A 114,350-nucleotide genomic window follows, 5' to 3' on the forward strand; every position below is an offset into this window, starting at 1 on the left:
GACGATAGCCTCGCGTTCGGCTTCGCTACGCTCAGGAAAACATAAGGACAGGTTGATCAGCGCCCGACGACGCGAGCTTTTACCCAGACGTCCGGCAAAACGGCCCAGTTTCGCCAGTAGCGGGTCGCGAAAAGACGCAGGCGTTAAGGCAATACCCGCCATCGCCGCGACGCCCAGCCAAGCGCCCCAGTAGCGTGGATGGCGAAAAGACTTCTCAAACTCAGGGATGTACTCAATGTTATTCTTTTTTGTTTCCATGCTTATCCAGTGCCTGATGACGCGAAAAGTAAATCTGATGATAGTGTAGCGGCGCACCCTGCCGCGCACAAAATAAAAAAGCCGGCACACGCGCTGCGTACCGGCTTTAACGTCAGGAGTGATTAATCGAAGCGTAACTGCGGCAGAACCTCTTTCACCTGCGCCAGGTAATCGGTACGATCTTTACCGGTCAGACCTTCGGTACGCGGCAGCTTCGCCGTCAGCGGGTTAACCGCCTGCTGGTTGATCCACACTTCATAGTGCAGATGTGGACCGGTAGAACGCCCGGTGTTACCGGAGAGCGCGATACGATCGCCACGTTTGACCTTTTGTCCTGGTTTCACCAGCAGCTTACGCAGGTGCATGTAGCGCGTGGTATAGGTACGACCATGACGCACCGCCACATAATACCCAGCCGCCCCACTGCGCTTCGCCACGACGACTTCACCGTCACCCACGGACAGCACCGGCGTCCCCTGCGGCATCGCAAAATCCACACCTCTGTGCGGCGCGACACGTCCGGTAACCGGGTTAGCTCGACGCGGGTTGAAGTTAGACGAAATGCGGAACTGTTTCGCCGTCGGGAAACGCAGGAAACCTTTCGCCAGCCCGGTACCGTTGCGGTCATAAAACTTACCGTCTTCGGCACGGATAGCGTAGTAATCTTTACCTTCTGAACGCAGCCGCACGCCCAGCAACTGGCTCTGCTCGCGCTTGCCGTCCAGCATTTCACGGGACATCAGCACAGAGAACTCATCGCCTTTTTTCAGTTTGCGGAAGTCCATCTGCCACTGCATCGCTTTGATCACCGCACTGATTTCCGCGCTGGTCAGCCCGGCATCTTTCGCACTGGCCACGAAGCTGTTGCCGACGGTACCTTTCATCAGGCTGTTTACCCAGTCACCCTGCTGCGTTTCAGCGCTCATCTTAAAGCCGTTCGCCGCAGTACGGTCATAGGTACGGGTTTCACGACGCGACATTTCCCACGTCAGACGCTGTAAATCGCCGTCGGCGGTCAGCGTCCAGGAGAGCTGTTGACCAATCTTCAGATTACGCAGTTCTTTATCGGAGGCGGCAAGCTGGGTGATATCCCCCATATCAATGCCGTACTGATTCAGAATGCTGCTGAGGGTATCACCCGTCGAAACAACATATTCATGAACGCCCGCTTCCCCTGAGGTTTTGTCGTCCAGCTCATCCTGAGGAATGGCTTCATCTTCCTGTGCAGCCTGATCGATAGGCTCGCTGGCCTCCGGGAGCAGTGAACGAATTTCGCTCTTCTCCAGTTCGATCGTTTTAACAATGGGGGTGGATTCCGGGTGATAAACATAAGGCCGCCAGACGGCAACGGCCAGTGTCAGAACAGTAAGCGACCCCAACATGACGCGATGGGGTCTTGGCAGATTATTAAATGCCAGGGCGACAGAGCGGGCTATCTGTTGCACGTATTCACTTCCTCATTAATCTCCTTTCAGGCAGCTCGCATACTGGTTCGCTAGTTGGTTCAAGAACGCTGAATAGCTCGTTTTACCCAGTTTGATATTTGTCCCGAGGGGATCCAACGTTCCCATTCGAACGGATGTCCCTCTCGCAACGGCTTCAACGACCGCTGGCCTGAACTGTGGCTCAGCAAAAACGCAGGTTGCTTTTTGCTCAACCAACTGTGTTCTTATTTCATGTAAACGCTGCGCACCAGGCTGTATCTCAGGGTTGACGGTAAAATGACCCAGCGGAGTGAGTCCGTAGTGTTTTTCGTAATAGCCATAGGCGTCGTGAAAAACGAAATAGCCTTTACCCTTGAGCGGTGCGAGCTCGTTACCGACCTGCTTATCGGTTGCGGCTAATTGTGCCTCAAAATCCTTCAGGTTGGCGTCAAGTTTGGCTCGACTTTGCGGCATAAGTTCCACTAATTTTTCATGGATTGCAACCGCTGAGGCCCGCGCTATCTCTGGGGAGAGCCAAAGATGCATGTTGTAATCACCATGATGGTGATGCGCATCACCTTTTTCGGCGTGCCCATGATCGTGGTCATGGTCATCATCATCATCATCTGCCCCTTTCATGAGCAACGGTTTCACATCTTTGAGCTGCGCAATCGTTACCTGTTTAGCTTCGGGAATATTACTGACGGACTTTTCCATGAACGCTTCCATCTCAGGTCCAATCCAGACAACTAAGTCCGCGCCCTGTAAGCGTTTTACGTCAGATGGACGCAGTGAATAGTCATGTTCGGATGCCCCATCCGGAAGTAAGACTTGTGTATCCGTGACGCCATCAGCAATGGCAGAAGCAATGAACCCTAATGGCTTAAGAGAGGCGACAACAGCGGCATTTGCCGCCTGTGTTGCACTGCCCCAAAGAGCGGCGGATAATGCAGCGAAAAGAAGCGTATTTTTATGTAACATAATGCGACCAATCATCGTAATGAATGTGAGAAATGTGATATTATAACATTATATAACTTCTGCAAGACTAAAATTGACATGACGACTTTGGTTTCACTGGAAAATGTCTCGGTCTCTTTCGGTCAGCGCCGCGTCCTTTCTGACGTGTCGCTCGAACTGAGACCCGGAAAAATTTTAACGCTGCTCGGCCCAAATGGTGCCGGGAAGTCAACGCTGGTTCGGGTCGTCCTCGGGCTGGTAGCCCCGAATGAAGGGGTGATCAAGCGTAACGGCAAGCTGCGAGTTGGCTACGTTCCGCAGAAATTGTATCTTGATACCACCCTGCCGCTCACCGTCAGTCGTTTCCTGCGCCTGCGCCCCGGAACGAAGAAAGATGACATCCTGCCAGCTCTGAAGCGCGTGCAGGCCGGGCATCTGATTGACGCGCCAATGCAAAAGCTCTCCGGAGGAGAAACGCAGCGCGTACTTTTAGCGCGTGCGCTCCTCAACCAGCCGCAACTTCTGGTGCTTGATGAACCCACTCAGGGCGTGGATGTCAACGGCCAGGTCGCGCTGTATGACCTTATCGATCAGCTACGTCGCGAACTGGATTGCGCCGTGCTGATGGTGTCTCATGACCTGCATCTGGTGATGGCAAAAACGGACGAAGTGCTGTGTCTGAACCATCATATTTGCTGTTCAGGCACCCCTGAAATCGTTTCCATGCACCCGGAATTTATCTCGATGTTCGGCCCTCGCGGCGCGGAACAGCTGGGGATTTATCGTCATCATCATAATCATCGCCACGATCTACAGGGTCGTATTGTGTTGCGCCGGGGAAATGGTCACTCATGATTGAATTATTACTGCCTGGCTGGTTAGCCGGGATCATGCTGGCCTGTGCGGCAGGTCCGCTGGGTTCGTTCGTCGTCTGGCGTCGGATGTCCTATTTTGGCGATACGCTGGCGCATGCGTCGCTGCTTGGCGTCGCCTTCGGTTTGTTGCTGGATGTGAATCCTTTCTATGCGGTCATTGCCGTCACGCTGATGCTGGCGGCGGGTCTGGTGTGGCTGGAGAAACGCCCTCACCTCGCCATTGATACACTGCTTGGCATTATGGCGCACAGTGCACTGTCGCTGGGTCTGGTGGTGGTCAGCCTGATGTCAAATATTCGCGTGGATCTGATGGCCTACCTGTTTGGCGATCTGCTGGCCGTGACGCCGGACGATTTGATCTCTATCGCCATTGGCGTGGTTGTCGTGCTGGCAATCCTCTTCTGGCAATGGCGCAATCTGCTGTCGATGACCATCAGCCCCGATCTGGCGTTTGTCGATGGCGTGAAGTTGCAGCGCGTGAAGCTTCTGTTGATGCTGGTCACCGCCTTAACCATTGGCGTGGCGATGAAGTTCGTCGGGGCGCTGATCATTACCTCGTTGCTGATTATCCCTGCGGCCACGGCGCGTCGTTTTGCCCGTACGCCGGAGCAGATGGCGAGCGTTGCGGTAGGGATTGGGATGATAGCGGTTACAGGCGGGCTGACCTTCTCGGCCTTCTACGATACCCCTGCGGGTCCGTCAGTCGTGCTGTGCGCCGCAGTGCTGTTTATTTTCAGTATGATGAAGAAGCAGGCAAGCTGACGGGGTGTTGCCGGATGGCGGCGCTGTCGCGACTTATCCGGCCTACGTGGTTTGTAGGCCCGATAAGCGAAGCGCCGTCAGGCCCGAGAAATTACGGCATTTCCGGCGGCGTAATACCAAAGTGATTCCAGGCGCGCACTGTCGCCATTCTTCCGCGCGGCGTGCGTTGCAAAAAGCCTTGCTGAATCAGATACGGCTCCAGCACATCCTCAATCGTTTCACGCTCTTCGCCGATGGCCGCCGCCAGGTTATCCAGCCCGACCGGCCCGCCAAAGAATTTGTCGATCACCGCCAGCAGCAGCTTGCGGTCCATGTAATCAAACCCTTCGGCATCAACGTTCAGCATATCCAGCGCCTGCGCGGCAATATCAGCGGAAATGGTACCGTCATGTTTCACTTCGGCAAAATCCCGCACGCGTCTGAGCAGGCGGTTAGCGATACGCGGCGTTCCTCGTGCACGACGCGCCACCTCCAGCGCCCCCTCATCGCTCATCTCCAGGCCCATAAAGCGCGCACTGCGGCCAACGATATACTGAAGATCTGGCACCTGATAAAACTCCAGACGCTGCACAATACCAAAACGATCGCGCAGTGGTGAAGTCAGTGAACCCGCGCGAGTCGTCGCGCCAATCAGGGTAAACGGCGGCAGGTCGATTTTAATCGAGCGCGCCGCCGGTCCTTCACCGATCATAATATCCAGCTGATAATCTTCCATCGCCGGATAGAGCACCTCTTCCACCACCGGTGACAGCCGGTGGATCTCATCGATAAACAATACGTCGTGGGGCTCAAGGTTGGTCAGCATCGCGGCCAGATCGCCCGCTTTTTCCAGCACCGGGCCAGACGTGGTGCGCAGATTGACGCCCATTTCATTGGCAACGATGTTGGCAAGCGTGGTTTTCCCCAGACCGGGAGGACCAAAAATCAGCAGGTGATCTAGTGCATCGCCACGCAGTTTTGCCGCCTGGATAAAAATCTCCATCTGCGAGCGCACCTGCGGTTGACCGATGTACTCTTCGAGTAGTTTCGGGCGAATGGCACGATCGGCAACCTCTTCGGGGAGGGTGGCAACTGCCGAAATCAGGCGATCTGCTTCTATCATCCTTTACCTCATAACGCGGCGCGCAGGGCTTCGCGTATCAGTGTTTCACTGCTGGCATCCGGGCGAGCGATTTTACTCACCATGCGGCTGGCTTCCTGTGGTTTATAGCCCAGCGCCACCAGCGCCGCAACCGCTTCCTGTTCAGCATCGTCCGACGTCGGGCTCGCTGGCGAGGTCAGCACCAGATCGGCGGCTGGCGTAAAGAGATCGCCATGCAGGCCTTTAAATCGGTCTTTCATTTCAACAATCAGTCGTTCAGCGGTCTTTTTGCCGATGCCTGGCAACTTGACAAGTGCGCCCAGCTCTTCACGTTCGACAGCGTTAACAAACTGCTGTGCGGACATCCCGGACAGGATGGCCAGCGCCAGTTTTGGCCCGACGCCGTTGGTTTTGATGAGCTCTTTGAACAGCGTGCGCTCTTGTTTATTGTTAAACCCGTACAGCAGTTGTGCGTCTTCACGCACCACGAAGTGGGTAAAGACAACGGCTTCTTTTCCGGATTCCGGGAGCTCATAAAAACAGGTCATTGGCATATGCACTTCATAGCCAACGCCGCCCACTTCGAGTAACACCAGCGGGGGTTGTTTTTCCAGAATGATGCCTCTGAGTCTGCCTATCACGTTACGCTCCTGCGTTGGGCCGAAAGTAAAGCCGTATCATAAAAAAAGGCTGGATAAATATCCAGCCTCATTTGTTATTATCGCAAGCGACCTCGCGCCAGATTAAGCCTGGATTCACTCACTTGCATCGCATTCTGACTGACGTGGCAGTGGGTAATGGCGATGGCCAGCGCATCTGCCGCATCCGCCTGTGGATTCGCTGGCAGTTTCAGCAAGGTTCGCACCATGTGCTGCACCTGACTTTTCTCTGCACTACCAATACCGACTACCGTCTGCTTCACCTGACGTGCCGCGTACTCAAATACCGGCAGTTCCTGGTTGACCGCCGCCACAATCGCCACCCCGCGAGCCTGCCCCAGCTTAAGCGCAGAATCGGCGTTCTTCGCCATAAACACCTGCTCGATGGCAAAGTAGTCGGGCTGAAACTGGGTGATGATTTCCGTCACGCCGGCATAAATCAGCTTAAGGCGCGACGGAAGATCGTCGACTTTGGTACGAATGCAGCCGCTGCCGAGATACGTCAGTTGTCTGCCTGTCTGACGAATCACGCCGTAACCGGTAATGCGGGAGCCCGGATCAATACCGAGAATGATGGACATCACGCGCCTCCGGTGGTAACGGGGTTAAGCCACATCATTCTAATGTAGCGGCAACCTCATCAGAGATCTCACCGTTATGGTAAACTTCCTGCACGTCATCACAGTCTTCCAGCATGTCGATCAGACGCATCAGTTTCGGTGCGGTTTCCGCATCCATGTCTGCTTTAGTTGATGGGATCATAGAGACTTCAGCGCTGTCGGCTTTCAGCCCAGCCGCTTCTAAAGCGTCACGCACTTTACCCATTTCTTCCCATGCCGTGTAGACGTCAATTGCCCCATCATCAAAGGTCACAACGTCTTCCGCACCCGCTTCCAGTGCCGCTTCCATGATCGCGTCTTCATCCCCTTTTTCGAAGGAGATCACGCCCTTTTTGCTGAACAGGTAAGAAACAGAACCATCCGTCCCCAGGTTACCGCCGGTTTTGCTGAAGGCGTGGCGCACTTCGGCAACGGTACGGTTACGGTTGTCAGACAGGCATTCAATCATGACCGCCGTGCCGCCAGGGCCGTAGCCTTCATAGATGATGGTTTCCATGTTCGCATCATCATCACCGCCCACGCCGCGTGCGATTGCACGGTTCAGAGTGTCACGGGTCATGTTGTTAGCCAGCGCTTTGTCGACTGCCGCACGCAGACGCGGGTTCGCGTCCGGATCGCCGCCGCCCAGTTTTGCTGCCGTCACCAGCTCACGAATGATCTTGGTGAAGATTTTGCCGCGCTTGGCATCTTGCGCCGCTTTACGATGTCTGGTGTTGGCCCATTTACTATGACCTGCCATAAAAGTTCTCCATTTCCCGTTGCCTTTCAGCCCTCAGGTGCGTTGGCTGCACCCGCTCGCCCCCATCACTGACTCAAGTAAGCTTAGGGTGACTCCCGGTCTTGCCGCCTTCCTGAGAACTGAAATTCCAGGGAAAACTATTTAAGGTTAATTACAAATTCTTCAATCGCCTGCCGGTTGCTCCATGACTTGGTGAGTGCCGCGGCAGCGGGCGCATCGAGCCACTGGTAGGCCAGATGTTCGCTAAAAACGATCTGACGCTCGTGCGGCAGCGCAAGGCAGAACCAGGATTCTGTATTGCGCACCACGCCCGGAGCATAGCGATGACGTAAATGTGAAAAAATTTCAAACTCCACCGTGCGCTGACAGTCAATTAAGGTCAGTTGCTCAGACGCAACGTCAATGGCGACCTCTTCCTTTACTTCGCGCAAAGCGGCCTGCGACGCGGTCTCCCCCTCTTCCACACTGCCGGTCACCGACTGCCAGAATTCAGGATCGTCGCGTCGCTGCAACATCAGCACCCGTTTCGTCTCTTGGGCAAAGATCACGACCAGGACAGAAACAGGACACTTATACACTTTATCCTTCACGCCGCCTCTTTGTTGGCTGCCTTCGTTCATCCCATTCACATAGTTATCTATGCTCATGGGAATTCACTCAGTTGCCGCCGCGATGCAGCGCGAATGATTTCGTGTATATCTGCCATATCAGTTTTTCTCTTCCTTTTTAACCACGTCGATACCCAACTCAGTCAGAGCCGTCTGGTTCGCAAAGCTCGGTGCTTCAGTCATCAGACAGGCCGCAGCGGTGGTTTTCGGGAACGCAATAACGTCACGAATATTATCGGTGCCGGTCAGCAGCATGGTCAAACGGTCAAGACCGAATGCCAGACCTGCGTGCGGCGGCGTACCGTATTTCAGCGCGTCTAACAGGAAGCCAAACTTCTCACGCTGTTCCTGTTCATTGATGCCCAGAATGCCAAACACGGTCTGCTGCATTTCACCACTGTGAATACGCACGGAACCGCCGCCCACTTCATAGCCGTTGATGACCATATCGTAGGCGTTCGCCACCGCGTCTTCCGGTGCCGCTTTCAGTTCGCTCGCGGTCATGTCTTTGGGTGAGGTGAACGGGTGGTGCATTGCGGTCAGACCGCCTTCGCCGTCGTCTTCAAACATCGGGAAGTCGATGACCCACAGCGGTGCCCATTTCGTTTCGTCAGTCAGGCCCAGGTCTTTGCCCAGTTTGAGGCGCAGCGCGCCCATAGAGTCGGCAACCACTTTCTTGTTGTCCGCGCCGAAGAAAATCATATCGCCGTCTTGCGCCGCGGTACGATCCAGAATGGCTTCCACGATTTCAGCGTTCAGGAACTTGGCAACAGGGCTGGTGATCCCTTCCAGACCTTTCGCGCGCTCGGTGACTTTAATGTAAGCCAGACCTTTCGCACCGTAGATCTTAATGAAGTTACCGTAGTCGTCGATCTGCTTACGACTCAGAGCGGCACCGCCCGGTACGCGCAGCGCAGCAACGCGTCCTTTCGGATCGTTTGCCGGACCGGAGAAGACCGCGAATTCGACGGCTTTCAGCAGGTCGGCAACATCCACCAGTTCCATCGGGTTACGCAGGTCTGGTTTATCGGAACCATAACGGCGTTCGGCTTCAGCAAAGGTCATGATCGGGAAATCACCCAGTTCCACGCCTTTCACATCATTCCACACGCTGCGCACCAGCGCTTCCATCACTTCACGCACCTGTTCGGCAGTCATGAAGGACGTTTCCACATCGATCTGGGTAAATTCCGGCTGACGGTCAGCACGCAGGTCTTCGTCGCGGAAACATTTGACTATCTGATAGTAGCGGTCAAAACCGGACATCATCAGCAGCTGTTTGAACAGCTGCGGAGACTGCGGCAGCGCGTAGAATTTACCTTTGTGCACACGCGAAGGAACCAGATAGTCACGCGCACCTTCCGGCGTGGCTTTGGTCAGCATCGGAGTTTCGATGTCGAGGAAACCGTGATCGTCCATAAAGCGGCGCACCAGGCTTGTGATCTTCGCACGGGTTTTCAGGCGTTGAGCCATTTCCGGGCGACGCAGATCCAGATAGCGGTACTTCAGACGCGCTTCTTCGGTGTTTACGTGGTTGGAGTCAAGCGGCAGTGATTCAGCACGGTTGATGATCGTCAGCGAAGAGGCCAGCACTTCGATTTCGCCCGTTGCCATCTCGCCATTGACGTTTTTCTCGTCACGTGCACGCACGGTGCCCGTCACCTGGATGCAGAACTCATTACGCAGTTCAGAGGCCAGCTTTAACGCGTCCGCACGATCCGGATCGAAAAACACCTGCACGATACCTTCGCGATCGCGCATGTCGATGAAGATCAGGCTACCAAGATCACGACGACGGTTGACCCAACCACACAGAGTCACCTGCTGCCCCACGTGGGACAAACGGAGCTGTCCGCAATATTCTGTACGCATGAGATATCCCTTAATTAGCCGCAGGCGGATTGTCGCCTGTCTTGCAGGCCACGATGTCGCAGCTTTAACTGTATGTCACAACTGAATGAAAAAGGCGGCTATTATACTGGAAATTCTGCCGCACGATAAGTCCGGTACTGACTGTACGCCTGTTTCCTGGACGGGCCTTGCGAATTCTCACAAAAAATAACAAAAATTGTCGCTCCTTACACACGCAATCGCGATTAAGGTGTAACGGAATCTTGATTTTGACGGGAGTTACCATGTTACAACTGAACGCTAAAACGACAGCCCTGGTCATTATTGACCTGCAGGAAGGGATCCTGCCCTTCGCCGGCGGCCCTCATTCAGCCAATGACGTGGTGGCGCGCGCCGCGCGACTGGCGCAGACATTTCGAGCTAAAGGCTCTCCGGTGGTGATGGTCCGCGTGGGCTGGTCTGACGATTACGCCGAAGCGCTCAAACAGCCCGTTGACGCACAGGCCCCGGCTAAAGCGCTACCGGAAAACTGGTGGACGTATCCAAAGGCGCTGGGCAAGGCCGACAGCGATCTGGAAGTCACCAAACGCCAGTGGGGCGCATTCTATGGCACAGACCTGGAGCTTCAGTTACGCCGTCGCGGTATCGACACCATCGTGCTGTGCGGGATTTCGACCAACATCGGCGTCGAGTCCACCGCGCGTAACGCCTGGGAGCTGGGCTTTAGCCTGGTGATTGCCGAAGACGCCTGCAGTGCCGCCAGCGCCGAACAGCATCAGAACAGCCTGACCCACATCTTCCCTCGCATTGCGCGCGTGCGCCGTGCAGAAGAGATCGTCAACGCCTTATGATCTACATTGGCCTGCCGCAATGGTCGCACCCGAAGTGGGTGCGTCTTGGCATTACGGGTCTTGAAGAGTATGCCCACCACTTTAACTGTGTGGAGGGCAACACCACGCTGTACGCGCTGCCAAAAGCGGAGATCGTGGCACGCTGGCACGCGCAAACGACCGATGCGTTCCGTTTTTGTTTTAAATTTCCGGCGACCATTTCTCATCAGGCAGCGTTGCGCAACTGCGATGATTTGCTCCACGAATTTCTGACCCGGATGTCACCGCTGGAAACCCGCATTGGTCAGTACTGGCTGCAATTGCCCGCCAGCTTTGGTCCACGCGATCTCCCTGCCCTCTGGCATTTTCTCGATGCCTTGCCGCAGACGTTTACCTACGGCGTCGAGGTGCGCCACCCAGAGTTTTTCGCCAAAAGCGACGCGGAACAGCAGCTCAATAGCGGGCTGCATCAGCGCGGAGTCAATCGGGTGATCCTCGACAGTCGTCCGGTACACGCGGCCCTTGCGCATAATGAAGCCATCCGCGATGCCCAACGCAAGAAACCGAAGCTGCCGGTGCATGCCGTCGTCACCGCGAACCATCCGCTGGTGCGCTTTATCGGCAGCGATGACATGCGGCAAAACCGGGAATTTTTTGCCGCATGGCTAAAAAAATTACCGCTCTGGGAGCAAACCACCACGCCGTATCTTTTTTTACATACTCCGGATATCGCGCAGGCTCCAGAACTGGTCGACACTTTGTGGCAGGACTTACGTACCGCCTTACCGGACATCGGAACTGCTCCGTCCATTCCACAGCAATCTTCTCTTTTCTGAAATTGCCACCTATCATAGACAGTGCCATCAGCCATTTTAAAGGGAGTTTGTATGGTAAGCGCGCTGTATGCCGTTTTGGGTGCGTTGTTGTTGATGAAGTTTTCTTTTGACGTTGTCCGCCTGCGGATGCAATACCGCGTTGCCTATGGCGACGGCGGCTTCAGTGAACTCCAGACCGCCATCCGCATTCATGGTAATGCGGTGGAATACATTCCCGTCGCGTTAGTGCTGTTGCTGTTTATGGAAATGAACGGCGCAGAAACCTGGATGGTGCACATTTGCGGCATTATTCTGCTCGTGGGTCGGCTGATGCATTATTACGGTTTCCACCACCGTCTGTTCCGCTGGCGTCGCTCAGGCATGAGCGCCACCTGGTGCGCGTTGCTGCTGATGGTGTTGGCGAACCTTTGGTATATGCCGTGGGAGTTGGTTTTCTCCCTGCATTAGCGCACAATACGCCACTTTATTTTTCCCGGATTTTTACGTTATGTCTCACCGCGACACGCTTTTTTCTGCGCCAATCGCCAGCCTGGGCGACTGGACTTTCGATGAACGGGTAGCCGAAGTCTTCCCGGATATGATCCAACGTTCTGTCCCCGGCTATTCCAATATTATCTCGATGATTGGTATGCTTGCCGAGCGCTTTGTGCAGCCGGATACGCAGGTTTACGACCTGGGCTGTTCGCTGGGTGCAGCGACGCTCTCTGTGCGTCGCAATATTCATCATGAAAACTGCAAAATTATCGCCGTTGATAACTCCCCGGCGATGATCGAACGCTGCCGCCGTCATATCGATGCTTACAAGGCGCCGACACCCGTCGAGGTCGTGGAAGGCGACATCCGCACGATTACCCTCGAGAACGCCTCAATGGTGGTACTGAATTTTACCCTGCAATTCCTTGAGCCACCGGAGCGCCAGGCGTTGTTGGATAAGATTTATCAGGGGCTGAATCCGGGCGGTGCGTTGGTACTGTCGGAAAAATTCAGTTTTGAAGATGCAAAAGTCGGTGAACTGCTGTTCAACATGCATCACGACTTCAAGCGGGCAAACGGCTACAGCGAACTGGAGATCAGCCAGAAGCGCAGCATGCTGGAAAATGTGATGCTGACCGATTCGGTCGAAACCCACAAGGCGCGCCTGCGCCAGGCCGGTTTTGAGCACAGCGAACTGTGGTTCCAGTGCTTTAACTTTGGCTCCCTGGTGGCGCTAAAAGCTGGGGCGAGCGCATGATCGACTTTGGTAACTTCTATCAGCTGATTGCCAAAAATCATCTTGCCCACTGGCTGGAAACACTTCCCGCGCAGATAGCCACCTGGCAGCGCGATCAGCATGGTCTCTTCAAGCAGTGGTCAAACGCGGTGGAATTTCTGCCGGAACTGACGCCGTACCGTCTGGATTTATTGCACAGCGTGACGGCGGAAAGTGAAGAGCCGCTAAGCCCAGGGCAACTCAAGCGTATCGATACCCTGATGCGAAATCTGATGCCGTGGCGTAAAGGGCCGTACTCGCTGTATGGCGTGAACATTGATACCGAATGGCGCTCCGACTGGAAATGGGATCGCGTGCTGCCACATTTGTCAGACCTGACCGGGCGTACAATTCTGGATGTCGGTTGCGGTAGCGGCTACCACATGTGGCGCATGATTGGCGCGGGGGCACATCTGGCCGTCGGCATTGACCCAACACAACTGTTCCTGTGCCAGTTTGAAGCGGTGCGTAAACTGTTGGGTAACGATCAGCGTGCGCATCTGCTGCCGCTGGGCATAGAACAACTGCCAGCGTTGAATGCGTTTGATACCGTCTTTTCGATGGGGGTGCTTTACCATCGCCGCTCACCGCTGGAGCACCTCTGGCAGTTGAAAGATCAGTTGGTGAAAGACGGTGAACTGGTGCTTGAAACCCTGGTAGTGGAAGGCGACGAAAACACCGTACTGGTGCCGGGCGACCGCTACGCGCAGATGCGTAACGTCTATTTCATCCCTTCCGCACTGGCGCTTAAAAACTGGCTGGAGAAATGCGGCTTTGTCGATGTTCGCATCGCAGATGTTTGCATCACCTCAACCGAAGAGCAGCGTCGTACCGAGTGGATGGTTACCGAATCGCTGGCCGACTTCCTCGACCCGAACGATCACAGCAAAACCGTTGAAGGTTACCCTGCCCCGTTACGCGCGGTATTGATTGCACGTAAACCGTGATGTTGTGGGTCGTAGGCCGGATAAGGCGTTAGCCGCATCCGGCGTTTTGCCGGAGGCGCTTCGCTTATCCGGCCTACGGTTTCTGATGGAATAAGGTTCTTTCTCCAAAATAGTTCGGTTTGCAACAAGGCGGCGACACAGCGAATCCCTGGGAGCTTACATAAGTAAGTGACCGGGGTGAGCGCGGAAAGCCAACACAGTTGCAGGCCTAAATATGCAGGAGAAAGATAAAAAAAGGCCCCTGTTGAATGGGCAGGGGCCTGGTACGAGCAAGCATCATATTGGGCGACATGATGCAACGGTAAAATCATTTGGCCTGATGGCGAACCATGATTCCTTTCATTTCAGCAACCGACTTGCCGTCTACCGCATAGCGGGAATATTCATCCGCTTGCTTATCTGTCGACATTGACAGACCCTGATTGCGATAACGCATCGGCGAAGCCATCAAGGTTCCGGCGGAGCTATGTACTTCCCGTACCCCGACATCCAGGAAACGCGACAGATTTTCTGCGCGAACCCCCGCTCCGGCCATAATGATTGGAGCACCGGGTTGAGCAATAAGTTCCAAAATATTTGCTAAACCTTGCACTGCATCAGATTTTTGCCCCGACGTCAGCACTCTGGCGATCCCCAATTCTGCGAGATTCTTCAGTGCATTTAACGGATTAGCACACATGTCAAAGGCGCGATGGAAGGTCACGGCCAGTGGACCCGCTGCAGCCATAATCTGCTGCATACGCGGCATATCGACATGACCATCAGGGTCAAGAATCCCCGTCACCAGTCCAGGAAAACCCAGCTCACGCACGGTCCGTACATCATCCAGCATCGCAGCGAACTCGCCGTCGGTATAACAAAAATCCCCACCGCGTGGACGGATGATCGGATGTACAGGAATCGTCACCGCCTGACGGACCGAGCGTAACACGCCCAGTGACGGCGTTAAGCCCCCCTCCTTTGGCGCGGCGCACAGTTCAATGCGGTCCGCACCGTTTTGCTGCGCCGTGAGCGCGCACTCCATGCTGTAACAACAGATTTCCAACAATGCCATATTCACTCCTGTTGCTGTTCGCTAGCGACAATCGCCTCAATCGACCACGGGTGGAACTTGACGGTCACCTTCCCGTCAGTGACCGCCAGCGTCGGGTTCGACAGACGTTCATGTTCCCCTTTCGGTGAACTGGTTTTCACAAAAATGCCCGGCTGGCTCAGCCCGTCATCCGAAAGCAGCGCCAGCGCGCGCGCGTTCAGGGTTTCAGGATCGCCCGGCAGGACGATTTCAATATGTTCCCACCCTTCATGAGGATACCGCTTTTCTCCGGGCCACGGCAGTTCCACCACACAAAAACGCCAGTGCGCGACGCACACCGGCTCATGCAGTTTAAACAGGCAAATCGGTCTGCCGTTGATGGTATTTTCCGACAACAGCTCACCACACTGTTCAAATCCGCGACGCCAGCGTTCGGCAGTGGCATCCTGATGACAGCGCAAAGAAATGTGATCGGCCTCAAGCGGTGAAACATCCAGACCGAGGCGAGTGGAAAGTTCTGTGAACGCCTGAGTGAATCGCGGTAAATCTGCGGAAATATCATGCAGTTCGTCAATGGTCTGCCAGTTCGCCATAATAAGAGCTCTTATCGGTGTACAAAGCCGCTAATTTACTCTGTTGGCCTCTCGCAACCAACCGTAGATTACGGGTTTTGCGGTATGCATGCTTATGCACTCCTTTAACGCTTATTTTCTGCGCACGCTTGCGGCTGTGCAGTGCTGACGCAGGGGGGCATTTGCAGTATACTCCCGCCCTTAATTCTTAAACTGGTGCGGTAAATAACATCCCGCTTCATCAACGTAAGGTATTCCGGTGAATATTCAGGCTCTTCTCTCAGAAAAAGTCAGTCAGGCCATGATTGCTGCAGGCGCGCCTGCAGATTGCGAACCGCAGGTTCGTCAGTCAGCAAAAGTACAGTTCGGCGACTATCAGGCCAACGGCATGATGGCAGTTGCTAAAAAACTGGGTATGGCTCCGCGACAACTGGCTGAGCAGGTGCTGACTCATCTGGATCTGAACGGTATCGCCAGCAAAGTTGAAATCGCGGGCCCTGGCTTTATCAACATTTTCCTCGATCCGGCGTTCCTGGCAAAACACGTGGAACAGGCGCTGACCTCCGATCGTCTTGGCGTGGCTAAACCAGCAAAGCAGACGGTAGTGATAGATTACTCCGCGCCGAACGTGGCGAAAGAGATGCACGTCGGCCATCTGCGTTCCACCATTATCGGTGATGCCGCCGTGCGTACCCTTGAGTTCCTCGGCCACCACGTTATTCGCGCCAACCACGTCGGCGACTGGGGCACCCAGTTCGGTATGCTGATCGCTTATCTGGAAAAACAGCAGCAGGAAAACGCCGGTGAAATGGCGCTGGCCGATCTCGAAGGTTTCTACCGTGAAGCCAAAAAACACTACGACGAAGACGAAGCCTTCGCCGAGCGCGCACGTAGCTACGTGGTAAAACTGCAGGGTGGCGACGAGTACTTCCTGCAAATGTGGCGCAAGCTGGTCGACATCACCATGTCCCAGAACCAGATCACCTATGACCGTCTGAACGTGACCCTGACCCGCGACGACGTTATGGGCGAAAGTCTGTACAACCCGATGCTGCCGGGGATCGTGGCCGATCTGAAGGCTAAAGGTCTGGCTGTCGAGAGCGAAGGCGCAACCGTGGTATTCCTTGATGAGTATAAAAACAAGGAAGGCGAACCGATGGGCGTCATCATTCAGAAGAAAGATGGCGGTTATCTGTACACCACCACCGATATTGCCTGCGCCAAGTACCGTTATGAGACGCTGCATGCCGATCGTGTGCTCTATTACATCGACTCCCGTCAGCACCAGCACCTGATGCAGGCGTGGACCATCGTGCGTAAAGCCGGTTATGTCCCGGATTCCGTGCCGCTGGAACACCACATGTTTGGCATGATGCTGGGCAAAGACGGCAAACCGTTCAAAACCCGTGCGGGCGGCACAGTGAAACTGGCTGACCTGTTGGACGAAGCGCTGGAACGTGCGCGCCGTCTGGTGAGTGAAAAGAACCCGGATATGTCGGCAGACGAGCTGGAAAAACTGGCCAACGCCGTCGGTATTGGCGCGGTCAAATATGCCGATCTGTCGAAAAACCGCACCACCGACTACATTTTCGACTGGGACAACATGCTGGCGTTTGAGGGTAACACCGCGCCATACATGCAGTACGCCTACACCCGCGTGCTGTCGGTATTCCGTAAGTCTGGTCTGGATGAAAATGATCTGGCGAACGCGAAAGTGCAGCTCAGTGAGGATCGCGAAGCGCAGCTGGCGGCCCGTCTGTTGCAGTTTGAAGAGACGCTGACCGTTGTCGCGCGTGAAGGGACACCGCACGTAATGTGTGCGTATCTGTATGACGTCGCCGGTCTGTTCTCAGGTTTCTACGAGCACTGCCCAATCCTGAGCGCAGAAAACGACGAGATCCGTAACAGCCGCCTGAAACTGGCGCTGCTGACGGCGAAAACATTGAAGCTCGGTCTGGATACATTAGGCATCGAAACCGTAGAGCGGATGTAAATGATAGCAAAAACCCGGCAACCGCCGGGTTTTTTGATGCCCACCTACCCTACTGCCGCTAACGGACAAACACATCAAACTCCAGCCGTTCACCATCGGGACCGCGAATCAGCAAGAAACGCACGTTATCTTCTTCAATCGGCCCTTCATCCAACGGATAGCCAAGCATTGCCAGTTTCCGCTGAACGGCATCAAGGTCGCTGACTTCCAGCGCAAGATGATCGATACCGCAGCGAGGGACGTCAAAAGGTGTCCCTTCGGGAAGCTGATACAGTTCAAGAACCGCCCCACCCATTTCAATGAATGCCACGTCAATATTTCCCTGCGGCGACGTTTTACTAAACCGCTGCTGGCGCTTAAAACCCAGAGGTTCGTAGAAGGCCAGCGACCGCGTTAAATTACTGACCTGATAGCCAACATGGGCAATCGTCTTGATCAACTCGCGCATGTCATACCCCCTTACGCACACACCAGAAACCGTAGAAAGCGACGTAAACAAAGCACAATAACGGGGCGATAAAGGCGATTTGCATATTGCCGCCGTTCATATCAGAGATAATGCCCATCACCAGCGGAATCACTGCGCCGCCGATAATTGACATCACCACTATCGAGCCTGCGGTTTGGGTATCTTTCCCCATGCCTTTGATGACCAGGCCAAAGTTCGTCGGCCAGCATGGTGCCATGCAGAAACTCACGAGGATAAGCGCGTACACGGCAAGCATTGAACTGTTAAACACCGCGATCAACAAAAGCCCGGTTGCCGCTAAGGCGAAGCTGCCGAGCAATAACGCCGGATTCAGGCGATTCATCAGCCAGGTGGCAACCGTTTTGCCAATGGCGTAAATCACCAGTGAGGCAAGCAACCAGTAGGTCGCTGAGTGTTCGCTCGTTCCCTGCTGTACAAGCTGAACGAAACGAATCGTGAAACTCCATACGCCAACCTGCGCTCCGACATAAAGGAACTGCGACAGTACGCCGAGACGAAAACGCGGCATTGCAAACAAGCGCTTCACGGTGGGCCCCATCTTTTCCGCAGAAACCTGTTGCTGAGATTGTGCGCCTTTACACGACGGGAATTTAATAAACACAAAAACCAGAGCCAGCACAACCAGCACCGAACCAATAATCAGATAGGGCCCGACCACCTGACTCACCATCTGATGGCGAGCCGCATCCGCAACCGCGGTCGGCATTGCCTGCAACGCTTCATGGCTGGGGTCGTTTTCACCAAAGACCATCACCTGGCCGATAAGCACGCCGGAAATGACGCCCAGCGAATTAAAGATCTGCGAGAAATTAATGCGCTGTGTGGAAGATTGAATGGGCCCCAGCAAACTTGAGTAGGTATTCGCCGAGGTTTCCAGGAAGGAGAGTCCACAGGCAATTACCCCCAGGCAGGCGAGGAACGCGCCATAGGTCATTATCTGAGCGGCGGGAACAAAAAGGAAGCACCCCAGGGCATACAGGCATAATCCAATGATAATCGCCACTTTATACGAATAGCGCTTAATCAGCGCCGCCGCAGGTAGCGCGACAAAAAAGTAGCCCAGGAAAAAAATCGACTGTACCAGCGCGGTCTGGGTATCCGTCAGATCGAACCCCTTTTTAAACTGGGCAATCAAAATATCATTCAGGTTGCCCGCCATCCCCCATAGCGCAAACAAGCAGCAAACCAGTAAAAACTGTAGCCATGGGGTATGCGATAAATAAGCGCTGGTATCCAGTTTTTCGTTCTGGACCACCGCTTTATCGACCTTATCCGTAATTAGCGTACTCATTGAGCTATCCTCGTAATGGTTTTCATATTGTAGGGTTCATGTCATTTCATCATCAGAAGCGGCACGGAAAAGATGTTCATGTTCGCCATACAGGTCTACGCGATCGTCCATTGCGTCGGCATGTCGTCTGTCGGCCCGGGAATCCCAAAAGCCCACTCGTCCCGTCAGTCCCATGTTCTCTATCCGCATCTGCGATAGGTGAAATGTCGTGACGCATAAGGCCTCTTCATTACAGCAACCAGGTGATTTCCGGGCAAAAGCAGCCCCCGCCGCACACAGCAGCGTTTCAACAATGCATGTATTAGTCGTCACAACATGACGAGTACTCAGACGATTTGACTGCCGACGTTATGCCGGTTTTTTTAAGCAGAGGTGCGCCAGACGATCTATCCGACCCATCCCCCTTCATGCCTCTTTTCTCATCCCCGCCCTGCTAATTAAAAACAAATGAAAATAAAAAAATGCTAAATTGATCACGTTATTTTCATTTGATGCGTTTTTAAATGGATTTAAGCGTTAAAACAGCGTCAAATGAAACCAATTAAAAACAAAGGGCAGGATATAACCATGAATGAAACAACCCGTCGTTTTGCACGTTTAATCGATCTGAGCGCAGTACAGGCGACCAGTACCGAAGCTGATGTCCGTGCCTCCGCCGAACTGGCAACCCGGTACAACATCATTTCCGTGCATGTACTGCCTTGCTGGACACGCTTTCTCAGCACGTTGCTACCTCAGCAAGGGACTGGAGAGGTGATGATTGGCGGGCCAGTCGGCTTTCCCGGTGGCGGGCATGCCACTGATACCAAGGTTCAGGAAGTGAGGCAGCTTATTGCCGATGGTGCTCGTGAAGTGGATATGGTGGTGAACATTGGCAAAGTGTTATCCGGGGATTATGACTATGTGCGCGACGATTTACGCCGCGTGGTGGAAGCCGCAGCGCCAGTACCGGCAAAAGTGATTCTCGAAACGCACTATTTGAACGAAGAACAGATTCGCCGCGTTTGTGATATTGCCGTAGAAGTCGGGATGAAATGGGTTAAAACCTCTACCGGTTGGGCCCCGACTGGCGCAACGGTGGAAAAAGTCAGCATTATCGCCGATCAGCTTAACGGCCGTATCGACATCAAAGGCGCCGGGGGCATTCGTGACCTGGAAACGGTCCGCGCGCTCTACCAACTGGGCGTTCGCCGTTTCGGCATGAGCCATGGCGCGGTCACAAAAGTGCTGGCTGAACTGGAGCAATATCCTGAACGTTTTCCTGAGTTGAACGCCGATTAAACCGAAGGGCTGCGGGCCTGATGGCCCGCCTGAAACGTCACCGGAGTCAGTGATGAAAGATAAAATACTCACGATCGATGTTGGCACTGGCAGTACTCGCGCAGCGATTCTGCATGTCGATGGCACAATGGTCGGCTTTGCTCAAAGAGAGTATGAGCAGACGACGCCACAGGCGGGCTGGTCAGAACAGTCCCCTTCTTTATGGTGGCAGGCCGCCTGCGAATGCGTACGCGAGGTTCTCTACCGTTATCCTGAAACGGCTTCGCAGATAGCGGTCATCGGCGTTTGCGGGCAGATGCATGGAACCGTGCTGCTGGATAATCATGGCGAGCTGGTAGAAGACAGGGCGCTATTGTGGAATGACAAGCGTAGCCAACCGCAGGTTGACGCCTTTGCTGTGCGTGAAGGGCGGGAAAAATGGCTGTCGCATTTAAATAACCCGCCCGCGGCGGCCTGGCCCGCGTTCAAATTAGCCTGGTGGCGTGAGCATAAGCCGGAAAGCTGGTCGAAAATCGCCACCATTCTTATGCCGAAGGATTACATCAATTTCATGTTAACCGGCGCGCTGGCGACCGATTATAGTGAAGCATCCTGTTATTTTCTGATGGACAGCGAGACCCGTCGATGGTCTTCACAGGCCTGCGCTCTGTTTGGCTTACGCGTTGAGCAATTGCCGACGCTGAAGTTATCCAGCGATATCATTGGATACGTGACGCCCGAAGCATCCCGTCTGACCGACCTCCCATGCGGGATCCCGGTGGTTGCAGGAACATCTGATATGGCAGCGTCCCTGCTGGGTTCTGGGGTCTATGAGCCGGGAATGGCGTCTGACTCTACGGGAACATCGACGTTACTCACGGTCGTCGCAAAGCACCCGTTACAGCATCCCCTCGTTAATAATCTTCATCTGGCTAACGCTGCCTGGGGCGGATTCACTATTCTGGATGCTGGCGGTGATGCCGTCCGCTGGGCGCGGCTGGCGCTTGCCGACAATCAGATTACGCACCCGCAGCTTTTACAGGAAGCGGCGACGGTACAGGCGGGCGCTGAAGGGCTGCTATTTCTTCCCTATCTGACGGGAGAGCGACTGGCTGAAAAAAATAACTCGCGCGCGCAGTTCTTCGGTTTGCAACGAAAGCATCGCCGCGGTCATTTATTCCGTGCGGTACTGGAAGGTGTGGCTTTTGCTTCCTGGCGCAATCTTCGCCAGTTGCAGGCGTGCGGGCAATACCCTGAACAGATGATCGCTTCCGGCGGTGGCGCACGCAGCCCGCTATGGCTTGAAATCAAAGCGGCGGCATATAATCTCCCGATATTATCTACGCGTAATCAGGAGAATGGCGTCACCGGATGCGGTATTATCGCAGGGGTTGGCGTGGGGCTGTACGCTGATTTTGCCAGCGGTGTGCGACAGACGGTTCAGTTCGACAAACTGATTTCGCCAGATCCCCGTCTGCGGGATTATTACCAGGCCTGCACTGAGCTTTTTGATACGCTCTACCAGCAGTCCACCGCCTTATATGACAGGCTGGATGTCCTGAGCGCAGGACCAGACTGAAGATAAGCCAGCGCGCTATCGTGCGGAACGCGCCGTAAATAAGAGAGGAAGAATGTTTGCAGAAGAAAGACAGGAGAAGTTGCTCAGTATTCTCAGGGAAAAACGCAAAGTCACTGTTTCTGAAATGTGCGATCTCTTTAATGTATCCGGCGCAACCATTCGAGCCGATCTCCGTCAGTTGGAAGATGAAGGGTTGCTTACCCGAACGCATGGCGGCGCCGTTCTCCGTACGCGGGCGAGTTTTGAACAGGCTTCTGACACCCGCGAAATTGTCAACCTGAGCGCTAAGGAACGGATTGGCCAGCGCGCGGCGGCGCTGGTTGAAGATGGCGATATTATTGTGCTGGATACAGGCACAACGACCCTACACATCGCGCGTAATATCCGCGATCGGCAGAACGTGACCGTGGTGACCAATGATTATCAGATCGCTCGCGAACTGGAATCCAGTCCCTCAATTCAGACCATCCTGCTGGGCGGGATCGTGAAGAAAGGATACCACTGTGTGGTGGCGATAAACGGACGATCCATTCTCGATACGCTGAACGTCGATAAAGCGTTTATGGGGACCAATTCGCTCTCGCTCAAACAGGGTGCCTGTGTGGCTGACATTATGCTGGCAGAAACAAAACGGGGCATGGTTGAGCATGCAAGCCAGGTGATTATCGTTTGCGACTACAGCAAACTGAAGAACACGTCACTGGCTCAATTTACCTCAGCAGATCGTATCAATACCCTCGTGATTGATCGCTTGCCCGATGAGGCAACAGAGTATCGCAATGCGGGTATACAGATTATTTCCCTGGATGAAGAGGCACGCCTGTAGACTTTAGCGTGGTGAAGTGCCCGGATGCGGCGACTGCCTTATCCGGGCTCCCCGTCACACCGCCCCGGAGGACGACGCGTTCCGGAGGAAAGGTCAGAAGTACTTGCGTAAATACTCCGTCAGACACAGCATCGCCATTGCCTGGCCGTAGGGCATGGACGTCAGCGGTATCGCCCGATAGAAGTCGAGATCGTGCCCCATTCCCGTACCGAAAGAGGTTTGTAGCAGTTCCCCTTGCGGTGAAATGTTCCGCACAATTCCGCGAATCGCTTTTTCCGCCACGTCGGCATATTCCGCACTGACAAACCGTTTACGCACGGCTTTTAAAATCCCGTAAGCGAACCCTGCGGTGGCGGAAGCTTCCAGGTAGGAATGCGGGTCGTCAAGCAGCGTATGCCACAGTCCGCTCTCATCCTGACAGTTCGCAAGCGCGGCAATCTGCGCATTCAGCACCTGCACCAGATAGCGGCGTACGGCGTTGTTTTCCGGCAGGTTCACCAGTTCGAGGAAGTCCGGGATAACAATGGTTAGCCAGCTATTGCCGCGTGCCCAGCGGGCGTTGGCAAAGTTATGATGTCCGTCGTAATTCCAGCCGTGGAACCACAGGCCGGTCTCCCGGTCCATCAGATTCTGTACGTGCAGCAGAAACTGATAGGTCGCCTCTTCCACATATTCAGGGCGGTTAAGCAACTGTCCAATTTTCGCCAGCGGCAGCACCGTCATCATCAGCGTGTCATCCCACATCTGCTGATGGTTCTCTTCCGCCAGCGTGATGTGCTGCATGCCGCCATGATCGGTGCGCGGCATCTCATACATCGCCCATTCCGCCCAGGCGTCGAGCCACGGCAGATAAGCCGGGTTACGCGTCTCCTCATAGCGATACGCCAGAGTCAGGAACGGCGCCATCGTGTTGACGTTTTTGGTGGTGGTCCCTTCGGCAAAACGGTCGGCGAACCAGTTGTCGATAATATCGCGCATGGTCTCGTCACCGGTCTGCTGGTAGTACTGATACATCCCGTACAGCCCAACGCCGTGCGTCCATTCCCACCCTGCCCAGCCTTTGGTGTCTATCACGCGTCCGTCGTCCAGGCGCAGCAGAAATTGACCAGTCTCGTCCTTGATGTTCACCAGATTGGTTGTCACCGTCTGAATTAACGTTTTCAGTTCTTCCCGGGAGATAAAACGTTCCGGCTGACGCAGTAATGCGCTATGTTTGACAGGCCAAACCTTCATATCCTTAACCTCTGTTGTAAGTCGAATTCAATATCGCAGCCTGCTTCAGTGAGGGAGCCGCTGGTTTGTTACGATTCAGATAACCAATGTTGTTGTTACCCCAAAGTGATTCATACGGCAGTCCGGCGAGCATCTCGACGGTGGCGCGCGCCTGTGGCGTAATGCTTTCCGGCATTGCGCAGCCTGACTCGCGCATTTTCGCCGTCTCTTCGCGCAGCGTGCTGTGGGTTTGCAAATTCAGTTTAAAGCGCAGGGAAACCAGGAAACCGCAGGCCAGCACCAGTAGCGTACCGCAGCTGAGGATCAGCAGGATGGTATGGCTGACCGCTTCAGGCTGCGTGCTCTGCCCTGAGACAAAGCCTGACATTTGCATGACAATGCCGACCAGCATCACCGCTCCAGCCTGTGACGCTTTACGCGTCAGGGTCATGATCCCAGCGAAGATCCCTTCGCGGCGCTGACCGGTAATGACTTCATCCACATCCGCAATGTAGGTGTAGGTGTTCCACGGTACATAGTTGATCCCCCCACGACCCAGACCTGCCACCGCGGAAACCAGCAGTAACAGAGAGTAGACATCGCTCAATCCGGCGTAGTAAAGCACCGCATAAGAGAGTGAACTCAGACCGAAAAGCACCACCACCATTCGGTAGGATGGCGCAGGTCCAAAACGGATACATAGCGGAATCATGGCGATGACTGCAATAAACTGGAAGATAGCCATCGTTCCAAGCAGATTCGACGCCATTGAGGCTTCCTGCATCAGGACAAACACGACGTAATAGGTAAAGACGGCGTTGAACACGTCCTGGGCAATATAGCCGCCAAGGTACATCCCCAGATGCTGGCGGAATATTTTAATACGCAGTGTAGAGCTTAACTCTACGAACAGACGATTCATGCTCTGACTGAACGTCAGGCTCTTTTTCTCTTCTTCTGCGCGCAGCGCGGCTTCTGTCCACTCTTCACGCGGACGTTCCCAGGTAAAGAACCAGACAAAGGTCAGCATCAACGCGCACAGTACCGAGAACACGAGGCTGGCATAAAAGAAGGAGATCGGGTTGTGCTTACCGAAAGCGGTTAACAAAATGCCGGGCAGGAAAGAGGCCAAAATAGCGGACATTTGCGCCATACCAATACGCGCGCCGGAAAACTTGGTTTTCTGTTTGAAATCATCGGTCATTTCCGGTACCAGCGTCTCGTAAGGCACCAGGATCATGGTATAGACAATATCAAACAGCAAATAGGTCAGCAGGTAATACCAGAAGCTCATATCCCCTACCCACATCAGTGAGTAGCTGAATACGCACGGGATCCCCAGCAAGATAAAGAATTTACGCCGACCAAAGCGCTTGCCGAGCCAGCTGGAGCCGAAGTTATCGGTCAAAAAGCCCATCAGCGGACTGACAACGGCATCCAGCACCCTTGCGGCCGCAAAAATGAAGGTCGCTTCGATGGGAGAAAGTCCGCAGAAGGTTGTATAGAAATAGAGCAGCCAGGCTGCCGTAAGCGCCGTGGTGCCTGCGCCCAGGAAATCGCCTGAGCCATAGGCGAAATAATTCACCAATCCAATTTTACGTGTTTTCATCACCGTTAACCCTGCAAATGGTTGGGGGACTCCCGGCCGGTTGGCTGCGCCAGGGGAGTACTTACACGGCTACAGTAAAAGCTTACAAAGTGGGATACCTTTTCGTTTTTGCCACCTGTTGGAGTGAAATGGCAAAAACGCAAAGAGACCGGCAACACGTGTCACCGATTTATAAAACAGCGTTTCTTTTAGATCAAAAGGTGAGGCCAAAAATGCGAGTCAGGCAGCAATTCAGTCCGCTGCCTGATGAGGAGAATAACCGTTATTGATAGTTCACAATCACCTGATTGCTCTGGACTTTTAATGCGGGAATTAAACGACCGCCGCCGGGAACTTCCCAGATGAAACGCAGCGGTTCAACGGCGGGCACATTGCTAAATGCCATCGTTGTGCCGCTCTGTCCCTCTATCTCCACGCAGCGGGATTGCGAGCATAAGCGCACCCGTAAGCCAGCAGGCGTCGGGCCATTCAGCTCATAACGCCAGGCGACCAGCGTCATCAGACCCGAGACGGGCTGGCTGGATGAAAGCGGCGCCGACGACGCTGACACACCACGATGATTCAGAGTAATACCGATGCTGCTGGCCTGCCACGCCCCTTCCCCGGCAGCCTGTAACGTCAGCGGGAAGAGTAACAGCCAAAAGAGTTTGCGCATTATTTACCTCCAATAGTCGCCGTCATGCGGATGTTACGGTTATCGGACAACTCCATGTTCGACAGCACCACCAATTGCGGCAGGCTGCGGCGCAGGAAACGTGACAGCAATGGACGCAAGGCATGGTTAACCAACAGCACCGGTGGCGCGCCCAACATCTCCTGACGAGACAGCGCCTCCTGGGTTTGCGCCAACAGACGGTCGGCAAGACCCGGCTCCAGTCCACCGCCGCCCTGTAGCGCCTGCAACAGCAGACGCTCCAGCGCGGTGTCGAGGCCAATCACACTGACTTCATGGTTACCCGGGAACCACTGCTGAGTAATGGCGCGACCCAGCGCCACCCGAACCACCGCAGTGAGTTCATGCGGATCGCTCTGCAACGGTGCATGTTCTGCCAGCGTTTCCAGAATGGTACGCATATCGCGAATCGGCACTTTTTCGTCCAGCAAATTCTGCAACACTTTATGCAGCGTGGTCAGGGTTACCACGCCAGGCACCAAATCTTCGGTCAGCTTCGGCATATCCTGTGACACGCGATCCAGCAGTTGCTGCGCTTCCTGGCGACCGAACAGTTCAGACGCATACTGACCGATCAGGTGATTCAGATGGGTGGCGACCACGGTACTGGCCTCCACCACGGTAAAGCCCTGAATCTGCGCCTGTTCTTTTAGCGCGCTTTCGATCCAGATAGCGTCCAGGCCAAATGCCGGATCAACCGTCTGCTCGCCCGGTAATGTGCCGGCCGCGGTACCAGGGTTGATCGCCAGCCAGCGTCCCGGATAGGCGTCGCCGCTGCCAATCTCAACGCCTTTCATCAGAATGCGGTAATGCGCTGGCTGGAGATCCATATTGTCGCGGATGTGCACCACCGGCGGCAAAAAGCCCATGTCCTGGGCGAACTTTTTACGAATACTGCGGATACGCCCCAACAGTTCGCCATCCTGCTGAAAATCGACCATCGGGATCAGGCGATAGCCCACTTCCATGCCAAGCGAGTCTTCCAGTTGCACATCGTTCCAGGTGGCTTCCACCACCGAATTATTTTCCGGAACTTTAGTTGGCTGCGGCTCGGCAGGCGCCTTCTGTTCACGGCCCCGGATCCACCAGGCCAGTCCCAGCAGCGCAGCGGTAAACATCAGGAAGACGAGGTTTGGCATCCCCGGTACCAGCCCCAGCAAACCCAGTACCGCGGCACTGAGCAACATCACCCTGGGGTTACTGAACAGTTGCCCGACCATCTGCTCGCCAACGTCCTGATCGGTACTGACGCGGGTGACGATGACGCCCGCCGCCGTTGAGATCACCAGCGCCGGGATCTGCGCCACCAGACCATCACCGATAGTCAGCAGGGTATAGCTTTCCGCAGCATGCCCCATGGACATACCGTGTTGCAGCACGCCCACCAGCAGACCGCCCACGACGTTGATCACCATAATCAGAATACCGGCGATAGCATCACCGCGAACAAACTTACTCGCACCGTCCATCGACCCGTAGAAGTCGGCTTCCTGGGTCACTTCAGAACGACGCTTTTTCGCTTCATCTTCGCCGATAAGACCGGCGTTAAGGTCAGCGTCAATCGCCATCTGTTTACCCGGCATTCCGTCAAGGACAAAGCGCGCGCCCACTTCGGCGATACGCCCGGCACCTTTGGTGATGACCATGAAGTTGATGATGACGAGGATGACGAACACCACGATACCGATGGCGAAGTTGCCACCGACCAGGAAGTGGCCGAACGCTTCAACCACCTTCCCCGCTGCCGCCGCACCGGTGTGCCCTTCCATCAAAATGATACGGGTGGAGGCCACGTTCAGCGCCAGACGCAGCAGCGTGGTAAACAGCAGAATGGTCGGAAACGCGGCAAACTCCAGCGTACGCTGGGTGAACATCGCCACCAGCAGCACCATAATCGACAGCGCGATGTTAAAGGTAAACAGCAGGTCAAGGATGAACGCCGGCAGCGGCAGGACCATCATCGACAGGATCAGCAGGATGAGGATCGGCCCGGCAAGGATCTGCCACTGCGTGTTTTTTATGTTGTTGGGCAGGCGCAGCATCGCGACCAGATTAGCCATCAGTAGTCTTCTCGTTCATAAAATCCAGAGCTTCAGGCACCGGAAGATTTGCAGGTTGTGGTGGACGTTCCCCACCGGCGAGTCGCCAGCGTTTAAGCTGCCAGACCCAGGCCAGCACTTCCGCGACGGCGGCGTACAGTTGCCCCGGGATCTGCTGACCAATCTCAGCATGACGATAAAGCGCACGCGCCAGCGGCGGCGCTTCAAGCGTGGGAATTTTGTTCTCGGCACCGATCTCACGAATACGTAACGCCACAAGTCCAGCCCCTTTCGCCACCACTTTCGGCGCGCTCATCTTGTTCTCGTCGTACTGAAGCGCCACCGAATAGTGCGTCGGGTTGGTAACGATGACATCGGCATTGGGGACGTCGCTCATCATGCGTCGACTCGCCGCCTGGCGCTGCATCTGCCGGATACGCCCTTTCACGTGAGGGTCGCCTTCGTTCTGTTTAAATTCGTCGCGGATATCCTGGCGTGACATGCGCAATTTTTTCAGATGGCTCATGATCTGGAAAATCACGTCGAATCCGACCATCGGAATCACGCCCAACACGACCAGCAGCGCACACAGCCCGACGAGATCCATCGCGTTGCCCATCGCCGTACGCGGGGACTCCGCCATCAAACGCATCATCTCCGGCCAGTTGTGCCACAGATACAGCGCCGTCACGCTGCCCACCAGCGTGGATTTCAGAATCGCCTTCAGCAACTCCGCCCCCGTCTGCGCCGAGAACATACGTTTGATGCCAGGCAGTGGGTTGAGCTTGGAAAATTTGGGTTGCAGCGATTTACCGCTAAAGACCAGACCACCGAGCAGAACCGGCGAGATCAGCGCCACCAGCACCACGCCGGTGATCAGCGGCAATAGCGCGATCATCGCTTCTTTAATCAGCAGTATGATTTGCCCGAGAATCAGATTGGGGTCATTGACCATGCTGTGGTCAAAGCGCAGTCCCGCTGACAACATGCCCGACAACCGTCTGGCCAGCGACTCGCCGCCAATCCAGATAATGCAGACGCCCACCAGCAAAATCAGCAGTGACGTCAGTTCTCTGGAACGGGGTATCTGCCCTTCTTCCCGCGCTTTTTCAAGTCGGTGGGGGGTGGGGGCTTCTGTTTTGTCGTCGCTCTCGCTCTCTTCAGACACGCATCAGATCCTGGATGGGCTTATGAGCGAAAATGATGCCAGAACAACATTGAGTTAATGGCAAGAGTAAGCAGCAAAAAAGGCAGGGTTTATGGCCTTAAGCCAGATAGCCGGATGGGAGAAACTCGCCATCCGGCCAGTGGGAAATCAGAAACCTAAGCTGTCCAGCAAGTCATCCACCTGGTCCTGGCTGGCGACCACACCGGCTTTACTGGTATCGACCTGCGGCCCATTCAGCAGGCTCTCGCTTTCGCGTTTAGGCCGAGCGCCCTGCTCCGGAATGTTTTCCAGCAGCACCATCAGCAGCTGACGTTCAATTTCCTGAATCACATCCATCATGCGCTTGATCACCTGACCGGTCAGATCCTGGAAATCCTGCGCCATCATGATGTCGAGCAATTGCGCGTTGGTGAAACTGGTATGTCCCGGCACATCACCGAGGTATTTGCGCGTATCCGTCACCAGTTCGCGGGCGTCAGAGAGCTCAATTGGGTTTTCGAACCACTCGTCCCAACGCTTGCTCAGCGCCTTCGCCCCTTTCTCCATTTCGTCCTGATGCGGCTGGGAGGCCTCAACGCTGTTCAGGGCGCGTTCAGCCGCCTGCGCGGTCATCTGTACCACATAGTCCAGACGATCGCGGGCATCGGGAATGGCCTCTGCCGCTTCGGCAATGGCCTGATCCAGTCCCAGTTCGCGCAGACTGTCACGCAGCATACGGGTCAGGCTACCAATGCGGGCAATGATATCCCCGGCAGAATGTTCATCTACGGGTTTAATCGATGGTTGCATCATGGTCAGCCCCTTACATGCCCAGTTTCTCAAAGATTTTATTAAGCTTTTCTTCCAGCGTCGCCGCGGTGAACGGTTTCACCACGTAGCCGCTGGCACCGGCCTGCGCTGCGGCGATAATGTTCTCTTTCTTCGCTTCTGCCGTCACCATCAGCACCGGCAGTGAGGACATCCCACCGTCCGCGCGGATAGTTTTCAGCAACTCGAGACCGTCAATGTTCGGCATGTTCCAGTCGGAAATCACAAAGCCAAACCCACCTGCCTGCAGTTTATTCAACGCATCGGCGCCATCTTCGGCCTCTTCCACGTTGTTAAATCCCAGCTCCTTAAGCAGGTTACGCACGATGCGGCGCATGGTGGAAAAGTCATCCACAACCAAAAATTTAAGCTCTTTATCCGCCATAAAAAATTACTCCTGATTCAAATACGTATTGCCTGTCCGGCACTGATTTTCGCCAGCATCTGCTGGCTTACCTGACTAAGATCGACCACTTCGCTGACGCCACCCATATTGATGGCTTCGCGCGGCATGCCGAACACCACACAACTTGCTTCATTTTGCGCAATCGTCCAGGCACCCGCCTGGTGCATCGCTAACATTCCGGCAGCGCCGTCGTTGCCCATTCCCGTCAGGATCACTCCGACGGCATTGCGCCCCGCATGAATCGCTACCGAATGAAACAGCACATCCACCGACGGTCGGTGCCGGTTAACCGGCGGACCGTCATGAATTTTGATTTGATAGTTTGCCCCGCTGCGCGACAGCTCCATATGCTTGTCGCCCGGCGCAATGTAGGCATGCCCCGGCAGAACGCGCTCGCCGTCCTCCGCCTCTTTCACGGCTATCTGACACAGTTTGTTCAGACGCTCGGCGAACGAGCGGGTAAAGCCTGGCGGCATATGCTGCGTAATAATGACCGCCGGACTGGAGAGCGGCAGCGGTTGCAGCACATGGCGAATGGCCTCGGTGCCGCCCGTTGAGGCGCCAATCGCAATCAGCTTTTCCGAGCTGAGCAGCGGACCCGCTTTTAAGGTCACCGGAGCCTCGAGCGGTTTATGGGCCGTCAGACGCGCCCGCGACGCCGTACGCACTTTCTCCGCAATCATCTCGCTGTAGGCCAGCATCCCTTCACGGATCCCCAACTGCGGCTTAGTGACAAAATCAATCGCCCCCAGTTCCAGCGCCCGCAGCGTCACTTCCGACCCTTTCCCCGTCAGCGACGACACCATCACCACCGGCATCGGACGCAGTCGCATCAGCTTTTCAAGAAAATCAAGGCCGTCCATCCGCGGCATTTCGACGTCCAGCGTCAACACGTCAGGGTTATATTTCTTGATTAAGTCTCGGGCGACGAGTGGATCCGGCGCGGTTGCCACCATCTCCATATCGCTATGGCTATTAATAATTTCAGTCATGATTTGGCGCATCAATGCAGAATCATCGACCGACAACACCCTGATTTTACTCATGCTTTACCCTTACTTAGCGCATAAACCGTTTGCCCGCGCAGGCTAAAGTCGCGCACGAGGTTACTAAAGTTCTCTGAATGCCCGGCAAACAGCAGACCATCAGGCTTAAGGAGAGGGACAAAACGGCGCAGGATGTCCTGCTGCGTCGTTTTATCGAAATAGATCATTACATTGCGACAAAAAATAGCGTCAAACGGCCCCGGCACGTTGTACTGCTTATCAAGCAGGTTAATCACGGAAAACTCGACGTGGCTTGCCAGTTCCTGACGCACGCGTACCAGCCCATCATGCGGGCCCGTTCCGCGCATGAAATAGCGCTGTAGCTGCTGCGGCGACAGGGTCTTCAGTTCGTCCAGCCGATAGATCCCGCTGCGGGCCTTTTCCAGCACTTCGGTGTCGATATCGCTGGCAAACACCTTCCAGCGTCCCGGTGCCGTACCCAGCGTATCGGCCAGCGTAATGGCGATACTGTACGGCTCTTCACCGGTCGATGCCGCGGCGCTCCAGACCCGATATTCGCCGCTGTGGCGACGGGCACTTTCCGCTAATACTGGAAAGTGGTGCCCTTCGCGGAAGAAGGCTGTCAGGTTGGTGGTCAACGAGTTGATAAAAGCCTGCCACTCTGCGCTGCTTTGATTGGCTTCCAGCACGCTGAGATAGTCGCCAAAATCATCCAGCCCCAGCGTACGCAGTCGACGAACCAGGCGGTTATAAACCATATCCCGCTTGTGGTCCGCCAGCACGATCCCCGCGCGCTGGTAGATTAATTGACATATCCGACGAAAGTGCGCGTCAGACAGCGCAAGGCGCTGGGTCATCTGTAACAATAATGACGTTTGCCCGTTGGGCAGAGATGATGTCATAGCGCCTTCTCAATCACATTCAGGATACAACGGGCACAGCCTGCAGCGGTGCCGATTCTTGGTGTGTTACTACGTGTTCTTCCAGTTTGAAAACCGCCACGCGGGCTGACAGCGAGTCGGCCTGATGCGCGAGTTGGTCGGTAGCCGCGGCGGCTTCTTCCACCAGCGCGGCGTTCTGCTGCGTCACCTGGTCCATCTGCGTGACCGCCTGCGCCACCTGTTCAATCCCTCTGCGCTGTTCGTCTGACGCCGAGGCAATCTCGCCCATGATGTCGTTGACCCGCGTTACCGAGCTCACGATTTCCGTCATGGTGTGTGCAGCGGTATTGACGAGTTGTGATCCCTGGTGGACGCGATTCACCGACTCTTCAATCAACCCTTTAATCTCTTTCGCTGCCTGAGCGCTGCGGCTCGCCAGGTTGCGCACCTCTCCGGCAACCACGGCAAATCCACGCCCTTGCTCACCGGCCCGCGCCGCTTCAACCGCCGCATTCAGCGCCAGAATATTGGTCTGGAAGGCAATGCCGTCGATCACCCCGATGATGTCGCCAATCTTTTGCGAACTGGCGGCAATCGCCTGCATCGTACTGGCGACGTTCGTGGCCTGATCGCCACCGGTTTTCGCGGTGTCGGCCGCGCTTTTTGCAAGCACTGAAGCCTGACGCGCGTTGTCGGCGTTCTGACCGACGGTGGCGGTCAACTGCTCCATGCTGGCCGCCGTCTGTGCCAGCGACGCCGCCTGCTGCTCGGTGCGTGAGGAGAGATCGTTATTGCCCATCGCAATTTCGGAAATCCCGGTATGCATCGCCAGACTGCCCTGACGCACGTCGCTGACGGTTTCCCGCAGCGCCTGTTGCATCGCCTTCAGGCTGGCGAAGATCGCCGAAATCTCATTACGCCCGTAGACCGCGATCGGACGCGCCAGGTTACCGTCGGCAATGCTGTCAAAATGACTGCCGATAATCGCCAGCGGCTGGACGATCATTTTACGTGACCAGAACAGCGCCCCGGTTGTTAACAGTGCAGCAATAATCACCATGCTGATAAAGATCGCCGCTGACATGTGATAGTTGTTCTTGCTCTGTTGCCCCGCCACCACCAGCACATGATTAATGTTCTGCTGCCAGGCGTTAAAATTAACGTCAAAGGCGTCCTGCGACGCCTGCACCGGCGCGGTCAGGAAGTCTGACAGCTGGTTGTTCTCAAGCCAGGTGGCCTGATGCTCCAGATCGCTGTGCCACTGGGTGAAGCTTTTCTCCGTTGCGTCCTGCAAGGCTTTCCCCTCCTGGGTATTCACCGCTATCGCCCTGAAGCTGTTAAACAGCGTGCCGGATTGCGCCAGACTTTCGCGCGCGATAACCATCAGACTTTTGATGTCATCGGGCGGATAGCTCAGTGCTGTTAACGTCCCGGCCTTGTTCAGGGCGGTACTCGCCTGTAATAAAACGGCGCGCGTTTGTGCCAGCGCCGCGCGTTGCTGATTACTCTGCTCGACCTGATTCAGGCTCTGAAAACCGTCCCGAAATGCCCAGAAAGACAAGCCATTACTGCCGATCTGCAATACACCACAGAGGATCAAAATCAAAAACAGCGTGGTCGAGATTCGAATACGATTAAACATCAACGCTCCCATCAGGCGGCAACGGCCGCAGTGTTAAAGTTCGGTCAAAATGTTTCCCAGTTAGTATCATGCTCCATGCTTAACGAAGGCTTCTGCGCCGTGCGTGACACGTCCGCAGAAGTCCGTTCTTCTTTGGTTTTTACCGCGAAGGGACGCGCGGCAAGACGAAATGCAGACACCGCCATCGTCAAACGGCTGGCCTGTTCTTCCAGCGCGGCGGCAGCGGCAGCAGATTCCTGCACCAGCGAGGCGTTTTGCTGCGTCACGCGGTCCATTTCAGAAACCGCCAGCGCCACCTGATCGATGCCACGACTTTGTTCATCTGAGGCCGAGGCGATTTCGCCCATAATGTCGGTCACGCGGGTCACCGCATTGACGATATCGTTCATGGTCTCGCCCGCGCTCTCGACCAGCACGGAGCCGGTATCCACGCGCGAAACAGAATCTTCAATCAGCGCTTTGATCTCTTTTGCCGCCTGCGCACTGCGACTGGCCAGGTTACGTACTTCGCCCGCCACCACCGCAAACCCACGCCCCTGCTCGCCTGCCCGCGCGGCTTCCACCGCCGCGTTCAGCGCCAGGATATTGGTCTGGAAAGCAATACCGTCGATGACGCTGATGATGTCGGCAATCTTCTTCGAGCTGCCGGCGATTTCGTGCATCGTTTTGACAACGTTATCCACGACTTTGCCGCCGTGCTGCGCGGTTTCCGACGCGCTCTGCGCCAGTTGCGACGCCTGACGGGCATTGTCGGCGTTCTGTTTCACCGTCGCGGTCAACTCTTCCATGCTGGCAGCCGTTTCTTCCAGCGCCGACGCCTGTTGCTCGGTTCGCGATGAGAGATCGGTGTTGCCGGTGGCAATTTCCGTCGTGCCGGAGTAAATAGCATCCGATCCTTCGCGCACCTGCGTCACGGTCTCCACCAGCGAGCGCTGCATGTGATCGACGCTGCTGGCCAGTTCACCAATCTCATTACGTCCGGCGAAGGTCAGGGTATTGGTCAGGTTTCCGCCTGCGATTTCACGAATATGAGCGATGACCCGGGCAAGCGGGTTGAGCAGCGTTTGACGAATGCCGTACCACACCACCACCAGGATCAGCACCAGCACCACCGCCAGGATGGCGAGTTGCCACTTCGCAAACTGGTAATCGCGCGCGCTTTCATCAAACGCCTGGAGATAGAGTTTTTCGCTGACGCTGGCGTATTTGCTCTTCGCGTCGCCGAGGCCGTTTTGCATGCCCTGCGTGGGCTGTGCGAAAAATGCATCCATGTTGCCGTTTTCAAGGAACTGCACCAGTTCAGTTAAACCGGCAAAATATTTCTGGTATTTTTCGTCCACATCGCTGCTGACCTCCGCCATTTCCGGCAGAGGGGCAAACGATTTAAACCTGCCGTAATGCTCCGCCGCCTGGGCGAGCGACGCTTTCGCGCCCTTCAACAAGTCAGTTTTTGCGCTGCTCTGCTGGTTGTTCGCATCCATCATCATGCGTGCTGATGAACGGCTGAGGTTGATACGCGTTTGCAGCATCAGATCCCATGTCGAGGTCAGTTCACTTTGCTGTTGGCGTAGATCGTTAGAAATAACAAAACTTTTTTGATTCTGCTGCAAAGACGAAAACAGCAAACCACCAGATACAAGCTGTAGCAGTGCGAAAACCCCCAGCACCATCATCAGCATTGTGACAACGCGGATACGGTTAAACATAAGGCACCTTCCTGAAAACGAGTTATCAACGTTATCGGCACCCTGGATAAGAACTTTACGTTTGCGAAAGGGAAATCCAGCTCAGAAGGCGATATCCACCACCACCGTGTCGGTGTAAGTCCCGGCGGGAGGCGTGGACTGGCTGGGTAACACGACGGCGGTGTAGTTGTAGGTTCGCAGCAGACCATCGCTGCTGGTGGAGGATGAGGCGCTGCTGGTCCAGCGCTCCGCGCCGACGCTGCCCCATCGGTTGGTGGTGCTCGCTTTGTAAATTTCGTAACTCAGGCGATTGTTGCCGCTCGCCATATTGCGCACGTTGCCATTAGCGTAACTGCCATTATTAATCCCTACCGTGTAGCTGCTGCCTTTAGTGCAGGTAATCGAGACCGCCTGCGAGATCGCCGGGAAATTTTTCACCAGCGGCGCGCTGCCGAAATTGACATTCGGTGCATTAATGGTGATGCAGTCATTGGTCACCGTCAGGTTAAGCTGCATTGTGGTCGCGACCGTATTGGTTTGCGTGGTGACGCACAGTCCCAGAGCCCCCACCTGACAGATGTTGTAATAAACATTGAAATTGAGCGTCACCTGATACGGTCCGGCGCTGACGTTCTGTCCGGTGCTGGTACGAAAGAAGAGCGGCAGGGTAAAGCGTGTGGAACCTAACAGCGCTAACAGCGTACTCCCACTCCAGGTATAGCTGCTGCCGATGGCCACCTCACTGTTGCTGGCGCAACCGGACAGACCGCACAGACGAACCGGGATCGCATCCGTCACCGTGGTATTGTCCGTGCGCTTGAGACTGGCGCGGGTGCCTGCCGACACCGTTGCCCCGGTATACGTCAATGTCACCGTATCGTTATTTAATAGCCCCAGTACCACATCACATTGCACCAGCAGATTGGCGCTGGTCGCCTGCTCGGTACTGTTGACAGTAAACGAAGAGACGCTGCCAAATGCCCCCGCCGCGGTGTTCACGGTACAGGCCGCCCACGCTCCAGGCGCGGCCATCAATATCAGCAACAGCAGCAGCGCGCGTCCAGTCATCCGCCCCCCTGATGACAGACCAGCGGCCCGTAGGTCTGGAGCTTATGTTCAGGATTGGCCGTCAGTGAAAAGCGGGTTTTGCAATGCAGGCCGTCCGGCGTGACGACACGCAGTGGATTCACCGCATCGAGATTCTCCAGCCAGACTATCCCGTCGTAACCGACCACAGCGGGCGATTTGTTATCGCGCATAACCTGGCTTGCCACCGGCAGCGCGTGCCCGTTTTCATCATGCAGAATGACGCTTGCTACCCGCTCCTGTTCCATCGGGAAATCAACCAGGTATCCGCTCTGGCGACGCAGCGCCACTTTCCGTTCGGTCTCCTTCAGGCGGGTATCGGCAGGCAGATTGAGCGTGTTAATGCTGTAGCTAGCCGGGTAGTAGGCGGAGACGCCGCTTATCAGCAAATAGCCCCGATCGTTGGTGTGACCAACCGGCTGGTTTTCGTAATTGACCGGGACATCAGGGTGCCCGCCGGTGCTGACCACCACAAAGGCATCGTTGATTTTATTGGCGGCAAACAGTTGGTTTTCCATGAAGACCAGCGATCCCATCGCCTCACCCCACCAGGTCATGGCGTCGCTTTCGCCGTAGGTTCCGCCCTGTAATTCGATATTTCGATTCCGCCAGCCCAGCGTCGCCTGCTGATAATCCCGTGCCTGAGACTGGCGCGCCCATGCCAGATTCCAGCTAAACCCGCCGTCAGTCGGCATTGAGTGATTGTAATTAATGCGCTGTGTCTGACCGGCATCCGGCGTTTTCTCCATCGACACCGCCGCGCTGTCCCGCTCGCCCAGCGGGATCTGCACCGACATCGCTAGCGTCCAGTCGCCCTGCTGATTGTCGCGACTGGCAGACAGATAAAGACTGCTACTCCCCCACAGGCTCCGGCTCCAGGAAAGATTCAGCAGTTCTGTTTTCTGTGAGTCAAAACTGCGGATCCCAATCCATGCCGCGCCGATATTGCCAAACTCGCCCATGTTGAACGTCAGCGAATACTGATCGCTGCGCTGGCTTAACGAGGCCAGCGGTTGATTGTCGTTATCCACCAGCGGGGTCTGATCGTACAGCGCCAGATTGCCAAAACCGCGCTCACGGCGGGAGTGTTGGGTGGCCACGCTAAATTCGGCGGTGCTGTACTGATAGCCCCAGTTAATCTGATTGCCGTGATTACCGCGCATCCGGCTTTCCGTCCAGGCGCCATTGATTACGCCAAGTCGGCCCAGCTTGACCAGCGAACCCATGCCGCCCAGCGCCAGTTCTTCCGCTCCCTCGGCGTGGCCCTCAAGCGTCAGATAGTCATTCACCCCGTAGCGGTAGCTTGCGCTACCGACCGCCGGACCGTAATCAAAATTGTCGATGCCGTAATTGCGGCGCAGGCTGCCCAGCGTGACCGCCCCGTCGCTGACGCCTGTTTTGAGCAAATTACTGGCGACATAAAACGGTAAAGTCGTACTCACCTGGCGACCCAGCGCGTCACGGGTCACCAGCACCGCGTCGCCGGCACCATTAATGTAGGGCAAATTAGTGAGGGTAAACGGCCCCGGCTGGAGTTCCGTTGAACCGGCACGATAACCGTTGATAAACAGGTCTACCGCCGTCGGCACCGCCGCCTCACCGGAAAATTCAGGCAAAGGCCAGGTCACCAGATCCGGACGCAACGAGAAGTCGCGTCCCCACGACACACCGCCCACCCGCACGCTGTTGCTCCAGCTCAGGGCGTCGCTTATCACATCCCCCACCCGCCATTGCGTGGCATCTGCCTCATGGGTCGCGGTGAACACGGTATCGTAGCGCACGTATCCGTCCTGCCGATCGCCATCCCCGGCCAGAATGTGCCGCACGTAGCCCGTTGACGAGAGCGAACCCACATCGTTAAAGAAGCGCAACTCGTGCCAGATGGAGGCCTGGCTGTCGCCGTTTTGCGAGTGGCTACTGTAGAAGTCGTAATTAAGCAGCGCCCCGCGGCCGTTGCGCGCCTCGTTTACTCTGGCTTCACCGCCGAATGGCGTTGCGCGTTCGGGTAGCCAGTCCTGCGGTACGCTCAGCAGCAGGCGCTGCCCGCGACTGTCGTATTGCGTCGTAACCTGCGGTAAGCGCGAGACATTGATCTCGCCCTGCGAAAGGTGTTCTGCGGGAAGCCCGGCCTGCAGTAGATCGTCTCGGCTAACGTAGAACTCCCCCGCCCGCTGGATCACCGGCACCACTCGCTGCGTGTCGTAATGGTTTACGATCAGCGCCAGATGAAAAACCGCTTGCTGATTGATAGCGCGGGCATCGGGCGGCGGCGGGAGCGCATCATCCCCCGACTCCGCGCGACAAATTCCGCTGGTGATAAGAAAGGTCGTCATCAGTAAGCCGCTTAGTGGGCGGGACCAGACAACCATTTGCCACCCTGTGCGTTGATTGCCGCGCTAACGTTGTTTGGATGGGTGGCTCCGGCGGGAAGCGGCCAGCGACGAGTGCTGCCCGGCAGGACGTACCCCAGCAAGCCTTGCGCCATCGTGTGCTGCGCGCCGCCCTGACGCAACATCACTTTGCTTAACCGGACGTGCACATTGTTGTCATTACGCACTTCCAGTTGGGGCTGTCCGTCGGCGCGCACCACTCGCCAGTGCAGTTTCGCGGTATCCACCCGCGCATGGTGCTCCCCCTGCGGCCAGGTCTGAATTCCCTGGCCGTAGACAAACAGCGGCAGTGAATAGCGCATTTGCACCTTCAGCCCCATTTGCGGTTTATCCCCGCCGTCAGGTTGTGGGATCTCATCGACGATAATACGGTAAGCCTGCTCAACACCGGCGGGAACGGCTGACTGCTTAATCAGACGAATCAGCTGTTTACTGCCCTTATCAATACGGACAATTGGCGGGCTGGCAACCACATCCTGCTGCGGCTGGTAGCGTTCGAACCCCTCATCCTGTCGCCAGCGAACAATTCGCACCTGCATCGTCGTGGGGGTATTGCCCTGATTCTGGATCCACAACTCGGTGGCGTTGGTCTCCGCCGCCAGCCAGGGATCTATAGGCCACAACAGGATCGTTGCGGCACTGTTTGCCCCTGCTGAAACCAGCGCTGCCGTTAGGCCAAACAGCAGTCCCAAAGACGCTCGCACATGCATATCACTTCTCCCTTCGCTACCATGACAGGGTCACCGTAAGCTGATCTGAATAGTTACCTGCGGGGCTAAACCCCGTCAGCGTTGCCGCGCCAAACAGCGGTAACGCGATATTATTGCTGTCGGTGTAGACGACTGAGACCGGCTGATTCACGCCAATCTCACTGTTCGCCGCCAGCGATGACGAACTGTAGAGCCGATAGGCCACCCGCTCCGTTCCCCCTGAGCGTTGCATATTGCGCACCGAGGTATAGTTGCGTCCGCTGTCAATCGTCATGCTCAGCGCCACGCCCGGCGTGCAGGCCAGTGCCAGCGCGGCATTGGGAACAAATTGCGCACTCACCCGTCGGTTTTCTACACCGCTATAAGCGCCAAAGTTCAGGGTTCCCAGCGCTGCGCCGCTGCTGGTTGTCACCGAGCAACCCGGCGTGATGGTGGCGTTTAGCTGGAAGGACTGCGTGGTGACGGCCATGACCGGCACCGTGACCAGACCGAACATCGCCAGAAAAAGGCGTAGCCGTCCCCCGCCTCCGCACGGGAAGCACGCTCTGAGGATCCTCATGACAGGGGGCGAATCAGTAAATGACGCTGACGTTAATCGTATCGGTGTAAGTACCTGGCACCACGGTGACGCTATTTCCGCCGCCCTGGATCCGGCCGTATAACGTGTAATTATCGACCCCGGCCGTCGTTGAGGCTTTCGGTATTGGGGTGTTATTACTGATAACGTTGTTAAAGCCGCTGTCGCTATAGAGGCTGTAAGCCACGCCCTGGGTAGTATTGGCAGCATTCACCAGGTAACGGGCTGGCGTACCCGGCGTACCGACAACGGTACCGGGTGCCGACGAGTTGGTATTGCCGGTGATTTGCACGGTGTAGTCCGTGGTAGTGCACTGAATGCCAAAACTGTTTCCGCCTGCGGCCCCCGTTAACTGGGTGGTTAATTCCGAGAATGTGGCAGGATGGGTACCGAAATCCAGCGTACCAAAGTTAATACCGTTCTGACTGGGCGAACCATTGATCAGGCAACCGTTGGTTAAGGTCAACGTCGCCCCAACCGTCCCGCTGCTGGTCACCGCCATTGCTGAAGGCAGCGGCAGAAGGAAAATGCCAGCCATCCCCAGGAACCGGGATAATCTGTTCATCAAACACCTCCGAAAAATCGCCACGTTTAACGAAAGTCACGACTCGCATGGCGAGAAAGGTCATGCAAACCTGTAAAACAAACCGATAATCAGAAATTTAGTTTACGGATGAGAAAACGACCACTGCCGTCAGGTTTGACCATACGAACGGGCGATTGACGTAAAAAGCGATTACATATCAATTAATTAACATCTTTAGCATTCTGTTTTCCTCGTTATTTGAGAGGATATATTCCTTCTTATGCGATCCAGTTCACAAAATCGCCCTCGTTAGAACACAACAAAATGAGTAAATAATAAAAAATAGTTGTAACCCTCGGCGGATTACTCCAGGTTAGGTAAGAAATGATTCAGCGGCATTAAATACACAAAACGTATATATCGCTGATGACAAATGGTTAAATTCAGCCCGAGGGATTTTTAGTGGCAAATGCAAATAAGCTCACGATATTTATCGTGATTTTCATGCTGGCAGGCATTCTGTCAGGTGCGGTTATTCACTCGTATACATCCGAAAGCGTTATTGTCGCCTGGTCGGATAACATCACGCTTCTCACCGACATCTTCTTACGTCTGATTAAAATGGTCATCGCCCCTCTGGTGTTCAGCACCCTGACCGTAGGCATTATGCGTCTTGGCGAAACGTCCACCATCGGGCGTGTAGGCGGCAAAGCGATGATCTGGTTCATTAGCTCCTCCATCCTCTCCATTCTGGTGGGCCTGTTTATTGTTACCCTGGAACAACCCGGCAGCGGACTCAATCTGGCTATCCCGAAAGAAGCGGTCGATACCGGCCTCGCCGTTGGCGGAATGAGCCTGAAAGGCTTCCTGTCGCATACTATTCCCACCAGCATTGTCGGCGCGATGGCCAATAACGAAATTTTGCAGATTGTGGTGTTCTCAATGTTTTTCGGGATTGGCGGCGCGTCGCTGGGCGAAAAATTCAATGCCCCGCTGGTAGCCGCGCTGGACGTGGTGTCCCACATCATGCTGAAAGTGACCGGCTACGTGATGTACGTCGCGCCGCTGGCGATTTTTGCCGCCATCTCCTCGGTGATCGCCACCGAAGGGTTGGGTATTTTGCTCAACTACGCCTCGTTCATTGGCGGCTATTACGTTGCCATTCTGATGACCTGTCTGGTATTGCTGGCGGTGGGGTATCTGGTACTGAAGAAAGAGGTGTTTCGCCTGGTCAGTATGCTCAAGGATCCGGTGCTGGTAGCCTTTACCACCAGCAGTTCAGAAGCGGCCTATCCAAAAACGCTGGAGCAACTCACAACGTTTGGCTGCTCGCGCAACATCGTCTCTTTCGTGCTCCCCATTGGCTACTCCTTCAACCTGGTCGGCTCAATGGTCTACTGCTCTTTTGCCTCGATGTTTATCGCTCAGGCCTACAATATCCACCTGTCGTTTGCCGAGATCAGCGTCCTGATGCTCACGCTGATGCTGGCGTCAAAGGGCATTGCCGGCGTCCCGCGCTCCGCGTTGGTCGTGCTGGCGGCAACGATTCCGAGCTTCAATATTCCGGTCGCCGGGATTTTGCTGCTGATGGGTATCGACCATTTTCTCGACATGGGCCGTTCCGCTATCAATGTGTTAGGTAACGGTATTGCCACAGCGATGCTGGCGCAAAATGAAGGTTTGCTGGAAGAGCGTGATGAGGAAGAAGTGTCGCAGAAGGTCGAAGCATAACGGAGGCGGTAATTGCCGGATGGCGGTGTAAACACCTTATCCGGCCTACAACACATTCAAACTGTAGGCCGGATAAGCATAGCGCCATCCGGCGGTCAGTTTATGCAACGTGAGAAGCGGCCATATCCAACAGCGCCATTTCGTCACTGTTCAACAGTTTCTCAATGTTCACCAGGATCAGCATCCGGTCGCCCAGCGCGCCAAGTCCGGTCAGATATTCCGTCGACAGGGTCACGGCAAATTCCGGTGCCGGGCGAATTTGCTCCGCGGTCAGTGACAGCACATCAGACACGCCATCCACAACGATCCCCACCACGCGCTGTCCCAGATTAAGCACAATCACCACGGTGTTATCGTTATAGTCGACATCGCCCTGGCAGAACTTCACGCGCAAATCGACAATCGGCACAATCACGCCGCGCAGGTTCGTTACCCCTTTGATAAAGGAAGGCGTGTTGGCAATGCGCGTGACCTGATCGTAACCACGGATCTCCTGCACTTTCAGGATGTCGATGCCGTATTCTTCATCTCCCAGCGTAAACACCAGGAATTCCTGACCTGACGGCTCGCCGGCCAGTTTGCTTACATTTGTCATACCGGTCATATTTTACCCTTTCTCACTCAATCAGGCGGCGGTGATCGCCATACGTTGTTCGCGATTTAAACCCTGCAGGGCGGAGACATCCACAATCAGCGCGACGCTGCCATCGCCCAGAATCGTGGCGGCTGAGATACCCGGCACTTTGCGATAATTGCTCTCCAGGTTTTTTACCACCACCTGGTGCTGACCAATCAACTGATCCACCAGCAGTGCGTAACGGCGACCGCCGCTTTGCAGGATCACCACGATGCCCTGGGTGGCCTCGGTTTTTGCCCCTTCCACTTCGAAGACTTTCCACAACTCAACCAGCGGCAAATATTCGCCGCGCACTTCCAGCACGCGCTCGCCTCCGGCTAACGGGTGCAGATCATCGTCACGCGGCTGCAGGGATTCCATCACCGCATTCAGCGGCAGAATAAAGACTTCATCGGCCACGCGGACGGACATACCGTCGAGGATAGCCAGCGTCAGCGGCAGCAAAATGCGGATGGTGGTGCCGGTTCCCTGTTTCGACTGGATTTCAACATGGCCGCCCATCTCCTGGATGTTACGTTTCACCACGTCCATGCCCACGCCGCGTCCGGAAACGTCGGTAACCTGCTCGGCGGTCGAGAAGCCAGGCGCAAAAATCAGCATTCCCACTTCGTCATCGGTCATGTTTTCATTGACCGCCATCCCCTGGGAAATGGCCTTCGCCAGAATGCGTTCGCGGTTCAGTCCGGCCCCGTCATCGGTCACTTCGATGCAGATATTGCCACCCTGATGCTCCGCCGACAGGATCAGATTACCCACCACATTCTTACCGGATTCCATGCGTTTTTCCGGCAGTTCGATACCGTGGTCGAGGCTGTTACGCACCAGGTGAGTTAACGGATCGATGATGCGTTCAATCAGACTCTTGTCGAGTTCTGTCGAGCTGCCGACCAGCGTCAGTTCAACCTGCTTGCCGAGTTTGCCCGCCAGATCGCGTACCAGACGCGGGAAACGACTGAACACGTACTCCATCGGCATCATACGAATCGACATCACCGATTCCTGCAGATCGCGGGCGTTACGTTGTAACTGACCCATGCTGGTGATGAGATCGCCGTGATTCACCGGGTCGAGTTCATTCGAACGCTGAGCCAGCATTGACTGGGTGATCACCAGTTCACCGACCAGGTTGATAAGCTGATCGACCTTCTCCACCGCCACACGAATGCTGGTGGATTCATTCGCGCGCGCCGGTTTTTCCCGCTCTGCGCGTCCGGTTTGCGCTTCACCCGCAACCGCGCTCACCGCAGGAACCGCGACGACAGATTGTTCGACGGCAACCGGGTCAGCCACTTCCGCCTGCACCACAGGTGCCGTCGCGGTTACCACTTTCTCAAAGGCAATCTGATCGGCTTCAATCACAAAGCACAGCACGGCGATAACGTCGTCTTCTGCAATGTCGCCGTCAAGCGTTGCCGCAAGGCTGTCTGCGCCTTTGACCACATCAGATAAGGTGGTCAGATTGCCCAGTTCTTCTTCCAGCAGCGCCACTTCATTGGCCTTCAGGCGCGAGAGAACAATGCGCAACTTCTCTTCCTGGGCTGCAACAACCTCTTCAGGCGCCGTGTTGTCGACCACGCTCAGTCGGGCATTTGCCACCACCGCCGGCGCGGTTTCACCTTTCGCTTCCAGCGCTAACTGGCGTAATGCCGTGCAGATGTATTCGAAGCTGGCGGCGTCCGGTTCTTCCGAACTTTTATAGGCATCGAGCTGTTCCTGCATAATATCTTTCGTTTCCAAAAACAGGTTGATAATGGCGGTATTGAGCTGCATCTCACCGCGACGCGCTTCATCCAGCAGGTTCTCCATCAGATGGGTGGTTTCCTGCAAAATGGTAAAGCCGAAAGTGCCGGCTCCCCCTTTGATGGAGTGCGCTGCACGAAATATGGCATTCAGTTGCTCGGAATCCGGCGCTTCGGGCACCAGATCGAGCAGATGTTGCTCCATGTCAGCCAACAACTCGTCAGCTTCATCAAAAAAAGTCTGATAAAAATCGCTTATATCCATGCTCACGCTATCACCTCGGATTGGCTGGTGGCGATGTGGGAACGCTTACCTGCGGACTGGCCTCAGGCTGTTGTAATACACTTACCGGCTCGTTCTGGCTTTCAGCGTTTTCATGCAAAATGGCCTGCTCGGACTGTTTGTTCAGCACCAACAGACTGATTCGGCGGTTGATGGCATCATCCGGACCGCGATCGCTCATGCGCATCGTGGCGGCCATGCCGACCACCCGTAATACTTTTCCGTCATCCAGACCGCCTTGCACCAGTTCGCGCCGCGACGCATTGGCGCGATCGGCAGAAAGTTCCCAGTTGCTGTAGCCCTTTTCACCGCTCGCGTAAGGGAAATCGTCGGTATGCCCGGACAAGCTGATACGGTTTGGAATACCATTCAGCACTGGCGCGATCGCCCGCAGGATGTCACGCATGTACGGCTCAACCTCGGCGCTGCCGGTCTTAAACATCGGGCGATTCTGGCTGTCGATAATCTGAATACGCAGCCCTTCCTGTACCAGGTCAATCTTCAGGTGAGGACGCAACGCCCGCAGTTTAGGATCCGATTCGATGAGCTGATCGAGGTCGCCGCGCAGCTTGCTCAGGCGATTTTGTTCCATACGTTTTTTCAGTTCATCGATGTTCGGCTGCTTGTTCACTTCACCCTGTTGCTGAGTGAAGTCGTCGCCACCGCCGGGAATCGGACTCTGGCTGTTGGAAATTCGATTCCCTCCCGTCACCGCCGTTGCCAGCGGGGTACGGAAATATTCGGCAATCTGAATCAGTTCTTTAGGGCTGGAGATAGAAATGAGCCACATCACCAGAAAAAAGGCCATCATGGCGGTCATAAAGTCAGCGTAAGCAATCTTCCACGATCCGTGTGCGCCGCCGCCATGTCCCTTATGTTTGCGCCGTTTAACGACGACGATAGGATGAGACCGATTCTTCATGCGCCCTCAGTCGTCGTCTGTTGCGGATTCGGATTTTTCACTGCGCGAACATGCTCTTCCAGTTCAATGAACGACGGACGTTCGCTGGAATACAGTGTTTTACGTCCAAACTCGACGGCGATCGGCGGGGCGTAACCGTTCAGATTCGACAGTAATGTGATCTTCACGCACTGCATCATTTTGCTGGTTTCCGCGCTCTTCTGGCGCAGGACGCTGGCGAGCGGCGAAATAAAACCGTAGGCCAGCAGAATGCCGAGGAATGTCCCTACCATCGCGTGGGCAATCAGTGAACCGAGCTCTGCGGCGGGTCGGTCCGCTGACGCAAGCGCATGTACCACACCCATTACCGCGGCAACGATACCAAACGCCGGCAGTGAATCCCCCATCAGAGCCAGGCTGTTGGCCGGCACTTCCGATTCGCTTTCATGCGTCTCAATCTCTTCGTCCATCAGCGCTTCAATTTCGAAGGTATTCATGTTGCCGCTGATGATCAGGCGCAGGTAATCGACGATGAACTCCAGCATCACCGGATCGGCCAGGATACGCGGGTAGCTGGCAAAAATCTCACTCTCTTTTGGGTTCTCGATATCGCGCTCAAGCGAGAACATTCCCTGCTGGCGAGACTTAGCCATCAGGCGATAGAGCAGCGCCAGCAGATCCATATACATCGCTTTGGTGTATTTCGAACGGCGAAACAGTAACGGCAACGCTTTCAGCGTCCCCTTGATGGCTTTACCGTTGTTGCCCACGATAAATGCCCCTATTCCCGCGCCACCGATGATGACAAATTCAGCCGGTTGATAGAGTGCCCCCAGGTTTCCGCCGGTCATCACGTAACCACCGAAAACTGTACCAATAACCACCAGGTAACCTAATAAGATAAGCACGACATCATCCTTCCGCTGTTGACTATGACAGGACGTACAGTCGGGGCGTTAACACGTCGGCGAGGCAAAAAAAAGCAGCGGTAATTGCTTACCGCTGCTGGAGTGTTCCGACCACACCGTATCGGTTAAACAGCCTGTTCGATCTGTTCATCCAGCAGTTGTGGAATAATATCGGCAGCATCCTGGGAAAGTTTACGTCTTTTTACCGCACGGGAAGGCGGCTGGCATAAACTGCAGGCAAAACTACCCGCAGGTTGGTGAGCATGAGTAATGAAATTACCGCCACAGCAGTTGCAGCTCGATAACTGAAGCAGTCCACTTTCTACAAAACGCACCAGCGTCCACGCACGAGTCAACGCCAGCAGTGGTCCCTGTTCACCCTGCGGACACTGCTCGAGGTACAGCCGATACGCCTTAATCACGGCATCAACGCCACTGCACAGACCCGTTTTTAGCAAGAACTGCCAGGCATTACAGAACATGGAAGCATGAATATTTTGCTCCCAGGTCATAAACCAGTCAGTGGAAAACGGCAGCATACCTTTCGGCGGCGGACTGCCACGAAGTTCTTTGTAGAGCTTGATGAGGCGACCGCGACTTAACTGCGTTTCGCTTTCCAGCATTTGCAAACGGGCACCCAGTGTGATCAATTCCATCGCTAACTGGATATCACGAGCTTCCTGAACAATGCTTTTTTCACTCATCATCAGGCCCTTTTCTTACGCGCGGTTTCATCAGCCTGATTGACATCACTTAACAGACGAGTGGACAGCATGATACCGGTATGAATTTGCTGGAGATCGTCCACTCTGGAATCCTGAGTCAGACGAGTAATGGTTTGATGACTGTCGAAACGGAAATGACACACAAGCTGATTCGTTTCTGCCAGTTTTACCATTTGTGGAAGGGTCAGCGCCCCCAGTGAGACCGCCATTTCCTCATTGATCCCGAGACGAAACATAGCGGACGCTTTGTCCTGAACGATTAGACGCTGTGCAAGGAGTAAATATGACAAGTTGATGTCATAAATGTGTTTCAGCAACTCGGATGTATGCATTATTCCCATCCAGAATAACCAACTTTTATTTTTATGCGGTAAAACCGCACCCCGTGATGTCGCCGGGAATTCCCGGTAAAAAAAGCAAATAGGTCAAACACATACCTTTTACTCAGGCGCTAAAACATGAACACACGCGTCACGCTGGTCCCTTGCCAGGTTGTAACGCGAGCACATGATTTCTTACAAATGCCTAAGATTTTTCCTAATTCGACGCAACTGTACTCGTGACACCCGAGACATACAACAAAGCCACGCTGCGAATTTGGAAAATATGTGATGCACATCACATAAATTAACTTAATCGTTAACATAAATCCATCAGTTGAGCTTTTATTTTGCTGGTAAATTAACCAGTGAAACTCCTTTTTATTCTCACGAGTATTAAATCGGGCGTCTGACGCGGTGGAAGATATTACATCACGGCAGTGAAAGTAACCTAACGGAAATAATTCAGGTGAATTTATCTCAATCCGAACAGATAATATTTTTTATCCTTTCCAAACAACATGTTAACTGTTACTATTTTTTAATCAACACACTGTACTTATGATTGCATTGCGATTAATCACTAATGTGAATTGGTTAAACCGAATATTGATTGAGCCCGTAATTTAATTTAAGTCAATCGATTTGGTTAACACTTTTGGTTATTCCTTAGATCCACTTATAAGGAATATTAATGAATAATTATGATAGCCTTCACATTATTGTCATATTGAAGCATTGCAGTTGTAAGCGAATCGGAGTAATGCTGAAGAACCACCTCATATTCTTGCAATAAGGAGCGAGTTATGAGCTACACCCACATTCTTGTTGCCGTGGCTGTGACCCCGGAAAGCCAACAACTCCTGGCAAAAGCCGTCTCCATTGCCCGTCCCGTCAACGCCCGGATAAGCCTTATCACCCTCGCCTCTGACCCTGAGTTATACAACCAATTTGCCGCCCCTATGCTGGAAGATTTACGTGCGGTGATGCATGAAGAAACAAATGATTTTCTTGAGAAATTGGGGAAAGATGCTGGTTACCCGATAGAACAGACCTTCATTACCTACGGCGAGTTAAGCGAACATATTCTGGACGTGTGCCGCAAGCACGATGTGGATCTGGTCATCTGCGGCAACCATAACCATAGCTTCTTTTCGCGAGCGTCCTGCTCGGCGAAAAGTGTGGTGAGCTCAAGCCTGGTGGATGTCCTGCTGGTCCCGCTTGAAGGTGATTAATCTTAAAACGTCTTCAGGCCAGCTTAGGAAAGGTCGCGACTTTGCGTGACTGAAGAGTTTCAGCACTGCGAGGGATGATCGTCTTTAGATCGCGGATAAAATGCTCCTGCCAGTGATTGATGTCGTTTTTCACAATCACTTCCAGCATCTCAGCATGACGTGAAATACGCTCGGCCAGCGGCATAGTGAGTGCGCGATCCAGCGCTGCCGCCACTTCATCGCGATCGTAAGGATTGACGAGCAGCGCGGAGGTCAGCTCATTCGCCGCGCCAGCGAACTGCGACAGCACCAGAACGCCTGGATTGGCGGGATCCTGGGCGGCAACGAACTCCTTCGCCACCAGATTCATACCGTCGCGCAGGGGCGTGACCAGTCCCACATCCGACGCACGGAACACTTTCATCAACAGTTTACGTTCAAAATGCTGGTTAAGATAAAACAGCGGCGTCCAGCCTAATTGCCCATATTTGCCGTTAATGCGTCCGGCTTCCGTCTCAAGCTGATGACGGATGTCCTGGTATGCCTGCACATCGCCACGTGAAGTGGGCGCAATCTGCGTATAACGGATTTTTCCATGATGCTGAGGGAATTTCTCCAGCAGCGCCTCATAGGCCTGAAAACGCTCCGGAAGCCCTTTTGAGTAATCGAGTCGCTCAACGGAAAAAATATTCTTCAGGTTCTTTAACTCAGCCTTTAACTGAGCCAGTTTGGGTGGTAATGGTCCCGACGCCTGGCGGGCAATCTCCTTCGGTTCAATACCGATAGGATAGACCGCCGTGTGAAAGTGTTTCCCCCATGCCGTGTGGTTCTGCGTATCGCAGGAACTGACTCTTGTCAGACTGGAGAGGCTGTCGAGGAAAGCCTGGCGGTCGTTTTCAGTTTGAAAACCCAGCAGATCAAAATCGCACATCTGCTCAAGGAGGATTTCTGACGACGGCAGCGCATTAAAAATCTCCGGCGTGGGAAAGGGAATATGCAGGAAGAAACCGACCCGGTTGTTCACGCCACGCTTGCGCAGTTCGCTGGCAAACGGTAGCAGGTGATAATCATGGATCCAGAGGATATCATCGTCTTTCAGCAGCGGCAGGAGTTTGTCTGCCAGTTGCGCATTCACACGCTGGTAGCCTTCCCAGGCAGTACGCTGAAAGTTTACCAGGTCTAGCCGGTAGTGAAAGGCCGGCCATAACACCGCATTAGAGAACTGGTTGTAATACTCTTCGTGATCCTTTTCGCTCAGGTTAAACGACGCCCAGGTGATGTTGCCCCGGGCGATCTTTTTTAATGGCTCATCCTCGTTACCCAGTTCGCCACTCCAACCGAACCAAAGCCCCCCTGCCGCTTTCAACGCCCCCAGTATCCCAACGGCGAGACCGCCCGCACTGGTTTTGTTATCCGGAGGCGCTATTCGATTAGATACTACGACTAAACGACTCATTGCCATCTCTCCTGTCATTCGTGTTTTTTTCTTGTTGTGCAGCGTAAACAGACTCCAGCCAGCGCCAGACATCTGGCACCCCGGCTAATCGCCATTGTGCCTGCGTCTCCCCCTCTCCAACCTTCACTGAAATACCACCCGCCTTGTTCACCACACGAAACCCCGTCTCATCGGTCAGATCGTCCCCCAGGAAAACAGGGACCCGCCCGGCAAACGGTGCTTCCTGCATAAACGCGGCTATGGCTTCACCTTTGTTGGTGCCTTTCGGTTTAATTTCGACAACACACTTCCCTTGCTGAAGCGCAAGCTGCGGCCAGGTTTGCGTGATACGCAGCGCCAGCGCCTGTAGCGCGGCCTCATGCTCGGGTGCCTGTCGGTAATGCAGCGCAAACGCCATTCCTTTGGTCTCAATCTCCGTTCCTGGCAGATGCCTCAGCGCCGTATGTAACTGCACGCTGATATCGCGTTCTATTGCCGAAGGGAGATGTACGATATGCATTTTCCCATTGATGTCACGGCGTTCAGCCCCATGCACGCCTGCCAGTGGAAAGCGCCATGGGTTAGCCAACGCATCAAGTTCAACCATTGAGCGCCCTGAAATCAATGCCAGAGCCCCTGCGTTGCATTCTGCAAGATGATGGAGCATCTGAAGGATCGTGGGAGGAATCACCACCTGGTCTGGATGCGGCTTGAGCTCTGCAAGGGTTCCATCGAGATCAAAAAAATAAGCATAGTGCGCGGACTGTTCAGGGGTTACGGTTAACGGTTCTGCCACCCGGTACTCCTCCTTATTGTCATGTCTGAGACGCGCGGATCGCGCCTCATAAGCAACGATAAGTATAGACAGTGTGACAATGCTCGCCATTTGGAAAGACAATTGCCAGCCGGGGTAGCGGCTGGCAAAGGAGAGGAACTAGACTAAAAAGTTGGACGTTTTTTATCAGATTGTACGTTTCGCTTTTTGTTTGTAACGGTCGAAGATCACCGCTGCCAGCAGGATCAGACCGCGCACGACGTACTGGGCGAAAGGCGAAATGTTCAACAGGTTCATCGCATTCTCAACGGTACCCAGGATCAGGACGCCCGCCACCACATATGAGATTTTTCCGATGCCGCCCTTCAGGGAAACGCCGCCTAACACACAGGCAGAGATGACAATCAGCTCATAGCCAATGGAGGTCATCGGCTGTCCGCTTGTCATACGCGAAGCGAGGATAATCCCGGCTGCCGCAGAGACCAGACCGGAGAGCACGAAAATAATGATCTTCGTGCGCACCACCGGAACCCCTGCCAGACGCGCCGCTTCTTCGTTGCCCCCAATTGCCAGCGTGTTGCGCCCGAAGGTGGTTTTGTTTAACAGCAAGCCAAAGATGATCAGGCAGCCCACCGTGAGCCAGATCGGGGCCGGTAAGCCGAACCAGTTGGCGTAACCGAGAGTAAAGAAGCGCTCGTCTTCAATCCCCACCGCTTTACCGTCAGAAATGATATACGCCAGGCCGCGGACGATTTGCATCGTTGCCAGCGTGGTGATCAGGGCGTTGATCTTCAGTTGTGCAATCACGAAGCCGTTGACCAGTCCGCACAGCACCCCCAGCAACAGGCCCGCCCCCACGCCGATCCACAGGCTTTCGGTCATATTGATGACCACCGCCGTGGTCACCCCGGCGCAGGCAATCACCGACGCCACGGACAGGTCGAAATCCCCTGACGCCAGGCAAAACAACATGCCGCAGGCCACCATGCCCGACATGGAGATCGCCAGCCCCAGCCCTTTCATATTGATGAATGTCGCGAAGTTTGGCACAAAAATGGCGCAGGCCAGGAACAGGACGGCAAACACCACCAGCATGCCGTACTGGTCCCAGATACGTCCGAGGCTAAAAGGTGACGGCGACTTTGGCGCGCCCGATCCGGAAGTAGTTACGGAAGACATCATTCTCTCCTTTCTCAGGCGACAGCCTGGCTGACTTTAGGCATAGCGAGGCTCAGCGCCTGGCGCTCATCCGCCTGTTCGTGAAGTAATTCCCCGGCGATCTCGCCTTCCCGCATCACCACAATGCGGTCAGCCACGCCGAGGACTTCCGGCAGGTCACTGGAGGCGAACAGCACGGCAACGCCGCGCGCGGCCAGGGCATAAATAACGTTATAAATTTCGTGCTTCGCGCCAACGTCAATCCCACGCGTCGGTTCGTCGAGCAAAATCACCTTCATTTCTTCCGACAGCCAGCGACCAAGAATAGCCTTCTGCTGGTTGCCGCCGGAGAGGTTCATGATTAGCTGTTCGGCACCGGGGGTTTTGATATTCAGCGATCGAATGTGATGGTCGGCATTGGTCTCCTCCCATCCGTTGTTGATCACACATCCGCCCAGCACATGCTTACGCCGGGCGCTGATGTTGATGTTGTCGCGAACCGAATGTACCGGGATGATCCCCTCCGCTTTTCGGTCTTCCGGACACAGCATCATTCCTGCCGCGATGGCATTTGCCGGCTTGCGGATATCAATCGGTTTTTCGTCGATATACACCTGCCCTTCGCTGATGCGGGTACCGCCAAATAAGCCCTTCATCAACTCACTGCGACCCGCCCCCACCAGCCCAAACAGCCCGACAATTTCGCCGCTGCGTACCGTGAGGCTAATGGGCGTACGTACGCCCGGCGCTTTTACCTCATGCAGACGCAGGCGTTCTGCGCCATAGGGACGTGACTGCCAGCCGTAAATATCACCCAGATCGCGCCCTACCATCGCCTGCACCAGCGCATCGTGGTTGACCTGCTGCATATCGGTAAAGGTCTTCACGTAGCGGCCATCTTTAAACACGGTAATCGCATCACTGAGGGCGAAGATTTCCTCCATGCGGTGCGAAACATACAAAATGACCCGCCCTTCTTTACGCAGCTCGCGGATCACCCGGAACAGGTTCTCTATCTCCCTTGCGGAGAGCGAGCTGGTTGGTTCGTCGAAGGCGATGATCTTGGCGTTACGCGCCAGCGCTTTGGCGATTTCCACCATTTGCCACTGACCGATTGAGAGATACTTCAGAGGGGTTGCGGGGTCGATATCCATCCCCAGATGTTTAAGTTGCAGACCAGCTTCATAGTTGAGCAGAGTGCGGTTCACAATGCCGCCTTTGTGCGGAAGCTGACCGAGATAGATATTCTCGGCAACGGTCATCTCCGGCACGAGATGCAATTCCTGGTAAATAATGGCAACGCCGGCATTCAGCGCGGCGGTGGTGTCCGCGAAGCTCATTTCCTGCTCGCGAATCGCCAAAGAGCCCGTGGTTGGCGCATAGTTACCGCTGAGAATTTTTAAGAGTGTTGATTTCCCGGCGCCATTTTCACCCATCAGCGCATGCACCTGACCGGCGTAACAGTCAAAACTGATATCCGTAAGCGCTTTGACGCCAGGGAAGGTTTTACCAATGCCGCGAAATGAGAGATACGGGGTAGACTGTTGCATAACGTCTCCGTGAGTCAGTATCGTTCTAACCGGTTGCCGGATGGCAGCATGAACGATGCCACCCGGCCTTTCACTTGCTGTCGTATTACTTGCCGCCTAACCCTTTTTTCGCCAACTCTTCTTTAAAGTTGTCGCGGGTGATCAGCACCACGTCAGTCACTTCGGTGAATGCAGGTGGCTCAGCGCCCTTGGTTACCCAGTTGTAGAGCATTTCACTGGATTTATAACCGTGAACGTCCGGGCTTGGCAGCAGTGAGCCGAAGAAACCGGTCGCCTGCGCTTTTGACAGTTCGCTCACCGCATCCACGCCGTTGATACCCACGCCGATCACGTCCGCCGCTTTAAAGCCCTGGCCTTCGGTGGCGCGCACGCCGCCCAGCACGGTGTTATCGTTCATACCGACAATCAGCCAGTGCTTCACTTCAGGGTGCTGAACCAGCATGGAGTTGGCGGCATCAAATGCGCCTGGGATATCGTTAGATTTGGTTGGAACCTGGTAGATCTGTTTTTCCGGGAAGCCCGCGGCTTTCAGCGCTTCCATCGAGCCGGAAGTACGACGACGAGCGGTATCCAGTTCGTTGGCCGTAATCGCCATCACCGCGCTCTCTTTAGCGTCCCAGCCACGTTTCTGCATCTCTTTATACAGTTCCTGGCCCTGACGTTCGCCGATTTTGGTCGCTGCCATCATCACCAGCGGGACCGTATCCATCGGTTTGCCTTTGGCATTAACGAACTGATCGTCCACGGCGATCACTTTCATGTCATAGCCGCGCGCTTTAGCAACAATGGCGGAGCCCAGTTTTGGGTCCGGGGTACAAATAACAAACCCCTTCGCCCCACTTGCCGCCAGGCTATCAATCGCATTCAGAGTCTTCTCGCCGTCCGGCACTGCAATTTTAATGACTTCAAAACCCAGATCTTTCCCGGCTTTATCGGCAAATTTCCACTCTGTCTGGAACCAGGGCTCTTCCGGTTGTTTCACCAGAAAACCCAGCTTCATCGATTCTGCCATAGCGGATTGTGACATAACGGCGGCCAGACCGATGGCTGCCAGGGCTTTAGTGAATTTGTGCATGGTTAACTCCAGCTTTAGCGTCATTTTATGTAGGGTAATATTCAACGACTTTGTGTAATTCAGACGAAAAACAAGGCATTACCAAATAGACTCGTGATAAGTGCCAGTTCTGGAATAGTTGTAGCGGGAAATTGATTCTCCATAGGAGAGCGGCATCACACCGCAGAATTACAGTAATTGCGTACATAAATTCAGCGGAAAATGACATAAGAAAGGGGGTAATTGTCAGACAAATGAAAAGTGGGGTAGCACATTAATCCATAAGGTCAGCTCACAAATCCTTGTTCCCGAATACGTCTGCATTCGGGAACAAACGGATTACCACGGATAATAGATATGCTCGGCGTGATCGCGGACCGGTTTGTCATCGCCTAATAAACGGGCTGAAAGCGTCAGGGCAAAATCAAAAATATGGCCTAATCCTTTACCGCTCAGGAGATGACCATCTTCCACAACAGGGGCATCGACATAGATCCCGTCGGCCACCGTTTCATAGAGATCGCCTGAACAGACGTAACGACGCCCCTTCAGTAAGCCGTTGCCGCCTAATACGCGTGCGGCCGCTGAGCAAATGGGACAAATTAATTTCCCGGCGGCATCATGGCGCGAAATAAACTCGACAACCAGTGGATTCGCCGCAAGTTTCACGCTCCCCTGTGGCCCACCCGGCAGCACCACCGCGTCATACAAACTCTCCCGCTTCTCCGCCAGGGTGTAATCGGTCACCATTGGAACATCGTGGTAGCTCACCACGGCGCGAGATTCCGCACAGGCCAGTGTGTCAACGTCGATATTCAGACGACGCAAGATATCAATGGTGACGATCGCTTCCGCTTCTTCGAAACCCGATGCCAGCAAGACTGCCACTCTTTTCATTCACCGTTCCTCATTTATTACATACTGATAACACCGAAAATGACGAGTTAATCATTCGGTTATAATTAAACATGATGTCGCTGCCCTGATTTTCCGCACGAGATAAACCGGAGTTATTTCAGCCAAAACGGTTTCTCAGGATTATTATCGCGGCAGGGACGGTCGAAATTATCAATATTCTTATATTACCATGTGAAATCATTCCGTTTTGTGACTTGAAACGCTATTTCAAAACCAATAACTCATTACCTACCCTTTAAAATCAAAGGGATATATAATTTCACATTATGTTTACCAACTTCTACTTGATGTATTACCTTCAGTAATATGTAAAAAAACATAAACAATACTACTTAAGGATTTTCTTATTCCATTTATGAGGGTATGCTTATTTTCGATTCGCAACGAAATTGACTCTTCGATCACATAATGGACCGGCAGAATGGATTTATTCTGCTAACAGTAAGTTGTGCATATTGGCTTTGCACATCCCTTCTATCAGGAAATAAGGATATTGATATGGCTGCAGTTGGAATGGTTCACAAACTCAACAATCAAATGAATCTTGAGTTTTATGCTTCCAATCTCTACCTCCATCTGAGTGAGTGGTGTTCTGAACACCGTCTGATGGGTACTGCGACTTTCTTACGTACTCAGGCTCAGAGTAACGTCACCCAAATGATGCGCGTGTTTAACTTCATGAAAAATGCCGGGGCGAATCCGGTCGTGAAGGCCATCGACGTACCGGGTGAGGATTTACATTCGCTGGAAGAACTGTTTCAGAAAACGATGGATGATTATGAACAGCGCGCCAGCACGCTTTCGCAGCTAACTGACGAAGCTGAAGCCCTGAATGATGCTCCAACCCTCGATTTTCTCCACGATCTGGAAAAAGAACAGCAGCAAGATGGGCTGTTGTTGCAAACAATTCTTGATGAAGTGCGTAGCGCCAAACGCGCAGGCCTCTGCCCGGCACAAACCGATCAGCACGTACTCAACGTGGTCAATTATCAACAGCATTAATTGACCCCGTCATTGGCCTGCATTTCACACCCCAGCAGGCCAGTTCGCAAAGTCCTTTCAGTCCGATGCCTCCCTCTTTGGGGAGGTATCGCAAAAAGTATTTCTAAAATCTAAAACAACGGTTTATTTTAGTGAGCTTCGCCCTGCGGCGTGAATTTCAGTTCAATCAACGCGATCGCTTTCTGGATAGCGCGTAACGTGACGGGATCGGCAGCAGCGGGATGTGTTGAAAAATCAATATGTTTCAGCTGGCTGGTCATTTTTTCACGAACTTCGACAGGCGCAATCACGTCGAGAACATCGAGTATTTGTTTGATGACGAGCTGACAGGCGACAACGTCAGAGACCAGTTCCTGATCGGCATTCAGCGGTTGGGACATAGTAGGCGTTCCTGATAGTGTTGAAAGGCCGTCATAGTACCGATTCAGACGCTAAAACGATAGCCAGACCTGCCAGCGCAAATGACAGGCATAAAAAAACCTGCCGAAGCAGGTTTTTTCATCAGAACATAGCGCCTGGCGGTACGTCTTTGAAAGTTTTGCAATAATTTTCAAACATGCTTTTCAGGATTTTGCGCAGTTTCATGGCATGACTCCAAATATGTTGTTATGCAGGTGTTATCGTCTATACACACATAATATGACCGCCATCACAAAAATCAACCGTTTTGTGATGAGTATCACTATTTTAAATTTACATATCCTTTGCATTTATGTCTGTTTAGCTGGTAAATCAAGCATCTACGTAACTATCAGTTCCGGTAAAATTTTATAATTTTTTTTGAATGGCAAGTACAACATGCAAGAAGATCGGATCATAGAAAGCAAGCGAGGTATCTCCCCTGCCGCCCTGCTCGTCGCAGGGGCATTTTTTATGGAGTTTATTGACGGTACGGTGATCGCGACCGCCCTGCCCGATATGGCCAAAAGTTTCGGTGTTCCGGCGGTTGATTTAAACATTGGTATCAGCGCCTATCTGATTACCCTGGCGGTTCTCATCCCGGCCAGCGGCTGGATAGCCGATCGTTTTGGCGCACGCAAAATCTTTACGCTCGCCCTCGCCATTTTCACCCTCGCGTCAGTACTGTGCGGTCTTTCCACGACGCTGGAGGGCTTCCTGGCAATGCGTATCCTGCAGGGCGTGGGTGGCGCACTGATGGTTCCGGTTGGTCGCTTAGCGGTATTGCGCACCACGCCAAAGCATCAGTTGATTACGGCTATCGCCACCTTAACCTGGCCTGCACTGGTTGCCCCCATCATTGGCCCACCGCTCGGCGGGTTTATCACCAGCTATGCCAACTGGCGCTGGATCTTCTTTATTAACGTGCCCCTGGGCCTGCTGGCGATCGCACTGGCGCTGCGATTTATTCCCAATATCCGCGATGACGATCGGCGTCCCTTCGATCTTCCTGGTTTCATCGCCACCGCTATTGCGATGGTCAGCCTGGTCTATGCGATGGAGTTGCTGGGCGCGCAACATCCCGAAGGCGGATTGACGATAGTCTTGCTGGCGCTTGGCGTGGGGACATTTGCCTTTTCTCTGCGCCATTTCAAGCGGGCCAGCTATCCAATGATTCGCCTCGACGCCATGCAGGTCCCAACGTTTCGCGTCACCATGTACGGAGGCTCGCTGTTCCGGGCTTCTATCAGCGCCGTGCCTTTTCTTCTGCCGCTCATGTTTCAGGTGGGATTTGGCATGAATGCCTTTCAGGCCGGTTCGCTGGTACTGGCGGTATTTGTCGGCAACCTGACCATTAAGCCCGCCACCACACCGCTCATCCGCTGGCTCGGCTTTAAAAAGCTACTGCTGATTAACGGGACGCTCAATGTGCTGGCCCTGCTCGCCTGCGCGCTGATCACTCCGACCACTCCCGTCTGGCTTATTTTGCTGGTGCTGTATCTTGGCGGCGTGTTCCGTTCGATTCAGTTTACCGGCATCAGCACGCTGGCTTTTTCAGACGTTCCTTCCGCCCAGATGAGCTATGCCAATACCTTGTTCAGCACCGCCACACAACTGGCCGTTGGACTGGGGATTTCGCTGGGTGCAATCGGTATTCGTATTGGCGCGAATGTGAGTGAATGGCTGGGGATGAGCGCAATTCCTGGCATCAGCTTCCGTCTGGCATTTGTGGCCATCGCGCTTATTTGCCTGATTGGCATGGTGGATACATTACGGTTGACGAAGAATGCGGGGAGCGCGGTGTCTGCAAGGCAGTGATGTGTGAAGCCGGAAGCGCATTGCGCCATCCGGCTTTTCAGCAATAATCAGCCGAGGATTTCGCGAACAAACGCTTCAATCTCTTTATTCTGACCATTTTCAAAGAAGCACTGCTGGAAACGTTGACCGGAAACCGCTGTCTTCACCAGCTCCGGATCGATCGCGCGCAGCGTATCAAGATAGTTGTCTTTCACGACCGCCGCTTTGACCTGATTGAGGATCCCGGCGTTACGTACCTGTGGTTCTTTACGCTCTGGCGGGTAACCTTCACCGTTCCGGCCCGTAAAGGCTTTTTCAAAGATAAAGCGCACGTTCAGTTCCGCTCCCCAGCCAAAGCCCTTCGCAAACGGCAGAGACAATGCGTTACCGTTGTTAATTTGCGCAAACAGGAACGCATCCGCCGGATCGATGCAGTAGCCGCACACCACGCCCGGATGAATATTCAGCGACATCAGCGCCCCCTGACCCGTACCGCAACCGGTCACGACGAAATCAACCGCTTTCGAATTCAGCAGAATGCTGGCCATGATGCCAAGATGGATGTAGGTCAGATGGTGGTCATTCTCGTCGCTCATCCCGACGTTGAATACCGGAAAGCCCTTTTCATCCGCAACCGCTTTAAGTTCACGGTGAATGATGGCGTTTTTGCCCGCCTGGCTGTTTTCCATCATCAGTGCAATTTTCATTCTGTCTTCTCCTGAATGCGATGCGGGAAGTCCCGCCTTGAGTCAATCACGATACCGCACAGTACTACTTAGCAAACATACTTTCAAATTTTGTGAAAAATGGTTTTAAAAATAAGGAGCAGTTTCACATTTTCATCCACTGACCGCAAACCGTCTCTCCCGTCGTGTGGATTAGTCGTTGCTGATTTATAAGTTATTCAGGCCATTGAAACGCCGATGCGTGAATTAGGATAGCGTATCACCGAACATTCAGAGCGATACCATGAAGACTCTTTTTATTGCCCTCTCACTGATACTCCTGACGGGATGTACGATCAACAGACAGGCGCAGGTGAGTGATGTCAGCACGACGACCGGCGTAGTGCGGTTGAGTTACGATCAGGCGATGTTACAAAACGCCCATACCGATGACTATATCGCCCAGGGTACCGCCACGCGTGCGTGTCAACAATTAGGCTACGCCAGCGCCCGGTCATTCGGCCAACCCGTAAGCACCTGTAGCGTTTATGCCGGATCGTTGTGCATGAATACCAAAATCACACTCTCCTGGCAGTGTCAGGGCGTCGCCATTTCGCCAACAACGCCTCATTATTATTAATTTATGGGCCAGTATTAACTGGCCTGATTTATCGCACGCTGATTATTTTATAGCGCAAATGCGTTTTATTCCCATTCGTATTTTTAATAATTAAATTTATTATTTTACCTTTTGCAAATATTTAAATAACAAATTATAGTGACGCCACATCAACATATTTATGAATTTCGTGGAGCGAAGTCATGCTGAAAACAGAAATGATCGACAAACTGAATGAGCAAATGAACCTGGAATTATATTCCTCCCTGCTCTATCAGCAGATGAGTGCCTGGTGCAGCTACCACAGCTTTGAAGGGGCCGCCGCGTTCCTGCGTCGCCACGCACAGGAAGAGATGACCCACATGCAGCGCCTGTTCGACTATCTGACCGATACCGGCAGCCTGCCACGCATTAATACCGTCTCATCACCTTTTGCTGAATATGGATCGCTGGACGAATTATTCCGCGTGACCTACGAACACGAACAGTTGATCACCCAGAAAATTAACGAGCTGGCGCATGCGGCCATGACCAGCCAGGACTATCCGACCTTTAATTTCCTGCAATGGTATGTTGCCGAACAGCATGAAGAAGAAAAATTGTTTAAATCGGTGATTGATAAATTAACGCTGGCAGGGAAAAGCGGCGAAGGTTTGTATTTTATTGATAAAGAGCTGTCGACGCTCGATACCGCAAATTAATCGTAAACGGTGAGGAAATTCCTCACCGTTTTCTTAATGACGGCAGATCTTGCTTTCATGCGTAGAGAAACCGTCATCCTGAGCAATAAACTTCCCTTTCGCCGCCAGAAATGCCACCAGTTCTCTCGCCGTCATGTCCGATGCTGAGCAGGTATGAAAACGCGCCGTTTCACCAAACCGGGTCTTAATCGCTGCTTCCAGGCTTGCCGTAGAATATTGCTCGCCTGACTCAATCATCATATTCAGCACTTCGTGACCGTGTACAGAATCCATCATTCCTCCTCAATAAAGTGCGTAGCCTACGGCGATACGGAATCCGCTGCTTTGCGCTAACGCAGGTTGCGGTCACTCAAGTGTGTAAATATTTTTGTACGGTCGATGTAACGGTCATTTGACGAAAATAACGTTTTGCCTTACCCTGCGCCGCAGATCTAACCGTCATTTATCTCTGGGATAGTGTAAAGCGTGAAGAATAGAACTCTGGGAAGTGTTTTCATCGTGGCGGGCACCACGATTGGCGCAGGGATGCTGGCGATGCCTTTGGCAGCCGCCGGGGTCGGTTTTGGCGTCACTTTTGCGTTATTAATTGGGCTGTGGGCGTTGATGTGCTACACCGCGCTGTTGCTGCTTGAAGTGTATCAGCACGTCCCGGCGGATACCGGACTGGGCACGCTGGCAAAACGCTATCTCGGACGCTACGGTCAGTGGATAACCGGCTTCAGTATGATGTTCCTGATGTACGCGCTGACGGCAGCCTATATCAGCGGCGCGGGGGAATTGCTCGCCTCCAGTATCAGCGACTGGAGCGGGACGCAGATGTCGCCCACCACAGGCGTCCTGCTGTTCACCTTTGTTGCCGGCGGCGTCGTCTGTGTGGGTACCTCGCTGGTCGATCTGTTTAACCGTTTTCTGTTCAGCGCCAAGATCATCTTCCTGGTGGTGATGCTGGCGCTGCTGATGCCGCACATTCATAAAGTCAATCTCCTGACTCTGCCGCTTGAGCAGGGGCTGGCGCTTTCAGCTATCCCGGTCATCTTTACCTCTTTTGGCTTTCACGGCAGCGTTCCCAGCATCGTGAGCTACATGGAAGGTAATATTCGCAAACTACGTTGGGTGTTTATCACCGGCAGCGCGATTCCGTTAGTGGCCTATATTTTCTGGCAGTTGGCGACGCTGGGCAGTATCGATTCCACAACATTTATGGGACTGCTGGCAAATCATGCCGGTCTGAACGGTTTGCTCCAGGCGCTGCGGGAAGTTGTTGCCTCGCCGCACGTTGAACTGGCGGTGCATCTCTTTGCTGACTTAGCACTGGCGACCTCCTTCCTCGGCGTCGCGCTGGGGCTGTTCGATTATCTGGCCGATCTGTTTCAGCGCCGTAATTCGGCGTCTGGCCGGATACAAACGGGTGCGATCACCTTTCTGCCGCCGCTGGCCTTCGCCCTCTTCTATCCGCGAGGTTTTGTGATGGCGCTGGGCTATGCCGGCGTCGCACTGGCGGTACTGGCGCTGATCGTTCCTTCACTGTTGGCATGGCAAAGTCGCAAACAGAATCCGCAGGCGGGCTACCGCGTGCGGGGCGGACGTCCCGCCTTAGCACTGGTGTTTATGTGTGGCATTGGGGTGATTGGCGTGCAGTTTTTGATAGCCGCGGGACTACTGCCCGAAGTGGGATAATATTATCGAGTGGATAGAAAAGGGGCTAATGCCCCTTTTCTCTTCGTGCTAGTGCAGACAGCACTGCTTGTATTTTTTGCCGCTTCCACACGGACACGGATCGTTACGGCCCACCTTCCCTTCCGCTTTCACCGGTACCTGCACCGGCGTCTCCTGCGGGTGCGCCATCCAGTACGCGTGGAGATCCAGCGCCGCGAGGCGAATCGCGTCAACGCTCTCTTCAAACGCTTCCGGAGTCAGTTTCTCAACCACCTCGAAATTCTCTTCTGTGCCGTGCAGCGCAATAGCATCCAGGGCCGGTTTCAGGGTGTCAGGTAACGCAGACCAGTCGGAAAGCGCGACGCCGCGCATGTAGCCAAAGCACCACTCTTCCACAATGGTAATCTCACGCCCTTCAATTTCGCGCAGACCAAACAGCGGTTCAAACTGTTCCGGGAAATCATTCAGCCGGTCAGCGGTGTCCGCCATATGCTGGAAAGCGAGATTCATAAAGCGCGTCATCTCTTTTTCAGAGGACCAGCGCGGCACATATTGCGCCCCACCCCATACGGCAACCAGCCACTGCTCTGGCTCAATTTCACGTGGCGAACTGAGTACAGCCGTCAGCAGCCCATCCAGTTCTGCCACGTCCAGAATGGCATGCTCGGTGTTGTACTTGGTCAGTACATCATCCAGCCACTCCAGTTCACTTTCGTTCAACGGTCCCGTTTTCATCATGCTTGTCCTCGGTAAACACTCTCGCCAGCGGCTATCTTACATGGCGAACGAGGAAACCGATACTGATTGCCGCGGGATCCGTTAACACTGACTTCTGGTAGCAAGGGCTATACTTTACTCGTCATGCTTTACCAGGTTTTTATCATGAAACGATCGTCGAGTGCCTGTCCCGTCATTTTCACGTTATTTTTCCTTTCTTCTGCTCCGGTCGCCGCTAACGCGCTTCAGAGACAGGCCGGGATGGAACGCGATCTCAGCGCCACGACGCCAGGATGGGGGATAAACATGGATGGTGGCGGTGATGTCGGCATCGCTCTGTTTAGCAAACACAGCAGGAAACCCAGATTTTTTATCGGCGATCCGCTGATATCCGACAATTTCGCCACCCCCGGTGGCAACCCTGCCCGGGATGGGTTTGCCAATAATCCCGCCCGCGGTCTGTTTATGCGAAATGCCCCAATCCGCAGATAATTGTTGTCGCAGGGAATTCGCAATCACAGTCAGGCGATCGTCTTCGGACTACAGCACGCGCGGGTACACCTGTTCGTCGAAAGTGTCATCAACCGCCCTTAAGCGTGTATCACTTCTTTCTACAAAACAGATAGGGCACATTGGCGTTTGAAAAGACATACGCTGATTGATATTCCTCTACGGCCAGGGTCAATTCGCCTCCTGTCCTCAGATAAAATTGGGATAATATCTTTTCGAGCGTTTCATCATTAACGGTATCGGAAAAGGTTTTGACAATGCGTACCGTATGTAAAATCCGCGTCCTGAACTGCTGGGTATAGTTAAAGTAGACCAGCCGATTCACGTTAACACTTGTCTCCCCATCAACTTTCCCCGTAATGACAGCCAGCCCCTCCTTCTTATGCATCTGAAAGGAAACGGTACCTACAAAACGTGCATCATCAACATTCCAGTCGGCATCGCCAATACACTCCAGGTATGAAGATTTGAAAAGTATGTAAAACAGAAAAGCCCCGGAAATAACTGTCGTACTGAAGAATACGATCAGGAGCAAAACAGCGGTATTTTTACTCATTGGCTTAGGTTCCAGAAAAAATGAGATGAACAAAATGCCTCTGTGTCAGACCGCACATCTTTATTACAGACAAATGCCGCAGTACGTCCAGTTTTCGCGTAGCCCGTAAGAAAAATATAATTATTGTTCTGGCAAAAATGCGGATGCTTTTTTATTAACGTAGCGTAATTATCAGTGACTGGCTGCGTCACTTCATAATAGACATGACAATCGTTGCCTGTCTTTTTATCCACAGGCATCGCCACAAAATTCTGAAATGGCATTTTCAATCGATTCTGATAAATAAACATGCCGTTGATTAACGTCACAACAAAGAAAAATACGACTCCGATACTTAACCTGCGAGATTTTCGTATTGGCGTTTGTTCGCATACTACGTTTTCGCTGACCACCGTCTTTATTGATGGACTATCACAAGCGGTAATATTCTGGAGAGGAAGCGGTTCAATCACAATGGTTGATGACAAGGTTAATCCCTGACGGGAAATGGTTTTTACCATGTTTCTGGGTAAACCTATCTCTTCCAGTGCCTTACGCAATGTTAAAATAGTCTGATAAAACGTATTTGGCATGGCCACAACGTCACGCTCTTTCCAGCCTTCGGTTACCAGTTCCTTTTGCTTGATAACCACACCCTGATTCAGGATCAGATAAAGGAAACATATCGCGGCGGGCTGCTGTAAATAAACAACATCTCCAGTCAATTGATTTTTCAGGCTTCGGGTCTGTGGATTGAACTCTACCGTTCCATTTATTAAATACAATTTCATCACCATGTCCTTTGGATGCGTCCTGTTATCCCCCAAAAAAGGATTTTTGTCACGTGTATGGTTCACGCGATCCTGGCTTCAGAGAGACTCAACGAATTTCTTCCTTCAGATAAATCACTATCTGCCGACTTCGCGAGATCACAAATCCAGTGACAGATCTGACAACGCGCATAATCAGACATTATCCTGCCACAAGAGGGCAACGCTACGTTCTGAAGACCATAATAGCCATGCACTTTACTGTCTATAATTGCCTGGTATTCTTACTTGTTGCTTTTATCGCCTTCATCCTCAGGTACTCCTGATTGGCGGCATGACATCACTCTTTTGTCACTTCGTTTCTCTGGGCAAACAACGCTGTCATCGCAATGTCGCTCTCTGAGCATTCTGCCCTGGTGATGTCGGGTTATGGTTCCAGGATAATCGTTAATGCGTAAAATCTATGACAGAAAAGTGACATTGCATTCACAGGTGTATTTCGCTCTGAATGCACACCAGTTACGCATTACTTGCAAAAACAATGGAATATTTTTCATGTTCATTTTCCGCAGTGCTCTTAACTGGCTATTGCTGACAGCTCCCTCGCTAAGCAGCATGGTTCGTGCAATTGCCCTTTTTCCCAGTCCCGCCAGATAATATTCAATGATTACCCGTTCCCTGTTCGACAATGACCGGGTATGCAACGGGATTCGTTTATTCTGCTTGACCTGGTCCAGCACGTAAAAGTACTCAGTCAGAGGCGCGTTTTTGATCAATGAATAGCACCGTATTTGTGTAAAATGAGTTAACGTATCTGATGAACCCGCACGAAGACATTCTACACTGTTTGTAATATACACAGCCCCTCCTCCCGGATCAAAAACAACAATATCAGGTGATTTATCAAGACCGGTAAAGAACAACACTTGCTGCAAGCCGGTAATAAAATACTGGTCATATGAAAATATATGCATCGTGCATCACCCCATTCGTAATAACGATATTTTAATGCTTAAAAGCGCATGCGAAATATATCAATTGTACGTTACCCAGATATTGTCTTCCAAGAAGCCGGTCCGCTATCATTATGATCATCTGAACTGATGGGACTGGACTGGATATAATTCGCCGTAAACATGACCTGGCTGATGGATGTATAAAGTGGTATCGACCCTGCCCATGACATACCTGACCATGACTTCCTGTACTGCTCCGGTTGTTTCGTCAATATAGATCCGGTTGCCGCTGTACTTCAGTTAAATATCACGCCCGTCAACCACATTTTTACCACCATCATACGAAACGACGTTCTTTTGTACCTGCTGCGACAATGAGCATTGGGACACTAACGTTAATCTATATCACGGTAGCCGGGCTATTCGTGCAGCCGCCCGTCGGGCCTGTCTCCACAGATACTGGCTGTCATATTCCCGGTAACATTAATGGTGCCACTCTCACCTGCGGTATGTTGACTGAACAGTGCAGTAATTGCAGATGCCGTCAACAACGTTTTATTTATTACCGTTTTCACAGGCATAGACGATTCCTTTCGCATAGACTGACACGTATGAAATTTTATTTTGAGAATAGATAAGCCAAGCAACAGAGACACTTCCTGTTCTTGTTACATTGATTATTGCTGTAGATATCTTAAATTGTCATTTTAAATAGCCTTAAACGACCTTAAATGAGAAACATCAGAAATCTCACGAAAAAATGAAGTTCTTTAAGCTCATGATTTAAAAGAGTATACACCTGTAACATTAAGTAATTAATACACAAAACTACGATAAACAAGGTACAGAAAAGCTTTCATGATTGCTAATTTAAGCCAGTCAGAGAGGACATTTAACACAAAAAGCATTGAAATACTCTATCTGACACAAAACAATAACACAGGAAATGCATAAATATTTACCCTGTTTTAATAATCTGATACCAGTATCATTTGATGTTCCGATTTCTCTCACTTCAAATCCCATAACCCCCGCCGCTTACATAATCGTTATTATTACATGCTATAAAAGAACCCGTGGGTTACATTACAGGATCCGAGTATTGAAACCTGAGATATCATGCCTTCTGCCATTGCATCAGAATAAGATTCAAGGCATTGCCCGAGGCAATAAGAAGCTTAAATTTGTTACTTTTACTTAACACTTGACTGGCTTGCTAAAATAAAATAATTCCAATTCACTGGAAGGTCCGAGAAGTGTAAGGTCAGGTTTAGCGAAATGACAGCAGTCTGGTAGCGCTGTCAATGAGAGCGCGGGTGTATGCATAAAGCATAACAACGACGGGCGCGAGTCGCCTTACTTTTTTATTTCTCCGGCCTGAAATACGCCTTTATTACTACAATGCGTGGAGATAGTATGATGGCAGAGAATAACCGCGTAAAACTAAAGGGTAATAGGGGTGAATGATGGCGACAATAACCAGGCATGAAATAAATGAAGACTGGGCACTTGCCGGAATGGTTGAAGCTGGTGGGTTTGTCTTTGTGAGCTACTGTGTCGGAAATATCGGACAGCCCATTGAGGCACAAATCAATGGCGCTTTTGATAATCTGAGTGAAAGACTCAGCACTATCGGCCTGACACTGGAGTCAGTCGTGAAAATTGACGCCCTGTTTCGCGACGTGTGGGATATTCCGGTCATGGAGAAAGTCATGAAGCAACGATTCAACGGTCAATTTCCTGCCAGAAAATCCATTCAGACTGAATTTGCCCATCGCGGCGGGGCATCAGGGATGCTGTTTCAACTTGACGCCATTGCTTGCCGATAATATTCCCCATCGTATTACAGACCATTCTTACGGCGTGATAAACGATCGCGCCGTAAGAACAGGTCCTCATGAATAAGCTTCACGCAGAAATAGCATGCCATTGACATTACTACCCCAGGCCTTGCTGTGTTAAAAATAAATTCACTGCCAGACTTACAAAACCACACGAAAACAGGATCCGTAATCCTGACAAAATCGTGGGATGGTTTAGTACTTTGCGACGCATAAAGGATGAAAAAGCACCATAAAGCATAAACACGAGCAGCGTCATTAACATGAATATCAGGCTCAATATCAGCATGTCCGTTGCAGGTGCAGTTGACGTAGTTTGAATAAACTGGGGTAAGAAGGCCAGAAAGAAGAGAGACAGCTTAGGATTTAACAGATTAATGAATATCGCATGCAGGATCACTTTCACGCCTGACTGAGTCACTTCGCAATCATCGGGTTGTAACGTCGATTTCTCCTTTATGATATTCCACGCCATGTACAGCAACCACAAGACTCCGGCATATTTGATGACAGTGAATGCCATTTCACTGGAGTAGAATATGGCGGCTAATCCCGTGATAGCGGCCAACATGTGTGGAATGATCCCCAGATTACATCCCACGGCGGCCAGCAGACTCAATGCCACACCACGCGATAAGCCCATCACAATAGTGTAAATAGCCCCCGTTCCCGGTGAAATAATCACAATAAATGAGGTTAATAAGAATTCGATACCGATCTGCATAGCATTATCTCTGATAGACACATAACAGGAGCAGTCAGTGTTTATCAGGACAGACTTACAGATCTTGTAATAAATTGCAGTACCGTTAATTAACCACGGCGTAGCGATATTGCCCCGGCGTTATGCCAGTCTGTTTCTGAAACGCGCGGGTGAGGTGGCTCTGATCGGAAAAACCCGCCATCATCGCAACATCAACCGTTCTCTTGCCTTGTGATAAGAGTTGTTTTGCCAGACGGACCCGGGACTGTAAAAGATAAGCATGCGGCGTTATGCCCACTTCACGGGAAAAGCGGCGAATGAGCTGGAATCGGGTGATGTCGCACAGGCTGGCGAGCCCAGTCAACGTAATGTTTTCTTCCGGGGCATCATCGATGAACGCTTTGGCAAGCCGTACCGTCGGAGAATACGGAATACGCTGTGCAGCAGATAAGGTGTGATACTGTCCGGCCTGCATCAGACAGCGCATGATCGCCTCTTCAATCGCCATGGTGTCAGGCGCGCCGGCAGCCAATTGGCTAAAAAACTGTCGAATCATCAGGCCAAGAGCAGGATCGTTAACCACGGGTTTCAGGATTAAATCGTCTGCCGGTAAGTCAGCATTCCATTCCTTTATGAAGGCGTCGGGATTGATATAGAGCATATGCCAGCCCCGGGGACCTGACGCTGGGATCCCGTCGTGAATTTCGCCGGGGTTGACCATAATGATATCCCCTGCCACCGCGTGCACATTGCCGATATTACTCCATGAGCGTTGGCTACCCTGGATGAAAACCCCAATGCCGAATTGATCATGTGAATGGCGCGGGAAAGCACGCTCTGAATATAACGACAGGATTTCAACATCAGGTACCACGCAGCGGTGCTGCTTAACCTGGTGAACTTCTCTTTTCATGGTCGTTCTCTCATGGCAACGGATGCAGGGAATTCCTAGCTCACGCTAAAGATACCCTTTGAAACTGAGATAGACGACCGATCTTTTGCTATTTGCTGGAACAGAGCCCAGTCAATCCCGAACGAATAAGGAGCAGGTTTCCCCTGCCCCTCTCCCTTCCACTTACCAGTGGTATTTCACGCCTACCATTCCCTGCGCATTGCGATAGCTGTCGCTGCCCATTTGCCCGGAGACATTTCCCCAGACGGTCAATCGAGAAGTCAGTTGCCCTTCCACACCCACTTTCAGTTCAGCCAGGTCTTTCACTCCCTGGACGTCATTTTGCACCTCACCCATTGTCACTCGCGGGCTGTGTGAGTTGTGGATCCAGTTCGCTTCAACAAATGGCTGAATGCCTGCCATTCTGTCTTCTTCACCGGTGGGTTTACGATTGAAGTATGCTCTGGCACCCAGACTGGTCATCAGATTACCGGTGCTATCCACCTTGACCTGCGTACCGTAACGTTCCCGATGATCGTCCGCCTGCACATCCATCCAGACGACCTGCGCTTTGGGCTGGATCCAGTAGGTCAATTGCTGACTTTCTCCGACCTTCAGGCTGTAACCCGCCTCAACCGCAGCCGTGATACCTTTGGATTTATACGCCTCACTTGCCTGATACTGACCATCGACGGTGTTATCAAACCAGTTGTAGAGCATCCAGGTGTCTACATAACCCCCTGATTTATCAAGCTCGTTTTCATACCACGTGCCATACAGACCCACGCTGTAGCCGTCGACCTTACCACGGGAATTATGGTTATTTAACGTCGACGTGGTGCGGCTACGGCTGTTGGCATAGCCCGCCATGAGCCCAAGATGCCAGCGGTCCAGACCATCCGAACTCCACTGCGCCAGATCGCCCCCCATCTGCAGCACATAGTTATTACTCTGGGTTTTTAACTGTTCGCTGCTGTCGTGAAACCGTGTATGGATCCCCACGTTACGTATCCACATGCTGGTGGTTTTTTTCTCACCGGTTAGCACATCGGTATACTGCGTTTCGCCAGGACGATCGTGCAGTCGCGAGATGAACAAGGTATTTGCAGCCAGGTTGTTTGCCAGATAGCTGCCGAATTCCGGGCGAATCTGTGATGAGCCTCCCGGGTGTACCGGTAGTTGCGGGGTTTCTGGCGAAGCAGGCGCACCCGGGTCAGTAGGATCGTTCGGGTCAACCGGGTCAACGGGATCCACTGTGCTGCTTAAATACCAGTTGCTGCCGCGCCTGACCACATCATAATCGTACGCCCCGGCGACAATACGGCTCTCTTTTTCGAAAGTTCCGTCGGAGGTTCCTGCAACATTGACAATTTCAATCCCTTCAACCGTCTGCGCGCCCATACCGCCGATATTGTTGATTGCCACCAGGGTATGGCCGGAAGTATTTCCCTCGACGATGAGTTTGTCCGTCGCTGAGTTATCACTTCCGAGCGCCGTGTTCATTGTCAGGGTTCCACCGCCGCTATAATTGCCTTCGACGGTCAATGTCTTAAACGCGCCAGAACTGCCCGGCGCAAGCATATTAACGCGCCCTCCCTGCAACAGCAGATTCGTGACGTACGAATTACCGGTCACCTCCCACACCGCACCGTTGGAGATATTCATGTTCAGGATGCCAACCCTGGCCGTATCACGTGCGGTATAACTGGCAGCCTTTAACCACGAGTTTGCATTGTTGAGTGTCATCTCCAGCGTGCCGCTGTCAGCCGCGCCAATATTACCTTCAACCTGTACGGTCCCGGATCCCGATGAGTTTGCATCGATCCGGCTGTCGGCGCCCGTTGAAAAAAGAGACCAGTCAATTGACGGGTTATCATTAATAAACAACCCTTTCTGGATATCTGCTGTGCCCGCAGAGAGCACTTCAATCCCGGTAATTTTAGCCGCATGAGAACCCGCAGTTGAAATTGTCAGGTCATCCTGAAATTCAGCGTGAGTGGTCATTCCGGGTTGACCATCAATGTGGATCCCGGTAGCCGATTCGATACCATTTGACAGGGAGATGTGTGTTTGCCCTTTGAACTGGGCCTGACTTTCCAGTATCCGTAAACCCGTGTTCTGATGACCACCGTTGCTCCGGAGATTGAAATCATCATTAGCGACGAGTTTTGATCTATTAACAAGCGTAACGCCTTTGAGTTCATGCCCAGGGCTTGTGCCAAGTGACGTCAGATCTTCCCCCGTCAATGTCACGTCGCCATTGAATTCAAAGTCTGTCGCGTTGCCCGCAATAATGTGCCCGCCCACATAATCACCGGGAAAAGCCCATGGGCCTGTATTGGCGATGGCCTCTATAACCGTCCTGCCGCTGAACGTGAAACGGGTGTGGCTTCCGAGGTTGTCGTTCAACATGGAAATAATTCCCTGAGAACCTTTCAGATAAATGGAATCTGCCTCGAAGTTCACTTCATTTAAAACACCATAGGGAGCGGCCGGACGACTCGAGCCAGTGCTCCCCGTTACCCCAATAGCCATTTGATTCGTTTCAATATGAATGCTGTCAGCCTTAACATTCATCTTACTCCCTGCAGCGATGGTTATTCCGTTGCGTCCGTCGATAGAATGACTTCCAGGCGCACCATCTACGTAAACCTCAAACCGACCACCATCAAAATCCAGTTCACCATTATGAAGAGCAATGCCCGTGCGATGGGTTCCGGCCCCCTCTTGCGCAGACATATCCACTTTGAGATTGATTTTGTTATCTCCATCACTGAGGAAATTCAATTTCCCGCCCGGACCGGCGTAGATGGCATAGATGTCAGAGGAAGATCCAGGAACCGTATTGCTGACAACAACATTGCCCCCAGTAAAAATGATAGAGCTACCGGGATATGTGTCTCTTTGCCAGGCATATAACGCCGAACTGTTTTCGGCAGTAGAATTATTATTGTGTCCTATCACCGTTAAGGTTTTATCCTGAGAGATAGCAATCCTTACCGTACCATTCAGGGTGCTGATAATCGCACGCTGGTATGCAACTGATGTGGTTAATCCACTGGCATCTAACGTAACGTTGTCATCGTCTCCACTTACGGTGTGGTTCCCGGAATTAATGGGGGATACTCCGGTGATGAACTCACGGTCCACTAATTCCACAGCGTCAACAGGGAAAGCGCATATTGCGGCACAACCTGATGCAGCTATTAATAATTGTTTCAATTTCCTTTGAGTCACTTGTCAGTCCTCCAGATCAAGCATGTTCCTTCCTGGTGTCTCTGCAATATTCTTTTCGAGATCCATGAAATAAACGTTTCCCTGCTAATGGTTCCAGGCAGAACCATTACATCATCTTTTTATTAAGTAATATTTCACGAGTACTAAACCATTAAAAATGGAGTACCGTTTTGCCAATTAAGATAATTGGCATCCAATCGCCATTATTCCTATTAATTAAATAATCACTTCACCTGGCAGTAACTCCCTTTGTTTTCAAAAGAAATATTTTCGTCCTGCGCCATGTAAAAATCGGCAGAATATAAAATAAAGCGCACTGAAAACCACTGAAACTGTAAAATTCAGAATAATGGCCATATGTTAAAGGTAAAAATACGTTCGAAACAGTAAATGATTCCATTAACTAAGAAAGAGAAGTAGAAACCTCTCTCGCTCAATATAGTCGGAAAAATAGAGAATGTATATCTCTTTTTATTTGTAAAAGTACCATGTTGTTTTTATATTTTACTTGTTAAATAAGGCGGGGATAATTCTTATATCTTTACTGAGCTTAAATTAATACTTGCTAAGTACAATATTGATTCTGTTTACATTAAGCCGCACCTACAGCACTTCGAGCGGCTGCGAATGAATAAATGATGCAATTCGACTTATCGCGCGGTTTGCTTCCGGTATTTTTCCTGCGGATGACTGGAATACGTGCCACAAGCCATTCCATACTTCAATGTGGACGTTAACACCTGCTTCTGTTGCCTGTTGCGCCAGGCGGATCGAGTCATCAAGAAGTAATTCGTCACTTCCTGTCTGTATCAGGATAGGGGGTAGTCCTGTCAGATCGCCATAAAGGGGGGAGACCAGTGGATTCGATGTTTCAGCTGCAGAGCAGTAGTATGCGACGGTTTGCCGTAAATCCTCAATAACGATCATCGGGTCCTTATCTGCACAAGAAGAAATAGTGGCACCCGATAAGGTGTAATCAAGCATAGGAGAGAGTAAGAAACTGGAGTGCGGCAACGGATAATGTTCGTTTTTCAGTAACAGGAGCAGAGATAAAACCAGCCCACCGCCGCTTGAGTCGCCGCCAAGAATGATGTCATCAGGCCGATAAGCCTGCTTTAATAGCCACAGCCAGGCATATTTTGCATCCATCAGACCGGCAGGAAATGGATTTTCAGGGGCTAACGAATAATTGAGCGTGAGTGCATTCACTTTTGAACAATGGACAATATGTCCAACCAGTTTCCTGTGCGTAATACTGGATCCGAGAGCGTTGCCCCCACCATGAAGATACAGGATGACTTTACGCTTTTCTGCCTGCGAATGTCTCACCCACTCCGCTGAAATGCCCTCTTCCGCAATCGTTTCAATGCTGACATTTTCGGGTAACGGAGCATTCATTGCCCCTTCTTCCCATATTCTTCTTTGTTCATGAAGAGGCGTGTTAAGCACAAAATCTACATTACTTGCGTAGTCCCTGAAAAGTGCTTCCCTTTTGCGCTTCGCTTCGTTGCTTAACATTTTTTCGCCTCACTGCGAATTGACAGACAGGAGAGCAGTATACCGAAAAATCTTTCTGTTCCAGCACGACACATCCCTTGTGATAACATCCTATCAGACTTTCTTTTGAGATCCGATTAAGGAACTGACGGGCTCCTGACGGACTCGGCAATCGAGGTAAACCAGATCGTCCTGAATGACGACATGGATGAAACGATTATGTTTATATGGTTTTGTCTGATGGGCATTGTGGAAAAAAGTGACCTGAAGGCGAGTTATATCATGCATAAACTCGGAAAGAGTCGTGAGGAATTTTTAGAATTCGCCTTCAATAAGCTGTTCACTTTCCTGGAACGATAAAACATCACTAACGCACTCCGGGTATCGTACTGGAGTGCCCTGCTCCCCTTGACCTACCTGCTCTCTGATTGAACAGCCACCATCAAGCTGACGGTATCTATCCCGCGACAGGGTCATTGTCAGGAAAAATGTCAGGAACAAGAATCGCAGGCACAAAAAAACCACCCGTAGGTGGTTTCACGACACTGCTTATTGCTTTGATTATTCTGCTTTTTCCCATGGTACCCGGAGCGGGACTTGAACCCGCACAGCGCGAACGCCGAGGGATTTTAAATCCCTTGTGTCTACCGATTCCACCATCCGGGCTCGGGAAGAAAGTGGAGGCGCGTTCCGGAGTCGAACCGGACTAGACGGATTTGCAATCCGCTACATAACCGCTTTGCTAACGCGCCTTAAATCTTTGTCCTGCGACTGACACCCGCAATGGCCGATGTCGTAAACTGGAGCGGGAAACGAGACTCGAACTCGCGACCCCGACCTTGGCAAGGTCGTGCTCTACCAACTGAGCTATTCCCGCATCATCAAGCAAATCGTTAATCACTTGATTTTATTATCGTCTGGCAATCTGTGCTGCCGTTCGATGCGTTGCATTCTACTTACCTGACGCAATGAGTCAACGATATTTTTCGCCACGTAAGCTCGTTTGCTGAAATTTACGGCGAAACGATCACTGATCAAGCAAATCCCCGCGCGCGGCGTTCAGATACTGGAACATTGACCACAGTGTCAGGACTGCTGCAACGAAGAACAGCGCAATACCCGCGTACTCCACCCAAATATTCGGACGCCACAGCAGCCAGGCCAGCGCCGCCATTTGCGAGGTGGTTTTGACTTTGCCGATCCAGGAGACCGCCACGCTGCTGCGCTTACCCAGTTCCGCCATCCATTCACGCAGTGCAGAGATGATAATTTCACGTGCGATCATTGTGGCTGCTGGCAGTGTCACCCACCAACTGTGATAGTGCTCGGTCACCAGCACCATCGCAATCGCCACCAGCACTTTATCCGCGACCGGGTCGAGAAACGCACCAAAACGCGTACTCTGATTCCAGCGACGCGCCAGAAAACCATCAAACCAGTCGGTCACGGCAGCGATACAGAAAATCAGCGCAGCAACGAACGGCGCCCAGGTGAATGGCAGATAAAACACCACGACAAAGAATGGGATAAGGATGACGCGAAACAGCGTAAGCAACGTTGGAATATTAAATTGCATAGTGACGGGTAACTATCTGTTGTCAGAGAATTTACCCCTATGTTGCTACAGCGGCCTCAATGTTTCAACGACCAGAAGATCTTTTCTGCCAGACCTTGAGAAATACCCGGCACTTTTGCAATTTCCTCAACGCTGGCGTTACGTAGTCCTTGCAAACCACCCATATATTTCAACAACATTTGGCGACGCTTTGGCCCGACGCCTTCGATGGTCTCCAGCGTACTGGTGTTTTTCACCTTTGCCCTTTTTTTACGGTGGCCGCCGATGGCATGATCGTGTGACTCATCGCGGATATGCTGGATCACATGCAGCGCCGGTGAATCCGGCGGCAGGCTGAATCCCTCGCCTTCCGGTTCAAAGAACAAGGTTTCCAGGCCGGCTTTACGGTCAGCGCCTTTCGCAACCCCTAACAGCAGGGGGCGATTTTTATCCCAGGGGACATCCAGTTCAGCGAAAACGGCCTTCGCCTGCCCCAGTTGCCCTTTTCCGCCGTCGATCAGGATAACATCCGGGATCTTACTTTCTTCGATAGCTTTACCATAACGGCGACGCAGTACCTGATTCATTGCCGCATAATCATCGCCCGGCGTGATGCCGGTGATATTGTAGCGACGATATTCTGCACGCAACGGCCCGTTCGCATCAAAGACCACGCAGGATGCCACCGTCTGCTCGCCCATCGTATGGCTGATGTCGAAACATTCCATTCGTTTTACTGCCGGCAACTTCAACACGGTCGCCAGTGCCGTCAGACGCTGGGTAATGGTCGACTGCTGCGAGAGTTTTGTGGTCAGTGCCGTGGCGGCATTGGTGCGCGCCAGTTTCAGATAACGCGCGCGATCGCCTCGGGGTTTGGTCTGCACATTAATGCGACGCCCGGCCAGTTCAGAGAGAGAATCCGCCAGTAGCGTTTTGTCGTCCAGATTGAAATCCAGCAGGATCTCGCCAGGCAATGTGCGCATCTGGCTGCCCTGGAGGTAAAATTGCCCGACGAAGGTCTCAACCACTTCGCCCAGTTCAGTCCCTCCCGGCACTTTCGGGAAATAACTGCGGCTTCCCAGCACTTTCCCCTGGCGGATAAAGAGTACGTGTACACAGGCCATTCCGGCATCGAACGCGACGCCGATCACATCCAGATCGTCGCCCGCATTAGAGACGAACTGTTTCTCCGTTACCCGCCGCACGGCCTGGATCTGATCGCGTATACGCGCGGCCTCTTCGAACGCCAGGTTTTGACTGGCCTTCTCCATCCGCGCGATCAGTTGGGTTAAAACCTGGTCATCTTTGCCGGACAAAAACAGCCGGACGTAGTCAACCTGCTGCGCATACTCTTCTTCACTCACCAGACCTTCGACGCAGGGGCCGAGGCAGCGGCCGATCTGATATTGCAGACACGGACGTGAGCGATTGCGATAAACGCTGTTTTCACACTGGCGGATCGGGAAAATTTTCTGCAATAGCGCCAGCGTTTCACGGACGGCATAGCCGTTGGGGAACGGGCCAAAGTATTCACCCCGGGTATGTTTCGCCCCACGGTGCATTGCCAGTCGGGGATGGGTATCCGCGCTGAGAAAGATAAAGGGATAGGATTTGTCATCGCGCAGCAGCACGTTGTAACGCGGCTGATACAGCTTGATGTAGTTGTGCTCAAGCAGCAACGCTTCCGTTTCGGTGTGCGTCACCGTCACATCAATTTGCTGAATAAGCGCAACCAGCGCTTCGGTTTTACGCGAAGCCAGGTTGCTGCGGAAATAGCTGGAAAGCCGTTTTTTCAGGTCTTTCGCTTTACCCACATAGATAACCGTACCACCGGCATCATACATGCGATAAACGCCGGGTTGACTGGTTACGGTTTTTAGAAACGCTTTCGCGTCAAACTGATCGCTCACTGGCTTGTTAACGTCTCCGCATTACACAGGCCATGGCGAATTGCCAGGTGAGTCAGCTCAACATCACCATGAATGTTTAGTTTACTGAACATACGATAGCGATAACTGTTCACCGTTTTAGGACTGAGATTCAACTGCTCCGAAATCTCATTAACCTTCTGACCTTTGGTGATCATCAGCATAATCTGCAATTCACGCTCAGACAAACTGGCAAACGGCGTTTCCGTTTTTTCGGGTTCAATCTGGCTTAATGCCATTTGCTGTGCGATGTCAGAACCAATGTATCGCTGCCCGGAATAAACCGAGCGGATGGCATTCACTACTTCCTGAGGTGCCGCCCCTTTACTCAGGTAACCTGCGGCCCCGGCCTGCATCACTTTTGCCGGCAACGGGTTTTCCGTGTGGACGGTCAACATGATCACTTTAATATCGGCAGTCGAACGCGCAATTTTGCGCGTGGCTTCAAGGCCACCAATACCGGGCATGTTCATGTCCATCAACACAACATCGACGGTGTTGGCGCGACACCATTTCACGGCATCCTCACCGCAACCGGCTTCACCGACAACTTTTATGCCCTTTATATCTTCAAGAATGCGTCGTATCCCTGCGCGCACCAGTTCGTGGTCATCAACAAGAAGAACGTTGATCAAAGGAATATCTCCAGAATAGGGATAACGCTACTGATAGTGGATCCCCACTATATTAGCGGGTTTTATCTCAACTTTGAAACGTAAAAAACGTCCGGTTCCCGATTTTGCTCTCGTTTTTGGAAATTAGCCTATACATTTTGTGGAAACTTTCACTAAGAACAGCCAGTTACTCACGTTATTTCGGGAGCAAGGTTTCACAATAGTGACAAAAGCTCGCTATCCCCTGCCTAAATGCTAAATAGCCGGGCAAGTTTGTAACAATAATTAACGAGTAAAATACTCGGAATAAACAATAGATGAAGAAAATATTGTCTTCTCATGTTGTTGTTTAATTTAACTCCTCCGGTGTGATTTCCGATCAAAAAACAACCACTGCTATTTTTTCCTCAGCTTATGGTATACTCCGCGGCCTTAACATTTACCATCGCACATTTTTACTGAGACATTACGAGGAAAATAAATGAGTACGCCTGATTTTTCCACTGCCGAGAATAATCAAGAACTGGCTAACGAAGTCACCTGCCTGAAGGCGCTGTTAACGCTGATGCTGCAAGCAATGGGCCAGGCCGACGCAGGCCGCGTGATTCTTAAAATGGAAAAACAGATCGCGCTGGTCGAAGACGACGCGCAGGCAGCAGTATTTTCCAGCACTGTTAAGCAAATTAAACAAGCTTACCGTCAGTAAAGAAAAACCGGCTGAGAGCAACGCTTTCAGCCGGTTTGTCGTCTGCCACGCAGAACGCTCATTATTTCAGATAAGACCGGTCGCCGCGGCATAGCACGCAATCTGCGTCTTATTAGGGGCGTTGAACTTCTTCTGCATATTCTTCTGGTGAAAGTTAACCGTGTTTTCTGATATCGACAGAATCATCGCGATTTCAGCAGAGGTCTTCCCTTCCGCCGTCCATTTCAGAATCTCTTTCTCCCGTTTACTAAAGCGCATTTCCGGCGCCATCACCATCTCATCCTCGAGGCGGGAAAGCACCGTCAGGCTTTCGCGAACCAGCAACTGCAGCTTCAATTCCACCTCATCTCCCGCAAACGGCGTATTACGCAGACTCGACCGCGAGACCGAGAGAAAGCCCAGCGCACGGTTTGGTAACATCAGACACTGCGTGATCCCTTTACGCAATCCGTGCGTACGAGCGGCATCCCACATCGTCTGCGCGTCACTGAATAATGCGTCACTCCAGGGAAGATGTCCCTGAATGAAGTTTTCCGGCTTCAGGACCGGATCAATCGCGAAATAATTTTCCGCCTGGTATTGTGAAACCCACGCATCGGGATAGGTGGTATGAAGGGAAATTTTAGGGCGGGTAAACGGAACCGGATGTCTGACACACAGCGCGTAATAATCAAATTCCAGCAATTGCGTCTGCTGCTGTAATTCGCTATAGACCTCCTCTGCGCTTGTCATTTCGTGAAAGCGTAACAGCATCGTCCGTCGCCAGGTAAAGAAATCTAAATCCTGCATACTCAGTATTCGCGCCCTTGAGAGTGATAATCATTTTTAATGTGAGAATTAACCTATCACATAAAATAAAGTAGATGAATAAAATATCGGTCATAACGCCAATTACTTGAGTGTTGTTTCAATACGCGTATTTCGCCCAGGGAAATGAACTCATAGTCATGCGTATGATATTAATATTTATGCATGCCCACTCGCCCGAAATGGGATAATCCCGGGCGAGTGGAAGCAAACCGATTATTGCAGCAGAAACTTCTCAAGAAACTGACGCGTTCTCGGCTGCTGTGGATTGGCAAATAGCGCTTTGGCAGGGCCCTGTTCCACTATTCGCCCCTGATCCATAAATATCGCCCTGTCCGCGACATCACGGGCAAAGCTCATTTCATGGGTCACAATCACCATAGTGCGTTTTTCCTGCGCCAGTTGGCGGATAGTGCTCAGCACCTCGCCCACCAGCTCAGGATCGAGCGCAGAGGTCGGTTCATCGAACAGAATCACTTCCGGGCGCATCGCCAGCGCCCGGGCAATCGCCACACGCTGTTGCTGCCCACCGGACAAGCGCCGCGGATAGCTGGTCTCCTTTCCGGCCAGCCCCACTTTCGCCAGCAGTTCCCGCGCCCGCGCCACCGCCTCCTCTTTACCTTCACCCTTCACGATAACCGGACCTTCAATGATGTTCTCCAGTACCGTCCGGTGGGGGAAGAGATTAAAGCTCTGGAACACGAAGCCGACATGCTGACGCAACTGACGAATAAGCGTTCTTTGCTGACTCAGCGAACGCGCTGTATCAATGGTGATATCACCCACGGTGATCGTACCCGCTTCCGGTTGTTCCAGCAGATTTATACTGCGCAACAGCGTTGTTTTTCCTGAGCCGCTGGGACCGATGATCGCGACGACCTCCCCCGCCTGTACTTGCAGATCGATACCGTGCAGCACCGTCTGACCATGGAATTTCTTGACCAGGTTTTTTACGTCGATCGCACTCATTTCGGCTCTCTCTCCTGGCGGTTCAGTTGATTTTCAAAGTAGTTCTGTAACGAAGACAGTACGGTTGCCATGATCCAGTAGATCAGCGATGCCGCCAGATACATGGTAAATACCTCCAGCGTGCGCGACGTAATCAACTGCGCCTGACGGAACAGTTCTGGCACCTGAATGGTTGCCGCAAGCGACGTGTCTTTTACCAGACTGATAAAACTGTTACTCAGCGGCGGCAGCGCCACCCGGGCAGCCTGCGGCAAAATGGCGCGGCGCATCGTCTGCCACGGCGTCATCCCGATACTGGCGGCCGCTTCCCACTGCCCTTTATCAATCGAGGAAATCGCCGCACGCAGGGTTTCGGCAGCATAGGCCGCCGTATTGAGCGACAGGCCAATCATTGCAGACGGAATCGGATCCAGCTCAATACCAAACTGCGGCAGACCGTAGTAGATCATAAACAGTTGAGCAATCAACGGGGTACCGCGAAAAACGGAGATATAAAAACGCGCCAGCCAGCGCATCGGCAGCAGCGGCGACAGGCGCATCAGTGCGAGGATAAAACCCAGCAGCAGGCCGAAGAACATCCCGCCAATGCTTAGCTGTAGCGTAAACACGGCCCCTTTGAGCAGATACGGCAGGGAATCAATAACCAGTTGGATACTTTCTTGCATGAGCTTATCCGAAAATTACACGTGTGGATGGTAGGCAAACAGCGCGGGCGCCCCACCGGTATGAATAAAGAGGACTGGGCCTTCGTCTTTAAAGCGTTTCTGGCTGATTCCGTCAATCAGTCCGGCCATCGCTTTTCCGGTGTAGACCGGGTCAAGAAGGATCCCTTCCAGACGCGCCAGCAACTTCACGGCTTCCATCCCCTCTTCATTTGGCGTGCCGTAACCGGGTGCATAGTAGTCATCCCACAGCAAAATCTCCGCCGCCGCCGTCAGTTCCAGCTCGCGGGCGATAGCCTGTTGCAACGCCACCACTTTCGGCTTTTGTTCGGCTACGCTGCGCGAGACCGTTACGCCAATCAGATCCACATCCGGCATCAGTTGTTCCAGACCAATTGCCAGCCCGGCGTGCGTTCCCGCGCTACCGGAGGCCACCACCACTGAGGAGAGTTGTACTGCGCCTTCACACTGCTGAGCTATCTCCAGCGCACTTTCAACATAACCTAATGCCCCCAGCGCGTTTGAACCACCAACCGGTATGATATAGGGACGAAAACCCTGCGCTTCGACTCGGGTGGCCAGCTCCAGCAACTGCGCGTCCGGCTGGTTTAGTGCATCACACATTTCGACCTGCACGTTGAACAAGTCCAGCAGCAGCCGGTTACCGTTGGTGAGATAGTTTTCCGCCGTGGTGCCAATGGGGTTTTCCAGCAGCGCCACGCAGTGCAGTCCCAGCTTCGCCGCGACCGCCGCCGTCTGGCGCACGTGGTTAGACTGAATCGCGCCTGCCGTGATCAGCGTATCTGCGCCTTCGCGCAACGCATCTGCTGCCAGGAACTCCAGCTTGCGCAGCTTATTACCGCCCATCGCCATCGGTGTCACATCATCGCGTTTGATGAAAATATCCCGTCCCAGATAGTCAGAAAAACGCGGCAGGTATTCAAGCGGTGTCGGCGCGCCGATAAATTCCAGACGCGGAAAGCGTGTCAGGTTGTGCAGTGGCATAAAGCCTCCAGGTATTCGTTGTTGTGATGTTCTTTTTATTATGCACGTTCAAACGCATGAAATAAAAAAGGCGCTGATTAAAGCGCCTTTTTTTTCTTACTGTTCGGACTATTTCGTTACATCCGCGCCAAACCACTTCTCAGAAAGCGCCTTCAGCGAACCGTCCTTCTGCATTTCGGCGATGGCTGCGTCCACCGCTTTCAGCAGATCGTCGTTGCCTTTACGCAGCGCAACGCCGGACTCCTGACGGGAGAATGCTTCACCGGTAACCGCAAGCGTATCTTTGGTCTTTTTAACCAGATCCAGCGCCGCCAGACGATCCACCAGAATCGCATCGATACGTCCTACGCGCAGATCCTGATATTTCGTCGGATCATCATCATAAGTCCGAATGTCAACGCCCTGGACGTTCTGACGCAGCCACTCTTCATAGTTGGTACCCAGACCCACGCCAACTTTTTTATCTTTCAGATCGGCGGCCGTTTTAATCGCGCCTTCATTGCCTTTTTTCACCAGCGCCTGGATACCGGAAACGGTATAAGGGGTAGAGAAATCATATTTCTTCTTACGCTCATCGGAGATGGTTACCTGATTGATAACCACATCGATGCGTTTAGAGTCCAGAGAGGCCAGCATCCCGTCCCATTTGGTCGGTTTCAGCGTCGCTTTTACGCCCAGATGCTTTGCCAGCTCTTCGGCAAATTCCACTTCAAAGCCGGTCAATTTACCGTCATCGCCCTGGAAACTGAACGGAGGATAGGTGCCTTCCAGCCCCACCAGCAGCGTCCCGCGATCTTTGACCTTCTTCAGCAGACCTTCATCTGCAAACGTTTTTGCGCTCATTCCCGCGACAAGAGCAACTGCCATCACGCCCATCAGCGCCTGGCGTCCCAGAAGTGCTAATTTCATATTTACCCCGAATGTTGTTATGAATGCCCGTAGTGTAGAGCGTTTATCGGTAACGACATAAATCACTCTGCTACATCTTATTCATTTTTAATATATATCAGAAGTCATCCGGAGGGAGGATTTCTGTTGCTGTTCGGGATGGGCATGTGCTTTATATTGCGCGTACTTACGTAGCGCGATGCGATAGTTGTTGGTACTGGTCTCCGGCAGCCACGGCGCCAGATTTTCATCAAGGTAACCGTCCTGGAGCAGATCGTGAGAAATCTTCTGTTCGCTAAGATGATTACCGAGGCGGCGCAGACGGACGACATACTCGCGCACGGTCCCGTGGCTCATTTCGGTTTGCTCAAACAAAAATTGTTTAAAACCAATGATGTCGAAGAAATCACTCTGCGTTTTGCAGTGTAAATCACCGCAGAAACGGCAGAGTGCCACCCACTCTTTCTGCTCCTGTTGCCAGGCGGCTTCATCCATGAGCGTGTCGAGGCGGGAAATGGCGATTTTGTTGACTATCTGCCCTTTGCGCACCAGCGTGATGCGATCCAGTAACTTATGGCAATGGGCGCAATGCGTCTGGCTGTGTTTAAAGTCTTTGAGGTAGCGGCTTAGAGGCCGTCTTTTTGATTGCTGCACCGTCATGAGAACTCCTGGTAGTTAATACGTTGTGCGGCATTTTTCAGCGCCGACAACGTCGTTCGCTATAACTTACCCAGCTTCGTGCGTAACCGTTTTATGGCCTGACTGTGCAACTGGCTGACCCGTGACTCCCCGACATCCAGAACCGCGCCAATCTCTTTGAGATTGAGTTCTTCCTGGTAATAGAGCGTGAGCACCAGTTGTTCGCGTTCCGGAAGTGCTTCTATGGCATCCATCACGCGCTGGCGCAAATTGCTCTCAAGGAGCTGTTGTAACGGGTTTTCCTGCTGGTGCTCTTCTGTCACCAGCTCGATACTATCGCCATGCTCTTCCCGCCACTCGTCATAGGAGAAGAGTTGGCTGTTGTTGGTATCAAGCAACATCTGACGATATTCTTCTACAGGAATCGCCAGCCGCTCCGCGACCTCGGTTTCCGTCGCATTGCGTCCTAATTCCTGTTCCAGTTGCCCCATCGCCTGTGCCACTTCGCGGGCATTACGCCGGACACTACGCGGTACCCAGTCACGGCTGCGTAGTTCATCCAGCATCGCCCCACGAATACGCTGCACTGCGTAAGTGGTAAATGCCGTTCCTTGCAGAGCGTCATATCGGTCAACTGCATTCAATAACCCGATACCGCCCGCCTGTAGCAGATCGTCCAGTTCTACGCTCGCGGGCAAACGCACCTGCAGGCGCAACGCTTCGTGACGCACCAGCGGTACATAACGCTGCCACAGCGAGTGTTTATCCATTACACCTTCAGCGGTATACAGTGAATTCACGATAAACAGCCCTGCGTTAAATGAGTTATCGGCATGATTATCCGTTTCTGCAGGGGTTTTAATCGGGTGAATAGTGGGTGAAATGAGGGGTTATTTAGGGGTTACCGGTAAAGCCAGAACGAAAAAACCCCGCCGGAGCGGGGTTTGTGCAGGAAGCGTAAATTAACGCAGCAGAGACAGGACGTTCTGAGTCGTCTGGTTAGCCTGTGCCAGTACAGAAGTACCTGCTTGTTGCAGGATCTGCGCACGAGACATGTTAGACACTTCGGTCGCGTAGTCAGCGTCTTCGATACGGCTACGAGCAGAAGACAGGTTGTTAACGGTGTTGCCCAGGTTGGTGATAGCAGAATCGAAACGGTTCTGTACCGCACCCAGGTCGGAACGCAGAGAGTCAACCTGAGCCAGCGCTTTATCGATAGAAGCCATCGGATCAGAGTTCAGCTTATCGCCTTTCACAACGGTACCATCATCTTTGATGGTGGCGCTGTAATAAGCATCTGCATCGTTTTCAGTACCTTTGATGACATAACCGCCGCCTTTAACGGAGAATACCTGCGGGTTATCACCCAGACCCGTAATGCCAGCCAGATCCAGTTTAACCGCCGGCGTAGTACTACCAATAACGTCACCAGTTGTAACAGCAGCTTCACTCGCTGCTGCCCCAGCTTCCGGAGCATCAGAGCTCTTATAGCTCACGATCCCGGTATTCAGGTCAACCGTACCTTTGAAAATATCAGAGCCTACTTTCACATACATCTGACCATCTTTATCAACAGAGAAAGAGGTCGTCGCAGCAGCAGCCGTGTTATTCAGGGAGATAGAATCAGCGTTAACAACGGTAGTACCATCAATATTGACGTTCTGACCAGCGGCTGCTTTAGTTGCAGTGATGGTGCCAGTTTCTTTCACTGCACCGTTAAAATCTACAACCCCGGTATCTTTGTCATAGCCAGAGACTTTATAGAAATCTGTGCCGTTGTTACTTGCGTAAACAATGTTGGCGTCTGCATCATCAACATACAGAGAGTACGGGTTGGTTGCTGCAGTATCTTTTGCAGTCAACGTATGGCTTACAGTCGGAACGCTTGAAGATGGTTTAGCATCAGTCAGCGCAGTAGTAGACAGCTTGCTCAGATCCAGACCTTTGTTGGTCACATCCAAGTTACCTAAACCCAGAGTGCTGGAAGTGATCTCTTGCAGATTGATCTCAATGGTTTCGCCATCATTTGCACCGACCTGAATTTTCATGGTCTGGTTAGAAGCCAGCACTTTCACGCCGTTGAACTGAGTCTGGCCGGATACGCGGTCAATTTCGCTCAGACGCTGGGTGATTTCAGCCTGGATGGATTCCAGATCTGATTTGGAGTTAGTGCCGTTAGTCGCCTGTACAGACAGCTCACGAACGCGCTGCAGGTTGTTGTTGATTTCAGACAGAGAACCTTCCGTCGTCTGTGCGATGGAGATACCGTCGTTGGCGTTACGAGAAGCCTGAGTCAGACCTTTGATGTTAGACGTAAAGCGGTTAGCAATCGCCTGACCCGCCGCATCGTCTTTCGCGCTGTTGATACGCAGACCAGAAGACAGACGCTCAATAGCAGAGCTCAGAGAAGACTGAGATTTGTTCAGGTTGTTTTGGGTCAACAGCGACAGGCTGTTTGTATTAATGACTTGTGCCATGATCTTTTCCTTATCAATTACAACTTGATGTTATTGGGCTGTTGCCCACGGTTTCTCACCGTAACCCTTGTATCGGCACCTTAATTTCGAACTTTAGAGAATTTTTAGTTTCCCCCCTTTTTTTCTTAGCCTTTGAATAACCCGTTTTCTTGCACACTATTCCGGCCATTATTTCCCCAAATTTATTATTAAACTTTGCCGCCAGATTGCCGATAAGGTGGCTAACCACTGTTTGCAATTAAAAGGGATTACGCATGGCTTCTTTTACTTCATTAGGCGTGGGTTCTAACCTGCCGCTGGATACGTTACTGACGAACCTGACCACTGCGGAGAAGGGGCGTCTGAAACCTATCACCCAACAGCAGAGCAGCTTTACGGCAAGACTGACGGCGTTTGGAACATTGAAAAGCGCGCTGGAAAAATTCCAGACCGCAAATACCGCATTGAATGATGCAACCCTTTTTAAAAGCACGACTGCCGTCAGCAACTCAACCGATCTCACCGTCAGCACCACAGCAGGCGCCGCGGCAGGTATTTATAAAATAAATGTGACGCAAATAGCGCAGGCGCAATCGCTTCGCACCACCACAACAGTGACGGACAGTAAAGCAGCACAAGGTGATGACAGCGCCGAACGCACACTCATCATTAAGCAGGACGGGAAAGAGAAGCCGCTAGAGATAAAACTCACCAAAGATCAGACATCTTTAGTCGAGATGCGAGATGCCATTAACAATGCCAACGGTGGTGTCACTGCCAGCATTGTAAAACTGAAAGACGATGATTATCAGCTTGTACTGACCTCATCAGAAACGGGTGTCGCTAATAAGATGAGTATCTCTGTTTCTGGAGATGAAAAACTCAATCAATTTATCAGCTTCAATAACCCGGATGTGGTTGGCAACAACGTTGAGCAAATTGTTGAAGCGAAAGATGCAGAACTAAACGTCAACGGTATTGATATTGTTCGTAGCAGTAACACGGTGACCGATGCCCCTCAGGGCATTACGTTGAACCTGACAAAAGAAGTTAAGGACGTCACCGTCACGGTAACGAAAAGCAATGACAAAGCGACAACCGCGATTAAAAGCTGGGTAGATTCGTATAACTCGCTGGTGGATACCATTGGTACCCTGACAAAATATACCTCCGTCGATCCGGGCGCAGAAGAACAAAGCACCAGCAACGGCGCCCTACTCGGCGACACGACCGTTCGCACCATTCAGACAGGTATCCGTGGACAATTTTCAGCCAGCGCCAACGACGGCAAATTCCAGACGCTATCGCAAATGGGCATCACCCAGGATGGCACCACCGGTAAGCTGAAAATTGATGATGAAAAGCTGAAAAAAGCGCTGAGCGATAACACTGTGGATGTGCAGCAGCTGTTAGTCGGTGATGGCAAAGAGACCGGGATTACCACCAAAGTCGCTTCGCTGGTGAAAGGCTACTTGGCTGATGACGGTATTATCGACAGCGCCCAGGACAGCATCAATACCACCCTGAAAAAACTGACGAAGCAGTATCTTTCCGTCAGTGCCAGTATCGACGACACCATTGCGCGTTATCAGGCTCAGTTCACCCAACTGGATACCATGATGAGCAAGTTGAATAACACTAGTAGTTATTTAAGCCAACAATTTACTGCGATGACCAGTTCCTGATAACCAGAGGTAAACATGTATACCGCGAGCGGTACCAAAGCTTATGCGCAAGTCAGCGTGGAAAGCGGCGTGATGAGTGCGAGTCCGCACCAGTTGATCGAAATGTTGTTTGATGGCGCAAACAGTGCCCTGGTGCGCGCTCGCCTGTTTTTAGCGCAAGGTGATATTGCAGCCAAAGGGGAAGCGCTCAGTAAGGCTATCAACATCATTGATAACGGGTTGAAAGCGGGACTGGATCAGGAGAATGGCGGCGAAATCGCTGACCATCTCTCTTCGCTGTATGACTATATGATCCGTCGTTTGTTACTCGCTAATTTACGCAATGACAGTCAAGCCATTGAAGAAGTGGAAGGGTTACTCGGCAACATTGCGGAAGCCTGGAAACAGATCTCACCGAAAGCATCTTCCCAGGAGTCTCGTTAATGACCTCAGCCGTGGAGTTTATCAACCGTTGGCAGCGCATTGCGCTGCTCAGTCAGTCGCTGCTCGAATTTGCGCAGCGGGGTGAATGGGACCTTTTACTGGAGCAGGAAGTCTCCTATCTGCAAAGTATTGAAGCGGTCGTTGAAACGCAAACTCCACCGGGCATGACACGCAGTATCCAGGATATCGTTGCCAGTCATATCAAACAGACGCTGGATAACGAAGAGCACCTGAAAGTTTTACTGCGCCAACGGCTCGATGAGCTCAGTGGTCTGATCGGTCAGTCAACGCGTCAGCAGTCGCTCAACAATGCATATGGTCGGCTTTCTGGCATGCTGCTGGTGCCCGACGCCCCCACTGCCCCGCAATAATTCCCGCTACGTTGGCAAAAATCTTCCATACTCCAGAGGTCGTCTACAAGACTTCTGGAGCACGGAAGATGAAAAACCCCACCTTACTGCAGTTCTTCCACTGGTATTACCCTGACGGAGGCAAACTCTGGCAGGAAGTCGCAGAGCGCGCAGATAGCCTCAATGATATCGGTATCAATATGGTCTGGCTGCCCCCCGCCTATAAAGGCGCGTCAGGCGGTTACTCCGTCGGTTATGACTCTTACGATCTGTTTGATCTCGGCGAGTTCGATCAGAAAGGAACCCTCGCGACCAAATATGGTGATAAGGCGCAGTTGCTGGCGGCTGTCGATGCACTGAAGAAAAACGACATCGCGGTACTGCTCGACGTGGTGGTGAATCACAAAATGGGGGCGGACGAGAAAGAGGCCATCCGCGTACAGCGGGTCAATGAAGAGGATCGCACGCAGATTGCGGATGAGATCATCGAATGCGAAGGCTGGACGCGTTACACCTTCCCGGCGCGGGGCGGTCAGTACTCTCAGTTCATCTGGGATTTCAAATGCTTCAGCGGTATCGACCACATCGAAAACCCTCACGAAGACGGCATCTTTAAAATAGTCAACGACTACACCGGCGAGGGCTGGAACGACCAGGTCGATGACGAACTGGGCAATTTCGATTACCTGATGGGTGAAAATATCGACTTTCGTAACCACGCCGTCACTGAGGAGATTAAATACTGGGCGCGCTGGGTGATGGAACAAACCCAATGTGACGGCTTTCGCCTCGATGCGGTCAAGCACATCCCGGCCTGGTTCTATAAAGAGTGGATTGAGCATGTGCAGGAGGTGGCGCCGAAGCCGCTGTTTATCGTCGCCGAATACTGGTCGCATGAAGTGGATAAGCTGCAAACCTATATCGAACAGGTGGAAGGCAAAACGATGCTTTTTGACGCCCCGCTCCAGCTCAATTTTCATGAGGCGTCGCGCCAGGGGCGTGATTACGACATGAGCCAGATTTTCAGCGGTACGCTGGTGGAAGCCGATCCGTTTCACGCCGTGACGCTGGTCGCCAATCACGACACCCAGCCGTTACAGGCGCTGGAGGCACCGGTTGAAGCGTGGTTTAAACCGCTGGCCTACGCGCTCATCCTGCTGCGGGAAAATGGTGTGCCATCGGTTTTCTATCCCGATCTCTATGGCGCACATTATGAAGATACCGGGGGCGATGGGGAAACCTATACGATCGACATGCCGGTCATTGAGCAACTCGACGAACTCATTCTTGCCCGCCAGCGTTTCGCCCACGGCATTCAAACGCTCTGGTTTGATCATCCCAACTGCATTGCGTTTAGCCGCAGCGGGACGGACGACGATCCCGGCTGTGTGGTGGTGTTATCCAATGGCGATGATGGCGAAAAGACACTCGCGCTGGGCGCAAACTACGGCAATAAAACGTGGCGAGATTTTCTCGGCAACCGCAGCGAAAGCGTGGTTACGGACGAGAACGGCGACGCCACGTTTTACTGCAACGCCGGCAGCGTCAGCGTATGGGTGATTGAAGAGGCGATCTCGTGAAGCACCCCGACAGGGAGGCTGTCGGGGGACAAAACATTACGGGAGTGGCGTCGGCAGCGGCGCTTTCTCCAGCGCAGCGGCACATTCCACCGTTGGGCGATCCACGCGTTGCAAGGTCATCCCGTCATATTCCAGGGTGTTCCCTTCCCGCTCGATCTCGTAAAGTTCACGTTTGACCGTCACGTTAGTTAAGTCACCGGACAGCATTGTCAGCTTACCCGGCAGCGCAATCACCCTCTGCCACTGGCGACAGTCGAGCGTATCCCCCTCTTTGGTCACCACCAGGCTGGCAATGGCTTCCGGGCTCACCAGTTTGCGTTGCGGTCCGTTAGTCTGCCAGTACCCTTCCAGTCCGGCGGGCGCTGGCGTTTTGACGACATCATTATAATTTTCTACCTCGGCGCATCCCGCTAACATCAGTAACGCCCCAATGATTGCACATTTTTTCATCATTCATCCTGCATGCGAAGAAAAGAGGATTGTGGCATTAAAGCCCTGCAGCCGCCAGCCTTTCGCGGTGCCCGCAGAACTTTGATCCATTTGGGATTACCGCTTAATAGTACCAGGCAAAACAACCACAGTGGTGTACTATCCGCATTCTTGTATCACACCTTCTGAGTTCAGAGGCAAAACCCATGTCATGGCAACAATTCAAACACGCCTGGTTAATTAAATTCTGGGCACCTGTCCCTGCGGTCATCGCAGCAGGTATTCTCTCTACTTACTATTTCGGCATCACCGGTACCTTCTGGGCCGTCACGGGTGAATTTACCCGCTGGGGCGGACAAATCCTGCAACTGTTTGGCGTCCATGCGGAAGAATGGGGCTACTACAAGCTGATCCATCTGGAAGGCACTCCGTTCACCCGCATCGACGGGATGATGATCCTCGGTATGTTCGGCGGTTGCTTCGCGGCAGCGTTGTGGGCCAACAACGTCAAACTCCGAATTCCACGCAGCCGCATTCGCATCATGCAGGCGGTGTTGGGCGGGATCATCGCCGGGTTCGGCGCGCGTCTGGCGATGGGTTGCAACCTGGCAGCGTTCTTTACCGGTATTCCTCAGTTCTCCCTGCACGCCTGGTTCTTTGCCGTGGCAACGGCCATCGGTTCCTGGTTCGGCGCGCGATTCACCCTGCTGCCGATGTTCCGCATCCCGGTTAAAATGCAGAAAGTCTCCGCCGCGTCGCCGCTGACGCAAAAGCCGGAGCAGGCGCGCCGTCGTTTCCGTCTCGGCATGCTGGTGTTTATCGGTATGGTAGGCTGGGCGCTACTGACCGCCATGAATCAACCGAAACTGGGTCTGGCGATGCTGTTCGGCGTTGGCTTTGGTCTGTTAATCGAACGTGCGCAGATTTGCTTCACCTCCGCCTTCCGCGATCTGTGGATAACCGGACGAACCCATATGGCAAAGGCGATCATCTTCGGGATGGGCGTCAGTGCGATCGGTATTTTCAGCTACGTACAGCTTGGCGTGGAAGCCAAAATCATGTGGGCGGGCCCGAATGCGGTGATCGGCGGACTGCTGTTTGGTTTTGGTATTGTGCTCGCTGGCGGGTGTGAAACCGGCTGGATGTATCGCGCGGTGGAAGGCCAGGTACACTACTGGTGGGTGGGTCTCGGTAACGTCATCGGCTCAACGATTCTGGCTTACTACTGGGATGACTTCGCCCCTGCGCTTGCCACCAACTGGGACAAAATCAACCTGCTCAATACCTTCGGTCCGCTCGGCGGCCTGCTGGTAACCTATCTGCTGCTGTTTGCCGCCTTGATGTTCATCATCGGCTGGGAAAAACGCTTCTTCCGTCGCGCCGGGCTGACCCCTGCTAAGGAATCCGCATGACAAAAATTGTTCCTGATTATCGCCTTGATATGGTCGGTGAACCCTGCCCTTACCCTGCCGTGGCAACGCTGGAAGCAATGCCACAACTGCAAAAAGGGGAAATACTGGAAGTGGTCAGCGACTGCCCGCAGTCCATCAACAACATTCCGCTGGATGCCCGTAACCACGGCTACACCGTGCTGGATATTCAACAGGACGGACCGACGATCCGCTATCTGATTCAGAAATAACAGGTTGCCGGAAGGCAACTAAACCTTATCCGGTCTACAAGAAGTGTGAATCGTAGGCCGGATAAGCGTAAGCGCCATCCGGCACGCAAACCTAAACCTGCATACTCATGACTTCCTGATAGGCCGACACCAGTTTGTTTCGCACCTGGATCCCCATCTGCATAGAGACTGAGGCTTTTTGCATATCGGTCATCACATCGTTAAGCGCAATTCCCGGCTCACCCAGCGTGAATTTTTCCGCCTGTGTGCGGGCGGCGGTTTGCGTATCGCTGATGCGGTCCAGCGCCGCGTGCAGTTGACCGGCAAAACTCACGGTCGGCTGCGGCAGTGTCTCCTGCGCCCGGGCGCCCATCGCCGTGGCCTGGAGCTGGCTGATGACCCCTTCAATCCCCTGTATCGCTGACATGATAATCCCCTGGATGGTTTTCTACGCAGCAGAGATTACCAGTTTGTCAATAAGATAAAGGCGCTAAATAACGCTATAAAACCCCGGTTTTTACCGCATAGAAAAAAACGAAACCGCAAATAATGAGACCGTCAATTTTTCGATTTTGCTGACCCGGGAGTGAGTCTTGTTCCACTTTGCAAATAAAGCCGTCCACGAACAGTCACGAGGTGCGAGATGAACGCGACTGCATCGGCTGCAACCCAACCTAAACCTCTCGAGTGGCTTAATCGCCTGCGTGCGAATCCCAAAATTCCTCTGATTGTTGCGGGCTCTGCTGCCGTCGCCATTATTGTGGCGATGGTGCTGTGGGCCAAAGCGCCTGACTACCGCACGTTGTTCAGCAATTTATCCGATCAGGATGGCGGGGCTATCGTCACCCAGCTGACCCAGATGAATATCCCGTACCGCTTCTCGGAAGGCAGCGGTGCGATTGAAGTTCCGGCAGAAAAAGTCCATGAACTGCGCCTGCGCCTGGCGCAACAAGGACTGCCAAAAGGCGGTGCGGTAGGCTTTGAACTGTTGGATCAGGAAAAGTTCGGCATCAGCCAGTTTAGCGAGCAGGTGAACTACCAGCGGGCGCTGGAAGGCGAACTGGCGCGTACTATCGAAACGCTTGGCCCGGTTAAACGCGCTCGCGTGCATCTGGCAATGCCTAAGCCGTCCCTGTTCGTACGTGAACAGAAATCCCCTTCAGCCTCGGTTACCGTCAATCTGGAGCCGGGACGCGCGCTGGATGAAGGGCAAATCAGCGCGGTCGTGCATCTGGTTTCCAGCGCGGTGGCGGGTCTGCCACCGGGTAACGTGACGCTGGTCGATCAGGCCGGTCATCTGCTCACCCAGTCAAACACCAGCAGTCGCGATCTGAACGATGCTCAGTTGAAATACGCCAGCGACGTGGAAGGCCGCGTCCAACGCCGTATCGAATCGATCCTGTCACCGATTGTCGGTAACGGGAATGTCCATGCGCAGGTGACCGCGCAGTTGGATTTCGCCAATAAAGAGCAGACGGAAGAGCAGTATCGCCCCAACGGCGATGCCTCTCAGGCCGTGCTGCGTTCGCGTCAACTGAACGAAAGCGAGCAAATTGGCTCAGGTCTGCCGGGTGGCGTGCCGGGTGCACTGTCCAACCAGCCTGCGCCGGCGAATACGGCACCGATCACCACGCCACCGGCGAATCAGCAAAATGCACAAAATGCGCAGAACGCGCAAAACGGGCAGAACGCACAGCAGCAGACGGCCACCAGCGCCAGTGCGGGTCCGCGTAATACTCAGCGCAACGAAACCAGCAACTATGAAGTTGATCGCACTATCCGCCATACAAAAATGAACGTCGGCGACGTACAGCGTTTGTCCGTCGCGGTGGTTGTGAACTACAAAACGTTGCCGGATGGCAAACCGCTGCCGCTTACCGCCGATCAAATGAAACAGATTGAAGATTTGACTCGCGAGGCAATGGGCTTCTCAGATAAGCGCGGCGACACCCTGAACGTGGTCAACTCACCGTTCAGCGCCACGGATGACGACGCGGGCGAACTGCCGTTCTGGAAACAGCAGCTGTTTATCGAACAATTGATCTCTGCCGGTCGCTGGCTGCTGGTGCTGTTGGTGGCGTGGATCCTGTGGCGTAAAGCGATTCGTCCGCAGCTGACACGTCGTGCTGAAGAGGCGAAGGCCCTGCAGGAACGCGAGCAGATCCGTCAGGAGACCGAAGAAGCCGTTGAAGTTCGCCTCAGTAAAGATGAGCAGACTCAGCAGCGCCGGGCAAATCAGCGTCTGGGCGCAGAAGTGATGAGCCAGCGCATTCGCGAAATGTCAGATAACGATCCGCGCGTCGTGGCGCTGGTCATTCGCCAGTGGATGAATAACGATCATGAGTAATGCTCTTTCCGGTACCGATAAAAGCGTCATCCTGCTGATGACCATTGGCGAAGATCGCGCGGCGGAGGTGTTCAAACACCTCTCCCAGCGCGAAGTACAAACGCTGAGTGCGGCAATGGCAAACGTCCGCCAGATCTCCAACAAACAACTGACCGACGTGCTGGCGGAGTTTGAGCAGGAAGCCGAGCAGTTTGCCGCCCTGAACATCAACGCCAACGAATATCTGCGTTCGGTGCTGGTGAAAGCGCTGGGCGAAGAGCGAGCGTCCAGCCTGCTGGAAGATATTCTCGAAACCCGCGATACCGCCAGCGGCATTGAAACGCTCAACTTTATGGAACCGCAAAGCGCCGCCGACCTTATCCGCGACGAACACCCGCAGATTATCGCCACCATTCTCGTGCACCTCAAACGCGGTCAGGCGGCGGATATTCTGGCACTGTTCGACGAACGTCTGCGTCACGATGTCATGCTGCGTATCGCCACCTTTGGCGGCGTACAGCCCGCCGCGCTGGCGGAACTGACCGAAGTGCTCAACGGCCTGCTCGACGGCCAGAACCTCAAACGCAGCAAAATGGGCGGCGTAAGAACGGCGGCAGAAATTATCAACCTGATGAAAACGCAGCAGGAAGAAGCGGTTATCAGTGCCGTGCGCGAATTCGACGGCGAACTGGCGCAAAAAATTATCGACGAGATGTTCCTGTTCGAAAACCTGGTGGATGTGGACGACCGCAGCATCCAGCGTTTGCTGCAGGAAGTGGATTCCGAGTCGCTGCTGATCGCCCTGAAAGGCGCGGAACAACCGCTGCGCGAGAAGTTCCTGCGCAACATGTCGCAACGTGCGGCAGACATCCTGCGCGACGACCTCGCCAACCGTGGCCCGGTGCGTTTGTCGCAGGTGGAAAACGAGCAGAAGGCCATTCTGTTGATTGTGCGTCGTCTGGCGGAGACCGGCGAGATGATGATTGGCAGCGGCGAGGATACCTATGTCTAACGAGCTGCCGTGGAAAATCTGGACCCCGGACGATCTCGCGCCGCCGCTGGCTGAATTTGTGCCCATGGAGCACAACGATGACCCCGTGCCAGCAGAGGATGAGCCAGAGATCAGTGCGGAACAGCAGCTCGAGCAGCAGTTAGCGCAGCTGAAAATTCAGGCCCACGAGCAAGGTTACAACGCGGGCCTTGTGGAAGGTCGGAAGTCCGGTCATGAACAAGGCTATCAGGAAGGGCTGGCGCAAGGACTGGAACAGGGCCAGGCGCAGGCCCGCTCCCAACAGGCACCGCTTCATGCGCGGATGCAGCAACTGGTCAGCGAATTTCAGCACACGCTGGACGCACTGGACAGCGTGATCGCCTCGCGTCTGATGCAGATGGCGCTGGAAGCCGCGCGTCAGGTGATTGGTCAGACGCCCGCGGTGGATAATTCCGCTTTAATCAAGCAGATCCAGCAGCTCTTACAGCAGGAGCCCTTGTTCAGCGGCAAACCGCAACTTCGCGTCCACCCGGATGATTTACAGCGCGTAGAAGACATGCTCGGCGCCACCCTCAGCCTGCACGGCTGGCGTTTGCGTGGCGATCCGACCCTGCACCACGGCGGCTGTAAAGTCTCTGCGGATGAAGGCGATCTTGACGCCAGCGTCGCGACCCGCTGGCAAGAACTGTGTCGTCTGGCCGCGCCGGGAGTGATCTGATGACTTCACGCCTGACCCGCTGGTTGACGACGCTGGACAACTTCGAAGCCAAAATGGTGCAGCTTCCGGCCGTTCGTCGCTATGGGCGACTGACCCGCGCCACCGGTCTGGTTCTGGAGGCCACAGGGTTACAGTTGCCGCTTGGCGCGACCTGCGTGATTGAACGCCAGGAGGGAACCGAAACCCGCGAAGTGGAAAGTGAAGTGGTGGGCTTTAACGGTCAGCGGCTGTTTCTGATGCCGCTCGAAGAGGTCGAAGGCATTCTGCCCGGCGCGCGCGTCTACGCCAAAAATATCGCCAGCGAAGGGCTGCAAAGCAGCAAACAACTGCCGCTGGGTCCGGCGCTGTTAGGTCGCGTGCTCGACGGCAGCGGCAAACCGCTCGACGGTCTGCCCTCCCCTGATACCACGGAAACCGGGGCGCTGATTACCCAGCCGTTTAACCCGTTGCAACGTACGCCGATTGAGCATGTGCTGGATACCGGCGTGCGCCCGATCAACGCCCTGTTAACCGTTGGTCGCGGCCAGCGTATGGGGTTGTTCGCCGGTTCCGGCGTCGGGAAAAGCGTACTGCTCGGCATGATGGCGCGCTATACCCGCGCTGACGTCATCGTCGTCGGGCTGATTGGCGAACGTGGTCGCGAAGTGAAAGATTTTATCGAGAACATTCTCGGTGCCGACGGTCGCGCGCGTTCGGTGGTGATAGCCGCCCCGGCGGACGTTTCGCCATTACTGCGCATGCAGGGTGCCGCTTATGCCACCCGTATTGCGGAAGATTTTCGCGATCGCGGTCAGCACGTACTGCTGATCATGGATTCCCTGACCCGTTATGCCATGGCCCAGCGTGAAATCGCCCTGGCGATCGGTGAACCGCCAGCCACCAAAGGCTATCCGCCTTCGGTGTTCGCCAAACTCCCGGCGCTGGTTGAACGCGCGGGGAATGGGATCCACGGCGGCGGCTCTATCACCGCATTTTATACGGTGCTGACCGAAGGTGACGATCAGCAGGATCCGATTGCCGACTCGGCGCGCGCTATCCTTGACGGTCACATTGTACTGTCGCGTCGTCTGGCGGAAGCCGGGCACTACCCCGCAATCGACATCGAAGCGTCGATCAGTCGCGCGATGACGGCGCTGATTACGGAACAACACTACGCCAAAGTGCGTCACTTCAAGCAGTTGTTGTCGAGCTTCCAGCGCAACCGCGATCTCGTCAGCGTCGGCGCTTATGCCAAAGGCAGCGATCCGATGCTCGATAAAGCCATCGCGTTGTGGCCACAGCTGGAGGCGTTTTTACAGCAAGGTATTTTCGAACGCGCTGACTGGGAGGATTCCCTGTCGGCGCTCGATCTGATTTTCCCGACGGTGTGATAAAGCAGGAGGGTAAGGGTCATGGCTGAACATGGTGCACTGGCAACGCTCAAAGATCTCGCCGAAAAAGAGGTAGACGACGCTGCGTTGCTGTTAGGTGAAATGCGCCGCGGTTTTCAGCAAGCGGAAGAGCAGCTCACGATGCTGCTCGACTACCAGAACGAATACCGCAGCAACCTCAACAACGATATGAGTCAGGGGATTGCCAGTAATCGCTGGATTAACTACCAGCAGTTTATTCAAACCCTGGAAAAAGCGGTGGAACAGCATCGCCAGCAGTTAACGCAGTGGACGCAAAAAGTGGATGTGGCGCTGAACAGCTGGCGTGAAAAAAAACAGCGACTTCAGGCCTGGCAGACCTTACAAGACAGACAGAACGCGGCAGCCTTACTGGCTGAAAACCGCCTGGATCAGAAAAAAATGGATGAATTTGCGCAGCGTGCAGCAATGAGGAAACCAGAATGATCACTTTGCCCCAAATGGCCACAACTGACACAGACCTTATCACCGGTCTGTCGTCCGGGAAAACGGCGGACTCCGCCCAGGATTTTCTGGCCCTGTTGGCCGGCGCGTTAGGCGCAGGCGACGCACAGGGTAAAGACGCGCCGCTGACGTTAGCCGATTTGCAGGCCGCCGGCGGCAAGCTGCAAAAGGGCCTGTTGACGCAGGACGGCGACTCCTCGCAGGCCGTTAAGCTGGCCGACCTGTTAGCCGCCAAAGAGGGACAGTCTGAAGAGGTGCAAAAAGGGTTGAGCGACGCACAGGCTCTGCTGTCCGCGCTGACCCCCACGCAGAAGAACAGTGCGCTGGCAGCTCTGCGCCAGACCGCACAAAATAATGAAGACACCTCAGCACTCAGCGATGACGATCTCGCCAACCTTAGCGCCCTTTTCGCCATGTTGCCGGGTCAACCGGGAATGACGACACCGCCGGTAACCGTCGGTGAGAAAGTGAGTGCACTGAGTGCTTCGCTTAGCGCCGATCCCCGCTCGCTCGCGCAGGGCGCAGGCAGTTCATTGACCCGTGACGACGCGAAAAAGGGCAAAGTGGATAGCACACCGCAGGTTATCGCTGCGGAAAACGCTAAAGGTCAGGTGGTCACCTCGCCTGTGGTGGCTGCTGCCGCCGCAAACGCCGAGATCGACAGCACGCCTTCCCCCGTGACGCCGGGCATTGCCATGACCACCGCCACGCATTCCGCATCGCAGCCGCCGCCCACCAGCGCGGCACCAGTTCTGAGCGCACCGCTGGGCAGCCATGAATGGCAACAATCCCTGAGTCAGCACATCACGCTATTTACCCGCCAGGGTCAGCAGAGTGCGGAACTGCGTCTGCATCCGGAAGATCTCGGTCAGGTACAGATCTCGCTTAAGCTTGATGATAACCAGGCACAGCTACAGATGGTTTCAGCCCATAGCCACGTTCGCGCGGCGCTGGAAGCCGCCCTACCGACGCTGCGCACACAGCTGGCAGAAAGCGGCATTCAGTTGGGGCAAAGCAGCATCAGCAGCGAGAGTTTCGCCGGCCAGCAACACTCCTCTTCCCAACAGCAGCAAACGGCTCGCACACAGGGACAGGCTCTGCACATGGCCGATGACGAGAGTGAGCTGGCCGTTCCCGCTTCACTCCAGTCCGCCGCACGCGGTAACGGCGCCGTCGATATCTTCGCCTAACGCCAGAGGTAGCATGATTATCCGCGTCTTTTCCACGCTTTGCCGTGGTCAGGACACGGGATAATCAGCCGATAAGCTGTACCGAAACAGGAAGCCCGTATCAGATGACTGATTCCGCGATTAGCAAAAAGAGCAAACGCTCAATTTGGATCCCGCTGCTGGTAATCATTACCCTTGCCGCCTGCGCAACCGCAGGCTATAGCTACTGGCGTATGCAGCAGCATCCCACCCCGGCGGCGAATGAACCACCGCCACCGCCTGCACCGGTGTTCTTCGCCCTGGATACGTTTACCGTCAATCTGGGCGATGCGGATCGCGTACTGTATATCGGCGTGACGTTGCGGCTGAAGGATGAAGCCACGCGCACGCGCCTGAACGAATATTTGCCGGAAGTCCGTAGCCGTCTGCTGCTGCTGTTTTCTCGTCAGGACGCCAACGCGCTGTCTACCGAAGAAGGTAAGCAAAAATTGATCGCGGCGATTAAAGAGACGCTTTCCCCTCCGCTCGTTGCCGGACAACCCAAACAGGACGTTACCGACGTGCTGTACACAGCTTTCATTCTGCGGTAAAGACATGGGCGACAGTATTCTCTCTCAGGCTGAAATCGATGCGCTGTTGAACGGTGACAGCGACACGAAAGACGAGCCGACTCCGGGTATCGCGGGCGAAAGTGAAATTCGCCCGTACGATCCCAATACCCAACGTCGTGTGGTGCGCGAGCGTCTGCAAGCGCTGGAGATCATCAACGAACGTTTTGCCCGTCAGTTCCGGATGGGGCTGTTTAACCTGCTGCGTCGTAGTCCGGATATTACCGTGGGCGCGATCCGCATTCAGCCGTATCACGAGTTTGCCCGCAACCTGCCGGTGCCGACCAACCTGAACCTGATCCACCTGAAGCCGCTGCGCGGTACGGGTCTGGTGGTGTTCTCGCCAAGCCTGGTGTTTATCGCCGTCGATAACCTGTTTGGCGGTGACGGACGCTTTCCGACGAAAGTGGAAGGCCGCGAGTTTACCCACACCGAGCAGCGCGTTATCAACCGCATGCTGAAACTGGCGCTGGAAAGCTATAGCGACGCGTGGAAGGCCATCAATCCGCTGGAAGTGGAGTACGTGCGTTCTGAGATGCAGGTGAAATTTACCAACATCACTACGTCGCCGAACGATATCGTGGTTAACACCCCTTTCCATGTCGAGATTGGCAACCTGACCGGTGAGTTCAACATCTGTCTGCCATTCAGCATGATTGAGCCGCTGCGCGAACTGCTGGTGAACCCGCCGCTGGAAAACTCCCGTAATGAAGATCAGAACTGGCGCGACAATCTGGTGCGTCAGGTTCAGCACTCCGAGCTGGAGCTGGTGGCGAACTTTGCCGATATTCCGCTGCGCCTTTCTCAGATATTAAAACTGCAACCCGGCGATGTGCTGCCGATTGAAAAACCAGACCGCATTATTGCTCATGTGGACGGTGTGCCTGTACTGACCAGCCAATACGGCACGGTTAACGGTCAGTACGCGTTACGCGTGGAACATTTGATTAACCCGATTTTGAATTCGCTGAATGAGGAACAGCCCAAATGAGTGACATGAATAATCCGTCTGATGAGAACACTGGTGCATTGGACGATCTGTGGGCTGACGCGTTGAACGAGCAAAAAACGACCACCAGCAAAAGTGCTGCCGATGCCGTTTTCCAGCAGCTTGGCGGTGGCGATGTCAGCGGCACGCTGCAGGATATCGACCTGATCATGGATATTCCGGTCAAGCTGACCGTCGAATTGGGCCGCACGCGCATGACCATTAAAGAACTGCTGCGCCTGACGCAGGGCTCCGTGGTGGCGCTGGACGGTCTGGCGGGTGAACCGCTGGATATCCTGATCAACGGCTATCTGATCGCCCAGGGTGAAGTTGTGGTCGTTGCCGATAAATACGGCGTACGCATTACCGACATCATCACCCCGTCCGAGCGTATGCGTCGTCTGAGCCGTTAGTCATGAAAACCCAGGCCACTGTTCAACCGCCTTCCGCCGTCCCGGGGTCCCCCCTGATGCAGGTTAGCGGCGCGCTGTTGGGCATCATCCTGTTGATCCTGGCGGCCGCCTGGGTCATCAAACGTCTGGGCTTTGCGCCGAAAGGCAGCCATGCGCGCGGACTGAAAGTTTCCGCCAGTACCTCGCTGGGTCCGCGCGAACGCGTGGTGATTGTCGAGGTTGAGGACGCGCGACTGGTGCTTGGCGTCACGGCGTCAAACATCAGTGTGCTGCATACCCTCCCCCCGGCCCCTGTTGTGCCAGAAGAGACACCGTCTGCTCCTGCCGATTTTCAGGCCATGATGAAGAGTTTGCTTAAGCGTTCCGGGAGATCCTGATGCGCCGTTTGTTATCCCTTACGCTGACCGGTTTATGGCTTATCAGCCCCGCCGCACTGGCGCAACTTCCCGGTCTGGTGAGCCAGCCCCTGCCTGGCGGCGGTCAGAGCTGGTCGCTTCCCGTACAGACGCTGGTTTTCATCACCTCGCTGACCTTTATTCCGGCCATTTTGCTGATGATGACCAGCTTTACCCGCATCATCATCGTCTTCGGTCTGCTGCGCAATGCGCTTGGTACGCCGTCTGCACCGCCAAACCAGGTGCTGCTGGGGCTGGCGCTGTTTCTGACCTTTTTTATCATGTCGCCGGTTATCGACAAGATTTACGTCGAGGCGTATCAGCCATTCAGCGAAGAGAAAATTTCGATGCAGGAAGCGCTGGATAAAGGGGCACAGCCGTTGCGTGAATTTATGCTACGCCAGACCCGCGAAGCCGATCTGGCCCTGTTCGCCCGTCTGGCAAACAGCGGCCCGCTTCAGGGGCCAGAAGCCGTACCGATGCGCATTTTGCTACCCGCCTATGTGACCAGCGAGCTGAAAACCGCTTTTCAGATCGGCTTTACGATATTCATCCCTTTCCTGATTATCGACCTGGTGATAGCCAGCGTACTGATGGCGCTGGGGATGATGATGGTTCCTCCGGCAACCATTGCCCTACCGTTCAAACTGATGCTGTTCGTGCTGGTTGATGGCTGGCAACTGCTGGTGGGTTCGCTTGCACAAAGTTTCTACAGTTAGAGGCAAAAAATGACACCCGAATCGGTCATGATGATTGGCACCGAGGCCATGAGAGTTGCCCTCGCCCTTGCCGCCCCCCTGCTGTTGGTCGCGCTGGTGACGGGGCTTATCATCAGTATCTTGCAGGCCGCCACGCAGATTAACGAAATGACGCTGTCGTTTATCCCGAAAATCGTGGCGGTGTTTACGGCTATCATCGTAGCCGGGCCGTGGATGCTGAACTTGCTGCTGGATTACGTGCGCACGCTGTTCACCAATCTGCCGTACATCATCGGATAAGACGACGGATGTTGCAGGTAACCAGCGATCAATGGCTGCAGTGGCTAAGCCTCTATTTCTGGCCGCTGCTGCGCGTACTGGCGCTGATCACCACCGCACCTATCCTCAGTGAACGCGCGGTCCCTAAACGGGTGAAACTGGGGCTGGGGATCATCATCACCATCGTCATTGCCCCTTCTTTGCCGCCTAACGATGTGCCGATTTTTTCGTTTAACGCGTTATGGCTGGCAATGCAGCAAATCCTGATCGGCATCGCGCTGGGCTTTACCATGCAGTTTGCCTTTGCGGCGGTGCGTACGGCGGGTGAGATTATCGGTTTGCAGATGGGGCTTTCCTTTGCCACTTTTGTCGATCCGGCCAGCCACCTGAATATGCCGGTGCTTGCCAGAATCATTGATATGCTGGCGATGCTGTTGTTTCTGACCTTTGACGGTCATCTGTGGCTGATTTCACTGCTGGTTGACACGTTCCACACCCTGCCTATTGGCGGCAATCCGGTGAACAGCAACGCGTTCCTGGCGCTGGCCAGAGCGGGGAGTCTGATCTTCCTCAACGGCATGATGCTGGCGCTGCCGGTGATCACTATGCTGCTAACGCTGAACCTGGCGCTGGGATTACTAAACCGTATGGCACCGCAATTATCCGTATTTGTGATTGGCTTTCCGCTCACCCTGACCGTGGGTATCACATTAATCGCGGCATTAATGCCGTTGATTGCGCCGTTTTGCGAACATCTATTTAGCGAAATTTTCAATTTATTAGCTGATATTGTTAGTGAATTACCCGTTAATAATAGTCCATAATGTTTATCGTGTTTTTCTAAGGATTATCCGAAAGTCATTCAGTAAAAACATCTACCAGGATAACTCTCACGCGCTTTATTTGTTTTTATCTCTCTCACATAACGCAACATTTACTTTACTTTAAGACAATTCCAGGCAAATTATACGTAACTTTACGGGATAGTAAGTCCGCCTGAAAACCGCATATGCGTCTCATTAGGTGAAGCATTCGATTCCGTTAAGTTGTGATGAGATATTCAGGTAAGGGGAATTATCGTTACGCATTGAGTGAGGGTAAGCCATGTCAACGATTATTATGGATCTATGCAGTTACACCCGGCTAGGTTTGACCGGGTATCTGGTAAGCAGAGGGGTGAAAAAAAGGGAAATCAACGACATCGAAACCGTTGACGAACTCGACATCGCTTGTGACACACACCAACCTTCTGTGGTGTTTATTAATGAAGACTGTTTTATCCATGATCCAGCCAACAGTCAGCATATAAAGCAAATCATTAATCAGCATCCCAATACGCTATTTATTGTTTTTATGGCAATTGCCAATGTCCATTTTGATGAATATCTATTAGTCAGAAAAAACTTATTGATCAGTTCAAAATCAATAAAGCCAGAATCACTGGACGATCTCCTTGGCGATATTCTGAAAAAAGAGACGGACTCCGCCGGGGTAATAAATTTACCGACGTTATCATTAAGTCGTACTGAGTCCAGCATGCTGCGCATGTGGATGGAAGGCCAGGGAACAATTCAAATTTCAGATCAAATGAACATCAAGGCGAAAACGGTGTCATCCCATAAGGGGAATATAAAACGAAAGATAAAGACGCATAACAAACAGGTTATCTATCATGTCGTCAGACTGACCGATAACGTGACCAACGGTATATTTGTTAACATGCGATGAGACGTCCCGACTGGTGGATGTCCCACCAGCCGGGCTTACATCGACCGTCGTAATCCTACTCAACCTTCTCCACAAAGATACCATCCTGATGCCCTGACTCGTTAAAGAACCAGATGCCGAGCGGGTAGTCTTCCAGCGAAACCAGGTACATTGTGCCTTCACTAAACTCTTCCACTGCCAGTACCACGCCAGGGCGACGAGAACCGCCGTCCGTTTTGACTGTGACCCGATCATTCACCTTCATCATTATCCTCCTGTGGCTTTGTGCCAGTGTAGAACAAAAACTGCCGCCTGACAGCGTCTGACCGGTTCAATTGCGGGTTTTCTCAACGGTCTATACTTAGTCTGTGGCACGGTTAATGACGAGGTTGAAATGAAGACCGCGAAAGAGTACAGCGATACCGCAAAACGTGAAGTCAGCGTCGATGTTGACGCGTTGCTGGCGGCGATTAATGAAATCAGCGAGAGCGAGATTCATCGTAGCGGAAACGATCCGGACAGAGTCAGCGTGGATGGTCGCGAGTATCATACATGGCATGAATTAGCCGAGGCGTTTGAGTTGGATATCCATGACTTTAGCGTCACGGAAATTAATCGCTAACCGGCAGCGAAAAAAATCCCGACCCTGACGGGTCGGGATGAAACTTGCTTATGCAAGAAGCACTTGAAAATTCGTTACACCAGGAAATCTGATGTACGCTAAACCTTATCCGCAATTTTTTTGCATGACAAGCAAATATTTTTCAGACAAATGATTAATCCTTCTAATGGTTAGGGCGGACAGGCTGTCAGCGCTCATGATGACGGGATCGATCCCAATTCCCTGTCAGGCAAAATACCCTATTTTTAGGATTTATCCAGAATACCGCGACTAACGTGACGGGAATAAAAATGCTTTCACTCGACGCTCCACTGCTGATTTTTACCGATCTCGATGGCACGCTGCTGGACAGTTATACCTATGACTGGCAACCCGCTGCCGACTGGCTCGCTCGCCTGCGTGAGAAAAATATTCCCGTGATCCTGTGCAGCAGTAAAACCGCCGCAGAAATGCTGCACATCCAGAAGTTACTCGGCTTACAAGGACTACCGCTGATTGCTGAGAATGGCGCCGTGGTTGAACTGGACAGCCGCTGGCAGACGCATCCTGACTTTCCGCGTCAGATCTTCGGGGCCTCACATGCTGAAATTAGCGCCGTACTGAGTAAACTTCGTGCCCGCTCCGCGTTTAAATTCACAACGTTTGATGATGTCGATGAGTCCACGATCGCCGAATGGACCGGCTTGTCACCTGCCCAGGCCAGTTTAACGCGCCTGCATGAGGCCTCTGTCACCCTGATCTGGCGCGACAGCGATGAGCGCATGGCCGAGTTTGCCCGACAACTAAACGATCTGGGATTGCAGTTTGTCCACGGCGCCCGCTTCTGGCATGTCCTGGACATCACATCAGGAAAAAACTATGCGGCGAACGGGCTGATTGATCTCTATCAGCGCCAGTGGAAGAGACGCCCGGTCACCGTTGGCCTCGGCGATGGCCCGAACGACGCTCCTCTGCTTGAAGCGATGGATTACGCGGTGATCGTCAAAGGACTGAATCGCGAAGGGGTGGTTTTACGCTCCGACAGCGCGGTGCAGGTTTACCGCACACAGCATAAAGGGCCCGAAGGCTGGCAAGAGGGTATGACCAGGCTGTTCACTGCGCCTTAGCCCCGATCCGCCGCGCAAACCCGGTTACGTCCCGCCTGTTTTGCCTGGTAGAGTCTGCGGTCCGCCAGCGACTGGAGTTGCTCAAAATCGTAGTCCCCGGTTTCCTGGGTGCTACTCACCCCGAGTGAGGCACTTATCCGCAGCGTTGCGCTTTTCGCCACCAGAATCTCTTTCTCATTCAGCCGCTGGCGGATACGTTCAGCTATCTGCTCCGCCTGCGCCAGAGACGTTTCTGGCAGAACCACACAGAACTCCTCCCCGCCCACGCGGCCGGCAACATCATAAGTACGCAATGTGCCGCTGATTAAACCTGCGGCATGCGTTAACACCCGATCCCCGGCCTGGTGGCCAAAACGGTCGTTGATGCTTTTGAAGTGATCCAGGTCGATCTGAATAACCGACAGCGGTTGTTTTTGCGTTCGACAACGCTGGGTCAGCTGTTTGGCTTTTTCAAACAGCGCCCCGCGGTTATACAAGCGGGTCAGCGTATCGTGCCATGCCTGCCACTGAAGTGAACTTTGCAGCACAAACATATTGCTGACCATATGGCGAATAACCACCCAGGAGATGATCAGCATCGCGGTGAACAGCGCCCACAGTAACGCCAGCGCAATACTGATGCTGCCGAAATCGCCGTGTACTCCTTCGCTTAAGGTATGTACCCGCACCAGCACACCATCAAAATGGTCCAGCCGTTCCCAGCTAATATAGCGGCTCCCCATGCGCAAACCGCCTACCGTATCCTGCTCAATATCATGCGCCAGCATCGCCAGTTCGCGCTCGTCAAACGTCTTTGCATTTCTCAGTTCCGGCGTTGAGGCTGCCAGCAGTTTCAGTTTACTGTCGTAGAGTTGGTACTCCCCTTCCACATCCTTGTCGATAGCCTCATCCATAAACCGTTCTACCGCTGAAACGGGGATCGTCATCGCCAGCACCCCGAGCCAGTAATAGTTGTTATCCAACGGTACACTGACGGTTACACGCTGTTGCTCATAGCTGAGTTCGGGTGACGGCGAGGTAAACCAGCGCACGCCGCGCGTCCGGTTTTTTCGCTGCGACTGCTCGGTAAACCAGGGTTGAATCACGTAGTCGTAGTAGCGGGTGGTAATTTCGCTCGAGAGCGATGTCGGCAGCGTGGAGACGTAAAATCCCGCGCGTGAGACATACATCGCCTGTAGTGACAGGGACGCGCGGGTGATCGCCAGGCGCAGCAGATAGCCGACTTCCAGCGCGGCAGTCAGTTCGTTATCCAGCGATTCGTTGTCACGCGAGAGCAACTGAGTTTGATTCACAAACGAATCAGAAACGCCATTCAGCGGCAGCGTTCGTCGCTTATCCAGTTCTAGCTGCCAGACGCGCGAATGACGTAACTGTTCAAAATGGGTAACCGCATCTTTTAAGACGGAAAATCCCAGTGGGGTGATCAGCGCCTCGTGCATCCCGTCACGCAGAAACAGCAGTTTATCCACATTGAATTGCAGTTGCTTGTCGAGGGCGTTGGCGACATTTTCCAGATGATTGCGCTGGCTTGAGATATAAGCGTCTTCCAGGACAACCACTTCCCGCCAGGTCAGCAGGGTTGAAAAGAGCATGACGATCAGAAAACAGAGATTCACGACATGGCCAGGGCCGAGTCGCCGCGCCAGCGTTTTCAGCCAGCCCCAGTTTTCCATCGTTGTTTCGTGCGGCACTCTGACCACTCCCTACTCGCGATTGCTTTCCTAATCCTGGCATAACTCAGTACGTTACGTATTATGGCCGTCACGTATTTTTTGAATTTAAGAAAACGCCCGACAGTCGCCGGGCGTTTAGGCATCAGGCTCATTCACACCGTTGTCTGGCATCACCGGAAACGAGTTCATTCTCATGGAATGCTTTTCGCTTGACGCCAAACCCATCATACCACCGACACTCCACCATACCGCTGGAATAGCCGGTGACAATCATGCGTGGACCGCCCTCTTTCACAGTCACTTCCTCACTGACCGAAAAAACCATGTTACCTCCTGTATACAGTGAACGTTTTCACCTTAGACGAGGATGTCTGGTTTTGCCTCATTGTGGGGAAGACTTTTAGTGCGCCACCCCGCGCACTCTGGCCACGGCTTTTACCAGCAGCACGACGATCGCGCCGATGATAAAGCCCAGCACCAGATTAAGAAGCGTCGGCAAAATCAATGCCACCACGGCGCTTTGCTGTTGGGCGAACTGTTCAATGGCATGATGTAACGGCGCAACGCCGTGCACCACAATCCCGCCGCCCACCAGGAACATCGCCAGCGTGCCAACCACCGACAATGATTTCATCAGCCACGGCGCGACAACCAGCAAACCTTTACCTAACGCCTGCGCCAGCACGCTGGTTTTTTCCGCCAGCCAGTAGCCCATATCATCCAGCTTAACAATCAGTCCGACCAGGCCATAAACGCCAATTGTCACCACCAGCGCGATCCCCGACAGGACCAGCACCTGATTGAGCAACGGCGCCTCGGCCACAATCCCCAGCGTGATCGCCACAATCTCCGCAGAGAGAATAAAGTCGGTTCGCACCGCGCCTTTGATTTTATCTTTTTCAAACGCCAGCGGATCCTGCGCCGCCAGCGCTTCCAGCCGCCGTTGTCGTTCAGCCGGATCTTCTTTGTGTTTTCGCGATTCGAGGGTATGCAGAACTTTCTCCACCCCTTCAAAACAGAGGAAGGCGCCGCCAATCATTAACAACGGGGTAATAGCCCAGGGAATAAAGGCACTGATGAGCAACGCCAGCGGCACAAGGATCACTTTGTTGACGAGCGAGCCTTTCGCCACGCTCCAGACCACCGGCAGCTCACGATTCGCTCTAACCCCCGTCACCTGCTGCGCGTTAAGCGACAGGTCATCCCCCAGAACGCCAGCGGTTTTCTTCGCGGCCAGTTTGCCCATCATCGAGATGTCATCCAACAGCGTGGCGATATCATCGAGTAAGGTCAGTAAGCTACTTCCTGCCAAAATTATTCCCTCATTTTTTTCTTCTTGAAGCGTTAAGTATGGAGTAAAACGCATAAGCCTGAAACTGGCATCATTCGTCAACATTTTTCTAACAAGATGCGTGAATTATATCGCTCGCCAGTCCGATAGTTTTCGCGTTTACTATGTCGCTTGTTAGCGTTTCTCACGTGAGGGATTATGCGTTTCAGGCAGTTGTTACCGCTTTTCAGCGCACTGTTCGCGCTGTATATCATCTGGGGTTCCACCTATTTCGTCATCCGTATCGGTGTGGAGAGTTGGCCGCCGCTGATGATGGCTGGCGTCCGTTTTCTCACCGCCGGGGGAGTGTTAACCGCCTTTTTACTGTTGCGCGGTCATAAACTTCCGCCGCTTCGCCCGCTGCTTAACGCGGCGCTGATTGGTATTTTACTGCTGGCCGTCGGCAACGGCCTGGTCACGGTGGCAGAGCATCAGGACGTCCCCTCCGGCATCGCGGCGGTCGTGGTGGCAACAGTCCCACTGTTCACCCTGTGCTTCAGCCATTTCTTTGGCATCAAAACCCGCAAGCTGGAGTGGATGGGGATTGCCATTGGCCTGGCGGGGATCGTGATGCTCAACAGCGGTGGCAACCTGAGCGGCAATCCGTGGGGGGCGATATTGATTCTGATTGGTTCAATCAGTTGGGCGTTTGGTTCCGTCTACGGTTCCCGCATTACACTGCCGACAGGAATGATGGCGGGTGCCATTGAGATGCTCGCCGCCGGGATCGTGCTGATGTGTGCTTCGCTTATCAGCGGTGAAAAACTGACCGCGCTACCGTCACTGTCAGGCTTTCTGGCGGTCGGCTATCTGGCGGTGTTTGGATCCATCATCGCCATCAACGCCTATATGTATTTGATCCGTAACGTCAGCCCCGCACTGGCAACCAGCTACGCCTACGTGAACCCGGTCGTTGCGGTGTTACTGGGGACGGGACTGGGAGGTGAACGTCTGGCACTGATTGAATGGCTGGCGTTGGGGGTTATCGTTTTTGCGGTGGTTCTGGTGACGCTGGGGAAATATCTTTTCCCTGCCAAACCGACGCTTGACGCGGTGGAAAACGAAAAAACGTTACAGTAAATGCATCCCCTGAGTGTCGATCTGCGCGGGCGAGCCTCCGCCGCAGATCCATTCTTCAAGACGTTCAGACAGCGCAACGTCAGCGAGCTTCTCCCGCCCTCGTAATGCACATTCCCAAACGATCAGCACCCGCCAGCCAAGTACCTGCAAACGCTGGATATCACGGCGATCGCGCTCCACGTTTTTACCGATCTTATCCAGCCAGAAGTCTGTGCGCGTAGCCGGCACTTTAAACAGGTAGCAATGATGGTGATGCCAGAAACAGCCGTGGGTAAAAATCACGCAGCGGTATTCATCCAGTACAAAATCGGGACGCCCAGGCAGCGATGCATCCTGAACGCGATAGTCGAGTCCCTGCTCCGCCAGCAGTCCCGCCAACCGTTTTTCGATGGCAGTATCGCGGGTCGCGATGGCCCGCATATTTTTACTGCGCGTTGCCTTATCGTGAACGTCCGCCATGCACGTTCTCTTGCTGGCGTAACGCGACAGCTGCTTTAATTTTCTCTTCCAGCAACGTCGCCACGGCGGCGAATGCGGGCACCACGACGGAGTTACCAAACTGGCGATAGGCCTGGGTGTCAGAAACGGGGATACGGAACTGGTATCCCTGCGGCGATTCAAAACCCATCAGCCGCGCGCACTCTCTCGGGGTTAAGCGGCGTGGACGATGCTGCTGGTTTTGCGGATCGTCGAAGTTTACTTCCCCGGCAGCAAAATCCCAGCCACGGTCGATCAGGATTTCTGCACCATCTTTGTAATAGCGCGCGGAAAGCGTGCGCGTCACACTATTCGGATTCGCGGGATAGACCATGCCGTAGCCAAAACCGTTGCCTTTCGCCTGATGCTTTTTCGCGTAGCGGTAGAGATATTTCCATAGAACGGGCGTCAGTACATATTTGGCTTCGACTACCGGTTCTAACAGCTCCGCCAGAGTAGTGCGCCGCTGAGGATAACGCGTCCTGATATCACGCAGGGTAAAATCGCGCTTCAGATTCAGATCGCGACGAAATCCAACCAGCACAATACGCTCCCGGTGCTGTGGCAAGAAATGTTTGCCATCTATAATTTTCGGATCGTCCGGGCCGTTATCCTCTGCATCAGCGACGTCGTAGCCCAGCTCATCCAGCGTTTGCATAATGATGCGGAACGTTTTGCCCCGATCGTGACTCTTCAGGTTCTTCACATTTTCCAGAACGAAAATCGGCGGACGGCAGGCGTCAATGATGCGCACGACGTCAAAGAACAATGTTCCCTGGGTATCGCAGGCAAAGCCATGGGCTCGTCCCAGCGCATTTTTCTTCGACACGCCGGCAAGCGAAAATGGCTGACACGGGAAGCCTGCCAACAGGACATCGTGCTGAGGCACATGCTGGCGAATATGTTCTGCCGCCTGACTGTCGCTAACGCCTTCGTGATGGCTGAGCGTGATATCGCGAATGTCTTCATTAAAATGGTGGCTCGCCGGGTCGCAGTAATAGTTGGCTTTATAGGTGCGCACCGCATGTTTGTTCCACTCGCTGGTAAACACGCACTGCCCGCCTATCGCTTCAAATCCGCGACGAATACCGCCAATGCCAGCAAAGAGATCAATAAACCGAAAGGCATAGTGAGGATGGTGCGCAGGCGGCGTGGGCAACAGAGAGCGTAAAAACGCCGACTCTCGTTCGCTTAATCGATGCCATGCCGAGGCATTCGCCACCACGCGTTTTAAAATAGCCGGACTCCAGTGGTTCTCGCCGATTCCATTCAGGTGAGCCACCAGCGTTTTAACATCATAAATTTCCAACAATTTCGCCAACAGCGCCTGCACAGCGTCTGCATTGCTGTCTGTCGCGGGAACCAGCGAACCTGTTACTGAAAGATTTTGCTGCATATCGTCAACCGGCCAAAAAAGAGTGTCGTCAGGTTAACATAAAATTGGCTTTACGAGTGGCTGGGGCGAAATGCGTGGATCACCACAGGATCGACAGACTCATACTCCCCTTTTAGCTCAGCACTCAGTTTTGCCATGTAGTTTACCAGGAACGCCGCATTATGCCGGGCCAGTTCACGTCCACGCTCGGTTTGCATGGTGCCGGGCAACGCCAGTAGTTTGGTCTGGAAGTGATCGAGGGCGAACTGTTTATCGTTAAGCGCACGCCGCTCTGCAAAGGGATCTTCACCATCAAAAAGCGCCACGCCTAACGCGCCCGAAACCGCAAAGACCCGTGCCAGCCCTATCGCGCCCAGCGCCTCAAGTCTGTCAGCATCCTGAACGATTTTTGCTTCCAGAGTAAGCGGGACAATGTTCGCGCTAAAACTGTGGGCCTCGATCGCATGGCAAACCGACGCCAGTCGCGGTTCGGGGAAGGTCGGAAAGTCCTGGATGAGGATACGGCAAGTTTCAGCAGCCGCCAGAACCGACGAGCGATGGCGATCCGGATGATTTTTGGCAAGACTGACAATGTCATGGAAATAACAGGCTGTCAGCACGACCAGCCCATCTACGTCCTGTCCTTCCATCAGTTTCCGGGATGTTGCCCAGACGCGGCGAAAATGAAAGATATCATGCGCGGTATCCTGCCGGGTGTGATGGTTACCTAGCCACGCTTCAAATTGTGATTGCCAGTGCTGAAGATCCACATTGCCTCCCGTACGTTAAGAAACGCTACAGTAGCAAGTTTCTCCCGTGTCTTCACGTTGGCTGACGGCGCGGACGCGTATACCAGGCGATGCCGCCGAGGATCAATCCCACCAGCCCGAGTACCAGAAAACCCAGCAGAGCGCCCATCCATTTCCCACTGGTTGAGCCAAGTGAGCTTTCGAATCCAGCAACCTGAATCGACTCGATGTGGCTGATCACCCACACGTAGCGAAGCATGGCCCAGACAAAGTAAACGCAGAAAGCGTAAAACACCCACAATGCCAGTTTTCCGCCCAGACTCCGTGTTGCTCTTTCTTCCATACTGCTCAAGGGAAACTCCATTTTTGTAATGTGACTCAAAAAAGATCATTGCTCATTTTTGTGATTATAATCACATTTTTATGTTATGTGTGCCACAACACCACCGCCAGTCATTGATTTTGCATAT

121 protein-coding genes and 3 tRNA genes (1 of these 124 cut by a window edge) are annotated in these 114,350 nt (G+C 53.4%); 44 read left to right on the plus strand and 80 right to left on the minus strand.

The features are described 5' to 3' along the window. The 3 genes from lpxM to znuA all read right to left on the minus strand — a co-directional run. Positions 1-258: the 5' portion of a lauroyl-Kdo(2)-lipid IV(A) myristoyltransferase gene (gene lpxM / locus QQZ17_RS16420; RefSeq protein WP_152404120.1), read on the minus strand. 714 nt of this gene lie to the left of the window's left edge; the window shows 258 of its 972 coding nt (coding positions 1-258); it begins with the start codon at positions 256-258; the stop codon falls past the left edge of the window. Between the two features lie 122 nt (positions 259-380). Next, positions 381-1,703: a murein DD-endopeptidase MepM gene (gene mepM, locus QQZ17_RS16425; RefSeq protein ID WP_052746907.1), complete on the minus strand. Its 1,323-nt coding sequence runs from the start codon at positions 1,701-1,703 to the stop codon at positions 381-383. A 15-nt stretch (positions 1,704-1,718) separates the two neighbouring features. Further along, positions 1,719-2,663, minus strand: coding sequence for a zinc ABC transporter substrate-binding protein ZnuA (gene znuA / locus QQZ17_RS16430; protein ID WP_152406308.1), 945 nt, complete (start codon positions 2,661-2,663; stop codon positions 1,719-1,721). 78 nt (positions 2,664-2,741) lie between these two features. Between znuA and znuC the strand changes: the two genes are divergently transcribed. After that, positions 2,742-3,497, plus strand: a complete 756-nt coding sequence (gene znuC / locus QQZ17_RS16435) for a zinc ABC transporter ATP-binding protein ZnuC (RefSeq protein ID WP_152404117.1) — start codon at positions 2,742-2,744, stop codon at positions 3,495-3,497. After that, entirely contained in the window at positions 3,494-4,279 is a 786-nt protein-coding gene (znuB, locus tag QQZ17_RS16440; RefSeq protein ID WP_152404115.1) for a zinc ABC transporter permease subunit ZnuB, read from the plus strand. The genes znuC and znuB overlap by 4 nt, the downstream gene beginning before the upstream one ends. Positions 4,280-4,370: 91 nt before the next feature. Here the strand turns inward: znuB and ruvB are convergent, their stop codons facing one another. From ruvB to aspS, 6 genes are all read right to left on the minus strand, one after another. Beyond that, positions 4,371-5,381: a Holliday junction branch migration DNA helicase RuvB gene (gene ruvB / locus QQZ17_RS16445; protein WP_152404113.1), complete on the minus strand. Its 1,011-nt coding sequence runs from the start codon at positions 5,379-5,381 to the stop codon at positions 4,371-4,373. 8 nt (positions 5,382-5,389) lie between these two features. Beyond that, positions 5,390-6,001 (minus strand): Holliday junction branch migration protein RuvA, encoded by a 612-nt coding sequence (gene ruvA / locus QQZ17_RS16450; RefSeq protein WP_152404111.1) that lies wholly within the window; start codon positions 5,999-6,001, stop codon positions 5,390-5,392. 77 nt (positions 6,002-6,078) lie between these two features. Continuing rightward, positions 6,079-6,600, minus strand: coding sequence for a crossover junction endodeoxyribonuclease RuvC (ruvC, locus tag QQZ17_RS16455; RefSeq protein WP_152404109.1), 522 nt, complete (start codon positions 6,598-6,600; stop codon positions 6,079-6,081). A gap of 34 nt (positions 6,601-6,634) precedes the next feature. Further along, the gene (locus QQZ17_RS16460; RefSeq protein ID WP_152404107.1) at positions 6,635-7,378 is read right to left on the minus strand and encodes a YebC/PmpR family DNA-binding transcriptional regulator; all 744 of its coding nucleotides are present in this window, start codon (positions 7,376-7,378) and stop codon (positions 6,635-6,637) included. Between the two features lie 137 nt (positions 7,379-7,515). Continuing rightward, positions 7,516-7,968, minus strand: coding sequence for a dihydroneopterin triphosphate diphosphatase (nudB, locus tag QQZ17_RS16465; protein WP_152406307.1), 453 nt, complete (start codon positions 7,966-7,968; stop codon positions 7,516-7,518). Between the two features lie 117 nt (positions 7,969-8,085). Beyond that, positions 8,086-9,858 (minus strand): aspartate--tRNA ligase, encoded by a 1,773-nt coding sequence (gene aspS / locus QQZ17_RS16470; protein WP_152404105.1) that lies wholly within the window; start codon positions 9,856-9,858, stop codon positions 8,086-8,088. A gap of 263 nt (positions 9,859-10,121) precedes the next feature. Between aspS and QQZ17_RS16475 the strand changes: the two genes are divergently transcribed. Genes QQZ17_RS16475 through cmoB form a run of 5 tightly spaced genes read left to right on the plus strand, consistent with a single transcriptional unit; the run spans position 10,122 to position 13,699 of the window. Then, positions 10,122-10,688, plus strand: coding sequence for a hydrolase (locus tag QQZ17_RS16475; RefSeq protein ID WP_152404103.1), 567 nt, complete (start codon positions 10,122-10,124; stop codon positions 10,686-10,688). After that, a complete protein-coding gene (locus tag QQZ17_RS16480) occupies positions 10,685-11,503 on the plus strand; it encodes a DUF72 domain-containing protein (RefSeq protein ID WP_152404101.1) in 819 nt (272 codons plus the stop codon). The genes QQZ17_RS16475 and QQZ17_RS16480 overlap by 4 nt, the downstream gene beginning before the upstream one ends. A gap of 51 nt (positions 11,504-11,554) precedes the next feature. Next, positions 11,555-11,950 (plus strand): MAPEG family protein, encoded by a 396-nt coding sequence (locus tag QQZ17_RS16485; protein WP_042318401.1) that lies wholly within the window; start codon positions 11,555-11,557, stop codon positions 11,948-11,950. Between the two features lie 40 nt (positions 11,951-11,990). Next, positions 11,991-12,734 carry a carboxy-S-adenosyl-L-methionine synthase CmoA gene (cmoA, locus tag QQZ17_RS16490; protein ID WP_152404099.1) on the plus strand — a complete coding sequence of 248 codons (744 nt, stop codon included), beginning with the start codon at positions 11,991-11,993 and terminating at the stop codon, positions 12,732-12,734. Then, positions 12,731-13,699, plus strand: a complete 969-nt coding sequence (gene cmoB / locus QQZ17_RS16495) for a tRNA 5-methoxyuridine(34)/uridine 5-oxyacetic acid(34) synthase CmoB (protein ID WP_152404097.1) — start codon at positions 12,731-12,733, stop codon at positions 13,697-13,699. Before cmoA ends, cmoB begins: the two co-directional genes overlap by 4 nt. A gap of 307 nt (positions 13,700-14,006) precedes the next feature. Here cmoB and cutC read toward each other — a convergent pair whose 3' ends face one another. After that, entirely contained in the window at positions 14,007-14,753 is a 747-nt protein-coding gene (gene cutC / locus QQZ17_RS16500; protein WP_152404095.1) for a copper homeostasis protein CutC, read from the minus strand. A 2-nt stretch (positions 14,754-14,755) separates the two neighbouring features. Beyond that, the gene (locus QQZ17_RS16505) at positions 14,756-15,325 is read right to left on the minus strand and encodes a VOC family protein (protein ID WP_152404092.1); all 570 of its coding nucleotides are present in this window, start codon (positions 15,323-15,325) and stop codon (positions 14,756-14,758) included. 238 nt (positions 15,326-15,563) lie between these two features. Between QQZ17_RS16505 and argS the strand changes: the two genes are divergently transcribed. Continuing rightward, positions 15,564-17,297, plus strand: a complete 1,734-nt coding sequence (gene argS / locus QQZ17_RS16510; protein ID WP_152404089.1) for an arginine--tRNA ligase — start codon at positions 15,564-15,566, stop codon at positions 17,295-17,297. Between the two features lie 58 nt (positions 17,298-17,355). Here the strand turns inward: argS and QQZ17_RS16515 are convergent, their stop codons facing one another. The 3 genes from QQZ17_RS16515 to QQZ17_RS16525 are packed head-to-tail and all read right to left on the minus strand — an operon-like array spanning position 17,356 to position 19,252. Next, a complete protein-coding gene (locus tag QQZ17_RS16515) occupies positions 17,356-17,745 on the minus strand; it encodes a VOC family protein (protein ID WP_152404087.1) in 390 nt (129 codons plus the stop codon). A gap of 1 nt (position 17,746) precedes the next feature. After that, positions 17,747-19,078 (minus strand): L-fucose:H+ symporter permease, encoded by a 1,332-nt coding sequence (fucP, locus tag QQZ17_RS16520; RefSeq protein ID WP_152404085.1) that lies wholly within the window; start codon positions 19,076-19,078, stop codon positions 17,747-17,749. Positions 19,079-19,114: 36 nt separating this feature from the next. Continuing rightward, positions 19,115-19,252: a hypothetical protein gene (locus tag QQZ17_RS16525; RefSeq protein WP_187696642.1), complete on the minus strand. Its 138-nt coding sequence runs from the start codon at positions 19,250-19,252 to the stop codon at positions 19,115-19,117. A gap of 357 nt (positions 19,253-19,609) precedes the next feature. Here QQZ17_RS16525 and deoC point away from each other — a divergent pair, with 357 nt between their 5' ends. Genes deoC through QQZ17_RS16540 form a run of 3 tightly spaced genes read left to right on the plus strand, consistent with a single transcriptional unit; the run spans position 19,610 to position 22,743 of the window. Then, positions 19,610-20,359 (plus strand): deoxyribose-phosphate aldolase, encoded by a 750-nt coding sequence (gene deoC / locus QQZ17_RS16530; protein WP_152404083.1) that lies wholly within the window; start codon positions 19,610-19,612, stop codon positions 20,357-20,359. A gap of 52 nt (positions 20,360-20,411) precedes the next feature. Continuing rightward, positions 20,412-21,917 (plus strand): xylulokinase, encoded by a 1,506-nt coding sequence (locus tag QQZ17_RS16535; protein WP_152404081.1) that lies wholly within the window; start codon positions 20,412-20,414, stop codon positions 21,915-21,917. Positions 21,918-21,969: 52 nt separating this feature from the next. Further along, positions 21,970-22,743, plus strand: coding sequence for a DeoR/GlpR family DNA-binding transcription regulator (locus QQZ17_RS16540; RefSeq protein WP_152404080.1), 774 nt, complete (start codon positions 21,970-21,972; stop codon positions 22,741-22,743). A 93-nt stretch (positions 22,744-22,836) separates the two neighbouring features. Here QQZ17_RS16540 and bglB read toward each other — a convergent pair whose 3' ends face one another. The 16 genes from bglB to QQZ17_RS16620 form a co-directional block, all read right to left on the minus strand. Continuing rightward, positions 22,837-23,976: a beta-galactosidase BglB gene (gene bglB, locus QQZ17_RS16545; protein ID WP_152404078.1), complete on the minus strand. Its 1,140-nt coding sequence runs from the start codon at positions 23,974-23,976 to the stop codon at positions 22,837-22,839. A gap of 4 nt (positions 23,977-23,980) precedes the next feature. Next, positions 23,981-25,564 carry an MFS transporter gene (locus QQZ17_RS16550; RefSeq protein WP_152404076.1) on the minus strand — a complete coding sequence of 528 codons (1,584 nt, stop codon included), beginning with the start codon at positions 25,562-25,564 and terminating at the stop codon, positions 23,981-23,983. Positions 25,565-25,826: 262 nt separating this feature from the next. Next, positions 25,827-26,219: a flagellar protein FlhE gene (flhE, locus tag QQZ17_RS16555; RefSeq protein WP_152404074.1), complete on the minus strand. Its 393-nt coding sequence runs from the start codon at positions 26,217-26,219 to the stop codon at positions 25,827-25,829. Further along, the gene (flhA, locus tag QQZ17_RS16560) at positions 26,219-28,297 is read right to left on the minus strand and encodes a flagellar biosynthesis protein FlhA (RefSeq protein ID WP_152404072.1); all 2,079 of its coding nucleotides are present in this window, start codon (positions 28,295-28,297) and stop codon (positions 26,219-26,221) included. Before flhA ends, flhE begins: the two co-directional genes overlap by 1 nt. Next, a complete protein-coding gene (gene flhB, locus QQZ17_RS16565; protein WP_152404069.1) occupies positions 28,290-29,444 on the minus strand; it encodes a flagellar biosynthesis protein FlhB in 1,155 nt (384 codons plus the stop codon). The genes flhA and flhB overlap by 8 nt, the downstream gene beginning before the upstream one ends. A gap of 147 nt (positions 29,445-29,591) precedes the next feature. Then, positions 29,592-30,236 carry a protein phosphatase CheZ gene (gene cheZ, locus QQZ17_RS16570; RefSeq protein WP_152404067.1) on the minus strand — a complete coding sequence of 215 codons (645 nt, stop codon included), beginning with the start codon at positions 30,234-30,236 and terminating at the stop codon, positions 29,592-29,594. A gap of 10 nt (positions 30,237-30,246) precedes the next feature. Next, positions 30,247-30,636: a chemotaxis response regulator CheY gene (gene cheY, locus QQZ17_RS16575; RefSeq protein ID WP_042318379.1), complete on the minus strand. Its 390-nt coding sequence runs from the start codon at positions 30,634-30,636 to the stop codon at positions 30,247-30,249. 17 nt (positions 30,637-30,653) lie between these two features. Next, a complete protein-coding gene (gene cheB / locus QQZ17_RS16580) occupies positions 30,654-31,703 on the minus strand; it encodes a protein-glutamate methylesterase/protein glutamine deamidase (protein ID WP_152404065.1) in 1,050 nt (349 codons plus the stop codon). Next, positions 31,700-32,566 (minus strand): protein-glutamate O-methyltransferase CheR, encoded by an 867-nt coding sequence (gene cheR / locus QQZ17_RS16585; RefSeq protein ID WP_042318377.1) that lies wholly within the window; start codon positions 32,564-32,566, stop codon positions 31,700-31,702. The genes cheB and cheR overlap by 4 nt, the downstream gene beginning before the upstream one ends. A 19-nt stretch (positions 32,567-32,585) precedes the next feature. After that, the gene (gene tap / locus QQZ17_RS16590) at positions 32,586-34,187 is read right to left on the minus strand and encodes a methyl-accepting chemotaxis protein IV (RefSeq protein ID WP_152404062.1); all 1,602 of its coding nucleotides are present in this window, start codon (positions 34,185-34,187) and stop codon (positions 32,586-32,588) included. 44 nt (positions 34,188-34,231) lie between these two features. Next, positions 34,232-35,893 carry a methyl-accepting chemotaxis protein II gene (tar, locus tag QQZ17_RS16595; RefSeq protein ID WP_152404060.1) on the minus strand — a complete coding sequence of 554 codons (1,662 nt, stop codon included), beginning with the start codon at positions 35,891-35,893 and terminating at the stop codon, positions 34,232-34,234. 81 nt (positions 35,894-35,974) lie between these two features. Beyond that, positions 35,975-36,940, minus strand: a complete 966-nt coding sequence (locus tag QQZ17_RS16600; RefSeq protein WP_152404058.1) for a Csu type fimbrial protein — start codon at positions 36,938-36,940, stop codon at positions 35,975-35,977. After that, positions 36,937-39,291, minus strand: coding sequence for a fimbria/pilus outer membrane usher protein (locus tag QQZ17_RS16605; RefSeq protein ID WP_235922404.1), 2,355 nt, complete (start codon positions 39,289-39,291; stop codon positions 36,937-36,939). Before QQZ17_RS16605 ends, QQZ17_RS16600 begins: the two co-directional genes overlap by 4 nt. Positions 39,292-39,302: 11 nt before the next feature. Beyond that, positions 39,303-40,058: a fimbrial biogenesis chaperone gene (locus QQZ17_RS16610; RefSeq protein WP_152404054.1), complete on the minus strand. Its 756-nt coding sequence runs from the start codon at positions 40,056-40,058 to the stop codon at positions 39,303-39,305. Positions 40,059-40,074: 16 nt separating this feature from the next. Then, positions 40,075-40,617: a Csu type fimbrial protein gene (locus QQZ17_RS16615; protein ID WP_152404053.1), complete on the minus strand. Its 543-nt coding sequence runs from the start codon at positions 40,615-40,617 to the stop codon at positions 40,075-40,077. Positions 40,618-40,630: 13 nt separating this feature from the next. Next, positions 40,631-41,200 carry a Csu type fimbrial protein gene (locus QQZ17_RS16620; protein WP_152404051.1) on the minus strand — a complete coding sequence of 190 codons (570 nt, stop codon included), beginning with the start codon at positions 41,198-41,200 and terminating at the stop codon, positions 40,631-40,633. 423 nt (positions 41,201-41,623) lie between these two features. On the opposite strand from QQZ17_RS16620, the gene QQZ17_RS16625 reads away from it, so the two are divergent. After that, entirely contained in the window at positions 41,624-42,892 is a 1,269-nt protein-coding gene (locus QQZ17_RS16625) for a dicarboxylate/amino acid:cation symporter (protein WP_152404049.1), read from the plus strand. A gap of 100 nt (positions 42,893-42,992) precedes the next feature. Here the strand turns inward: QQZ17_RS16625 and cheW are convergent, their stop codons facing one another. The 6 genes from cheW to flhD form a co-directional block, all read right to left on the minus strand. Continuing rightward, complete coding sequence (gene cheW, locus QQZ17_RS16630; RefSeq protein WP_152404047.1) at positions 42,993-43,496, minus strand: chemotaxis protein CheW; 504 nt, start codon at positions 43,494-43,496, stop codon at positions 42,993-42,995. A 21-nt stretch (positions 43,497-43,517) separates the two neighbouring features. Continuing rightward, complete coding sequence (cheA, locus tag QQZ17_RS16635) at positions 43,518-45,539, minus strand: chemotaxis protein CheA (protein WP_152404045.1); 2,022 nt, start codon at positions 45,537-45,539, stop codon at positions 43,518-43,520. Positions 45,540-45,543: 4 nt separating this feature from the next. Beyond that, the gene (gene motB, locus QQZ17_RS16640) at positions 45,544-46,473 is read right to left on the minus strand and encodes a flagellar motor protein MotB (RefSeq protein ID WP_152404042.1); all 930 of its coding nucleotides are present in this window, start codon (positions 46,471-46,473) and stop codon (positions 45,544-45,546) included. Beyond that, complete coding sequence (gene motA, locus QQZ17_RS16645) at positions 46,470-47,360, minus strand: flagellar motor stator protein MotA (RefSeq protein WP_152404040.1); 891 nt, start codon at positions 47,358-47,360, stop codon at positions 46,470-46,472. Before motA ends, motB begins: the two co-directional genes overlap by 4 nt. A 125-nt stretch (positions 47,361-47,485) precedes the next feature. Further along, positions 47,486-48,064 (minus strand): flagellar transcriptional regulator FlhC, encoded by a 579-nt coding sequence (gene flhC, locus QQZ17_RS16650; protein WP_046497981.1) that lies wholly within the window; start codon positions 48,062-48,064, stop codon positions 47,486-47,488. 2 nt (positions 48,065-48,066) lie between these two features. Then, positions 48,067-48,417: a flagellar transcriptional regulator FlhD gene (flhD, locus tag QQZ17_RS16655; RefSeq protein WP_042318359.1), complete on the minus strand. Its 351-nt coding sequence runs from the start codon at positions 48,415-48,417 to the stop codon at positions 48,067-48,069. Between the two features lie 794 nt (positions 48,418-49,211). Here flhD and uspC point away from each other — a divergent pair. Further along, positions 49,212-49,640 carry a universal stress protein UspC gene (gene uspC, locus QQZ17_RS16660; RefSeq protein WP_152404038.1) on the plus strand — a complete coding sequence of 143 codons (429 nt, stop codon included), beginning with the start codon at positions 49,212-49,214 and terminating at the stop codon, positions 49,638-49,640. A gap of 13 nt (positions 49,641-49,653) precedes the next feature. On the opposite strand, the gene otsA is transcribed toward uspC, so the two are convergent. The 6 genes from otsA to QQZ17_RS16690 form a co-directional block, all read right to left on the minus strand. Beyond that, positions 49,654-51,075, minus strand: a complete 1,422-nt coding sequence (gene otsA, locus QQZ17_RS16665) for an alpha,alpha-trehalose-phosphate synthase (protein WP_152404036.1) — start codon at positions 51,073-51,075, stop codon at positions 49,654-49,656. After that, positions 51,050-51,850, minus strand: coding sequence for a trehalose-phosphatase (otsB, locus tag QQZ17_RS16670; protein WP_152404033.1), 801 nt, complete (start codon positions 51,848-51,850; stop codon positions 51,050-51,052). The genes otsA and otsB overlap by 26 nt, the downstream gene beginning before the upstream one ends. A 165-nt stretch (positions 51,851-52,015) precedes the next feature. After that, positions 52,016-53,008, minus strand: coding sequence for an arabinose ABC transporter permease AraH (gene araH, locus QQZ17_RS16675; RefSeq protein ID WP_152406306.1), 993 nt, complete (start codon positions 53,006-53,008; stop codon positions 52,016-52,018). Between the two features lie 14 nt (positions 53,009-53,022). Continuing rightward, a complete protein-coding gene (gene araG / locus QQZ17_RS16680) occupies positions 53,023-54,537 on the minus strand; it encodes an arabinose ABC transporter ATP-binding protein AraG (protein ID WP_152404031.1) in 1,515 nt (504 codons plus the stop codon). 85 nt (positions 54,538-54,622) lie between these two features. Further along, positions 54,623-55,612, minus strand: a complete 990-nt coding sequence (araF, locus tag QQZ17_RS16685; protein ID WP_152404029.1) for an arabinose ABC transporter substrate-binding protein AraF — start codon at positions 55,610-55,612, stop codon at positions 54,623-54,625. Positions 55,613-55,930: 318 nt separating this feature from the next. After that, positions 55,931-56,488, minus strand: coding sequence for a DJ-1/PfpI family protein (locus QQZ17_RS16690; protein ID WP_152404027.1), 558 nt, complete (start codon positions 56,486-56,488; stop codon positions 55,931-55,933). Positions 56,489-57,007: 519 nt separating this feature from the next. Here QQZ17_RS16690 and QQZ17_RS16695 point away from each other — a divergent pair. Further along, a complete protein-coding gene (locus tag QQZ17_RS16695; protein WP_152404025.1) occupies positions 57,008-57,511 on the plus strand; it encodes a non-heme ferritin-like protein in 504 nt (167 codons plus the stop codon). A gap of 128 nt (positions 57,512-57,639) precedes the next feature. Here the strand turns inward: QQZ17_RS16695 and QQZ17_RS16700 are convergent, their stop codons facing one another. Both QQZ17_RS16700 and azuC read right to left on the minus strand, forming a co-directional pair. After that, the gene (locus QQZ17_RS16700) at positions 57,640-57,891 is read right to left on the minus strand and encodes a DUF2766 family protein (RefSeq protein WP_152404023.1); all 252 of its coding nucleotides are present in this window, start codon (positions 57,889-57,891) and stop codon (positions 57,640-57,642) included. Between the two features lie 121 nt (positions 57,892-58,012). Then, positions 58,013-58,096, minus strand: a complete 84-nt coding sequence (gene azuC / locus QQZ17_RS16705) for a stress response protein AzuC (RefSeq protein ID WP_014229869.1) — start codon at positions 58,094-58,096, stop codon at positions 58,013-58,015. Between the two features lie 213 nt (positions 58,097-58,309). Between azuC and QQZ17_RS16710 the strand changes: the two genes are divergently transcribed. Further along, the gene (locus QQZ17_RS16710; RefSeq protein WP_152404021.1) at positions 58,310-59,728 is read left to right on the plus strand and encodes an MFS transporter; all 1,419 of its coding nucleotides are present in this window, start codon (positions 58,310-58,312) and stop codon (positions 59,726-59,728) included. A gap of 47 nt (positions 59,729-59,775) precedes the next feature. Here QQZ17_RS16710 and QQZ17_RS16715 read toward each other — a convergent pair whose 3' ends face one another. After that, positions 59,776-60,414 (minus strand): RpiB/LacA/LacB family sugar-phosphate isomerase, encoded by a 639-nt coding sequence (locus QQZ17_RS16715; RefSeq protein ID WP_152404019.1) that lies wholly within the window; start codon positions 60,412-60,414, stop codon positions 59,776-59,778. Between the two features lie 262 nt (positions 60,415-60,676). Between QQZ17_RS16715 and QQZ17_RS16720 the strand changes: the two genes are divergently transcribed. Further along, positions 60,677-61,012, plus strand: a complete 336-nt coding sequence (locus QQZ17_RS16720) for a YecR-like lipofamily protein (RefSeq protein WP_152404017.1) — start codon at positions 60,677-60,679, stop codon at positions 61,010-61,012. A gap of 182 nt (positions 61,013-61,194) precedes the next feature. Continuing rightward, positions 61,195-61,692, plus strand: coding sequence for a non-heme ferritin (gene ftnA / locus QQZ17_RS16725; protein WP_152404015.1), 498 nt, complete (start codon positions 61,195-61,197; stop codon positions 61,690-61,692). A 33-nt stretch (positions 61,693-61,725) separates the two neighbouring features. Here the strand turns inward: ftnA and QQZ17_RS16730 are convergent, their stop codons facing one another. Then, positions 61,726-61,965 carry a YecH family metal-binding protein gene (locus QQZ17_RS16730; protein WP_152406305.1) on the minus strand — a complete coding sequence of 80 codons (240 nt, stop codon included), beginning with the start codon at positions 61,963-61,965 and terminating at the stop codon, positions 61,726-61,728. A gap of 192 nt (positions 61,966-62,157) precedes the next feature. On the opposite strand from QQZ17_RS16730, the gene tyrP reads away from it, so the two are divergent. After that, on the plus strand, positions 62,158-63,369 hold the full coding sequence (tyrP, locus tag QQZ17_RS16735) for a tyrosine transporter TyrP (RefSeq protein WP_152404012.1): 1,212 nt from the start codon (positions 62,158-62,160) through the stop codon (positions 63,367-63,369). Positions 63,370-63,417: 48 nt separating this feature from the next. Here the strand turns inward: tyrP and QQZ17_RS16740 are convergent, their stop codons facing one another. From QQZ17_RS16740 to QQZ17_RS16760, 6 genes are all read right to left on the minus strand, one after another. Further along, a complete protein-coding gene (locus QQZ17_RS16740) occupies positions 63,418-64,083 on the minus strand; it encodes a YecA/YgfB family protein (RefSeq protein WP_152406304.1) in 666 nt (221 codons plus the stop codon). Between the two features lie 186 nt (positions 64,084-64,269). Beyond that, the gene (locus QQZ17_RS16745; protein WP_187696643.1) at positions 64,270-64,584 is read right to left on the minus strand and encodes a hypothetical protein; all 315 of its coding nucleotides are present in this window, start codon (positions 64,582-64,584) and stop codon (positions 64,270-64,272) included. An 82-nt stretch (positions 64,585-64,666) separates the two neighbouring features. Continuing rightward, entirely contained in the window at positions 64,667-65,131 is a 465-nt protein-coding gene (locus QQZ17_RS16750; protein ID WP_152404008.1) for a hypothetical protein, read from the minus strand. Next, positions 65,128-65,901: a winged helix-turn-helix domain-containing protein gene (locus QQZ17_RS16755; protein WP_187696644.1), complete on the minus strand. Its 774-nt coding sequence runs from the start codon at positions 65,899-65,901 to the stop codon at positions 65,128-65,130. The genes QQZ17_RS16750 and QQZ17_RS16755 overlap by 4 nt, the downstream gene beginning before the upstream one ends. A gap of 62 nt (positions 65,902-65,963) precedes the next feature. Continuing rightward, positions 65,964-66,083: a CPCC family cysteine-rich protein gene (locus QQZ17_RS26480; RefSeq protein ID WP_152404004.1), complete on the minus strand. Its 120-nt coding sequence runs from the start codon at positions 66,081-66,083 to the stop codon at positions 65,964-65,966. 258 nt (positions 66,084-66,341) lie between these two features. Beyond that, entirely contained in the window at positions 66,342-66,854 is a 513-nt protein-coding gene (locus tag QQZ17_RS16760; RefSeq protein ID WP_152404002.1) for a LuxR C-terminal-related transcriptional regulator, read from the minus strand. Positions 66,855-68,299: 1,445 nt separating this feature from the next. Between QQZ17_RS16760 and QQZ17_RS16765 the strand changes: the two genes are divergently transcribed. Next, entirely contained in the window at positions 68,300-68,665 is a 366-nt protein-coding gene (locus tag QQZ17_RS16765) for a RidA family protein (protein WP_235922406.1), read from the plus strand. 109 nt (positions 68,666-68,774) lie between these two features. Here QQZ17_RS16765 and QQZ17_RS16770 read toward each other — a convergent pair whose 3' ends face one another. The 10 genes from QQZ17_RS16770 to uvrY form a co-directional block, all read right to left on the minus strand. After that, positions 68,775-69,401 (minus strand): LysE family translocator, encoded by a 627-nt coding sequence (locus QQZ17_RS16770; protein ID WP_152404001.1) that lies wholly within the window; start codon positions 69,399-69,401, stop codon positions 68,775-68,777. A gap of 85 nt (positions 69,402-69,486) precedes the next feature. Further along, positions 69,487-70,293 (minus strand): helix-turn-helix transcriptional regulator, encoded by an 807-nt coding sequence (locus QQZ17_RS16775; RefSeq protein WP_152403999.1) that lies wholly within the window; start codon positions 70,291-70,293, stop codon positions 69,487-69,489. Between the two features lie 162 nt (positions 70,294-70,455). Beyond that, the gene (locus tag QQZ17_RS16780; protein ID WP_284554144.1) at positions 70,456-73,431 is read right to left on the minus strand and encodes an autotransporter outer membrane beta-barrel domain-containing protein; all 2,976 of its coding nucleotides are present in this window, start codon (positions 73,429-73,431) and stop codon (positions 70,456-70,458) included. A 681-nt stretch (positions 73,432-74,112) separates the two neighbouring features. Then, a complete protein-coding gene (locus tag QQZ17_RS16785; RefSeq protein ID WP_284554145.1) occupies positions 74,113-75,027 on the minus strand; it encodes an alpha/beta hydrolase in 915 nt (304 codons plus the stop codon). Between the two features lie 558 nt (positions 75,028-75,585). After that, positions 75,586-75,672 (minus strand) — tRNA-Leu (locus QQZ17_RS16790). A gap of 12 nt (positions 75,673-75,684) precedes the next feature. Continuing rightward, positions 75,685-75,758, minus strand: a tRNA-Cys gene (locus tag QQZ17_RS16795). Between the two features lie 49 nt (positions 75,759-75,807). After that, positions 75,808-75,883: transfer RNA gene (locus tag QQZ17_RS16800), tRNA-Gly, on the minus strand. A gap of 150 nt (positions 75,884-76,033) precedes the next feature. Then, on the minus strand, positions 76,034-76,582 hold the full coding sequence (gene pgsA / locus QQZ17_RS16805) for a CDP-diacylglycerol--glycerol-3-phosphate 3-phosphatidyltransferase (RefSeq protein WP_042318323.1): 549 nt from the start codon (positions 76,580-76,582) through the stop codon (positions 76,034-76,036). 56 nt (positions 76,583-76,638) lie between these two features. Beyond that, a complete protein-coding gene (uvrC, locus tag QQZ17_RS16810) occupies positions 76,639-78,471 on the minus strand; it encodes an excinuclease ABC subunit UvrC (RefSeq protein ID WP_152403995.1) in 1,833 nt (610 codons plus the stop codon). Beyond that, positions 78,468-79,124, minus strand: coding sequence for a UvrY/SirA/GacA family response regulator transcription factor (uvrY, locus tag QQZ17_RS16815; protein ID WP_152403993.1), 657 nt, complete (start codon positions 79,122-79,124; stop codon positions 78,468-78,470). The genes uvrC and uvrY overlap by 4 nt, the downstream gene beginning before the upstream one ends. A gap of 393 nt (positions 79,125-79,517) precedes the next feature. Here uvrY and QQZ17_RS26485 point away from each other — a divergent pair, with 393 nt between their 5' ends. Then, a complete protein-coding gene (locus QQZ17_RS26485; RefSeq protein ID WP_418656714.1) occupies positions 79,518-79,565 on the plus strand; it encodes a hypothetical protein in 48 nt (15 codons plus the stop codon). A 19-nt stretch (positions 79,566-79,584) separates the two neighbouring features. Further along, positions 79,585-79,809, plus strand: coding sequence for a DUF2594 family protein (locus QQZ17_RS16825; RefSeq protein WP_042318315.1), 225 nt, complete (start codon positions 79,585-79,587; stop codon positions 79,807-79,809). Positions 79,810-79,875: 66 nt separating this feature from the next. On the opposite strand, the gene sdiA is transcribed toward QQZ17_RS16825, so the two are convergent. From sdiA to QQZ17_RS16865, 8 genes are all read right to left on the minus strand, one after another. Then, positions 79,876-80,598, minus strand: coding sequence for a transcriptional regulator SdiA (gene sdiA / locus QQZ17_RS16830; protein ID WP_152403989.1), 723 nt, complete (start codon positions 80,596-80,598; stop codon positions 79,876-79,878). 234 nt (positions 80,599-80,832) lie between these two features. Continuing rightward, the gene (tcyN, locus tag QQZ17_RS16835) at positions 80,833-81,585 is read right to left on the minus strand and encodes an L-cystine ABC transporter ATP-binding protein TcyN (RefSeq protein WP_152403987.1); all 753 of its coding nucleotides are present in this window, start codon (positions 81,583-81,585) and stop codon (positions 80,833-80,835) included. After that, positions 81,582-82,250 (minus strand): cystine ABC transporter permease, encoded by a 669-nt coding sequence (gene tcyL, locus QQZ17_RS16840; RefSeq protein ID WP_152403985.1) that lies wholly within the window; start codon positions 82,248-82,250, stop codon positions 81,582-81,584. The genes tcyN and tcyL overlap by 4 nt, the downstream gene beginning before the upstream one ends. A gap of 15 nt (positions 82,251-82,265) precedes the next feature. After that, positions 82,266-83,252: a D-cysteine desulfhydrase gene (dcyD, locus tag QQZ17_RS16845; protein WP_152403983.1), complete on the minus strand. Its 987-nt coding sequence runs from the start codon at positions 83,250-83,252 to the stop codon at positions 82,266-82,268. A gap of 108 nt (positions 83,253-83,360) precedes the next feature. Next, positions 83,361-84,161, minus strand: a complete 801-nt coding sequence (tcyJ, locus tag QQZ17_RS16850; protein WP_152403981.1) for a cystine ABC transporter substrate-binding protein — start codon at positions 84,159-84,161, stop codon at positions 83,361-83,363. Between the two features lie 87 nt (positions 84,162-84,248). After that, positions 84,249-84,800 (minus strand): flagella biosynthesis regulatory protein FliZ, encoded by a 552-nt coding sequence (gene fliZ, locus QQZ17_RS16855; protein WP_152403980.1) that lies wholly within the window; start codon positions 84,798-84,800, stop codon positions 84,249-84,251. Between the two features lie 59 nt (positions 84,801-84,859). Then, entirely contained in the window at positions 84,860-85,579 is a 720-nt protein-coding gene (locus QQZ17_RS16860; RefSeq protein ID WP_042318303.1) for an RNA polymerase sigma factor FliA, read from the minus strand. Positions 85,580-85,741: 162 nt separating this feature from the next. Continuing rightward, positions 85,742-87,256: a flagellin N-terminal helical domain-containing protein gene (locus QQZ17_RS16865; protein WP_152403978.1), complete on the minus strand. Its 1,515-nt coding sequence runs from the start codon at positions 87,254-87,256 to the stop codon at positions 85,742-85,744. Between the two features lie 254 nt (positions 87,257-87,510). On the opposite strand from QQZ17_RS16865, the gene fliD reads away from it, so the two are divergent. The 4 genes from fliD (at position 87,511) to amyA (ending at position 91,273) form a co-directional block, all read left to right on the plus strand. Then, positions 87,511-88,920: a flagellar filament capping protein FliD gene (gene fliD / locus QQZ17_RS16870; protein ID WP_152403976.1), complete on the plus strand. Its 1,410-nt coding sequence runs from the start codon at positions 87,511-87,513 to the stop codon at positions 88,918-88,920. Between the two features lie 15 nt (positions 88,921-88,935). Beyond that, positions 88,936-89,343, plus strand: a complete 408-nt coding sequence (gene fliS, locus QQZ17_RS16875) for a flagellar export chaperone FliS (RefSeq protein ID WP_042318298.1) — start codon at positions 88,936-88,938, stop codon at positions 89,341-89,343. Continuing rightward, positions 89,343-89,714 carry a flagella biosynthesis regulatory protein FliT gene (fliT, locus tag QQZ17_RS16880; RefSeq protein WP_042318296.1) on the plus strand — a complete coding sequence of 124 codons (372 nt, stop codon included), beginning with the start codon at positions 89,343-89,345 and terminating at the stop codon, positions 89,712-89,714. Before fliS ends, fliT begins: the two co-directional genes overlap by 1 nt. Positions 89,715-89,782: 68 nt before the next feature. After that, positions 89,783-91,273 carry an alpha-amylase gene (amyA, locus tag QQZ17_RS16885; RefSeq protein WP_152403974.1) on the plus strand — a complete coding sequence of 497 codons (1,491 nt, stop codon included), beginning with the start codon at positions 89,783-89,785 and terminating at the stop codon, positions 91,271-91,273. A gap of 36 nt (positions 91,274-91,309) precedes the next feature. Here amyA and yedD read toward each other — a convergent pair whose 3' ends face one another. Continuing rightward, a complete protein-coding gene (yedD, locus tag QQZ17_RS16890; protein ID WP_152406301.1) occupies positions 91,310-91,723 on the minus strand; it encodes a lipoprotein YedD in 414 nt (137 codons plus the stop codon). A gap of 164 nt (positions 91,724-91,887) precedes the next feature. Between yedD and yedE the strand changes: the two genes are divergently transcribed. Both yedE and yedF read left to right on the plus strand, forming a co-directional pair. Then, positions 91,888-93,114 carry a selenium metabolism membrane protein YedE/FdhT gene (gene yedE, locus QQZ17_RS16895; RefSeq protein WP_342395159.1) on the plus strand — a complete coding sequence of 409 codons (1,227 nt, stop codon included), beginning with the start codon at positions 91,888-91,890 and terminating at the stop codon, positions 93,112-93,114. Continuing rightward, a complete protein-coding gene (yedF, locus tag QQZ17_RS16900) occupies positions 93,111-93,344 on the plus strand; it encodes a sulfurtransferase-like selenium metabolism protein YedF (protein ID WP_152403970.1) in 234 nt (77 codons plus the stop codon). Before yedE ends, yedF begins: the two co-directional genes overlap by 4 nt. Positions 93,345-93,435: 91 nt before the next feature. On the opposite strand, the gene fliE is transcribed toward yedF, so the two are convergent. After that, a complete protein-coding gene (gene fliE / locus QQZ17_RS16905) occupies positions 93,436-93,750 on the minus strand; it encodes a flagellar hook-basal body complex protein FliE (protein ID WP_152403969.1) in 315 nt (104 codons plus the stop codon). 216 nt (positions 93,751-93,966) lie between these two features. On the opposite strand from fliE, the gene fliF reads away from it, so the two are divergent. The 14 genes from fliF (at position 93,967) to rcsA (ending at position 105,489) form a co-directional block, all read left to right on the plus strand. Further along, entirely contained in the window at positions 93,967-95,670 is a 1,704-nt protein-coding gene (gene fliF / locus QQZ17_RS16910) for a flagellar basal-body MS-ring/collar protein FliF (RefSeq protein WP_152403967.1), read from the plus strand. Beyond that, a complete protein-coding gene (fliG, locus tag QQZ17_RS16915; protein WP_152403965.1) occupies positions 95,663-96,661 on the plus strand; it encodes a flagellar motor switch protein FliG in 999 nt (332 codons plus the stop codon). Before fliF ends, fliG begins: the two co-directional genes overlap by 8 nt. After that, entirely contained in the window at positions 96,654-97,358 is a 705-nt protein-coding gene (fliH, locus tag QQZ17_RS16920) for a flagellar assembly protein FliH (RefSeq protein WP_152403963.1), read from the plus strand. The genes fliG and fliH overlap by 8 nt, the downstream gene beginning before the upstream one ends. After that, on the plus strand, positions 97,358-98,728 hold the full coding sequence (fliI, locus tag QQZ17_RS16925) for a flagellar protein export ATPase FliI (RefSeq protein WP_152403961.1): 1,371 nt from the start codon (positions 97,358-97,360) through the stop codon (positions 98,726-98,728). Before fliH ends, fliI begins: the two co-directional genes overlap by 1 nt. A 21-nt stretch (positions 98,729-98,749) precedes the next feature. Beyond that, positions 98,750-99,193: a flagellar export protein FliJ gene (fliJ, locus tag QQZ17_RS16930; RefSeq protein WP_042318278.1), complete on the plus strand. Its 444-nt coding sequence runs from the start codon at positions 98,750-98,752 to the stop codon at positions 99,191-99,193. Further along, positions 99,190-100,401 carry a flagellar hook length control protein FliK gene (fliK, locus tag QQZ17_RS16935; protein WP_152403959.1) on the plus strand — a complete coding sequence of 404 codons (1,212 nt, stop codon included), beginning with the start codon at positions 99,190-99,192 and terminating at the stop codon, positions 100,399-100,401. The genes fliJ and fliK overlap by 4 nt, the downstream gene beginning before the upstream one ends. A 104-nt stretch (positions 100,402-100,505) precedes the next feature. Beyond that, positions 100,506-100,970, plus strand: coding sequence for a flagellar basal body-associated protein FliL (fliL, locus tag QQZ17_RS16940; RefSeq protein ID WP_043000286.1), 465 nt, complete (start codon positions 100,506-100,508; stop codon positions 100,968-100,970). 4 nt (positions 100,971-100,974) lie between these two features. Continuing rightward, positions 100,975-101,979: a flagellar motor switch protein FliM gene (gene fliM, locus QQZ17_RS16945; protein WP_152403957.1), complete on the plus strand. Its 1,005-nt coding sequence runs from the start codon at positions 100,975-100,977 to the stop codon at positions 101,977-101,979. Further along, positions 101,976-102,389: a flagellar motor switch protein FliN gene (gene fliN / locus QQZ17_RS16950; protein ID WP_042318274.1), complete on the plus strand. Its 414-nt coding sequence runs from the start codon at positions 101,976-101,978 to the stop codon at positions 102,387-102,389. Before fliM ends, fliN begins: the two co-directional genes overlap by 4 nt. Positions 102,390-102,391: 2 nt before the next feature. After that, positions 102,392-102,766 carry a flagellar biosynthetic protein FliO gene (gene fliO / locus QQZ17_RS16955; protein ID WP_152403955.1) on the plus strand — a complete coding sequence of 125 codons (375 nt, stop codon included), beginning with the start codon at positions 102,392-102,394 and terminating at the stop codon, positions 102,764-102,766. Continuing rightward, the gene (gene fliP / locus QQZ17_RS16960; protein ID WP_043000284.1) at positions 102,766-103,503 is read left to right on the plus strand and encodes a flagellar type III secretion system pore protein FliP; all 738 of its coding nucleotides are present in this window, start codon (positions 102,766-102,768) and stop codon (positions 103,501-103,503) included. The genes fliO and fliP overlap by 1 nt, the downstream gene beginning before the upstream one ends. 9 nt (positions 103,504-103,512) lie before the next feature. Then, positions 103,513-103,782: a flagellar biosynthesis protein FliQ gene (fliQ, locus tag QQZ17_RS16965; protein ID WP_042318268.1), complete on the plus strand. Its 270-nt coding sequence runs from the start codon at positions 103,513-103,515 to the stop codon at positions 103,780-103,782. Between the two features lie 8 nt (positions 103,783-103,790). Next, positions 103,791-104,585 (plus strand): flagellar biosynthetic protein FliR, encoded by a 795-nt coding sequence (gene fliR / locus QQZ17_RS16970; protein ID WP_152403953.1) that lies wholly within the window; start codon positions 103,791-103,793, stop codon positions 104,583-104,585. 280 nt (positions 104,586-104,865) lie between these two features. Continuing rightward, positions 104,866-105,489 carry a transcriptional regulator RcsA gene (gene rcsA / locus QQZ17_RS16975; RefSeq protein ID WP_046481259.1) on the plus strand — a complete coding sequence of 208 codons (624 nt, stop codon included), beginning with the start codon at positions 104,866-104,868 and terminating at the stop codon, positions 105,487-105,489. A 55-nt stretch (positions 105,490-105,544) separates the two neighbouring features. On the opposite strand, the gene dsrB is transcribed toward rcsA, so the two are convergent. Then, a complete protein-coding gene (dsrB, locus tag QQZ17_RS16980; protein WP_046481260.1) occupies positions 105,545-105,733 on the minus strand; it encodes a protein DsrB in 189 nt (62 codons plus the stop codon). A gap of 129 nt (positions 105,734-105,862) precedes the next feature. Here dsrB and yodD point away from each other — a divergent pair, with 129 nt between their 5' ends. Both yodD and QQZ17_RS16990 read left to right on the plus strand, forming a co-directional pair. Then, positions 105,863-106,090: a YodD family peroxide/acid resistance protein gene (gene yodD / locus QQZ17_RS16985; RefSeq protein ID WP_042318260.1), complete on the plus strand. Its 228-nt coding sequence runs from the start codon at positions 105,863-105,865 to the stop codon at positions 106,088-106,090. A gap of 290 nt (positions 106,091-106,380) precedes the next feature. Further along, complete coding sequence (locus QQZ17_RS16990) at positions 106,381-107,196, plus strand: mannosyl-3-phosphoglycerate phosphatase-related protein (protein WP_152403949.1); 816 nt, start codon at positions 106,381-106,383, stop codon at positions 107,194-107,196. Here QQZ17_RS16990 and dgcQ read toward each other — a convergent pair. The 3 genes from dgcQ to QQZ17_RS17005 form a co-directional block, all read right to left on the minus strand. Continuing rightward, positions 107,193-108,887 (minus strand): cellulose biosynthesis regulator diguanylate cyclase DgcQ, encoded by a 1,695-nt coding sequence (gene dgcQ, locus QQZ17_RS16995; protein WP_152403947.1) that lies wholly within the window; start codon positions 108,885-108,887, stop codon positions 107,193-107,195. The genes QQZ17_RS16990 and dgcQ overlap by 4 nt on opposite strands. 130 nt (positions 108,888-109,017) lie before the next feature. Beyond that, on the minus strand, positions 109,018-109,194 hold the full coding sequence (locus tag QQZ17_RS17000; RefSeq protein WP_152403944.1) for a YodC family protein: 177 nt from the start codon (positions 109,192-109,194) through the stop codon (positions 109,018-109,020). Between the two features lie 75 nt (positions 109,195-109,269). Beyond that, positions 109,270-110,187 (minus strand): DUF808 family protein, encoded by a 918-nt coding sequence (locus tag QQZ17_RS17005; RefSeq protein ID WP_152406300.1) that lies wholly within the window; start codon positions 110,185-110,187, stop codon positions 109,270-109,272. Positions 110,188-110,358: 171 nt separating this feature from the next. Here QQZ17_RS17005 and yedA point away from each other — a divergent pair, with 171 nt between their 5' ends. Beyond that, positions 110,359-111,279 carry a drug/metabolite exporter YedA gene (gene yedA / locus QQZ17_RS17010; RefSeq protein ID WP_152403942.1) on the plus strand — a complete coding sequence of 307 codons (921 nt, stop codon included), beginning with the start codon at positions 110,359-110,361 and terminating at the stop codon, positions 111,277-111,279. On the opposite strand, the gene QQZ17_RS17015 is transcribed toward yedA, so the two are convergent. Genes QQZ17_RS17015 through drpB form a run of 4 tightly spaced genes read right to left on the minus strand, consistent with a single transcriptional unit; the run spans position 111,271 to position 114,223 of the window. Then, positions 111,271-111,738 (minus strand): very short patch repair endonuclease, encoded by a 468-nt coding sequence (locus QQZ17_RS17015; protein WP_152403940.1) that lies wholly within the window; start codon positions 111,736-111,738, stop codon positions 111,271-111,273. The two genes, yedA and QQZ17_RS17015, sit on opposite strands and share 9 nt — an antisense overlap. Then, positions 111,719-113,152, minus strand: coding sequence for a DNA cytosine methyltransferase (locus QQZ17_RS17020; RefSeq protein ID WP_152403938.1), 1,434 nt, complete (start codon positions 113,150-113,152; stop codon positions 111,719-111,721). The genes QQZ17_RS17015 and QQZ17_RS17020 overlap by 20 nt, the downstream gene beginning before the upstream one ends. A 50-nt stretch (positions 113,153-113,202) precedes the next feature. Next, positions 113,203-113,901, minus strand: a complete 699-nt coding sequence (locus QQZ17_RS17025; RefSeq protein ID WP_152403936.1) for a phosphohydrolase — start codon at positions 113,899-113,901, stop codon at positions 113,203-113,205. 52 nt (positions 113,902-113,953) lie between these two features. Then, on the minus strand, positions 113,954-114,223 hold the full coding sequence (gene drpB, locus QQZ17_RS17030; RefSeq protein WP_152406299.1) for a cell division protein DrpB: 270 nt from the start codon (positions 114,221-114,223) through the stop codon (positions 113,954-113,956). Positions 114,224-114,350: the final 127 nt, after the last annotated feature.

Origin of the sequence: Citrobacter sp. T1.2D-1, from assembly GCF_950098555.1 — a bacterium.
Lineage (GTDB): Bacteria > Pseudomonadota > Gammaproteobacteria > Enterobacterales > Enterobacteriaceae > Citrobacter_A > Citrobacter_A telavivensis.

Bases quoted from the DNA above. Each gene is read 5' to 3' on its own strand.
- QQZ17_RS16825 (WP_042318315.1), top strand. From the start codon at position 79,585: ATGAGTACGCCTGATTTTTCCACTGCCGAGAATAATCAAGAACTGGCT.
- yedF (WP_152403970.1), top strand. From the start codon at position 93,111: ATGACAAAAATTGTTCCTGATTATCGCCTTGATATGGTCGGTGAACCC.
- QQZ17_RS16750 (WP_152404008.1), bottom strand. From the start codon at position 65,131: ATGAGTAAAAATACCGCTGTTTTGCTCCTGATCGTATTCTTCAGTACG.
- fliI (WP_152403961.1), top strand. From the start codon at position 97,358: ATGACTTCACGCCTGACCCGCTGGTTGACGACGCTGGACAACTTCGAA.
- yodD (WP_042318260.1), top strand. From the start codon at position 105,863: ATGAAGACCGCGAAAGAGTACAGCGATACCGCAAAACGTGAAGTCAGC.
- znuC (WP_152404117.1), top strand. From the start codon at position 2,742: ATGACGACTTTGGTTTCACTGGAAAATGTCTCGGTCTCTTTCGGTCAG.
- tcyJ (WP_152403981.1), bottom strand. From the start codon at position 84,161: ATGAAATTAGCACTTCTGGGACGCCAGGCGCTGATGGGCGTGATGGCA.
- cheZ (WP_152404067.1), bottom strand. From the start codon at position 30,236: ATGATGCAACCATCGATTAAACCCGTAGATGAACATTCTGCCGGGGAT.
- QQZ17_RS16460 (WP_152404107.1), bottom strand. From the start codon at position 7,378: ATGGCAGGTCATAGTAAATGGGCCAACACCAGACATCGTAAAGCGGCG.
- tar (WP_152404060.1), bottom strand. From the start codon at position 35,893: ATGTTTAACCGTATCCGCGTTGTCACAATGCTGATGATGGTGCTGGGG.
- pgsA (WP_042318323.1), bottom strand. From the start codon at position 76,582: ATGCAATTTAATATTCCAACGTTGCTTACGCTGTTTCGCGTCATCCTT.
- fliO (WP_152403955.1), top strand. From the start codon at position 102,392: ATGAAAACCCAGGCCACTGTTCAACCGCCTTCCGCCGTCCCGGGGTCC.
- amyA (WP_152403974.1), top strand. From the start codon at position 89,783: ATGAAAAACCCCACCTTACTGCAGTTCTTCCACTGGTATTACCCTGAC.
- QQZ17_RS16775 (WP_152403999.1), bottom strand. From the start codon at position 70,293: ATGAAAAGAGAAGTTCACCAGGTTAAGCAGCACCGCTGCGTGGTACCT.
- QQZ17_RS16600 (WP_152404058.1), bottom strand. From the start codon at position 36,940: ATGACTGGACGCGCGCTGCTGCTGTTGCTGATATTGATGGCCGCGCCT.
- QQZ17_RS16760 (WP_152404002.1), bottom strand. From the start codon at position 66,854: ATGCATATATTTTCATATGACCAGTATTTTATTACCGGCTTGCAGCAA.
- cheR (WP_042318377.1), bottom strand. From the start codon at position 32,566: ATGACATCATCTCTGCCCAACGGGCAAACGTCATTATTGTTACAGATG.
- QQZ17_RS16765 (WP_235922406.1), top strand. From the start codon at position 68,300: ATGATGGCGACAATAACCAGGCATGAAATAAATGAAGACTGGGCACTT.
- QQZ17_RS16515 (WP_152404087.1), bottom strand. From the start codon at position 17,745: ATGCGCGAGTTGATCAAGACGATTGCCCATGTTGGCTATCAGGTCAGT.
- fucP (WP_152404085.1), bottom strand. From the start codon at position 19,078: ATGAGTACGCTAATTACGGATAAGGTCGATAAAGCGGTGGTCCAGAAC.
- aspS (WP_152404105.1), bottom strand. From the start codon at position 9,858: ATGCGTACAGAATATTGCGGACAGCTCCGTTTGTCCCACGTGGGGCAG.
- fliE (WP_152403969.1), bottom strand. From the start codon at position 93,750: ATGTCAGCGATACAGGGGATTGAAGGGGTCATCAGCCAGCTCCAGGCC.
- azuC (WP_014229869.1), bottom strand. From the start codon at position 58,096: ATGAAACTGCGCAAAATCCTGAAAAGCATGTTTGAAAATTATTGCAAA.
- dsrB (WP_046481260.1), bottom strand. From the start codon at position 105,733: ATGAAGGTGAATGATCGGGTCACAGTCAAAACGGACGGCGGTTCTCGT.
- cmoB (WP_152404097.1), top strand. From the start codon at position 12,731: ATGATCGACTTTGGTAACTTCTATCAGCTGATTGCCAAAAATCATCTT.
- QQZ17_RS16480 (WP_152404101.1), top strand. From the start codon at position 10,685: ATGATCTACATTGGCCTGCCGCAATGGTCGCACCCGAAGTGGGTGCGT.
- fliT (WP_042318296.1), top strand. From the start codon at position 89,343: ATGACCTCAGCCGTGGAGTTTATCAACCGTTGGCAGCGCATTGCGCTG.
- QQZ17_RS16540 (WP_152404080.1), top strand. From the start codon at position 21,970: ATGTTTGCAGAAGAAAGACAGGAGAAGTTGCTCAGTATTCTCAGGGAA.
- fliM (WP_152403957.1), top strand. From the start codon at position 100,975: ATGGGCGACAGTATTCTCTCTCAGGCTGAAATCGATGCGCTGTTGAAC.
- fliZ (WP_152403980.1), bottom strand. From the start codon at position 84,800: ATGACGGTGCAGCAATCAAAAAGACGGCCTCTAAGCCGCTACCTCAAA.
- fliS (WP_042318298.1), top strand. From the start codon at position 88,936: ATGTATACCGCGAGCGGTACCAAAGCTTATGCGCAAGTCAGCGTGGAA.
- tcyN (WP_152403987.1), bottom strand. From the start codon at position 81,585: ATGAGTGCGATCGACGTAAAAAACCTGGTCAAGAAATTCCATGGTCAG.
- QQZ17_RS17015 (WP_152403940.1), bottom strand. From the start codon at position 111,738: ATGGCGGACGTTCACGATAAGGCAACGCGCAGTAAAAATATGCGGGCC.
- cheW (WP_152404047.1), bottom strand. From the start codon at position 43,496: ATGACCGGTATGACAAATGTAAGCAAACTGGCCGGCGAGCCGTCAGGT.
- rcsA (WP_046481259.1), top strand. From the start codon at position 104,866: ATGTCAACGATTATTATGGATCTATGCAGTTACACCCGGCTAGGTTTG.
- uspC (WP_152404038.1), top strand. From the start codon at position 49,212: ATGAGCTACACCCACATTCTTGTTGCCGTGGCTGTGACCCCGGAAAGC.
- deoC (WP_152404083.1), top strand. From the start codon at position 19,610: ATGAAACCAATTAAAAACAAAGGGCAGGATATAACCATGAATGAAACA.
- araF (WP_152404029.1), bottom strand. From the start codon at position 55,612: ATGCACAAATTCACTAAAGCCCTGGCAGCCATCGGTCTGGCCGCCGTT.
- ruvB (WP_152404113.1), bottom strand. From the start codon at position 5,381: ATGATAGAAGCAGATCGCCTGATTTCGGCAGTTGCCACCCTCCCCGAA.
- fliG (WP_152403965.1), top strand. From the start codon at position 95,663: ATGAGTAATGCTCTTTCCGGTACCGATAAAAGCGTCATCCTGCTGATG.
- QQZ17_RS16990 (WP_152403949.1), top strand. From the start codon at position 106,381: ATGCTTTCACTCGACGCTCCACTGCTGATTTTTACCGATCTCGATGGC.
- QQZ17_RS17020 (WP_152403938.1), bottom strand. From the start codon at position 113,152: ATGCAGCAAAATCTTTCAGTAACAGGTTCGCTGGTTCCCGCGACAGAC.
- fliN (WP_042318274.1), top strand. From the start codon at position 101,976: ATGAGTGACATGAATAATCCGTCTGATGAGAACACTGGTGCATTGGAC.
- QQZ17_RS16865 (WP_152403978.1), bottom strand. From the start codon at position 87,256: ATGGCACAAGTCATTAATACAAACAGCCTGTCGCTGTTGACCCAAAAC.
- QQZ17_RS16535 (WP_152404081.1), top strand. From the start codon at position 20,412: ATGAAAGATAAAATACTCACGATCGATGTTGGCACTGGCAGTACTCGC.
- yedA (WP_152403942.1), top strand. From the start codon at position 110,359: ATGCGTTTCAGGCAGTTGTTACCGCTTTTCAGCGCACTGTTCGCGCTG.
- cutC (WP_152404095.1), bottom strand. From the start codon at position 14,753: ATGGCATTGTTGGAAATCTGTTGTTACAGCATGGAGTGCGCGCTCACG.
- QQZ17_RS16475 (WP_152404103.1), top strand. From the start codon at position 10,122: ATGTTACAACTGAACGCTAAAACGACAGCCCTGGTCATTATTGACCTG.
- QQZ17_RS16690 (WP_152404027.1), bottom strand. From the start codon at position 56,488: ATGAAAAGAGTGGCAGTCTTGCTGGCATCGGGTTTCGAAGAAGCGGAA.
- drpB (WP_152406299.1), bottom strand. From the start codon at position 114,223: ATGGAAGAAAGAGCAACACGGAGTCTGGGCGGAAAACTGGCATTGTGG.
- cheB (WP_152404065.1), bottom strand. From the start codon at position 31,703: ATGAGTAAAATCAGGGTGTTGTCGGTCGATGATTCTGCATTGATGCGC.
- QQZ17_RS16700 (WP_152404023.1), bottom strand. From the start codon at position 57,891: ATGTCCCAACCGCTGAATGCCGATCAGGAACTGGTCTCTGACGTTGTC.
- QQZ17_RS16695 (WP_152404025.1), top strand. From the start codon at position 57,008: ATGGCTGCAGTTGGAATGGTTCACAAACTCAACAATCAAATGAATCTT.
- araG (WP_152404031.1), bottom strand. From the start codon at position 54,537: ATGCAACAGTCTACCCCGTATCTCTCATTTCGCGGCATTGGTAAAACC.
- QQZ17_RS16785 (WP_284554145.1), bottom strand. From the start codon at position 75,027: ATGTTAAGCAACGAAGCGAAGCGCAAAAGGGAAGCACTTTTCAGGGAC.
- araH (WP_152406306.1), bottom strand. From the start codon at position 53,008: ATGTCTTCCGTAACTACTTCCGGATCGGGCGCGCCAAAGTCGCCGTCA.
- flhE (WP_152404074.1), bottom strand. From the start codon at position 26,219: ATGCGCAAACTCTTTTGGCTGTTACTCTTCCCGCTGACGTTACAGGCT.
- QQZ17_RS16615 (WP_152404053.1), bottom strand. From the start codon at position 40,617: ATGAGGATCCTCAGAGCGTGCTTCCCGTGCGGAGGCGGGGGACGGCTA.
- fliD (WP_152403976.1), top strand. From the start codon at position 87,511: ATGGCTTCTTTTACTTCATTAGGCGTGGGTTCTAACCTGCCGCTGGAT.
- otsA (WP_152404036.1), bottom strand. From the start codon at position 51,075: ATGAGTCGTTTAGTCGTAGTATCTAATCGAATAGCGCCTCCGGATAAC.
- QQZ17_RS16505 (WP_152404092.1), bottom strand. From the start codon at position 15,325: ATGGCGAACTGGCAGACCATTGACGAACTGCATGATATTTCCGCAGAT.
- dcyD (WP_152403983.1), bottom strand. From the start codon at position 83,252: ATGCCACTGCACAACCTGACACGCTTTCCGCGTCTGGAATTTATCGGC.
- znuB (WP_152404115.1), top strand. From the start codon at position 3,494: ATGATTGAATTATTACTGCCTGGCTGGTTAGCCGGGATCATGCTGGCC.
- flhD (WP_042318359.1), bottom strand. From the start codon at position 48,417: ATGCATACATCCGAGTTGCTGAAACACATTTATGACATCAACTTGTCA.
- cmoA (WP_152404099.1), top strand. From the start codon at position 11,991: ATGTCTCACCGCGACACGCTTTTTTCTGCGCCAATCGCCAGCCTGGGC.
- fliK (WP_152403959.1), top strand. From the start codon at position 99,190: ATGATCACTTTGCCCCAAATGGCCACAACTGACACAGACCTTATCACC.
- QQZ17_RS17000 (WP_152403944.1), bottom strand. From the start codon at position 109,194: ATGGTTTTTTCGGTCAGTGAGGAAGTGACTGTGAAAGAGGGCGGTCCA.
- QQZ17_RS16740 (WP_152406304.1), bottom strand. From the start codon at position 64,083: ATGAAAACGGGACCGTTGAACGAAAGTGAACTGGAGTGGCTGGATGAT.
- QQZ17_RS16525 (WP_187696642.1), bottom strand. From the start codon at position 19,252: ATGGGACTGACGGGACGAGTGGGCTTTTGGGATTCCCGGGCCGACAGA.
- fliF (WP_152403967.1), top strand. From the start codon at position 93,967: ATGAACGCGACTGCATCGGCTGCAACCCAACCTAAACCTCTCGAGTGG.
- QQZ17_RS16620 (WP_152404051.1), bottom strand. From the start codon at position 41,200: ATGAACAGATTATCCCGGTTCCTGGGGATGGCTGGCATTTTCCTTCTG.
- QQZ17_RS16755 (WP_187696644.1), bottom strand. From the start codon at position 65,901: ATGAAATTGTATTTAATAAATGGAACGGTAGAGTTCAATCCACAGACC.
- ruvC (WP_152404109.1), bottom strand. From the start codon at position 6,600: ATGTCCATCATTCTCGGTATTGATCCGGGCTCCCGCATTACCGGTTAC.
- cheY (WP_042318379.1), bottom strand. From the start codon at position 30,636: ATGGCGGATAAAGAGCTTAAATTTTTGGTTGTGGATGACTTTTCCACC.
- QQZ17_RS16730 (WP_152406305.1), bottom strand. From the start codon at position 61,965: ATGGATTCTGTACACGGTCACGAAGTGCTGAATATGATGATTGAGTCA.
- flhA (WP_152404072.1), bottom strand. From the start codon at position 28,297: ATGGCTAATCTGGTCGCGATGCTGCGCCTGCCCAACAACATAAAAAAC.
- QQZ17_RS16550 (WP_152404076.1), bottom strand. From the start codon at position 25,564: ATGAAAACACGTAAAATTGGATTGGTGAATTATTTCGCCTATGGCTCA.
- bglB (WP_152404078.1), bottom strand. From the start codon at position 23,976: ATGAAGGTTTGGCCTGTCAAACATAGCGCATTACTGCGTCAGCCGGAA.
- flhC (WP_046497981.1), bottom strand. From the start codon at position 48,064: ATGAGTGAAAAAAGCATTGTTCAGGAAGCTCGTGATATCCAGTTAGCG.
- QQZ17_RS16605 (WP_235922404.1), bottom strand. From the start codon at position 39,291: ATGACGACCTTTCTTATCACCAGCGGAATTTGTCGCGCGGAGTCGGGG.
- fliP (WP_043000284.1), top strand. From the start codon at position 102,766: ATGCGCCGTTTGTTATCCCTTACGCTGACCGGTTTATGGCTTATCAGC.
- fliH (WP_152403963.1), top strand. From the start codon at position 96,654: ATGTCTAACGAGCTGCCGTGGAAAATCTGGACCCCGGACGATCTCGCG.
- znuA (WP_152406308.1), bottom strand. From the start codon at position 2,663: ATGTTACATAAAAATACGCTTCTTTTCGCTGCATTATCCGCCGCTCTT.
- QQZ17_RS16710 (WP_152404021.1), top strand. From the start codon at position 58,310: ATGCAAGAAGATCGGATCATAGAAAGCAAGCGAGGTATCTCCCCTGCC.
- yedD (WP_152406301.1), bottom strand. From the start codon at position 91,723: ATGAAAAAATGTGCAATCATTGGGGCGTTACTGATGTTAGCGGGATGC.
- QQZ17_RS26480 (WP_152404004.1), bottom strand. From the start codon at position 66,083: ATGTCTGATTATGCGCGTTGTCAGATCTGTCACTGGATTTGTGATCTC.
- ftnA (WP_152404015.1), top strand. From the start codon at position 61,195: ATGCTGAAAACAGAAATGATCGACAAACTGAATGAGCAAATGAACCTG.
- QQZ17_RS16610 (WP_152404054.1), bottom strand. From the start codon at position 40,058: ATGCATGTGCGAGCGTCTTTGGGACTGCTGTTTGGCCTAACGGCAGCG.
- motB (WP_152404042.1), bottom strand. From the start codon at position 46,473: ATGAAGAATCGGTCTCATCCTATCGTCGTCGTTAAACGGCGCAAACAT.
- QQZ17_RS16770 (WP_152404001.1), bottom strand. From the start codon at position 69,401: ATGCAGATCGGTATCGAATTCTTATTAACCTCATTTATTGTGATTATT.
- QQZ17_RS16720 (WP_152404017.1), top strand. From the start codon at position 60,677: ATGAAGACTCTTTTTATTGCCCTCTCACTGATACTCCTGACGGGATGT.
- tap (WP_152404062.1), bottom strand. From the start codon at position 34,187: ATGTTTAATCGTATTCGAATCTCGACCACGCTGTTTTTGATTTTGATC.
- tcyL (WP_152403985.1), bottom strand. From the start codon at position 82,250: ATGCAAGAAAGTATCCAACTGGTTATTGATTCCCTGCCGTATCTGCTC.
- fliL (WP_043000286.1), top strand. From the start codon at position 100,506: ATGACTGATTCCGCGATTAGCAAAAAGAGCAAACGCTCAATTTGGATC.
- fliR (WP_152403953.1), top strand. From the start codon at position 103,791: ATGTTGCAGGTAACCAGCGATCAATGGCTGCAGTGGCTAAGCCTCTAT.
- fliJ (WP_042318278.1), top strand. From the start codon at position 98,750: ATGGCTGAACATGGTGCACTGGCAACGCTCAAAGATCTCGCCGAAAAA.
- QQZ17_RS16715 (WP_152404019.1), bottom strand. From the start codon at position 60,414: ATGAAAATTGCACTGATGATGGAAAACAGCCAGGCGGGCAAAAACGCC.
- QQZ17_RS16485 (WP_042318401.1), top strand. From the start codon at position 11,555: ATGGTAAGCGCGCTGTATGCCGTTTTGGGTGCGTTGTTGTTGATGAAG.
- fliQ (WP_042318268.1), top strand. From the start codon at position 103,513: ATGACACCCGAATCGGTCATGATGATTGGCACCGAGGCCATGAGAGTT.
- sdiA (WP_152403989.1), bottom strand. From the start codon at position 80,598: ATGCAGGATTTAGATTTCTTTACCTGGCGACGGACGATGCTGTTACGC.